104 protein-coding genes (2 of these 104 cut by a window edge) are annotated in these 115,343 nt (G+C 57.5%); 58 read left to right on the forward strand and 46 right to left on the reverse strand.

The genetic code is table 11. The features are described 5' to 3' along the window. Both ABFT80_RS12625 and ABFT80_RS12630 read left to right on the forward strand, forming a co-directional pair. Nucleotides 1–948: the 3' portion of an ABC transporter ATP-binding protein gene (locus ABFT80_RS12625; protein WP_347972281.1), read on the forward strand. It extends 30 nt beyond the left edge of the window; 948 of the gene's 978 nt are visible here — the last part of the coding sequence; the start codon falls outside the window, past its left edge; its stop codon occupies nt 946–948. A gap of 22 nt (nt 949–970) precedes the next feature. Then, nucleotides 971–2,458: a M81 family metallopeptidase gene (locus tag ABFT80_RS12630; RefSeq protein ID WP_347972282.1), complete on the forward strand. Its 1,488-nt coding sequence runs from the start codon at nt 971–973 to the stop codon at nt 2,456–2,458. Nucleotides 2,459–2,663: 205 nt separating this feature from the next. On the opposite strand, the gene ABFT80_RS12635 is transcribed toward ABFT80_RS12630, so the two are convergent. Together ABFT80_RS12635 and ABFT80_RS12640 are read right to left on the reverse strand one after the other, a co-directional pair. Continuing rightward, nucleotides 2,664–3,902 carry a type II toxin-antitoxin system HipA family toxin gene (locus tag ABFT80_RS12635; RefSeq protein WP_347972283.1) on the reverse strand — a complete coding sequence of 413 codons (1,239 nt, stop codon included), beginning with the start codon at nt 3,900–3,902 and terminating at the stop codon, nt 2,664–2,666. Next, the gene (locus ABFT80_RS12640; RefSeq protein ID WP_347972284.1) at nt 3,899–4,171 is read right to left on the reverse strand and encodes a helix-turn-helix domain-containing protein; all 273 of its coding nucleotides are present in this window, start codon (nt 4,169–4,171) and stop codon (nt 3,899–3,901) included. The genes ABFT80_RS12635 and ABFT80_RS12640 overlap by 4 nt, the downstream gene beginning before the upstream one ends. 279 nt (nt 4,172–4,450) lie before the next feature. On the opposite strand from ABFT80_RS12640, the gene ABFT80_RS12645 reads away from it, so the two are divergent. Then, nucleotides 4,451–5,200 carry an SDR family NAD(P)-dependent oxidoreductase gene (locus tag ABFT80_RS12645; protein ID WP_347972285.1) on the forward strand — a complete coding sequence of 250 codons (750 nt, stop codon included), beginning with the start codon at nt 4,451–4,453 and terminating at the stop codon, nt 5,198–5,200. A gap of 396 nt (nt 5,201–5,596) precedes the next feature. Here the strand turns inward: ABFT80_RS12645 and ABFT80_RS12650 are convergent, their stop codons facing one another. Together ABFT80_RS12650 and ABFT80_RS12655 are read right to left on the reverse strand one after the other, a co-directional pair. After that, nucleotides 5,597–5,932 (reverse strand): HipA domain-containing protein, encoded by a 336-nt coding sequence (locus tag ABFT80_RS12650; RefSeq protein ID WP_347972286.1) that lies wholly within the window; start codon nt 5,930–5,932, stop codon nt 5,597–5,599. A 24-nt stretch (nt 5,933–5,956) separates the two neighbouring features. After that, complete coding sequence (locus ABFT80_RS12655; protein ID WP_347972287.1) at nt 5,957–6,538, reverse strand: GntR family transcriptional regulator; 582 nt, start codon at nt 6,536–6,538, stop codon at nt 5,957–5,959. Nucleotides 6,539–6,765: 227 nt separating this feature from the next. Here ABFT80_RS12655 and ABFT80_RS12660 point away from each other — a divergent pair, with 227 nt between their 5' ends. The 6 genes from ABFT80_RS12660 to ABFT80_RS12685 all read left to right on the forward strand — a co-directional run bounded on the left by ABFT80_RS12660 (nt 6,766) and on the right by ABFT80_RS12685 (nt 14,127). Next, nucleotides 6,766–7,020, forward strand: a complete 255-nt coding sequence (locus tag ABFT80_RS12660) for a helix-turn-helix domain-containing protein (RefSeq protein ID WP_347972288.1) — start codon at nt 6,766–6,768, stop codon at nt 7,018–7,020. After that, nucleotides 7,020–8,333, forward strand: a complete 1,314-nt coding sequence (locus tag ABFT80_RS12665; protein ID WP_347972289.1) for a type II toxin-antitoxin system HipA family toxin — start codon at nt 7,020–7,022, stop codon at nt 8,331–8,333. Before ABFT80_RS12660 ends, ABFT80_RS12665 begins: the two co-directional genes overlap by 1 nt. Before the next feature lie 822 nt (nt 8,334–9,155). Then, on the forward strand, nt 9,156–10,073 hold the full coding sequence (locus ABFT80_RS12670; RefSeq protein WP_347972545.1) for an SMP-30/gluconolactonase/LRE family protein: 918 nt from the start codon (nt 9,156–9,158) through the stop codon (nt 10,071–10,073). Between the two features lie 277 nt (nt 10,074–10,350). After that, complete coding sequence (locus ABFT80_RS12675) at nt 10,351–12,096, forward strand: IlvD/Edd family dehydratase (protein ID WP_347972290.1); 1,746 nt, start codon at nt 10,351–10,353, stop codon at nt 12,094–12,096. Nucleotides 12,097–12,114: 18 nt separating this feature from the next. After that, nucleotides 12,115–12,861: an SDR family oxidoreductase gene (locus ABFT80_RS12680; protein WP_347972291.1), complete on the forward strand. Its 747-nt coding sequence runs from the start codon at nt 12,115–12,117 to the stop codon at nt 12,859–12,861. A 60-nt stretch (nt 12,862–12,921) separates the two neighbouring features. Then, nucleotides 12,922–14,127 (forward strand): acyl-CoA dehydrogenase family protein, encoded by a 1,206-nt coding sequence (locus ABFT80_RS12685; protein WP_347972292.1) that lies wholly within the window; start codon nt 12,922–12,924, stop codon nt 14,125–14,127. A 128-nt stretch (nt 14,128–14,255) separates the two neighbouring features. Here ABFT80_RS12685 and ABFT80_RS12690 read toward each other — a convergent pair whose 3' ends face one another. Next, complete coding sequence (locus tag ABFT80_RS12690) at nt 14,256–14,903, reverse strand: TetR/AcrR family transcriptional regulator (protein ID WP_347972293.1); 648 nt, start codon at nt 14,901–14,903, stop codon at nt 14,256–14,258. 641 nt (nt 14,904–15,544) lie between these two features. Between ABFT80_RS12690 and ABFT80_RS12695 the strand changes: the two genes are divergently transcribed. The 6 genes from ABFT80_RS12695 (at nt 15,545) to dmpG (ending at nt 22,126) form a co-directional block, all read left to right on the forward strand. Next, nucleotides 15,545–16,753 (forward strand): acyl-CoA dehydrogenase family protein, encoded by a 1,209-nt coding sequence (locus tag ABFT80_RS12695; protein ID WP_347972294.1) that lies wholly within the window; start codon nt 15,545–15,547, stop codon nt 16,751–16,753. A gap of 93 nt (nt 16,754–16,846) precedes the next feature. Continuing rightward, nucleotides 16,847–17,404, forward strand: coding sequence for a flavin reductase family protein (locus ABFT80_RS12700; RefSeq protein ID WP_347972295.1), 558 nt, complete (start codon nt 16,847–16,849; stop codon nt 17,402–17,404). Between the two features lie 131 nt (nt 17,405–17,535). Continuing rightward, a complete protein-coding gene (locus ABFT80_RS12705) occupies nt 17,536–18,750 on the forward strand; it encodes an MFS transporter (protein ID WP_347972296.1) in 1,215 nt (404 codons plus the stop codon). 366 nt (nt 18,751–19,116) lie between these two features. After that, nucleotides 19,117–20,049: a LysR family transcriptional regulator gene (locus ABFT80_RS12710; RefSeq protein ID WP_347972297.1), complete on the forward strand. Its 933-nt coding sequence runs from the start codon at nt 19,117–19,119 to the stop codon at nt 20,047–20,049. Between the two features lie 122 nt (nt 20,050–20,171). Further along, nucleotides 20,172–21,107 carry an acetaldehyde dehydrogenase (acetylating) gene (locus ABFT80_RS12715; protein ID WP_455189933.1) on the forward strand — a complete coding sequence of 312 codons (936 nt, stop codon included), beginning with the start codon at nt 20,172–20,174 and terminating at the stop codon, nt 21,105–21,107. Continuing rightward, entirely contained in the window at nt 21,104–22,126 is a 1,023-nt protein-coding gene (dmpG, locus tag ABFT80_RS12720; RefSeq protein ID WP_347972298.1) for a 4-hydroxy-2-oxovalerate aldolase, read from the forward strand. Before ABFT80_RS12715 ends, dmpG begins: the two co-directional genes overlap by 4 nt. 216 nt (nt 22,127–22,342) lie before the next feature. Here the strand turns inward: dmpG and ABFT80_RS12725 are convergent, their stop codons facing one another. Further along, complete coding sequence (locus ABFT80_RS12725; RefSeq protein ID WP_347972547.1) at nt 22,343–23,389, reverse strand: hypothetical protein; 1,047 nt, start codon at nt 23,387–23,389, stop codon at nt 22,343–22,345. Nucleotides 23,390–23,736: 347 nt separating this feature from the next. On the opposite strand from ABFT80_RS12725, the gene ABFT80_RS12730 reads away from it, so the two are divergent. From ABFT80_RS12730 to ABFT80_RS12760, 7 genes are all read left to right on the forward strand, one after another. After that, a complete protein-coding gene (locus tag ABFT80_RS12730) occupies nt 23,737–24,990 on the forward strand; it encodes an ADP-dependent glucokinase/phosphofructokinase (RefSeq protein WP_347972299.1) in 1,254 nt (417 codons plus the stop codon). A gap of 79 nt (nt 24,991–25,069) precedes the next feature. Beyond that, on the forward strand, nt 25,070–26,380 hold the full coding sequence (locus ABFT80_RS12735; protein ID WP_347972300.1) for an ABC transporter substrate-binding protein: 1,311 nt from the start codon (nt 25,070–25,072) through the stop codon (nt 26,378–26,380). 132 nt (nt 26,381–26,512) lie between these two features. After that, complete coding sequence (locus tag ABFT80_RS12740; RefSeq protein WP_455189934.1) at nt 26,513–27,385, forward strand: carbohydrate ABC transporter permease; 873 nt, start codon at nt 26,513–26,515, stop codon at nt 27,383–27,385. Nucleotides 27,386–27,387: 2 nt separating this feature from the next. Beyond that, nucleotides 27,388–28,209: a carbohydrate ABC transporter permease gene (locus ABFT80_RS12745; RefSeq protein WP_347972302.1), complete on the forward strand. Its 822-nt coding sequence runs from the start codon at nt 27,388–27,390 to the stop codon at nt 28,207–28,209. A 9-nt stretch (nt 28,210–28,218) separates the two neighbouring features. After that, nucleotides 28,219–29,313 (forward strand): ABC transporter ATP-binding protein, encoded by a 1,095-nt coding sequence (locus tag ABFT80_RS12750; protein ID WP_347972303.1) that lies wholly within the window; start codon nt 28,219–28,221, stop codon nt 29,311–29,313. Between the two features lie 8 nt (nt 29,314–29,321). Then, on the forward strand, nt 29,322–30,092 hold the full coding sequence (locus ABFT80_RS12755) for an SDR family NAD(P)-dependent oxidoreductase (protein ID WP_347972304.1): 771 nt from the start codon (nt 29,322–29,324) through the stop codon (nt 30,090–30,092). A gap of 88 nt (nt 30,093–30,180) precedes the next feature. Continuing rightward, a complete protein-coding gene (locus ABFT80_RS12760) occupies nt 30,181–30,999 on the forward strand; it encodes a DeoR/GlpR family DNA-binding transcription regulator (protein WP_347972305.1) in 819 nt (272 codons plus the stop codon). A 225-nt stretch (nt 31,000–31,224) separates the two neighbouring features. Here ABFT80_RS12760 and ABFT80_RS12765 read toward each other — a convergent pair whose 3' ends face one another. From ABFT80_RS12765 to ABFT80_RS12830, 14 genes are all read right to left on the reverse strand, one after another. After that, on the reverse strand, nt 31,225–32,310 hold the full coding sequence (locus ABFT80_RS12765) for a Gfo/Idh/MocA family protein (protein WP_347972306.1): 1,086 nt from the start codon (nt 32,308–32,310) through the stop codon (nt 31,225–31,227). A 71-nt stretch (nt 32,311–32,381) separates the two neighbouring features. Further along, nucleotides 32,382–33,146 (reverse strand): ATP-binding cassette domain-containing protein, encoded by a 765-nt coding sequence (locus tag ABFT80_RS12770; protein WP_347972307.1) that lies wholly within the window; start codon nt 33,144–33,146, stop codon nt 32,382–32,384. Next, nucleotides 33,143–34,144: an ABC transporter permease gene (locus ABFT80_RS12775; RefSeq protein ID WP_347972308.1), complete on the reverse strand. Its 1,002-nt coding sequence runs from the start codon at nt 34,142–34,144 to the stop codon at nt 33,143–33,145. The genes ABFT80_RS12770 and ABFT80_RS12775 overlap by 4 nt, the downstream gene beginning before the upstream one ends. Beyond that, nucleotides 34,141–35,139, reverse strand: a complete 999-nt coding sequence (locus tag ABFT80_RS12780) for a sugar ABC transporter substrate-binding protein (protein ID WP_347972309.1) — start codon at nt 35,137–35,139, stop codon at nt 34,141–34,143. Before ABFT80_RS12780 ends, ABFT80_RS12775 begins: the two co-directional genes overlap by 4 nt. A gap of 305 nt (nt 35,140–35,444) precedes the next feature. Continuing rightward, entirely contained in the window at nt 35,445–36,536 is a 1,092-nt protein-coding gene (locus tag ABFT80_RS12785; RefSeq protein WP_347972310.1) for an ABC transporter ATP-binding protein, read from the reverse strand. Further along, entirely contained in the window at nt 36,529–37,566 is a 1,038-nt protein-coding gene (locus ABFT80_RS12790; protein ID WP_347972311.1) for an ROK family protein, read from the reverse strand. The genes ABFT80_RS12785 and ABFT80_RS12790 overlap by 8 nt, the downstream gene beginning before the upstream one ends. After that, the gene (locus ABFT80_RS12795; protein WP_347972312.1) at nt 37,566–38,288 is read right to left on the reverse strand and encodes a ribulose-phosphate 3-epimerase; all 723 of its coding nucleotides are present in this window, start codon (nt 38,286–38,288) and stop codon (nt 37,566–37,568) included. Before ABFT80_RS12795 ends, ABFT80_RS12790 begins: the two co-directional genes overlap by 1 nt. Beyond that, nucleotides 38,285–39,115: an alpha/beta fold hydrolase gene (locus tag ABFT80_RS12800; RefSeq protein WP_347972313.1), complete on the reverse strand. Its 831-nt coding sequence runs from the start codon at nt 39,113–39,115 to the stop codon at nt 38,285–38,287. The genes ABFT80_RS12795 and ABFT80_RS12800 overlap by 4 nt, the downstream gene beginning before the upstream one ends. Further along, the gene (locus tag ABFT80_RS12805; protein ID WP_347972314.1) at nt 39,115–39,936 is read right to left on the reverse strand and encodes a sugar phosphate isomerase/epimerase family protein; all 822 of its coding nucleotides are present in this window, start codon (nt 39,934–39,936) and stop codon (nt 39,115–39,117) included. Before ABFT80_RS12805 ends, ABFT80_RS12800 begins: the two co-directional genes overlap by 1 nt. After that, nucleotides 39,936–41,012: a Gfo/Idh/MocA family protein gene (locus tag ABFT80_RS12810; protein WP_347972315.1), complete on the reverse strand. Its 1,077-nt coding sequence runs from the start codon at nt 41,010–41,012 to the stop codon at nt 39,936–39,938. Before ABFT80_RS12810 ends, ABFT80_RS12805 begins: the two co-directional genes overlap by 1 nt. Before the next feature lie 10 nt (nt 41,013–41,022). Continuing rightward, nucleotides 41,023–41,844: a sugar phosphate isomerase/epimerase family protein gene (locus ABFT80_RS12815; protein ID WP_347972316.1), complete on the reverse strand. Its 822-nt coding sequence runs from the start codon at nt 41,842–41,844 to the stop codon at nt 41,023–41,025. A 4-nt stretch (nt 41,845–41,848) separates the two neighbouring features. Next, a complete protein-coding gene (locus ABFT80_RS12820) occupies nt 41,849–42,685 on the reverse strand; it encodes a carbohydrate ABC transporter permease (protein ID WP_347972317.1) in 837 nt (278 codons plus the stop codon). Beyond that, entirely contained in the window at nt 42,682–43,614 is a 933-nt protein-coding gene (locus tag ABFT80_RS12825) for a carbohydrate ABC transporter permease (RefSeq protein ID WP_347972318.1), read from the reverse strand. The genes ABFT80_RS12820 and ABFT80_RS12825 overlap by 4 nt, the downstream gene beginning before the upstream one ends. A 4-nt stretch (nt 43,615–43,618) precedes the next feature. After that, entirely contained in the window at nt 43,619–44,965 is a 1,347-nt protein-coding gene (locus tag ABFT80_RS12830) for an ABC transporter substrate-binding protein (RefSeq protein WP_347972319.1), read from the reverse strand. Between the two features lie 173 nt (nt 44,966–45,138). Here ABFT80_RS12830 and ABFT80_RS12835 point away from each other — a divergent pair, with 173 nt between their 5' ends. Both ABFT80_RS12835 and ABFT80_RS12840 read left to right on the forward strand, forming a co-directional pair. Next, nucleotides 45,139–46,287, forward strand: a complete 1,149-nt coding sequence (locus ABFT80_RS12835; RefSeq protein WP_347972320.1) for a Gfo/Idh/MocA family protein — start codon at nt 45,139–45,141, stop codon at nt 46,285–46,287. Between the two features lie 23 nt (nt 46,288–46,310). Continuing rightward, nucleotides 46,311–47,300, forward strand: coding sequence for an alpha/beta hydrolase (locus ABFT80_RS12840; protein WP_347972321.1), 990 nt, complete (start codon nt 46,311–46,313; stop codon nt 47,298–47,300). Here the strand turns inward: ABFT80_RS12840 and ABFT80_RS12845 are convergent. After that, entirely contained in the window at nt 47,260–48,285 is a 1,026-nt protein-coding gene (locus ABFT80_RS12845; protein WP_347972322.1) for a LacI family DNA-binding transcriptional regulator, read from the reverse strand. The two genes, ABFT80_RS12840 and ABFT80_RS12845, sit on opposite strands and share 41 nt — an antisense overlap. Before the next feature lie 218 nt (nt 48,286–48,503). On the opposite strand from ABFT80_RS12845, the gene ABFT80_RS12850 reads away from it, so the two are divergent. After that, a complete protein-coding gene (locus tag ABFT80_RS12850; RefSeq protein ID WP_347972323.1) occupies nt 48,504–49,457 on the forward strand; it encodes a sugar kinase in 954 nt (317 codons plus the stop codon). Continuing rightward, entirely contained in the window at nt 49,454–50,749 is a 1,296-nt protein-coding gene (locus ABFT80_RS12855) for a D-tagatose-bisphosphate aldolase, class II, non-catalytic subunit (RefSeq protein ID WP_347972324.1), read from the forward strand. Before ABFT80_RS12850 ends, ABFT80_RS12855 begins: the two co-directional genes overlap by 4 nt. Before the next feature lie 374 nt (nt 50,750–51,123). Here the strand turns inward: ABFT80_RS12855 and ABFT80_RS12860 are convergent, their stop codons facing one another. Together ABFT80_RS12860 and ABFT80_RS12865 are read right to left on the reverse strand one after the other, a co-directional pair. Then, the gene (locus ABFT80_RS12860) at nt 51,124–52,782 is read right to left on the reverse strand and encodes a gamma-glutamyltransferase family protein (protein WP_347972325.1); all 1,659 of its coding nucleotides are present in this window, start codon (nt 52,780–52,782) and stop codon (nt 51,124–51,126) included. Further along, nucleotides 52,772–53,467, reverse strand: a complete 696-nt coding sequence (locus tag ABFT80_RS12865) for a TetR/AcrR family transcriptional regulator (RefSeq protein ID WP_347972326.1) — start codon at nt 53,465–53,467, stop codon at nt 52,772–52,774. The genes ABFT80_RS12860 and ABFT80_RS12865 overlap by 11 nt, the downstream gene beginning before the upstream one ends. A 224-nt stretch (nt 53,468–53,691) precedes the next feature. On the opposite strand from ABFT80_RS12865, the gene ABFT80_RS12870 reads away from it, so the two are divergent. The 11 genes from ABFT80_RS12870 to urtE all read left to right on the forward strand — a co-directional run bounded on the left by ABFT80_RS12870 (nt 53,692) and on the right by urtE (nt 65,784). Beyond that, nucleotides 53,692–55,209 carry an ABC transporter substrate-binding protein gene (locus ABFT80_RS12870; RefSeq protein ID WP_347972327.1) on the forward strand — a complete coding sequence of 506 codons (1,518 nt, stop codon included), beginning with the start codon at nt 53,692–53,694 and terminating at the stop codon, nt 55,207–55,209. A gap of 78 nt (nt 55,210–55,287) precedes the next feature. Next, on the forward strand, nt 55,288–56,292 hold the full coding sequence (locus ABFT80_RS12875; RefSeq protein WP_347972328.1) for an ABC transporter permease: 1,005 nt from the start codon (nt 55,288–55,290) through the stop codon (nt 56,290–56,292). Between the two features lie 2 nt (nt 56,293–56,294). Next, on the forward strand, nt 56,295–57,161 hold the full coding sequence (locus ABFT80_RS12880) for an ABC transporter permease (RefSeq protein ID WP_347972329.1): 867 nt from the start codon (nt 56,295–56,297) through the stop codon (nt 57,159–57,161). A gap of 11 nt (nt 57,162–57,172) precedes the next feature. Next, a complete protein-coding gene (locus ABFT80_RS12885) occupies nt 57,173–57,541 on the forward strand; it encodes a RidA family protein (protein ID WP_347972330.1) in 369 nt (122 codons plus the stop codon). A 3-nt stretch (nt 57,542–57,544) separates the two neighbouring features. After that, nucleotides 57,545–57,901: a Rid family hydrolase gene (locus tag ABFT80_RS12890; RefSeq protein ID WP_347972331.1), complete on the forward strand. Its 357-nt coding sequence runs from the start codon at nt 57,545–57,547 to the stop codon at nt 57,899–57,901. Between the two features lie 11 nt (nt 57,902–57,912). Beyond that, nucleotides 57,913–59,706, forward strand: coding sequence for an ABC transporter ATP-binding protein (locus ABFT80_RS12895; protein WP_347972332.1), 1,794 nt, complete (start codon nt 57,913–57,915; stop codon nt 59,704–59,706). A 325-nt stretch (nt 59,707–60,031) separates the two neighbouring features. Beyond that, a complete protein-coding gene (gene urtA / locus ABFT80_RS12900; protein WP_347972333.1) occupies nt 60,032–61,342 on the forward strand; it encodes an urea ABC transporter substrate-binding protein in 1,311 nt (436 codons plus the stop codon). Nucleotides 61,343–61,422: 80 nt separating this feature from the next. Beyond that, on the forward strand, nt 61,423–63,039 hold the full coding sequence (gene urtB / locus ABFT80_RS12905; protein WP_347972334.1) for an urea ABC transporter permease subunit UrtB: 1,617 nt from the start codon (nt 61,423–61,425) through the stop codon (nt 63,037–63,039). Further along, nucleotides 63,036–64,265, forward strand: a complete 1,230-nt coding sequence (gene urtC, locus ABFT80_RS12910) for an urea ABC transporter permease subunit UrtC (protein ID WP_347972335.1) — start codon at nt 63,036–63,038, stop codon at nt 64,263–64,265. The genes urtB and urtC overlap by 4 nt, the downstream gene beginning before the upstream one ends. Before the next feature lie 6 nt (nt 64,266–64,271). Further along, the gene (urtD, locus tag ABFT80_RS12915; protein ID WP_347972336.1) at nt 64,272–65,018 is read left to right on the forward strand and encodes an urea ABC transporter ATP-binding protein UrtD; all 747 of its coding nucleotides are present in this window, start codon (nt 64,272–64,274) and stop codon (nt 65,016–65,018) included. A gap of 70 nt (nt 65,019–65,088) precedes the next feature. Next, nucleotides 65,089–65,784, forward strand: coding sequence for an urea ABC transporter ATP-binding subunit UrtE (urtE, locus tag ABFT80_RS12920; protein WP_347972337.1), 696 nt, complete (start codon nt 65,089–65,091; stop codon nt 65,782–65,784). 268 nt (nt 65,785–66,052) lie between these two features. On the opposite strand, the gene ABFT80_RS12925 is transcribed toward urtE, so the two are convergent. The 3 genes from ABFT80_RS12925 to ABFT80_RS12935 form a co-directional block, all read right to left on the reverse strand. Beyond that, a complete protein-coding gene (locus ABFT80_RS12925; protein WP_347972338.1) occupies nt 66,053–67,039 on the reverse strand; it encodes a dipeptidase in 987 nt (328 codons plus the stop codon). A 45-nt stretch (nt 67,040–67,084) separates the two neighbouring features. Continuing rightward, nucleotides 67,085–67,624 (reverse strand): DUF5943 domain-containing protein, encoded by a 540-nt coding sequence (locus ABFT80_RS12930; protein ID WP_347972339.1) that lies wholly within the window; start codon nt 67,622–67,624, stop codon nt 67,085–67,087. A 146-nt stretch (nt 67,625–67,770) separates the two neighbouring features. Continuing rightward, complete coding sequence (locus tag ABFT80_RS12935; RefSeq protein ID WP_347972340.1) at nt 67,771–69,129, reverse strand: MFS transporter; 1,359 nt, start codon at nt 69,127–69,129, stop codon at nt 67,771–67,773. A gap of 370 nt (nt 69,130–69,499) precedes the next feature. On the opposite strand from ABFT80_RS12935, the gene ABFT80_RS12940 reads away from it, so the two are divergent. Next, nucleotides 69,500–70,423: a LysR family transcriptional regulator gene (locus tag ABFT80_RS12940; RefSeq protein WP_347972341.1), complete on the forward strand. Its 924-nt coding sequence runs from the start codon at nt 69,500–69,502 to the stop codon at nt 70,421–70,423. 59 nt (nt 70,424–70,482) lie between these two features. Then, entirely contained in the window at nt 70,483–71,472 is a 990-nt protein-coding gene (locus tag ABFT80_RS12945; RefSeq protein WP_347972342.1) for a GlxA family transcriptional regulator, read from the forward strand. 132 nt (nt 71,473–71,604) lie between these two features. On the opposite strand, the gene ABFT80_RS12950 is transcribed toward ABFT80_RS12945, so the two are convergent. Then, complete coding sequence (locus ABFT80_RS12950; protein ID WP_347972343.1) at nt 71,605–72,072, reverse strand: Lrp/AsnC family transcriptional regulator; 468 nt, start codon at nt 72,070–72,072, stop codon at nt 71,605–71,607. A 303-nt stretch (nt 72,073–72,375) separates the two neighbouring features. On the opposite strand from ABFT80_RS12950, the gene ABFT80_RS12955 reads away from it, so the two are divergent. After that, nucleotides 72,376–73,638: a trans-sulfuration enzyme family protein gene (locus tag ABFT80_RS12955; RefSeq protein WP_455189928.1), complete on the forward strand. Its 1,263-nt coding sequence runs from the start codon at nt 72,376–72,378 to the stop codon at nt 73,636–73,638. A 51-nt stretch (nt 73,639–73,689) separates the two neighbouring features. Beyond that, nucleotides 73,690–74,592, forward strand: coding sequence for a homocysteine S-methyltransferase family protein (locus ABFT80_RS12960; protein ID WP_347972345.1), 903 nt, complete (start codon nt 73,690–73,692; stop codon nt 74,590–74,592). Between the two features lie 17 nt (nt 74,593–74,609). Here the strand turns inward: ABFT80_RS12960 and ABFT80_RS12965 are convergent, their stop codons facing one another. The 3 genes from ABFT80_RS12965 to ABFT80_RS12975 form a co-directional block, all read right to left on the reverse strand. Beyond that, entirely contained in the window at nt 74,610–75,803 is a 1,194-nt protein-coding gene (locus tag ABFT80_RS12965; RefSeq protein WP_347972346.1) for a M20 metallopeptidase family protein, read from the reverse strand. A gap of 141 nt (nt 75,804–75,944) precedes the next feature. Continuing rightward, entirely contained in the window at nt 75,945–77,519 is a 1,575-nt protein-coding gene (locus tag ABFT80_RS12970) for an ABC transporter substrate-binding protein (RefSeq protein WP_347972347.1), read from the reverse strand. 227 nt (nt 77,520–77,746) lie between these two features. Further along, nucleotides 77,747–78,145 (reverse strand): IclR family transcriptional regulator domain-containing protein, encoded by a 399-nt coding sequence (locus tag ABFT80_RS12975; RefSeq protein WP_347972348.1) that lies wholly within the window; start codon nt 78,143–78,145, stop codon nt 77,747–77,749. A gap of 184 nt (nt 78,146–78,329) precedes the next feature. Here ABFT80_RS12975 and ABFT80_RS12980 point away from each other — a divergent pair, with 184 nt between their 5' ends. From ABFT80_RS12980 to ABFT80_RS13020, 9 genes are all read left to right on the forward strand, one after another. Continuing rightward, nucleotides 78,330–79,214, forward strand: coding sequence for a MurR/RpiR family transcriptional regulator (locus tag ABFT80_RS12980; protein ID WP_347972349.1), 885 nt, complete (start codon nt 78,330–78,332; stop codon nt 79,212–79,214). A gap of 233 nt (nt 79,215–79,447) precedes the next feature. Further along, a complete protein-coding gene (locus ABFT80_RS12985) occupies nt 79,448–80,596 on the forward strand; it encodes a mandelate racemase/muconate lactonizing enzyme family protein (protein ID WP_347972350.1) in 1,149 nt (382 codons plus the stop codon). A gap of 10 nt (nt 80,597–80,606) precedes the next feature. Further along, on the forward strand, nt 80,607–81,371 hold the full coding sequence (locus ABFT80_RS12990; RefSeq protein WP_347972351.1) for a creatininase family protein: 765 nt from the start codon (nt 80,607–80,609) through the stop codon (nt 81,369–81,371). A gap of 49 nt (nt 81,372–81,420) precedes the next feature. Then, nucleotides 81,421–82,950, forward strand: a complete 1,530-nt coding sequence (locus ABFT80_RS12995; RefSeq protein WP_455189935.1) for an ABC transporter substrate-binding protein — start codon at nt 81,421–81,423, stop codon at nt 82,948–82,950. 66 nt (nt 82,951–83,016) lie between these two features. Next, the gene (locus ABFT80_RS13000; RefSeq protein WP_347972353.1) at nt 83,017–83,958 is read left to right on the forward strand and encodes an ABC transporter permease; all 942 of its coding nucleotides are present in this window, start codon (nt 83,017–83,019) and stop codon (nt 83,956–83,958) included. Next, the gene (locus ABFT80_RS13005) at nt 83,958–84,815 is read left to right on the forward strand and encodes an ABC transporter permease (protein ID WP_347972354.1); all 858 of its coding nucleotides are present in this window, start codon (nt 83,958–83,960) and stop codon (nt 84,813–84,815) included. Before ABFT80_RS13000 ends, ABFT80_RS13005 begins: the two co-directional genes overlap by 1 nt. A gap of 2 nt (nt 84,816–84,817) precedes the next feature. After that, nucleotides 84,818–85,858, forward strand: a complete 1,041-nt coding sequence (locus tag ABFT80_RS13010; protein WP_347972355.1) for an ABC transporter ATP-binding protein — start codon at nt 84,818–84,820, stop codon at nt 85,856–85,858. A gap of 8 nt (nt 85,859–85,866) precedes the next feature. Next, nucleotides 85,867–86,844, forward strand: coding sequence for an ABC transporter ATP-binding protein (locus ABFT80_RS13015; RefSeq protein WP_347972356.1), 978 nt, complete (start codon nt 85,867–85,869; stop codon nt 86,842–86,844). A 14-nt stretch (nt 86,845–86,858) separates the two neighbouring features. Continuing rightward, a complete protein-coding gene (locus ABFT80_RS13020) occupies nt 86,859–87,320 on the forward strand; it encodes a RidA family protein (protein ID WP_347972357.1) in 462 nt (153 codons plus the stop codon). A 212-nt stretch (nt 87,321–87,532) separates the two neighbouring features. Here ABFT80_RS13020 and ABFT80_RS13025 read toward each other — a convergent pair whose 3' ends face one another. From ABFT80_RS13025 to ABFT80_RS13040, 4 genes are all read right to left on the reverse strand, one after another. Continuing rightward, complete coding sequence (locus ABFT80_RS13025; protein WP_347972358.1) at nt 87,533–89,179, reverse strand: ABC transporter ATP-binding protein; 1,647 nt, start codon at nt 89,177–89,179, stop codon at nt 87,533–87,535. Beyond that, nucleotides 89,145–90,029, reverse strand: a complete 885-nt coding sequence (locus ABFT80_RS13030; RefSeq protein WP_347972359.1) for an ABC transporter permease — start codon at nt 90,027–90,029, stop codon at nt 89,145–89,147. The genes ABFT80_RS13025 and ABFT80_RS13030 overlap by 35 nt, the downstream gene beginning before the upstream one ends. 8 nt (nt 90,030–90,037) lie before the next feature. Beyond that, a complete protein-coding gene (locus tag ABFT80_RS13035) occupies nt 90,038–91,003 on the reverse strand; it encodes an ABC transporter permease (RefSeq protein ID WP_347972360.1) in 966 nt (321 codons plus the stop codon). Between the two features lie 98 nt (nt 91,004–91,101). Further along, nucleotides 91,102–92,700 carry an ABC transporter substrate-binding protein gene (locus tag ABFT80_RS13040; protein ID WP_347972361.1) on the reverse strand — a complete coding sequence of 533 codons (1,599 nt, stop codon included), beginning with the start codon at nt 92,698–92,700 and terminating at the stop codon, nt 91,102–91,104. A 231-nt stretch (nt 92,701–92,931) separates the two neighbouring features. Between ABFT80_RS13040 and ABFT80_RS13045 the strand changes: the two genes are divergently transcribed. Beyond that, a complete protein-coding gene (locus ABFT80_RS13045; RefSeq protein ID WP_347972362.1) occupies nt 92,932–94,371 on the forward strand; it encodes an amidase in 1,440 nt (479 codons plus the stop codon). A gap of 15 nt (nt 94,372–94,386) precedes the next feature. Continuing rightward, nucleotides 94,387–95,424: a histone deacetylase family protein gene (locus ABFT80_RS13050; protein WP_347972363.1), complete on the forward strand. Its 1,038-nt coding sequence runs from the start codon at nt 94,387–94,389 to the stop codon at nt 95,422–95,424. Between the two features lie 10 nt (nt 95,425–95,434). Here ABFT80_RS13050 and ABFT80_RS13055 read toward each other — a convergent pair whose 3' ends face one another. The 10 genes from ABFT80_RS13055 to ABFT80_RS13100 all read right to left on the reverse strand — a co-directional run bounded on the left by ABFT80_RS13055 (nt 95,435) and on the right by ABFT80_RS13100 (nt 107,929). Continuing rightward, on the reverse strand, nt 95,435–96,082 hold the full coding sequence (locus tag ABFT80_RS13055; RefSeq protein WP_347972364.1) for a TetR family transcriptional regulator C-terminal domain-containing protein: 648 nt from the start codon (nt 96,080–96,082) through the stop codon (nt 95,435–95,437). Between the two features lie 84 nt (nt 96,083–96,166). Continuing rightward, nucleotides 96,167–97,030: an amidohydrolase family protein gene (locus ABFT80_RS13060; RefSeq protein ID WP_347972548.1), complete on the reverse strand. Its 864-nt coding sequence runs from the start codon at nt 97,028–97,030 to the stop codon at nt 96,167–96,169. Then, nucleotides 97,030–98,619: a phytoene desaturase family protein gene (locus tag ABFT80_RS13065; RefSeq protein WP_347972365.1), complete on the reverse strand. Its 1,590-nt coding sequence runs from the start codon at nt 98,617–98,619 to the stop codon at nt 97,030–97,032. The genes ABFT80_RS13060 and ABFT80_RS13065 overlap by 1 nt, the downstream gene beginning before the upstream one ends. Nucleotides 98,620–98,629: 10 nt before the next feature. Beyond that, complete coding sequence (locus ABFT80_RS13070; RefSeq protein WP_347972366.1) at nt 98,630–100,270, reverse strand: class I adenylate-forming enzyme family protein; 1,641 nt, start codon at nt 100,268–100,270, stop codon at nt 98,630–98,632. Beyond that, on the reverse strand, nt 100,270–101,763 hold the full coding sequence (locus ABFT80_RS13075; RefSeq protein WP_347972367.1) for an aldehyde dehydrogenase: 1,494 nt from the start codon (nt 101,761–101,763) through the stop codon (nt 100,270–100,272). Before ABFT80_RS13075 ends, ABFT80_RS13070 begins: the two co-directional genes overlap by 1 nt. A 110-nt stretch (nt 101,764–101,873) precedes the next feature. Beyond that, nucleotides 101,874–103,262: an aminotransferase gene (locus tag ABFT80_RS13080; RefSeq protein WP_347972368.1), complete on the reverse strand. Its 1,389-nt coding sequence runs from the start codon at nt 103,260–103,262 to the stop codon at nt 101,874–101,876. Nucleotides 103,263–103,639: 377 nt separating this feature from the next. Then, nucleotides 103,640–105,943: a xanthine dehydrogenase family protein molybdopterin-binding subunit gene (locus ABFT80_RS13085; protein ID WP_347972549.1), complete on the reverse strand. Its 2,304-nt coding sequence runs from the start codon at nt 105,941–105,943 to the stop codon at nt 103,640–103,642. Between the two features lie 5 nt (nt 105,944–105,948). Continuing rightward, a complete protein-coding gene (locus ABFT80_RS13090; RefSeq protein ID WP_347972369.1) occupies nt 105,949–106,935 on the reverse strand; it encodes an FAD binding domain-containing protein in 987 nt (328 codons plus the stop codon). Further along, nucleotides 106,932–107,438: a (2Fe-2S)-binding protein gene (locus ABFT80_RS13095; protein WP_347972370.1), complete on the reverse strand. Its 507-nt coding sequence runs from the start codon at nt 107,436–107,438 to the stop codon at nt 106,932–106,934. Before ABFT80_RS13095 ends, ABFT80_RS13090 begins: the two co-directional genes overlap by 4 nt. Before the next feature lie 62 nt (nt 107,439–107,500). Next, the gene (locus tag ABFT80_RS13100) at nt 107,501–107,929 is read right to left on the reverse strand and encodes a MarR family winged helix-turn-helix transcriptional regulator (RefSeq protein ID WP_347972371.1); all 429 of its coding nucleotides are present in this window, start codon (nt 107,927–107,929) and stop codon (nt 107,501–107,503) included. 275 nt (nt 107,930–108,204) lie between these two features. On the opposite strand from ABFT80_RS13100, the gene ABFT80_RS13105 reads away from it, so the two are divergent. Both ABFT80_RS13105 and ABFT80_RS13110 read left to right on the forward strand, forming a co-directional pair. After that, nucleotides 108,205–108,990 (forward strand): SDR family NAD(P)-dependent oxidoreductase, encoded by a 786-nt coding sequence (locus tag ABFT80_RS13105; RefSeq protein WP_347972550.1) that lies wholly within the window; start codon nt 108,205–108,207, stop codon nt 108,988–108,990. A 19-nt stretch (nt 108,991–109,009) separates the two neighbouring features. After that, nucleotides 109,010–110,404 carry an FAD-dependent oxidoreductase gene (locus ABFT80_RS13110; RefSeq protein WP_347972372.1) on the forward strand — a complete coding sequence of 465 codons (1,395 nt, stop codon included), beginning with the start codon at nt 109,010–109,012 and terminating at the stop codon, nt 110,402–110,404. A gap of 48 nt (nt 110,405–110,452) precedes the next feature. On the opposite strand, the gene ABFT80_RS13115 is transcribed toward ABFT80_RS13110, so the two are convergent. Both ABFT80_RS13115 and ABFT80_RS13120 read right to left on the reverse strand, forming a co-directional pair. After that, on the reverse strand, nt 110,453–110,788 hold the full coding sequence (locus ABFT80_RS13115) for a hypothetical protein (RefSeq protein ID WP_347972373.1): 336 nt from the start codon (nt 110,786–110,788) through the stop codon (nt 110,453–110,455). Further along, on the reverse strand, nt 110,788–111,654 hold the full coding sequence (locus ABFT80_RS13120; protein ID WP_347972551.1) for a DUF6772 family protein: 867 nt from the start codon (nt 111,652–111,654) through the stop codon (nt 110,788–110,790). Before ABFT80_RS13120 ends, ABFT80_RS13115 begins: the two co-directional genes overlap by 1 nt. A gap of 238 nt (nt 111,655–111,892) precedes the next feature. On the opposite strand from ABFT80_RS13120, the gene ABFT80_RS13125 reads away from it, so the two are divergent. From ABFT80_RS13125 to ABFT80_RS13140, 4 genes are all read left to right on the forward strand, one after another. After that, nucleotides 111,893–112,645: a FadR/GntR family transcriptional regulator gene (locus tag ABFT80_RS13125; RefSeq protein ID WP_347972374.1), complete on the forward strand. Its 753-nt coding sequence runs from the start codon at nt 111,893–111,895 to the stop codon at nt 112,643–112,645. Continuing rightward, on the forward strand, nt 112,645–113,436 hold the full coding sequence (locus ABFT80_RS13130) for an SDR family NAD(P)-dependent oxidoreductase (protein WP_347972552.1): 792 nt from the start codon (nt 112,645–112,647) through the stop codon (nt 113,434–113,436). Before ABFT80_RS13125 ends, ABFT80_RS13130 begins: the two co-directional genes overlap by 1 nt. 104 nt (nt 113,437–113,540) lie before the next feature. Next, a complete protein-coding gene (locus tag ABFT80_RS13135) occupies nt 113,541–114,788 on the forward strand; it encodes an ABC transporter substrate-binding protein (RefSeq protein WP_347972375.1) in 1,248 nt (415 codons plus the stop codon). A gap of 11 nt (nt 114,789–114,799) precedes the next feature. Then, nucleotides 114,800–115,343, forward strand: partial view of a carbohydrate ABC transporter permease gene (locus ABFT80_RS13140; RefSeq protein WP_347972376.1) — the 5' portion only. The gene runs 371 nt beyond the window's last position; the window shows 544 of its 915 coding nt (coding positions 1–544); it begins with the start codon at nt 114,800–114,802; the stop codon falls past the right edge of the window.

Genomic DNA, 115,343 nt, shown 5'->3' on the forward strand with positions numbered 1-115,343 from the left:
TCAATTCGTGGGCTGACGCGTGAATTCGGCCGCCGAGGCGGGCTCTTTTCCTCACCGCGGCTGCTGCGTGCTGTCAGTGACGTCTCGCTCGATATTCCGCGCGGTCAAATCACCGGCGTCGTCGGTGAATCGGGTTGCGGAAAGTCCACCCTGGCACGTCTTGTCTTGCGGCTGATCGAGGCCAGCAAGGGTTCGGTGAGCTTCGACGGCAGCGATCTTGGCACATTGAGCGGACGGCAGCTCCGCAAGCTGCGCCGGAAGATGCAAATGGTGTTTCAGGATCCCTATTCTGCAATTGATCCCCGGTATTCTATCCGCGACGCGTTGCTCGAGCCGTTCGGCGTGCAAGGGATTTCGTTGAGCACCGCTGACGCACGCGCCAAGACCGAACATTTGCTGAATATGGTCGGCTTGAGCCCTGACATGGCAGGCAACTATCCGCATCAGCTCTCCGGTGGACAGAAGCAACGCGTGGGAATTGCCCGGGCACTGGCGCTCAGTCCGTCATTCCTGGTTCTCGATGAACCGACGGCCTCGCTCGACGTGTCGATCCAGGCCCAGATCGTCGCCTTGCTTGAGGGCTTGCGCCAGGATCTGGGGCTCACCTACCTGTTTATCTCGCACGATCTTGGTCTGGTCCGCTATTTCTGCGACCGGATCGTCGTGATGTATCTCGGGCGCATCGTGGAAATCCTCCCGACGACCAACGCCATGCCGCGCCACCCTTATACGCGGTCCTTGCTCGACAGCACCTTCGAACCCGATCCAACCCGGCGCCGCGTCGTAACGAAGCTTAGCGGTGAAATCCCGAGCCCCTTCAATTTGCCGTTGGGATGCGCGTTCGCCGCTCGCTGCGAGCGTGCAACCGATCTCTGTCACGAGCAGCGCCCCGACCTGTCCAAAGACGTGGCCGGCCACGCAGCTGCCTGCCACCACCCAATCGTTTGACTGCAATTTTTGGAGTCCGAATATGTCGTTTATGGTCCTGACCGGTGAATTCGCGCACGAGACCAACACCTTTAGCTCCCGCGTGACCGATTTTTCAGCCTTCCTCGATCGTTACTGGTATCTTGGAGACGAGGCGGCTGCCGAACGCGGCGATGCGAACACCGACATTGCCGGATTCCTCGATGTTGCGCGGCTGCGGCGCTGGACCACTATTCACACTGTGAGTACCTCTGCGGCACCTGCCGGTCCGGTAACGCGAGAAGCGTTTGAGCGCATTGCGGGACTGATCGTCGAGACTGCGCGGGCCAACCGGGACAGGCTCGATGGCATTCTTCTCGGTCTGCATGGGGCGATGGTGACCGATTTTTGCCAGGACGGCGAGGGCGAACTGCTCGGCCGTCTGCGTGCCGTAATAGGCCCCGAACTTCCGATCGCGATTACGCTTGACCCGCATGCAAACGTCACACTTCAGATGTGCGCCTGCGCCAATATCATCGTCTCCTACAAGACCTACCCGCATATCGACATGCGCGACTGCGCACGCCAGGCTGCCGACATCCTGCACCGTACAATGGCAGGGGAGATTGCGCCGACGACCGTGCGTGTACACCGGCCGATGCTGGAGGAGGTCAATAGTGGGCGCACCGACATCGGCCCGATGATTGACCGCATCGCCAGGGCGCGCGCCTACGAAACCGACCCGGAGGTGTTTGCAGTCAGTGTGAATGGCGCCTTTGGCAATGCTGACATTGTTGAAGTGGGGCCGACCGTGCTGGTCACCGCACAGGGCGATATGGAGCGACACCGTAGCTTTGCCGAAAGCATAGCCGACGATATCTGGGAACGGCGTTTCGAGTGCCTCAACCAATATCACTCCGTCGATGAAGCGGCGGCAATGTGCAAGGCATATTGTGATACCAGTGGTCCGATCGTCGTCGCCGACTATGCTGACAATCCTGGCGGCGGCGGCTATGGCGATTCGACTGAGCTCCTGCGCGCACTGCTCGATGCGGGAGTCGTTGATGCTTGCTTCGGGCCAATGGTAGATAGCCAGGCGGCAGCCGATCTCCATCGTAATGAGGTGGGAGATACGGTTTCGGTCCGGCTCGGCGGCAAGACAGATCCGCGTTTTGGCGGCGGTCCTCTCGACCTAATCGGCACCGTGATGCATCTTAGCGATGGCATCTACATTGGCGATGGCCCGATGTCCGGTGGGCTGAAAGGCAGATGGGGGCCGACGGCGGTGTTGAACGTTAGTGGAATAGATATACTCGTCGTTTCTATCCCGTCGCAGATGCTGGATCTCCAGCAATTCAGGGCTTTCGGGATAAATCCAGAACAGAAATCGGTGGTTGCGTTAAAGTCGATGCAGCATTTCCGTGCGGCGTTCGAGCCGATCGCCGGTGAGGTGATCGTCTGCGACAGCGGCGCGCTGTGCACACCGGACCTGAGCAAGCTGCCCTACATCTATGTGCCGAGGCCAATCTTTCCGCTCGACTTCGGCGAATGAGCACATCCGGTTCGATCCTGACGCCGACACAACTGAATTCGTATCCTGAGTTTGCCCGGTGTCAGCGGCGCTCCTCACTCTTCGTCGTGGGCAAGGCGTCGGGGCGTCGTGAGGTTCGTCCACCGCTATATCCTCACCATTTGGCTGCCCAACCCCGTAAATCTCGGAAAGAACCTGCTGGGTAATGATATCGCTTTGGGCATCATCAACTGCGTGCTTGCACCTGAACTCGCCGGCATCTCTTGTGAACTTCGTGCGTGATGCGCTCAAGAACTCTCGTAGGATCGCCAGCCATGGCGGAGAGTTGCGACGCCACGGTCTCCAATGCGCTGCTTACGAGCGCTGCCAGTTCTTCGACACGTCTGACGGTCGCTGCGCCGCTCAGCCCGGCTTCGTCGGCAAGGGCTTGCCAATCAGGACGTCCCAGGTCAGGCGCCGTGAACCGTCCGGCAATACCTTGGGGCAGGCTTTGGTCGACCTGACGGTAGACGGCGGCACACATCAAATCATAAAGCGGCGCCATCCTGGCCGATCCGCTAGCTCCGATTAGGACAGAGTAGTTCTTTGCATGCGAGTCCGAATTGCAGATCAGCACGTTGAAAATCACCGCATCGAGAAACTTCAGTCGCTCGGCAGGAGAAACGAGGTCGCTGATGGCATCGAACATCATCTTGAGGGTCACGCCGCCACCCGTCGAGGATCGCCCGTATTTCTGCAACGGGAAACGACCTGTGAGCTGGCAGAAATCTTCCTGATGCAGGCGGCGAATCTCGCCTTGCGGATCTGTGAAGCGATCATAGCGCTTCACCAGCAGATAACATCGTTCGCCAGCTACGCCGATCGTCGCCTGGGCGGCTTCCAACCCGCATGCCCGCGCCAGCGCGAGACAGAAGGCTTCGTTTTCGACACTTCCCGCAAGCCGCCTGGTGTCCGGCTTGATGATGTGCGTTGATGGTGTTCCATCGACGGGGATCGAGATGGCCCCGCCTGCATCGATAAAGACAGGCAACTTCTCCTGCACCCCTGCAAGCGACATCGAGACGCCCCGCTCGCCCACCAGAAAAGGTTTGGCCGGAAGCTCTTTGAGGATGCGTTCCAATGCCGCCCCGTCCGGAATGGACTGCAGGTTGATGCCCGTCTTCCTCGACTCGCCAATGGACAGCGCCCCCGCCGTGTCCCGCCCGATGTGGCCAAGCAGGCCCACTATGTCCTGGGGAGAGACCTTCAACCGCTGACCGATCTCTGCGAGATGCGTTTCCGGAAGCAGGTTGGCAAGCCAGGGCAACAGCCTATCCGCACCCACAGGTCCCGAGCGAAGGGGCATAGTCAGCGAAATCGGGAAAGCCGAGCGGCGCGCCTCCCAAGACGGATCGTAGTTGAGCCGCCACTCACCCTCGAACATCATCTGCGCGACGGGAAGGGTCTCGTAGAAGATTGTAGTCATCGACCGTCACCGAAGGTCGGCAGAAAACCAAGGTCGTCGTCTGGTTCGGTTATGGTTACCGCGGCTGTCTTCAGGTCGCCGATCTCCAGGCCGGCTGTGCGGGCGACGGTCAGTGCCTTTTCGAGCTGGCAGCTCGGCTTGCCGGATTCAAGTTCGACGATAAAGCGCTCGCCCGTGCCGGAGCGAGCGGCCAGCTCAGTCTGGGTCCACCCGAGACCTCTGCGCTTTTCCCGAACGGCGGCACCAAAATCGCGTGCGGACCTGAACATTGACAGTCTCCATTTTCGACTTACCGTACAGGAAGATTCGTCGAAAATCAATGTGTGCTTACCGAGCGGGAAGCTGCGGCTGCGTCGCCAAGATTCGCCCCGGTCGGGAAGGTGCATCAATCCCAACCAGGCTGTCACCTCAGGCCTCGTGGAGCGCACGCGTCTCGAGAAATGACTGTCAGCAGCGGAAATTATTGCCGCATTAGTTCCAATGGTTGTGTTTTAATAGGCTTCTCTAGGTCGATATTAGTCAATGAGCAGGTTTTTGGGAATTATCAAATGAGCGATGCTCGAGGATTGGAAGGTAAAACCGTTGTCGTCACGGGAGGATCCAAAGGCATCGGCGCGGCGATCTCACGGCGTTTCGTTTCGTTAGGTTGCCGCGTCGTCATGGCGTTCAGATCGGACGAGTCGGCTGCATCGAAACTTGCGGCCGAACTCGCCCGGGATACAGGGAACTGTCTCGCGGTTCGAGCAGATGTCGCTGATCCTGACGCGGTAAAATCGCTGATCGCAATCGTCGTGGACCATTTCGGCAGTATTGATGTGCTCGTGAATTGCGCCGCGGTCGGCACGTATTGCCCGCTCGGCAAGATGGATGCGGCATTTGTGAGGAGCATCCTCGATGCCAATGTTATGGGCACTGTGCTGATGACCGAGGCGGCTCTGCCTCACATGCCTTCGCCAGGTGGTCGTATTATCAATTTTTCGTCGGCGCTAGCTTTCAGGCCAATCTCCGGGAGTTCCGTTTATTCAGCCTCGAAAGCTGCGGTGAGTACCTTAACGCATGCCTTCAGCAAAGAGCTTGGCCCGAGGGGAATAACGGTCAATGCTGTCGCACCGGGCGTAATTGAAACAGATATGACAACCAAAATTCTTGCTGAAAGAGGTGATCAGATATTGGCGATGACACCGCTGGCTCGCATCGGCCAGCCTGACGATATTGCCGGTATTGTAACCTTTCTCGCATCGGATGACGCGACGTGGATTACCGGACGTACGATTGTTGCCGACGGTGGCGTCACGTAACATCGCCTACGCAGCGTAGTAGTCGGTTTAAGGTGCATAGTAGACTACGATACGATCTGGTTTAAGGGCAAGGAGATACCCATGAGAACCGCGCATGTTATAAGGATTGTGGCGCACGCGGAGGTGTAACGTGACCTGACCAATCAGGATATTGTCGAGCTTACGGCATGATGGCGCAAGCTTTATCAGTATCCAGAGATTTCAAATGAAGAAGAGGTTACAGCGAGCGAAGTCGTCGACCTCCTCGCGGATACAGGAGCGGACCAAGTTCTGACTGGACTGGGCGGGCATGGTGTTGCGGTAATTTACGATAGCGGCAAGACGGGGCCAACCTTGATGTTCCGTTCGGAAATCGATGCGCTGCCGATCCGCGAATTTTCGGGCGTGCCGCATTCCTCACTCGTGCCAGGCAAGTCGCATATGTGTGGCCATGAAGAGCACACGGCGATCCTTGCCGCGCTTGGTCGTCAGCCTCAAGTCAGGCGCAGTGAACCGTCCGGCAATACCTTGGGGCAGGCTTTGGTCGAGCTGACGGTAGACGGTGGCACACATCAAATCATAAAGCGGCGCCATCCTGGCTGATCCGCTAGCTCCGATTAGGGCAGAGTAGTTCTTTGCATGCGAGTCCGAGTTGCAGATAAGCACGTTGAAAATCATCGCATCGAGAAACTTCACTCGCTCGGCAGGAGAAGCGCGGTCGTTGACGGCATTGAACATCATCTTGAGGGTCACGCCATCACCCGTCGAAATTCGGCGTCAAGCTGTTCTTCCTTCGCTCTGTGGCAGGTCGAAATCGGCGGCTTGTCGCAAATGCTGGCGCAACACTGCCTCTGCCCAGTCGATATCGCCCGACTGGACTGCGTCGAGAATCGCGAGATGCTCGCGGCAGGACTGCTCGATACGGTCGGCGGGCTGTTTCTTGAAGGCGGCGGATTTCTGCATTCGGCGCAGGTTATTCTGCTGACGAACAGCCTCCGTCAAAAACCGATTTCCAGAGCATGCGGCGAGGTTCTCGTGGAATGCGGCATTGACGCGAAACCACTCGTCTCCGGCGGTGTTCGCGCCCCGATCGCTTAAAATGCGCTCATGCGCACGCCGCAAAGGCAGAAGCTGCTTTTCGTTGGCATGGAAGCGGGCCGATTTGAGCGCCGCACACTCGATCGCAATGCGGAATTCGTAACTCTCGCGATAGGCGTCTTCGCCCTCGAGCGAATCGACGAAGCGCCAGCCATGGCCCGGCAGGCGCTGGACCAGCCCTTCCGCTGCAAAGCGCAGCAGGAGTTTGCGCACCAGTCCGCGCGAGATGCCGTAGCGCGGCATCAACTCGGCCTCCGACACTTCCTGCGGCAGAACACCCTGCGCGCGCCGAGGCTACCAGCGGCTCGGGACGCCAGCCTAGAGCATGACGCTCCGCGGATTCAGCAAAGGAGGGACGCGCCCGTGCTCTTATACGCGCTCCCGTATATTCGCCGTTTAGACGCATTCGCGTATATCTCTAGCTTACACGCATTCGCGTATATTGACGTCTTATACGCCATCGCGTATATTCGTGATTGGAGGCTACCATGAACGAACAGATCGCCCGCACTGAGAAACAACTCGGCGCCATCCTGCGCCGCGTCCGCAAACAAGCGCGGTTGAGTCAGGGCGCGCTCGGCGAACAAATTCACCTGCGGCAGGGTACGGTCTCGCGCCTTGAAGCTGGCGAGCCCGCTGTCCAGCTGCGTACCCTGATGGAAGCCCTTTCAGCCCTCAACCTGGAACTGGTCGTCCGGCCGCGCAGTCAAGGCAGCGCCGCCGACATCGAGGACTTGTTCTGATGGCACGAAAGCGGGCTCACGCCCCCCTCAATGTCTTCCTGAACAGCCGCCATGTCGGTGTGCTGCGCCGCGAGGCCACTGGCGCAATCGACTTCCAGTACGGACGCGACTGGCTGGACTGGCGCGGCACATTCCCGGTGTCGCTATCACTGCCCCTGCGCGAGGACCGCTATATTGGCACCCCGGTCATCAATGTGTTCGACAACCTGCTGCCCGACAGCGATCCGATCCGTAAGCGCGTCGCCGAGCGCGTCGGCGCGGACGGCACTGACGCCTTCAGCCTGCTGACTGCTCTGGGCCAAGATTGCGTCGGTGCCCTGCAATTCCTGCCCGATGGAACTGATCCCGGCGCTGCCGGTGACACCGATGGCAAGCCGGTCAGCGACGACGAAATCGCAGACATCATCAAGAACCTCGCCGCAGCGCCGCTCGGCATGGGCGAAGACGAAGATTTTCGAATCTCGATTGCCGGGGCACAGGAAAAAACCGCCCTGCTGCGCAAGGACGGCAAGTGGTTCAAACCCACAGGCACCACCGCCACCACCCATATTCTCAAACCGCAGATTGGCCAGCTTCCAAACGGTATCGACCTTTCTAACAGCGTCGAGAACGAATATCTCTGCCTGAAGCTGCTGGAAGCTTTTGGCGTCCCCGCCGCGAACGTCGAGATTACGGTTTTCGGGGAACGCCGCACACTGATCGTCGAGCGTTTCGACCGCCTTTGGACAAAGGACGGAAGATTGCTCCGTCTGCCGCAAGAGGACACTTGCCAAGCGCTGGCGATCCCTCCCACCAGGAAATACCAGTTCGACGGCGGCCCCGGGATACGGGAAATCATCAACCTGCTGAAAGGCAGCGACACGCCCGATGCCGACATCGCGACATTCATACGCGCCAGCATCCTGTTCAGGCTGCTCGGCGCGACCGACGGTCACGCTAAAAACGTCAGTATTTTCCTTGGCCCCGGCGGACGATTCCGCATGACACCGCTCTACGATGTCCTGAGCGCGCAGCCGAGTCTCGATGAAGGCCAGATCCCCCGAAAGAAATTCAAACTCGCGATGTCAGTCGGCAAAAATCGCCACTATGCCATCCATGACATTGTGCCCCGTCACTTCATGCAGACGGCGGACCTTGCCGGCGTTGGCACCCCCACGATGAAGGCGATCTTTGAAGACATCGCCGCGAACGCAGAACGGCAGGCGCAGGCCGCAGTCGCGGCGCTGCCCAACGGTTTTCCCGGCCAGCTCGTGACATCGACCGTGGCGGCCATCAGCCATCGCACCCGGCTCGTCGCCGATTCACTTTCGTAGGCGTCTCATGTCTGAGGCAAGAAGATGCCCGAGTATTGCTATTCTGGGCCGGGGCTCGCTGCTTTGGGACAAGCGCCCTGATTTCGACGAGCAACGCGATAACTGGCAGTTTGACGGGCCTGCCTTGCCGCTGGAATTCAGCCGGGTCTCATCATTTCCCGCGGCGTACCGACACTGGTCATCGACGCGGTCCACGGCACGTCTTGCCCTGCCGCATAGGCGTTGATGAAGTTGGTGAGGTGTGTTTCGAACTGCTGGTGGCTGGTCGGCCCGAACTCTCGCTTCAAATTAAGATAACAGCATCAGGGAGAACTCAACACCCCGCAGCGAATGCATATCTAAGCCCTCATCCCATTGTCGAGCGCTTTGATGCGGTGAAGCTATTTGATCATTCCTGACCTTCGCAACCGGTCTTACCCAATTATGAATATTGATAGATATCAATTCGCAGTCAGTTCTTCCTGCGCGCAAGAAGCAATCGACTGATAAAAAGCAATCGGCTGAATATTGCTCACTGAGGCTTTGCCCACCCGAGCGCCTAGCTCGGACCTCGATCGATACCCAGATAGAGGACATAACTAACATATTGAAAGATTGACGACTTTCGTAATTTTTGGACGAGATATGGTTGCCGGAAAGCAGCATTTTTCTTCCTCAAGTTCAAGAAAGTCTTCTTCTTTTTGGTTGGCTGCGTCGGCCCGTTTTCAATCTGGACGCAATGCGCGCATGAATTGTTAATTTTGTATAACACAGCTTTAGGATGTATTGCACCTTTGGATTTCTGACGATAGCTCTTCTGGCCGAACCGTTAGGAGGATAATGATGTTTGGTGAAATTGAAGGCACAGGTTTTGAGGTTCTGGACCCTCGATTCAAGTCTTGCCTGTCGCATGCACGCGTCGAACGCCTGTGGACGGGCGCGCGTTTTTGCGAAGGGCCGGCCTGGTTCCCAGCCGGTCGTTACCTGACTTGGAGCGACATTCCCAACAACCGGATCATGCGTTGGGACGAGACTGACGGTTCGGTTTCCGTGTTTCGCCAGCCGTCTAACAATTCGAATGGCTGCACGGTCGATCTCGAAGGTCGACTGGTTGCTTGCGAGCATCTGAGCCGAAGCGTCACGCGCACGGAACATAATGGTAGTATTACGACTCTGGCTTCGCACTTCCAGGGCAAACGGTTAAACGCTCCCAATGATGTTGTGGTGAAATCCGACGGTTCGATCTGGTTCTCAGATCCATCCTACGGAATTGATCACTATTATGAGGGCGATCGCGCGAAGAGCGAGATCGGCGCTTGCCATGTCTACCGCATAGACCCCGCGACCGGTTCCGTAGAGCAGCGCACCGATGACATGGTCAGACCCAACGGTTTAGCCTTCTCTCCCGATGAAAGTATTCTTTACATTGCAGACACCGGCGTTACGCATGTGGACAAAGGCCCACAGCATATTCGCCGGTTCAAGGTCAGCGCGGATGGCATGCTTTCGGGCGGAGAGGTGTTTGCGGTTTGCGGCAACGGTCTCTTCGACGGATTTCGGATCGATACCGAGGGGCGTATCTGGACGAGCGCTGGGGACGGGGTCCACTGTATAGATTCCGATGGGACCCTCCTCGGCAAGATTCTTATTCCGGAACCGGTTGGCAACGTCACTTTCGGTGGTGCCAAACGCAACCGGCTGTTTATCTGCGCCACGTCATCACTTTACGCTATTTATCTCATGGCGATCGGGACACGATAGCGATATAGGCGAAGATATCTTGAAGAGCCGCCGCCACGCGGCTCGTATCATCACCAACCATCACTGGCGGATTCATAGCCTGTGCACTGGCCTGTGATGTGCCGGCAAGCATTGCTCCACACAGCACAGCACTTGCATGCGTCACCGAAAAACCAGACAGAATGCCCTGAATGTCGATCGGTCCTTGACCATTCGATGAGTTCCGCACCGTGACGCGTTTCAGGGCATATCGTGGCACCGAGTTCCAAAGTAGTGCCAAAAGTTAGGATATGGATCGATGAGTAAACCACCCAAGCTTTCGCCAAATAATACGGCGCCTCTCCGTTCGTCCGCTTGGTTCGGTTCTCAGGATCGAAATGGCTTCATGCATAGGTCATGGATGAAGAACCAGGGTACGCCACAGCGAATGTTCGACGGGCGACCGGTAATCGGAATATGTAATACATGGTCCGAACTGACACCTTGCAATGCACATTTCCGCCAGATCGCGGAGGCGGTAAAACGGGGCGTTCTGGAAGCTGGGGGATTTCCGGTCGAATTCCCGGTCATGTCGCTCGGCGAGACATTGCTTCGGCCGACAGCCATGCTGTTCCGCAACCTTGTTAGCATGGACGTCGAAGAATCCATTCGGGCCAATCCCATTGACGGCGTAGTTCTCTTGTGCGGTTGCGACAAGACGACCCCGGCGCTCGTCATGGGAGCCGCAAGCTGCGACCTGCCCACGATTGTCGTTTCAGGTGGTCCGATGCTCAACGGCAAGTTTCGCGGCCAAGACATCGGCTCGGGGACGAACCTGTTTTCGATGAGCGAGGACGTTCGCGCTGGACGTCTCACCTCCGGCGATCTTTTGGATGCGGAAGCTTGCATGTCCCGCTCCGCTGGGCATTGCATGACGATGGGCACGGCATCGACAATGGCCAGCATCGTAGAGGCGCTCGGTCTGAGCTTACCCCATAACGCTGCCATTCCGGCAGTGGACGCCCGCCGTTACGAACTCGCCCAGAACTCGGGGCGCCAGATCATCGATATGGTGCATAAAAACATCCGTATGTCCGACGTGGTCGATCGGCGCTCGTTCTATAATGCGGTGAAGATCAATGCCGCCATAGGCGGATCGACCAATGCGGTCATTCATTTGCTCGCGATTGCAGGCCGAATGGAGATCCCGCTGTCGCTGGAGGATTTTGACGACTGGGGCAGGGGTGTTCCATTGCTGGTGGACCTTATGCCGTCCGGCCGCTTCCTGATGGAAGACTTTTACTACGCTGGCGGACTTCCGGCTGTGATCCGAGAATTGGCAGATATGCTCGACCGAAGCGCAGTGACGGTGAATGGCAGCACAATAGGTGGAAATACTCAAGAAGCACGCTCCTGGAACCGTGAAGTCATTCGTTCGCTCGACAATCCTGTCCAGCAAGCAGCAGGGATTGCGCTTCTCAAAGGCAACCTTGCTCCCAATGGAGCGATAATAAAGCCTTCCGCCGCATCGCATCGTCTTCTAAAGCACCGTGGCCGGGCGGTCGTCTTCGAAGGCCTTGATGACATGCGTGCCAGAATCGACGATCTGAATCTCGAAGTTGATGCCGACTCGGTTCTCGTCATGCGGAATGTCGGTCTCAAAGGCTTCCCCGGCATGCCGGAGGTGGGGAATATGCCGCTACCGCGCAAGCTTCTCGAAAAAGGTGTCCGCGACATGGTGAGAATTTCCGATGCGCGCATGAGCGGGACTGCGTACGGGACCGTAATACTTCACGTTTCACCGGAAGCGGCGATCGGCGGTCCGCTAGCCCTGGTGCAGGATGGTGATTTCGTAGAGATCGATGTGGAGGCACGACGTATCCATCTTGACGTCAACGAGGAAGTTCTTGCCAGCCGTCGCGCCAGCCTGCCTGTTGCTGACGGCACCCGGCTCGGCGGGTACCAGCAACTGTTCATCGATCACGTATTGCAGCCCGAAAAAGGTGCAGACTTCGATTTTCTCGTAGGACGCAGAGGTGCTGGAGTGTCTCAGAACGCCCACTGACGATAAAGGAGAATAAGTTTGGAAAAGGTTGCCATCGTTACGGGTGCCGGCTCAGGAATTGGTAGGCTCGTGGCTCTCGGCTTTCTTGCGCATGGATATCGTGTGGCGTTGGCTGGGCGCTCTAGCGATACCTTGATGGAAACAAGCCGCAAAGCTCCTCATCACGATCGAGCGCTTGTGATACCCACCGACGTCACCGACCCGGTCGCAGTGGAGAGGTTGTTCGACCAGACTGCGGAGGCACTTGGCCGCGTAGATCTGCTTTTCAACAACGCAGGGGCATTTACCGCGAGCAGCCCGATCGACGAGGTCTCGGCTGAAGACTGGCGCCGGCTCATCGACGTAAACCTGTCAGGAGCTTTCTACTGCGCCCAGGCCGCGTTCAGGCATATGAAAAAACAAAACCCGGCTGGCGGCCGTATTATAAACAACGGATCGATTTCGGCACAGGTTCCGAGGCCCAACGCTGTAGCCTATACCGCATCCAAGCATGCGATCACCGGGCTTACCAAGGCTATAGCATTGGAGGGGCGGCCTTTCGACATTGCGTGCGGACAAATCGATATCGGCAATGCCGCAACATCCATGACGGCCGGCATGGCAACAGGTATGTTGCAACCTGATGGCACCACTCGAGCCGAGCCAACCATGAATGCCTCGAACGTCGTTGACGCGGTCCTGTTCATGGCTGGCTTGCCACTTGAGGCAAACGTACCATTCTTGACTGTGACCGCCACGAGTATGCCTTTCATTGGCCGGGGATAGTTGCTTAATGTTATCGATCGCGCGCATCCTCAGCGGACTTGAAATCTGGAGTTAAGTTTAATGGCCGTCATATATGGTTGGAGGAATGGCGAGCATCCGGCCGTGAGTGCCGAGCAGCTTATACGACGCGCGCAAGATATGATCCCATCGTTCCGGGAACACGTGGATGAGGTCAATGCCGCGCGCGCCTTGACGGAAGAAGTATTGTCCGAATTGCGCTCCTCCGGACTTCCCCGGCTTCTTCAACCGGCGCGCTACGGCGGCGCGGAAGCCAGCGTTGGGTCTCTTTTGGAGGTCCTCGTCCCAACCGCAAGCGGCTGCCCGTCGACAGCATGGTGCCTGACCCAGTACATACTCCATAATTTTATGGTGGCGCGCTGGCCGCTGGAAGCACAGGATGAAGTGTGGCGTACACCGGACGTGTTGATCAGCGGGACGATTATTCCTATGGCCGGCAGTGCGGTCCCGGTGAATGGCGGCTATCGCCTGTCAGGGAAATGGCCTTTTGTCAGCGGCGTTAAAGGGTCGGACTGGTGCCTTATTGCGGCGATGCTTAAGCGTGAAAATACGCGGGATGAGGAACGCTACTTTCTCGTACGTACCAGTGAGGTTCATATTCTTGATACCTGGTTCTCTATCGGTCTTAAGGGCTCAGGAAGCCATGACATCGAATTGAACGACTTTTTTGTGCCAGAGGTCATGAGTGTCCCCTTGAGCGTTTTCAAGGGCGGACCAAATCCTGGTAGCGAGGGTAACAAAGCAGCTATCTTCAGGATGCCGGTGCATATGACATTTGGCTTGCCCCACGCATCTTGCCTCGTGGGAATCGCTGAAAGCATGTTCGAGCTATTCCTGTCGCAAACCCGAGAACGGCGCTCCATGGTCACGGGTGAGCATACGGTTACCTACGCGACGCATCAGATGGCGGTCGGCGAAATTTCCGCTTCTCTCCAGGCAGCTCAGGCGCTGCTGCGAGCTGATGCCGAAGAGATGATGCAATTCGCCGATGCCGGACGGATCCCAACGCCTATGGAGCGATCGTGTTACCGCTGCAATGCAGCTTACGCCGGTGACCTGGCGCGCCGCGCCGCACAGTCCATATGGGACTTGGTAGGTGCCCGGGGGGCATATGAGGCCAACCCGATTGCCCGGATTTATCAGGATATGCTGGTCGCCAGCCGTCATACGGTGATGAACTTGCAGGTCAACACCATAGAGCATGGCCGCGCCCGGCTCCGGCTACCTCTGACAGCGGCAAATCTCTAATGATTTGATCTCACTGCGCGCCGCTTCTGGACAGGAGTAAGATTGCAGCTTCGGATGTCGCTGCTCTCCGCGGCATGTCTTTCTTAGTCCATGCTTGCGAATTTCAGGTTCAGATGTATAGAAATTTTCTAAGCTGTATTTAAGCCGTCTCGTGCCGATTGACCCTCAAACTGACTGAATGGCGCGCCGAGCATTGCCCCCAGCATGTCGAGATGCAACTTGCGGCAACGCTCTGAGGGCAGATCGGAAGGCGCCGCTGCGGCTGTCATGATCTGTCCAAAAGCCATTACGACAAAGTTTGCTGCGATATCATCGGGGTCATGATCCGATTTGAAATCACCCTGATGGATCCCCTGCTTCACAATCTTGGCAACGCACTCCTGAAGCCATCTCTGCAGACGTTGTAGCTCGGCCTGGATCACTTGATCAAAAGGGAGGCGACCATAAAGGGCTATCCAAAAATTATGATGCGGCAAACCGTATGCCTCGGGCCTCGTCATAAGTTCTACGATGGCGACCAATCGAAGTTTGACGTTTGAATTCTTTCTCTCGATCTGGCTGATCGTTCTTGAGAACTTCTGATTCGTATCGGCAATGGCATCTATAATGATGGACCGCTTGCTTGAGAAATAATGCGTCACCACCCCAGCCGAAATATTTGCAACCTCACTGACCTCCCTGATGGTCAGGTAGTGCCAACCTTGATTGGACAGTATCGACACCGCTGCATCGATGACCTGTCGCCGTCGGACGACCTCCATTCCTAGCTTCGGCATCGCACTCTCCAATATCCACGGCTCATGCTGCAATCCCAATCGTCCAAAACGACAGGAAGCATGATTCGCATTTTGTTTCGTTGTTGTCGACGACGCGTTCTGGATACGGTCGAGACCGGATGACGATCGAGGACCATTCCCTCGAAGGTACTACGACTGCCAAAAATATCAGCATTCTGCCTTTTTGAAAGGCCTAAATGAGCAAAATTGTTTGGCATCTGGCCTTCTTTTAATCAAAAAAGGTCCATGGCAGCGAAAACGATCCAGACCATCATAGGCTTGAGACAACATTTTTTATAAAACGTGTGTCTCACAATTAGCCTATGCAGACTTCTGTTAACAGCATGACGGAAGAGATTCGGCCAACTCGATCTCCCAAGGGATTGTACATGTTCCAGCGCGGGTATGCAGTCTCCGCCGGCAACTGATAAAATTATAAGTATCAATTAAAACAATGCTATAAATCGTGATCTTGCGCTTGCTTCGTCGCCCTGGAAGAGCGCTAGCTTGGCTAGCCATGTGAAGACTTAACTGGAACAATTGCTTTGAGCCTCACCGCATCTGGGTCGAAATGTGACGAACAAAAAGCTTGCTTGTTACAAAACGCATGTTCTATAAAATAGTCAGCGAGGAGAGACACGATGAATATGCCGGTTAGAAACCCCAGTGGCGCTGTTGGCGGAAGTGATCTCGTGGTGAGAGCCAGGGAGATGGTCCCATTTCTGCGCGAAATGTCTGAACAGACGAACGGTATGCGCCGACCGCCCGAAGAAGTGAGGATGCGGCTCAAGGCCGAAGGCTTATCGCGAATCTGGCAGCCCAAGCGTTATGGTGGTGCGGAAGGAAAAATGCGGGAAGGGGTCGACTTGCTTCGCGCAGTCGCTCACGGCTGCGGATCGACAGCGTGGATCGTGGTCCAGAATGTTCTTCATAACCTGATGCTGGCGAATTGGCCGGAGCGCGCCCAGGACGAGATTTGGGGAGAGATGCCCGATGCCCTCGTAAGCGGCATTCTCATCCCAGGTATTGGAAAAGCCAAAAAGGTGGAAGGCGGCTACACGCTCACGGGGCGGTGGCCCTTCGTCAGCGGCGTGGAGATCGCGGATTGGGTCATCTTCACCGGTGATTACAAGACCGCAAACGGGGAGGATGAGGAGCGGCATTTCGTTGTACGCAGGGACCAGATCACCGTGCTGGATACGTGGTACACGATCGGGCTGAAGGGTTCGTCAAGCCATGACGTGTCTATCTCCGACTTGTTTGTTCCAGAACATATGACCGTGGCGGAGAACGACCTTAAGGGCGAGGGCCGTAGCCCTGGGTCAAGGGTCAACGGCGCGCCGGTGTATCAAATACCGCCGTACTCGATCTTCGGATGCTTCATAGGAAGTGCAGCCCTTGGCATTGCTGAATCTGCAGTCGATTACTACGTGGCGAATGCACGTAAGCGGGCAGCTACAATGTCCGGAGCGAGCGTATCGAGTTACACGACGCAGCAGGTGAAGGTTGCCGATGCGCAATCCTCGGTGCTCGTGGCGCGTCAGCTGATTTACTCGGTTGTGGAGGAAGCTGAAAGCCTCGTCAGTCGCGGAGTGAAAACGACTGTGGAAGACCGGACCCGTTTCCGGGCGATGGCGGCGTATGCTGGGAAGCTCTCGTCTTCCGCCGTTAACACGGTGCTCGAAGCAGGCGGTGGTGGTGTCATTTATGAACGCAATCCGATCGCACGCTGCGTCGCGGATATGATCGTCGCAAATCGCCACGTTACCCAGAATTGGGACGTCAACGCCTCGACATACGGGCGCGTCCTGCTCGGGCTACCATCCGAAAATCCAATGCTGGACGATTGAGGAACGCTCTCAACTCGCGGTCGGCGGATAACAGTCGCCTGGATACGACATTGTGGCTTGGGAAACGCAACGGAATTCCGAAGGAGAATCAGAATGCTCGATGCCGGCCGTAGCTCGAAAGCATCTTACATGACACGCCATCAGCAACCGCAGCCGATTTGTCGTGATGTCTTCCTTTCTGCCATGCGGCAGGCAGCGTCGCTAGTGTCGGTCATAACGACAAATGTCGACGGTCAGCGAATGGCGCTGACCGTCAGCTCCTTTCTATCCGTCTCGGCAGACCCGCCTTTGATCTCTGTATGCGTCAATCGCCGTAGCAAGATGTGCGAAGCGATGATGGCAAGTGGCATGTTTGCGATACATGTGCTTTCCGCTGACCAGGCGCATATCGCAGATATATTCGCCGGCCGGCCTAAATCAGGAGAGGCATACGATTTTTCCTGCGTGGACTGGATCCAGCATGGAAAAGATCGAGAGCCGCTGATGGCTAACGCGGCGATAGCCGCTGAGTGTTCCGTCGACTCGGTGACGGATGCGGGTTCTCATCGTCTTTTCATCGGTGCCGTCACCCACCTGATCACGACTGAGAAACGGCCGCTTCTCTACTGGAACCGGCTCTATGGCTTCCCGTCCAGCACGATCGATTCTTGACGGGATTTAAGGTGCACTCGCCCGCTAGGTCGACATGCATCCCAGAGTCGAAAATGGGTCGGCTCAGGTAATATCGCAGAGCCTGCATCTTGGAATTTCCGCGAAATCACAAATAAATAAAAGAGGGGTCCATGAAAAATCGTTGGGTAGCTTTAGCAATCATCTTCTTGTCCTTCCAGCAGTTCACTTTGAACTGGTTCTCCATTGTTCCAGCCTTTGGCGGTATCGTCGGAGATATGGAGATATCGTTCGCGGAAGTCGGCGTCATCGTCGGCATGTTCATTGCGGGCTATGGTATCGCTCATATTCCTGGCGGCTGGCTGGCGGAAAAGTATGGCATGCGAATGGCCATGATCATGGGCATCGTAGTCCAGACAGTCGGAGCTGCGCTGTCTGGCTGGGCTCCAAATTATGAAGTGCTCCTATTCGCCCGCCTGTTATGCGGAATTGGCGGTTCCATCTATATCGGCAGCGCGATCGGTCTGACGGCGGCCTGGTTCCGCGGCAAAGAGCTTGCTCTCGCAAACGGTATCATCCAGGGTGGCGGCTTTACGACCGGTGCCGCCATCGGCCTTTTTGTCTGGGTCCCTATCATAGCCGCCTTTGGCTGGCGCGGGGGCCTTCTGATCGGCGCCGCCATCGGACTTGTCACGCTGGTATTCGTAGTCCTTCTTTTCCCTGCTCCGCCGAGCCGCAGCGACGACGTTATCGAAGGACACCATCTCGGCAAGGAATCGCTGCGACGCGTATTTGGCAACCCCCGACTGTGGATCATGGGCGTGGCGATCCTTGGTGCCTATGGAAGCTATTTCAGCGCTGCACAGCTTCTGCCGTCATACGCCGAAATGAATTTGAACGTCGATAGCACAGCGTCGAGCAGTATTGGACTTATCCTATTGCTGGCCGGCATTCCTGGTGGGCTTATCGGCGGCTGGCTTACTGACAAGGTCCTGGGTGTACTGCCTACATTCCTCGTTGCCTGCGTGATTGAGGCGATCGCCTTCCTGCTGATCCCGCATCTAGGCCTTTTCGGACTCCAATTGGCTGCTGCGGTCATCGGTATCACTCTCATCGCAGCCTTTGTTCCATGGGTGTCGATTCCCGGCGAACGCGACAGTGGCTTCCACATCTCTGACGTACCGACAGCAGTTGGCCTGATGCTCTCGATTGCAGCCATCGGCGGAGCACTAATTCCACCGCTTTTCAGCAAGATTGCGGCCGTTTGGGACTTTGATACCGCATGGCGTTTTCAGGCAGCGCTCACCTTCGGATGTGCACTCATTGCACTCTTTGCAATGAATCGAAAGTCGGCGAAGGTCAGCGAAACTCAGGTGGCTGGCGGTTAGCGGATCTCGTCCGAAAGCGTGAGATGGTTTCGGGGCCAAGACAACGATGCCTGGTATCTGGCGATACGAGGCACCAGTTGATGGGCAATGCAGGTGCACAACGTCCAAAGCTGCAGTTACATGAGTGGAGGCCCCTACCAAACCTGTTCGGCCGTCCGATGTCGGTATCGATCTTAAACGCAACGCCGGAGGGATTGTTGGCTCTGTCGCCCCGAAGCTCGCATCAGGCCGATTCGTCCTAATTCTGGAGGAACAGACATGCTAAACGACGTACGATGGACTGCACGCAGTCAGGCAAAACTCAGTGCCGGACAGCGCTTGTTCGACATTGGGCACGCCCGCGGCAGAGGGGGAGCGTTAAGTCGCATGAGCCTTGACCTGCTAATGCAGTTCAACGTGCTTATGCGCGAGTGCCACGTGACGCGTGCGGCCGTGGCTCTGGGCATTGGCCAATCCGCCATGAGCTCAGCGCTGGGAAAGCTTCGCGAGGCGTTCAAGGATCCACTTCTGGTTCGGACCAGTCGAGGTCTTGCACCGACTGCCAGGGCACTCGAACTTGAACAATTGGTTCATGAAATGCTTAATATTGCTGATGAACTCTATTCGCCTCCGGCGAATAGCGTCGAGCCAGAGGATATGGAGGCGACGCTCCTCATCACTACTCTGAGCGGTGCTATTCACACATTCATGCCCCCTTTGATGGCACATTTGCGTGCGAGGGCACCAAAAGTTCAGATCCGTGTGGAGCATGTGGATAATCGTCGTGTTGGGGAGCTATTGGAGAACGGAGAGTGCGACATCTCCATCGACGTCATCTCGACGCCTCCTCAGCAGTTGCGTTGTGTCAGCCTCTTTCCGCAGCGGATAATGTGCATCGTAGGGCGGCATCATCCGGAGATTCAGGACGCCATATCCCTTCAGCAGTTCGTGAAGTTCCCTCATGTGCTTTGGGGCACTCCGCCGGCACCGTTTCCGGTAATTGAAACACTGGTGGATGGAGCGCTACGTCGAGAGGGACTTGGCCGAACGGCCGGAATCCGCGTGCCGTCGGCAACGATGGCAGCGCCCATAGTCGCTACGACGGACATGATTGCATGCGTTTGCGATCGCGCGGCGTATGAAGGACTGGAAAGCCTGCCGATCCAGGTTCTTACGCCTCCACTGTCGCTAACGGGAGTGGATGTCAGGATGTACTGGCACGAGCGCTCTCATCTGGATCCGGTGCGCGCCTATGTACGGAAAACTATACAGGCGATCGCGAAAGGACTTCGCTCCGAAATTGAGGATCGCAGAAGTTGACGAACCTGTATCCGGGACCGGCGATGCCACAAGATCGGTGCAATCCATCGGAGCACAGCAAGTTCTAAATAGTCTCCGTTCAGGCATGCGCTTGCGGTTCAAAGAGTGAGGCAAGGTTGGTGATGAGAAAAACTAAGGTAGCGATCATTGGATCCGGCAACATCGGCACGGACCTTATGGTGAAAGTATTGCGGTCAAAAGGACCTCTGGAAATGGGTGTACTCGTTGGCCTCGATCCGAACTCCGATGGCCTGGCGCGAGCGAGAAGAATGGATGTCGTTACGACAGCCGAGGGAATAGAAGGCCTGCGACGCATGCCCAACTACGCCGATATCGGCATCGTTTTCGACGCGACCTCAGCCGGGGCTCATAAGGTCCATGCAGCGATTTTGGAGACCGACGGCAAGCTTGCCATCGATCTAACGCCTGCTGCTGTAGGTCCCTTCGTGGTTCCGCCAGTAAATTTGGACCAGCATATCTCGCGCCGTAATATGAACATGGTGACATGCGGTGGACAGGCGACGGTTCCTATCGTCGCGGCTTTAACCCAGGTCGCACCGGTTCACTACGCCGAGATCGTTGCCTCTATTGCTTCAAGGTCCGCTGGACCTGGCACACGTGCGAATATTGATGAGTTCACCGAAACGACATCACGTGCGATCGAGGTCGTCGGAGGGGCCAGGCGCGGCAAGGCAATCATAATTCTCAATCCTGCCGAGCCACCTTTGATGATGCGCGATACGGTGTTTGCACTGACAGAAGCGGGCCACGAGGATGCGATGCGTGCATCAGTGCAAAAGATGGTGGAAGAGGTGCGAATCTATGTGCCTGGATACCGTCTTAAACAGCCAGTCCAGTTCGAGGCTGTTCCGGAAAGCGCAGTGTCGCAGATAGGCATCGACGCAAAGGCTCCTATGGTCAAGGTCAGTGTGTTTCTTGAGGTCGAAGGCGCAGCTCATTACCTGCCTGCATTTGCAGGCAATCTAGATATCATGACCGCTGCTGCTCTGCGCACCGCAGAGCGAGTAGTCGAAATGCAGGAGGCACGCGCAGCATGAAACGGAAGCTGTATATTCAGGACGTTACGTTGCGTGACGGGATGCACGCGGTGCTTCATCAGTATGATCTCGCTACAGTGAGGGCCGTCGCAGAGGCCTTGGACGAAGCCGGCGTCGATGCGATAGAAATCGCGCATGGCGACGGGCTTGCCGGATCGAGCTTCAGCTACGGATTTGGGCGCCATAGTGATGAAGAGTGGATCTCGGAGGTCGCCTCAGTTATCAAGAATGCGCGCCTTACGACGCTTCTCATTCCCGGCATCGGCACAGTCGAGGACCTGAAGCGGGCACAGTCATGCGGCGTCAAGTCGATCCGCATTGCGACTCTTTGCACTGAAGCGGATGTGTCTGCCCAGCACATTGAGGTGGCCCGCAAGCTCGGTCTCGACGTGTCCGGCTTTCTCATGATGGCGCATCTGACGGACCCGGTCACCCTCGCCGCTCAAGCCAAACTGATGGAGAGCTACGGGGCGCACTGCGTCTATGTAACCGACTCGGCTGGTGCGCTGACTATGGATACGACGCGCGAACGTGTGAAGGCTTTGCGCGAGGCATTGAAGCCCGAGACAGAGGTCGGAATCCACACCCACCACAATCTTTCTTTGGGCGTCGCGAACGCGGTGGTCGCTATCGAAGAGGGTGCCTATCGGGTGGATGCTTCACTTGCGGGCATGGGTGCCGGCGCGGGGAATGCGCCGCTGGAAGTTTTGGTCGCGGTCGCTACGCGCTTGGACCTGCAACATAATTGCGATCTTTATAGGCTCATGGATGCTGCAGACGATCTTGTTCGTCCGTTGCAGGATCGTCCAGTGCGTGTCGATCGTGAGACGCTGGCGATCGGCTTTGCCGGAGTTTACTCGTCGTTTCTGCGGCATGCGGAACGGGCTTCAGGCACTTATGGAGTTGATCCCCGCACGATCCTTGTCGAACTGGGCCGACGAAAAATGGTGGCTGGACAAGAAGATATGATTGTTGACGTTGCGCTGGATATTATCGCAGCGCGATCGGCCACGCAATAATTCTAGTCATCCACCGCTCCGTTGGGAGATTCAATAGATAAGTAGTTTGTGCCCTGCGCTTATGCCCGATCGCATTCATTGGGTGGGGCACAATGAATCTCTGGAAAATACTTCTTGTGCCGGATATTCGTTATCATGTCGCCGCGAATTGGGGGCGGCCCCATCCTCGAAAAAACCGGCGCCGCATCAAACAGTGCCGGTTTTGAGAAGCCGCAGTCAGGCGGCCTTGAGTTCTGCCGCTGGCTTGAGGATAGCGTCGGTTATAGTTCGATCGTCCTCGAGCTTGCGGGACGGAACGATGCCTGCTTTCTGAAGGTCACCGTGGTAGGCGCGCACAGCCTCATCCGGCTTAACCGAGCCGTTGGCGACTTGACGCATAAGCGCGATCAGGGCGAGGGGAGCTTCAGCCAGATTTATCTTTCGCCCGAACAGGGCAAGCCGGCCGCCATACTTTTCAGTCTGTGCCACGAGTTCGAAAGTATCGCGCGTGGTGCCGGCGCCGCCGCCCAGAATGCCGACGACAAGCGTGGAGTCAAAGCTTGCCAGTTCCTCAAGCGCCTTTGGCCCATTGTAGAATATCTTGAGAAATTGCGGTCTATCTGCCTTCGAGACACCTGCCAAGGATCGCAAAATGCAGTCGTTCATGTATTCGCCGATCTGCTCGCGGTTCATGCCGCAATCGATATTCGGGGCGAAAACCTCGTAGAAATATTTGAAGCCGCAGGACGCGGCATCGCGGCGAAAATCCGCGAAGGCGTCCAGCGATGCCATGTCGGCATCAAGGTCGTTGTTGAATGTCACCGAATAGAGACCAAGATCGGTGCCTGTCACCGACTTGCCCGGCTGCGGTGTCTCGGTACCCCACATTACCTGTGGCAGATGCGCGGTGCGAAAAGGCCGCGAAGCATGATGCGTGTAACGACCGTGACGCACGGATCCCCAGCAATCGGTGGTCTCGTTCGCGCGTATCGCAGGCTTGACCGCGCTTTTGTCGAAAGTCCCGCGCTCATGCAGAAGGTCGAGATTGGCCACTGACACCAGCATGATGTCGACGATATCCTGCCGCACGACTTCCTCGATCGCATCAATGAATTCTGCGCGTGTACGCTGCCTGCCCTGAGTCCCGTCCTCGTTGCGCAGGAATCCGGTTCCCGTCACGCCGGAGCCCATATCGCTGTCCTTGGCGTCAGCAATGATGAAGTCGGACGGCTTATAGCGTCCGGAGCGAATATTTTCGAGTTTCTGATCCAGCCGCAGCATGATGCCTCCTCTTCTTTGGATCCGCAGGAGGCCAACCCTCTCGACGGAAGTTTTCATTAGATAGCATATGTTCTCAAAATATTTCAACTTCCAAAATTCGCTACATGTCAATGCTCATCAGGAATGGGCTAAAGAAAAAATTATTATATATATCAATAGGATGTGTGGAATTTTGAGAAGTAGAACCGAATGAATAGAATCGAAGCATAGTCCAGAATGATTGAACACTTTGCGCCAAAACACCAAATTCCTGCTCCAATACGCGCAGTTATGGAGTTTTTTGGTTGACAGTTTGACGCTGTATGAAAAGAATGGAAGAACAGCAGGAGGAGGTAGGCTTGGAGGAGCCCGTGCTGGCAAAAGCGGAGAAATGCCCGGTTTCCGAAGAGTACCGCTCTTTGGCCGAGCGCTTGCCATCGATTGCCGAAAGTGCCCCGCTGACATTTTGCGGGATGAGTGCGTGCATTGACGCAACCATCAAGATATCCGATCTGGAGCCCTTTCTAAACGACGCTTGCCCGCCGGAAGCCATCGCCTTCGCGAGCATGCTAAAGCAACGCGCTGCTCGAGGTGTCGGTGGCGAGGTGCGCGTGGAATGGCCAGAAGGCCCCACTTGGCTCACGGAAAGGCTGTCGCCTCGCTACTCGCTCGGCGGTACAGGTCCGCATGCGGCGTGGGTCCTGTCCACGCTTGGCGCCGATGCGATCCTCAATCTCGAAGATCGAAGCAGACATATGCTGTCGAAATTGCCAGAAGCGGTGCTTCTGGTCGAAGATGGCAAGCTCGTCTCATCTGGAAAAGCGTCGGCGCGGGGTACCCGGCGCGCCAATATCTTTATCTTCGAATACACTGCGGGCATCGCCATCGGCAATGTCGTGCCGAGAAGGTCGACACGCATCATCGTGCGTTTCGACGATCCCGGTTTGGAGCATGATAGTGATTTCGAGGCGTTCACTCGAGATCATGCGGCAATTGCTGGTTCCGGTCTTGTCGCCGGGTTCAGTGCAATCCCGGAAGAGATGCTCGATTCAGAACTCGAGCGCGTCTTCTCGCTGACGCGCGCATGGGCAGCCGCGGGCCTGAAGACGATTCATCTGGAAATGAGCGGGTTCCAATCCGCTCCACCGCGAGACCGGATTGTCGATGTCATTCCCGGCAGTGGACTGACGTCAATCGGCATGAGTCATTCCGAGTTCCTCGACATGCATCCGAGGGGCATAGAACTGCACGACCTACCCCGCGCAATGAGTGCGATGGGCGAATGGCTCGGATTGCGTCGCGTGTGCGTGCATGCGGATCAATGGGCTGTCAGCGTAACGCGCGACAATCCTGAAATCGAACGTCAGGCGTTGATGATGGGCTGTTTGCTCGCGAGCAGTCGCGCAGCAGCGGGGCAGCCTGTGGCTCCTTCGAATATTCCCGGGCACGCTCACTTCGATCCCCTGCCATTCGGATCAGCAAGCGGACCGGAAGGCTGGAATACGGTGATAGTGCCCAGTCCCTACGTTGCACGGCCGGTCACAACACTTGGTCTTGGCGACACCTTTACGGCGGGGTGCCTGCTCATCTTGGGTGTGCAGGGATGCACACGAGCAAAGGATTAATGCATTGCAACTTTGAAATGGATGGCGAGGTCCATTGGTCAATCCGGCGCGGCCGGCAAATGGAGGAGGAAGAAGAAAAATGAAATCACTTGTCTTGACCACGCTTATCGGGACGCTGATGTCCAGCGCGGCTTACGCCAACACCACCTTGACGATCGCGACTGTGAACAACAACGACATGGTCGTCATGCAGCGTTTGTCCAAAGAGTTCGAGCAGAACAATCCAGACATAAAACTCAACTGGGTAGTGCTTGAGGAGAACACACTTCGCCAGCGCTTGACCACCGACATTTCGACGAATGGCGGCCAGTATGACGTGATGACTATCGGCATGTTCGAGGCGCCGATGTGGGGTGAGCGCGGCTGGCTGAAGGCCTTCGACTCGGTGCCGGCAGATTACGATCTGGAAGACGTTCTCCAGTCGGTCCGCGATGGGCTTTCCTTCGATAACAAGCTCTATGCTCTACCATTTTATGCCGAAAGTCAGATGACTTTCTATCGAAAGGATCTGCTGGAAGCAGCGGGCGTCACCATGCCCGAGCGTCCGACCTGGAAGGACATCGGGGAAGTCGGTGCCAAGATCCACGATCCGTCAAATGGTGTCTACGGCGTCTGCCTGCGTGGCAAGCCCGGCTGGGGCGAGAATGTCGGACAGATCACACCGGCCGCCAACAGCTTCGGCGCGCGTTGGTACGACATGGAATGGAAGGCGCAGATCGACACACCAGAGTGGAAAGAGGCGCTGTCGACATATGTCGACCTTCTCAAGAATTACGGACCTCCCGGCGCTTCGTCGAATGGTTACAACGAGAATCTTGCTCTGTTTGCCAGTGGCAAGTGTGGCATCTGGGTGGATGCCACCGTATCGGCTGGCTTCCTCGCCGATCCCGACCAAAGCTCGGTGATCGACAAGGTAGGTTACGCTCACCCGCCCTATGGCAAGTTCGACAAGGGTAACCATTACTTGTGGGCCTGGTCGCTCGCAGTGCCAGTCTCGTCCAAGTCGCCAGAGGCAGCCAACAAGTTTATCTATTGGGCAACCTCGAAAGACTACATCAAACTCGTTGCCGAAGACACCGGCTGGGCGACGGTGCCGCCCGGCACGCGGCAGTCCACCTACGCCAATCCCGAATATATCGAGGCGGCGCCTTTTGCCGAGCTGACCTTGGATACGATAGAGACGGCGGATGTGAACGGCCCGACGCAGGAGCCCGTGCCCTATCGCGGTATTGGCTTCGTCGGGATTCCCGAGTTCCAGTCGATCGGCACGGGCGTTGGGCAGGAGTTTGCCGCGGTCATCGCCGGCCAGAAGTCCGTGGATGATGCGCTCAAGGCCGCACAGGTCATTGCGCAGCGTTCTGTCGACGAGGCAGGCTATCCCAAGAAGTAGCCATACAATCGCGGCCGCCGGACTTTTCCGGCGGCCGTCCCGCCTTCGCCGGCATGAGCGCCGGACGGAGAGGGTTTTACCTTAAATCTCCTTCGGTTTGAACATGATGGCACAATGAGCATTAGTGACACCATTGCAGGAACAGGCCCGAGGGTCGCCACGCGTCCCCTTTTGGCGCCTTCAGTCATTCTGCTTCTGCTTTGGATGATTGTGCCCCTCGCGCTGACGCTGTGGTTCTCGTTCCAGCGTTACAATCTTCTCGATCCGACGGTGAGCGGGTTCGTTGGCTTTCGCAACTACGCGTTTCTTTTCACCGATCCCAGTCTGCTGAACGCACTCATCAACACCGTCCTGCTTGTGGCCGGTGTGCTGATTGCGTCCGTGGTCCTCGGCCTCGCATGCGCACTGGCGCTGGACCAGCCCTTTCCAGGCAGGTCGGTCGCGCGCCTCCTGTGCATTGCACCATTCTTTGTCATGCCGACCGTCAGCGCGTTGATCTGGAAGAACATGCTGATGCATCCGGTGAACGGGCTGTTCGCCTATATTTCACGCACACTTGGCCTGCCGGTGATCGACTGGTTCGCCCAACTGCCGCTCACATCCATCGGTATCATTGTCGCGTGGCAGTGGATTCCATTCGCTACACTTATTCTGCTCACGTCATTGCAATCGCTCGACCGAGAGCAGTTAGAAGCTGCCAGAATGGACGGTGCACGGGGCTTTCGGCTGTTTCGTTTTATCATCCTGCCGCACCTGTCGCGATCCATCACCATCGTCATCATGATCGAGACGATTTTCCTTCTCTCGGTGTTCGCGGAAATTTTTGTTACGACGGCGGGCGGACCCGGCAATGCATCCACTACGCTGCCGTTCCTGATCTATAAGACCGCCCTGCTCGACTACAATGTAGGAGGTGCCTCGGCAGGTGGCGTCATCGCCATCATCCTCGCCAACATTGTCGCATTCTTTCTGGTGCGCACCATTTCCCACAATCTGGATCGTTGACCATGGAGAGACCTCTCGCACAACGTATCTTTGCGGCAGCCGTCGGATGGGGCCTTTCTCTTCTTATGTTCTTTCCGATCCTGTGGATGGCAATGACAGCCTTCAAGCGGGAGCCGCAGGCCGTCGCAAGCCCCCCGGTTGTTTTCTTCGAACCTACGCTGCGGAATTTCGAGCAGGTTCTCGAACGTGCAGACTATCTGCATTTCTTTACGAACAGCGTGATCGTCTCCTTCGGCTCCACTTTGCTGGGATTGGCGATAGGCCTGCCTGCCGCTTATGCTCTCGCCTTCCATCCCGGAAAACACGCCAAGGACCTTCTCGTCTGGATGCTTTCTACCAAGATGATGCCGGCCGTCGGCGTTCTGGTCCCCATCTATCTCATGTTTCGCTCGGCAGGGCTTTTGGACAGCCGGATGGGTCTCGTCGCCCTCTATATGCTGGTGAACCTGCCGATCATTGTCTGGATGCTTTTTACCTTCTTCCGCGAAGTTCCACGCGAGATACTTGAAGCGGGCCGGCTCGACGGTGCGCGGCCACTTCGGCAGTTTATCTATCTGCTCGTGCCGCTGACCGCTCCGGGGATCGCCTCGACGGCGCTGCTATCCGTCATTCTGGCCTGGAACGAGGCGTTCTGGAGTATCAATCTGACGGTTTCGAACGCGACACCTCTGACGGCGTTCATCGCATCCTTCTCGAGTCCGCAAGGCCTTTTCTGGGCGAAGCTTTCTGCAGCGTCGCTGCTCGCGATCGGCCCGATCCTGGTCCTGGGCTGGCTTACACAGCGTCAGTTGGTTCGCGGGCTGACCTTTGGCGCAGTCAAGTAAGGGATAATCATGGCGACCGTTACTCTCGCAAACATTCGCAAATCCTACGGCGCCCTTGAAGTCGTGAAGGGTGTCGATCTGGATATCGAGGACAGGGAGTTCCTCGTTTTGGTCGGGCCTTCCGGTTGCGGCAAGACCACGCTGTTGCGCATGATAGCGGGGCTTGAAACCATCAGCGCAGGCGATCTCTTCATCGACAACAAACGCGTCAACACCGTGCAGCCAGATGAACGCGGGCTGGCCATGGTGTTTCAGTCCTACGCGCTCTATCCCCACATGACAGTTGCCGAAAATATGGGGTTTGCGCTGCGTATGGCAGGTGTGGCCAAGGCCGAGCGCGGTGCAAAAGTGCTTGATGCAGCCCGAATTTTGCAACTGGAGCCTTATCTGCATCGCAGGCCGGGCCAATTGTCGGGCGGCCAGCGCCAGCGGGTTGCGATAGGCCGGGCAATCGTACGCAATCCCAAGGTCTTTCTATTCGATGAGCCGCTATCCAACCTGGACGCTGCTCTGCGCATGCAGATGCGCATCGAATTGGCGAAGCTTCATCGAGAACTCAACGCTACCATGATTTATGTGACGCACGATCAGGTAGAAGCCATGACATTGGCAGACCGCATCGTCGTACTGAATGGGGGACTGGTCGAGCAGGTTGGTTCCCCGATGGAAATCTATTCAAACCCTGTATCAACCTTTGTTGCCGGCTTCATTGGCGCGCCGAAAATGAACTTGCTGTCTGGCGTGTTGCGTCGCGTCGGCCATACTGCTGAGGCGGTACTGAATGATGGAACCACGATATCTCTGCCATTCGCGCCCGACCTTGCCGACGGCGACAGCCTGACAATCGGTATTCGACCGGAATCGCTCAAAATAGCTTCTGACGGACCGCTCGCCGGTCGGGTCACTGTGGTCGAACATCTGGGCGGGGAAACGCTGATCCATATCGAACTGGCAAACAAGCAGCTTGTTACGGTGAAGACCGATGATGCGGCGCTGGCGCGGGTTGATGACATAGTCAAGCTGTTGATCGAACCTTCGCGACTTCACGTTTTCGGGCCCGATGGACAAGCGGTTTCGCGGCCAGATACATCCAAGGCAATGTGAGAAAAGCGATGTACAAGAATAAGTTTGATCTCTCGGGACGATGGGCATTCATAACCGGGGGCGGCAGGGGCATTGGCCTCTGCACGGCGGAGGCCCTGCTCGAGTATGGCGCTGGCGTCGTCATATCCGACAGGAATCGGGATGTCCTGGACAGCGGGCGTGCCGAACTTGCCGCTAAAGGATATGACGTGGAGACAGTGTTGCTCGATGTCACGGATTCCGAGGCTGTCGGGCGCGCTGCGGCGGAGGCGAATGCGAAACACGGCATCGATATCCTGATCGCCAATGCCGGGATCGCGTGGCCTGATACGCCGGGAGAATCCATGTCTGATGAGGTCTGGCACAAGGTCGTGGATGTCGATCTCAACGGCTGCTATTGGGCCTGCCGGGAATTTGGGCGCGCAATGCTTGAGCGCGGACGCGGTTCAATCGTTACCGTTGGTTCAATGTCAGGCCTGATTTCCAACAAGCCCCAGCGTCAGGTGCATTACAACGCCGCAAAGGCGGGCGTCCATCACATGACGAAATCGCTAGCTGGCGAATGGGCCGAGCGTGGCGTTCGCGTCAACTCAGTGGCTCCGACTTACGTCGATACCGTCATGTCTCGCGGCGGTTTTTCCGAACCGGCGTTGTTCCCGATCTGGATGGATGGCACACCGATGAAACGTGTCGCAACTGCGGAAGAGATTGCATCCGCGATCCTCTTTCTGTCGACCGACGCTTCAAGTGCAATGACAGGTTCCATCGTAGTCGTGGATTGCGGATATACCATCTGGTAACGATGAGCGGAGGCTATGCTAGATCGGCCGGGCTGGCGGTTCCGGTAGTTCGAGCCAAGAGGGCAAGCGGAAAGGATGATCCGACGTTATGTACACTCATGCGACGAAACGGGTCGAAATGATTCCGGCAAAACGCCGTGCTCTGATTCTCGAATATGTCCGGCGTAACGGCACTGCTTCCATTCAGGAACTCACGGAAAAGATAGGCGGGTCTGCGTCCACGATCCGCCGCGACCTCGAACAGCTTACCGAAGGCGGATATCTGGAGCGAACGCATGGCGGTGTGCTTCTCGTCCCGCCGCTGCGCGCTACATTCGAGCGCGAATCCAACCTGAACGCTCATTTTCAGCATCGTGAGAAAAACGCGATCGGCCAATTGGCCGCGATGCGCCTCAATGGCGGCGAAAGTGTAATTTTCGATTCAAGTTCCACCGTTATCGAGGCGGTGAAAGTGCTGGCGCTGCGGCAGATCAATCTGACGGTTGTTACAAACAATATCGAGGTCGCCCGCATAGGCGCGAGCGTGCCTCAATGGCGGGTCATCGTCACGGGAGGAACAGTGCGATCGGGCTCTAACCTGCTTGCTGGAGAGCCGGGTCAATCTTTTTTCAACACGATCCATGCGGATGTCTGTTTCATCGGTTCCTATGCCGTTACAGGATCGCTTCTGACAGATGCGACATTGGAAGTAGCCAGCATCAAACGCGCAATGATCCTCTCGGCACGTTCCACGATCCTGCTTGTCGACAGCTCAAAATTCCAGGCACCCGCCTTCTGCACGTTCGGCGATCTGTCACAGATATCGGAGGTGATTACGGATGAAGGGATCGACCCAGCTATCGCAGCCGGCATTCGTACTTTTGGAACGACCCTAACTACTGTCTCGGTGACTGAACACGAAGAGTAGCTGGTCCAGTTCTTTCCAATATAATTCGCTGACTGCTCAATGCGTCAACCGCATCCTTGTCCCGTAGTGGGAGAAAGAAACGCGAATCGGTTCAAAATGCGGGTTTCAACGACTGGGAGACTACAAAGCTCTCAAAAAATGCTCGCGGACAAGCCTGGTGCCCATCGGTAGTGCACCGTGTCAGCTTCACCGGTGGTGTGGAGAAGGCCGTGCAGCGACCGACAGCTAAGCAGTAGAAGTGCGTTTCATACTTTCGATAATTTCCGCCATCAGCGCCAGATCGCGCCTTGAGTCCATTAGATCGGTAAGCGGCTTTGTGCCGTCAGTGATATGGCGGTGGAAGATTTCCAGCTCATTGGAAAAAGCGTCCATGTAGAGTGGTCCGAATGTTCTCGTCACCGGGCCGCCTGAGCCGCTTTCGGTTACTTCAAGCCGCGTCGGCAGGCTGCGGATGTAGGGGGTGTCGTAGATGATGCGAACCCGCTTCGTGTTCGACCTCACTTCGATCATCGCATCGAACAGTCCGAGGTCGTCGACCACAGCGTCGTAATAGGCAGCGAAATGCCCGTAGTCGAAGGTCACGCCTGTATTGGCACCGCCATTGGTGCGGTGGGCTGAAAGCACGCGAACCGGTTCGCCCAGCAGTCCCCGCATTGCCGAAATATGATGGGAACTCAGCGCGGTCAGCCCCCGATAAGCACGAACGAGATCGGCAGGCGCATCGATGCCCACTACTTCGCGTATCAGGGTCTCGCGTTCCTGCCCTCCTCGTGCCAGCAGCGCCGGGTCGATATCGGTCGGATAGAGGATATTCTGGCTTTTTTTGAGAAAATGCCGGCCTTCGGAGATCAAGTCGAAGATGCGGACATGGGTGATGTCGTCGAATGCAGGCAGTTCCTGCTTTGCGGTCAGATAGGCCGGAGCATAGCGCCGCATATAGCCGACGAAGATCGTCTTTGCGTAATCCTGTGAGAGCGCCAGAAGTTCGTCAATCTCCCGCACCGTCAGACAGGCAGGCTTTTCCAGCAGAATGTGCTTGTTCGCTTGAATGGCCGTGCGTACGAAGCGACCGTGCGTATCGTCGGACGAGAGTACGAAAACCGCGTCTATGTCTGGCGCGTCGATCAGCGCCTCGGCTGAATCGAAGGCCGTGGCAGTCGGGTATCTGGATTGGCATAGATTCAGGAGGCTAGGTGAGACGTCGTAGAGACCGGCGATCACCCAGCGGTCGCGCTGGTCGCTCAACACCGGCAGATGGATCGACTGCGCAACTTCGCCAAGTCCTATAAGTCCTACACGGATCACCGCCACTGCAAGCTCCTTTGCAAGTTAATCTTTTCTGCAGCAGCAAGACGTGCGGCTTGTGCGTTTCGCCATTCGTGTCATGCAGCACCGGTTACGAGCGCAACGAGTTCGTTGCCGGTGGTCTCGGCCGAACGCACGGTCGCGACCATTTTCCCCGCTCGCATTACCCAGATCTGATCAGAGAGGCGACGGACCTGATCGAAATTGTGGCTGACGAGAATGACGCTCACAGCCTGCTCACGCAGCCGACGGATCAGCGCTTCGACATTGGCGGTTTCCTGCACCCCAAGTGCCGCGGTCGGTTCGTCCATCACAACAAGCTTGGCCCCGGAGCCGACCGCACGGCAGATCGAGATTGCCTGCCGCTGTCCGCCGGAGAGGCGCCGCACCCGCTGGGTGACCGAGGGTACGTTGATCGAGAGGCGCGACAACATCTCGCGAGCCTGTCTTGTCATGGCGGGCCTGTCGAGCAGGGCAAAAGGACCGATCCGGCGCACGATCTCGCGATTGAGAAAGAGGTTTTGCGCGACTGTCAGTTCATCGATCAATGCCAGGTTCTGGTGGACGGTTTCGATGCCGGCTTTACGTGCCTCGTCTGGATTGGCAAAGGGGTGGGACTGTCCGTCGAACAAGATATTGCCCGCGTCCGGCGTGTGCACGCCGACCAGGCAGCGCATCAGCGTGGACTTCCCGGCACCATTATCGCCGATCACCGCGGTTACTTCGCCGCGGCGAGCCTGGAAATCGACGTCGGTAAACGCCCGGATACCGCCGAAATGTTTGCTCAAACCTTCGCAGGCCAGGATGGCATCAGAAGACGAGGAGTGTTTGACGGCGCTCATCGCTGATACCGCATGATCAAGGCAGCCAGCACCACGATAGCGCCCACGGCCAGGGGTTGGTAGAAAGCCGATACGTTGAGCAGCGTCAGCCCGTTGACCAGCGTAGTGAGCATGAGAGCGCCGATCGCCGGGCCTAAAATGCTGGCGCGTCCGCCAAACAGGCTGACCCCGCCCAGAACCACTGCGGCCACCGAATTGAGGAGGAGGCTGGTGTTGATTAGAGGTTCGGCGGAACCGATACGTGCAACCAGCAGCAGCGCAGCAATCCCCGCGCAGAAGCCGGAAATCGTATAGGCCGCGATCTTGACGCCGTTCGTTCTGATGCCCAGCGAGCGGGCGCTTTCAGTCTGACCGCCCGTTGCCAGAAGATGAACACCGAAACGGGTGTAAAAAAGCGCGATGTGGGCCACGAGAACGGCGGCAATTGCCACCCAGACCGGATAGCCGAATGGCCCGAAGGAGCCCGAGGCCAGCCGCAATAGAAAGGTCGAGCTCACCATCGTCGGTTCTCCGCCCGACAGGATCAGGCCGAGACCCGTGACGGCCGAAAGCGTGCCGAGCGTCACCACGAAATCGGGAATTTTGCCGACCGTAATGATGACACCGTTCAAGAAGCCCACAAGGCTGGTCGCGACGACAGCGAGAACACAGGCCAGAAAAATCCCACCGCCTGCCGCGTTGACGAGGCCGAGGATTATGGCGCCCAGCATGACGGCTGCCGCCAACGAAAGGTCGATGCCTGCGGTTGCCACGACGAAGGTCTGGCCGATCGAAAGAACGACAAGGATCGATGCCGCCAGCAACAATGCCTGCAGATTGGCTATGCTCAGAAAGACCGGCTGGGCGATGCCGAAGACGATAACGAGACCGACCAGCCCGACGACCGATGCCCAGTCGGCCCAGAATGAAAGATCTGTGAGGAGAGCCGCCAGGGAAGGGCGGCTCTCCCCGACAGCGCCCGCTGCCTGGGAGGATGCGTTTTCGCCGGGCGCGCTCACTGTTGCAACATCTCGCGGAACGGATCCGGATAATCACCGCCGGGACGCGGGAAACTCTTGATCGAGGCTTCGGCATTTTCCTTGTTGATCAAGAGAACCGGCGCGTCGACTTTGGCGGGAAGCGTTTTACCTTTCGCGGCAGCCACACAGGCCTCGACGCCCATCGCTCCGACAACAAAGGGGTACTGAGCAACGGTGGCAGCGAGTTCGCCGGCTGCGACGGATTTCAGCGCATCGACGATGCCGTCAAGACCGATCACCTTGACCTGTCCTTCCTTGCCCGCTCCCTGTACGGCGCGCTGAACGCCAAGCGCCATTATGTCGTTGGCTGCGAAGAAGCCCGCAAGGTCGGGATGCGCGCGCAGGATGTCCGTTGCCGCAGTAAGGGCCTTTTCACGGTCCCAATCGGCGCTGACCATCACCACGACGTCGAGCTTTCCGTCAACGGCCTGATTGAATCCCTTGATGCGGGCATTGCCGCCGATATCGCCGACGACGCCTGCGATCAGAGCAACCTTGGAGCCATTCGGAACAAGCTTCAGCATTTCCTCGCCGGCCAGTACACCAGCCGCGACATTATCAGTGCCGATATAGGTACTGATGGCAAAACCGGCGGCCTTGGCCTGCTCGGCGTCGATCGTACTGTCGATATTGACGATCGGCGTCTTTTTCTGCGCGACAGGCACCAGTGCCTGCACGAGGTTGCTTACGCTGATCGGGTTGACCAGATAGCAACCGAAATCCTGCATCGCCATGGCTGTCAGGCGATCGGCTTGTCCCGTCGCGTCACCCATATTCGCCGCTGCCTGCACGCTGACCTCAGCGCCACTGGTTTTGGCCTGCTCGTCGATACCCTGACGCATATATTGGAAGAAGGGGTTGTCGAGACCCTTGATTACGGCGGCGACGCGGGGTGCGTCTTCGGCGTAGGCCGGTGCCGAAATCATCATTGCAAACAGACCAGCCCCGGTCATCAGGCGATTGAGCATGCGCATTTCTGTTCCTCCCATTGTTGATCGTGCTGTAATCGGCTCATTCTTCGGCGAACTGAGTGCCTGAATCTGACGTGACGTAGGCCAGCGCTGCGATTTGCAGAGTCCAACCCCGGTACGGGCTATCTTTCATATCAGGCATTTCTCCTCCCAGAGCGCTGACCGATGCCGTGTCAGCATTGTCGCATGTTTTATAAAAATTTAACACGCGTCAAGATTTAAAATGGTGCGTAGAGACTTTTGATGTACTGCAATGCAGCAGAAGTGGTCAGACACCGATAATAGCGGTTGGTAAAATCGGCGTCCGGTCACGTCGATTGCAATGGTGCCAAGGCCTGCCCATCCGCACGGAACAGGTGGCAAGCAGATGGAGAAATTTCGAGCGCGATAGGGCCATGCAACGCCGTCCTGTCGCTGCCTTCTGTTTGAACGACCAGCGTGATGTCCGGTGCGATTTCTACGTGCAGGATGGTCAGACTGCCCAATCGCTCCGCCAAAACGGCTTGCCCGGTGAACAGCCCGCTGGACGAGACACGAAGATGTTCAGGCCGCATTCCGAGAAGTAGTTCATCGCCGGACCCGATCGTACCGGGCTCGACCGGTACGCTTAGTGTCTGGCCGTCGGGTAGGATCACGGAGATCCCCTCAGGACCGGTCGAGGCAATTTTCACCTTCAGCAGGTTCATCTTCGGCGAGCCGATAAAGCCTGCGACGAAGATATTGGCCGGCCGGTTGTAGAGGTCGAGCGGCGAGCCGACCTGCTCGATCTTGCCGGCATTCAACACGACGATCTTGTCGGCCATCGTCATGGCCTCGGTCTGGTCGTGGGTGACATAGATCATCGTCGCGGCAAGCTGCTTGTGCAGGCGCATGAGTTCGAGACGCATGCTGACGCGCAAAGCGGCGTCGAGATTGGACAGAGGCTCATCGAAGAGGAAGACTTTCGGATTGCGGACAATGGCGCGGCCTATGGCAACACGCTGCCGCTGACCGCCGGAAAGTTCCTTCGGCCGCCGATCCAGAAGATGCGAAAGCTGCAGCACCTCGGCAGCCTCGTTCACTTTCCGCTCCCGGTCTTCTTTGGATACACCGCCGATTTTCAGTGCGAAACCCATGTTTTCTGCCACTGTCATGTGCGGGTAGAGTGCGTAGGACTGGAACACCATCGCGAGCCCGCGCTCGGAAGGGTCTATGTCATTGGCGCGGGCACCGTCGATGAACAGGTCGCCGTCTGTGATTTTTTCCAGGCCTGCGATCATGCGCAGCAGCGTTGACTTGCCGCAACCGGACGGCCCGACGAAGACCACGAATTCGCGATCTTCGACATCCAGATCTATGCCTTTGATGATCTCGATGGCCCCGTAGGATTTGCGCGCGTCGCGCAGCTTGAGCTCAGCCATGGCTTGCCTCCCTGGCATGGGCACGTTCAGACGTGCCGTCCTTATTCTCGTCATCCTGCGCCATTGCCAGCGGCGCGCCCGGTTCGCCTTCCCAAAGAATGAGACTCGCCGCACCTATCAATCCTGCCCGGTCGCCGAGCTGTGCGGTAACGATCGGCACGTCCCGGTAAGCGGGCATGGCCCGCTGCTCGACAATTGCCCTGATGGTCGGCGATAGAAGATCGAAACCGTTGGCGAGGCCGCCGCCCATTACGATCAGGTCTGGTGAATAGAGGTGAAGCAAATTGGTGAAGCCTATGCCCAGCCATTTCGCTTCTTCTTCGACAAGCTCGAGCGCCTGCCCGTCACTGGCGCGTGCGGCCTCCACGACGTGCCTGGCCGAAACGTCGCCGTCAGCCGAAAGCCGTCTGAGCAGGGAACCGTCGCCGGAAACGGTTTGCGCCGTTGCGCGGCGGCCGAGTGCTGTTCCCGATGCAACAGCCTCAAAGCAGCCGATTGCGCCGCAGAAACAGCGGCTGCCTTCCCCAGTGATAGTCATATGACCAATCTCGGCGGCAAGGCCGCGTCTGCCGTGATAAAGGTGGCCTTCCGCAATGACGCCGCCGCCGATGCCCGTAGATACCGTGACGAAGACCAGCGAACCGGCACCGCGGCCTGCGCCGAAGCGCCATTCGCCGAGTGCCGCTGCATTGGCGTCGTTTTCCAGCCGGACAGGTATATCGAATTGCCGGCCGAGGATGTCGATGATCGGTACGTCGTGCCAGCCGGCAAGTGTCGGTGGGGCGATCACAATTCCTGCCTTGGGATCAAGCGGTCCCGGCGCGCCGATGCCAATGCCGGCGATTTCGGTTTCAGGAAACTGTGCGCGAAGTTCATGGGCCAAATCTGTAATCTGGCCGATCACAGCTTCCGATCCGGCCCGCGACAGCGTTGGCGCCGACGCAAAGGCAAGAATCCGGCCGGTGCTCTCGACCAGTGCGCCGCGCAGCTCCGTTCCGCCGAGATCGAAGGCGAGGGCGACTTTTGCCATTAGGCGGCAACCTCCAGGCCGTGCAGCCAGGCGATGCGCTGTGCAAGATCGGGATCGCCGAATGCCAGCGATCCGAGAACCACGGTCTCGGCTCCAGCAGCGCGTAGACGCGGCACCGTCTCGTGGCGGATACCTCCGTCAGCAGCAAGCACGATTTCCTTTTCGCGCCCGGCCTGTTTCATCAGCTTGCGTGCCTCGATCAGGCGTGGGCAAGCGTGTTCCGACAGGCTCTGGCCCTTGACGCCGATGGATGTGCCGAGAAGTGTTACGAAAGCCACTTCCTGCAGGAAAGGCGCGACCTCAGCCACCGGCGTTTCCAGCCGGAGCACGACGCCAGCCTCAGCGCCGAGTTCACGCGCCAGCCGCACAGCGCGCAGGCCGGCTTCGCCATTTTCGGCATGTACGCTGATGAGATTGGCGCCAGCCTCGATGAATTGGCGTGTCTGCTCCTCGACGATTTCCGCTTCGACCATGAGGTGCACATGGATTGGCTTCGAAGTCAGCTTGGCGATGCGGGCGACATAGTCGGGAAAGAACAGAAAGCCTGGAGTGAAACGGGCATCGGCGACGTCTATGTGATGAAGGTCGGCATAGGGTTCGATGCGCTTCAGATCGCGCTCCATATTGGCAAGGTCGGCAGACCAGAGGGAAAACTCGCCGAGCAGCCGGTTGCGTGGCAAAGCGGCGATGGCAGCGAGGCCGGAGAGGGATTTCGTCGTCATGAGGATGCACCGTTTGCGATATTGAAATGTGTATGCAGGAAGGCTGCGATCGCATCTTGCACTTCAGCAAAATGACGATCCTTGTCCTTTCCCTTGGACGTGACATGCCGGAACGCTGCGCCGGGGATGGCAGCGGTGAGCGACCGCGCGGTCGGCAGGGGATGGATCGCGTCCTCCTCGTTGCCCATTACCAGCGTTGGAATGGTAAGGGCGGCGGCCTGCTGTTGCGTGACACCCGGACCGCCCTTGGCAATGTCGTTCAGCACATCTGCGAAATCGGCAATGTCAGGCCGGTCGAAATAGCCGAGCAGCGAGTTCAGATTGTCAGGAGCTTCGATACGAAGCTGCGCCGCTGTCTGCGACCGTTCGAATATCGACCGTGCTTCTGCGACGGAATGGCTGTGAACCAGTTGCGCGACTTCGGCGATTGGAGCGAGATTTGAGGGCGCTGCCTCGAACGTCCAGGCAGGACGCACCAGGATGAGGCCGGTCACGCGGTCGGGATGGCGACAGGCGAGGAGCAAAGAGAGCGCGCCTCCCATAGATACGCCGCCCGCGATGAAACGCTCCACGCCGGCCTGATCGGCAGCCGCCACTATATCGTCGGCGAACATGGCGAACGAGAAGGGCCGGGGACTGCCCAGACTGGAACCGCCGTGGCCCCTGCATTCCAGCGTCAGGCGGCGGCAGCGGAGAGTGGCTGGAAAATTCTGCACCATTTGGGCTTCGTCGCCGCCGAGCCCGTGCTGGAATATTACGGGCGATCCTTCCCCGCGCTCGAAGAGCCGGAGTTGAGCATCGTCACGAATGAGCATGGAGTGAGTCATCACACCAATTCCTTCAGGAAGCGGGCAACCGCCGGTGCTTCTTTCGCCGAAAGCCCATGCGTGACCAGAGGCCCGTCAAAGCCGGTTGCCTTGAGCCGCGCGAGGAAGTCTGGAAAATCGACAATGCCTTGTCCGGCGGTAGCGAAACGGCCGTCGGCGAAACGATCCTTAGCGTGAGCCATGCCAACATGACCTGCCGAAGTTTCGACCGCTGCGGCTATTATTGCGCGGGCTTCCGCAACATCGGCCTGTTCGAAAAGGTTCGCAGGATCAAGCACGATGCGCAGTCGCTTCGAACCCATCTCGCCTATGAGCCGTATCGCGTCCGCTGCCGAAGTGACGATGTTTGCCTGTTCGGGTTCGATGCCGAGATCGACACCGTAGCGCTCGGCAAAATCAAGCGCCTTTCTCATCTCGTCAGCCATGTCGGCCCATGCAGAAGGGTCGGTATTGCCGAGGTGATGCGCCCACTGGTCATCGGCGTTGCGTGTTCCAGTGCAAAGTGTGACGAGCGGAATGGACAGAGCGGCGGCGGCTTCGACGACAAAGCCCAGCCGCTTCAATCCTCCGGCGCGATGGGCGGGGTCGGGATGAGCCATATTGTAGGTACCCGAAAGGGCCGACAATGAAACGCCTGAGGTCTTCGCAGCTTCGCCTATTGTCGAGATTGCTTCGGCGGACACCTCGTATTCCGGCATGGATGGCAATCCGGCGCAGGCGAGATTGAATTGAGTGGTCGCATAGCCAGCTTCGCGTACGGCTGCCAGCACGCTGACGGGGTCGGTGCCGGGAAAGGTCTTCGCGAAAATGCCAAGCTGCATCAGACCGCTCCGGTGACCGCTGCGATCTTGACACGCTGCCCGGTTTCCACCGATCTGGCGATCGCAACCATGGCCCGGATCGAAGCCAGACCGTCCTCGACGTTTGCCCCGCGCAATGGTGCGCCGTCGAGGGCCGTATCGGCGAGGCCCTCAAGCTGCCGCCTGAAGAAATGACCATCCGCACCGAGCGGTTTGCGCGAAGTCGCGTCCTTTTCGTGAAAAATGTCGACTTCGCTCGCCCGGAAATACCAAGGATTGAAGGTTTTTGCGATTACCGAGCCGTTTTCGCCATAAAGCTGAAAACCCTCGTGCCAGTCCATTCGGACGGCCACCGTGAGATCGAGATGACCGAGCGCGCCGTTTGCGAATTCCGTTTCGACGAACCAGCAATAGGCGCCGAAACGCTCATTCAGGCGGGCGCGAACCGCGACGATTTCACCGCAGAGAAAACGTGCCGTATCGACGAGATGCGAGCCGTGCGCGAGCATGAAATACTGGCGGAGATCGGCTTTCGGATTGCCTGTTGGTTTCTTTGCCAGCTTGCTGGTGACGGGCAGGGGTTGGATTGCGTCCGTATTGGTGTAGCGATGGGTGGAATCGCAGTACCAGGCTTTCAGCGCCAATATCTCACCCATCTCGTCGCGGACGAAATCGCGCGCCGCTTCAAGCGCCGGGTCGAAGCGTTTCATATGGCCGACTTGCAAAACCCTGCCGGAGCGCTGGACTGCATCGGCCAGCTTCTGGCCTTCCTCCACCGACACGCCGATCGGCTTTTCGCACAGCACATGCTTGCCAGCCTCCAGCGCTTTGATCGACATTGGAACGTGATAGGCGTCCGAAGTCGCGACGATCACCGCTTCAAGTTCAGGGTCGGCCAGCATCGCCTCGTAATCGCCATACATTTTCTGCGGCTCATAGGTCGCGCCCATGCGCGCCAGCAGGTCGGGTGCAGCATCGCAGATCGCGTAGAGGTCGGCATTGCGTGCCTTCACGCAGGATTCGAGATGCGCGAATTGGGCTATCGGCCCGCAGCCGAGCACGCCTACTCGCAGGCGACGGTCTTGCTTGGTGATCATCGTTTCTTCCTTACGCGCCGTAGGTACGCATGGTCTGGCGGTTCGTCTTGACCGCGCCGGCTGGATCGGCGGCCGCGGTTTCGGATTCCTCCTCAAGTACCAGCCAGCCGTTGAAACGCGGCGCGGTGCTGGCAATGTCTATGACTGCGGCTGTGTCGCAGACGCCCTTGCCAAGCATGGCCCACTCGCCGTTCGCATCGACGTCCTTCAGGTGCACGTAACGTATGCGGTCCTTGTAGGTCGTGAGCGTATCGACGATGTCCTCGTGGCCGCGGAGGATATGGCCGGTGTCGGGGACCCAGCCGACAAGCGAGGGGTCTATCAGTCCGAAAATCCGGTCGTAGTCGGCGCGGTCGAAGAGCAGAGTGTTGTGATGGGAGCTCGGATGGACGGCGATGTCGACGCCGGCCTTGCGCCCAAGCTCGCCAGCCTTGTTGTAGAACTCCGCCGCGATCTCGAATTTGCCGTCGCGCGGGCCGTCCGAGACGACGGTTGCGGAGCCGATGGAGACGAGTGCGCCGGGAAAGTTGGCGGCGAAATCGATCCAGCGCTGTGCGCTTGCAAGGTCTGCATCGATCCTGTCCTTCACCGTAAAACCGCTGCTGGAGCCGAATGCAAAAGAGACGAGACTAAGGCCCGACGACTGCAGCGCGGCTGCGAATTCCGTTGGCTTGTCTGCATAGCGGCCGATCATCGTGTCAGTTATCTCGATGCCGGCATAGCCGCCATCTGCGATCGCCCGAAGGAGATCGTCAGGGCCGCCGATAAACCGGTCTCCGAGCATTTCCCAGGTGAAGGTCTGGCAGCCGACTTTCAGGTCTTTCATGGTCATATTTTCATTCCTTGATCCCGCCCTGCGTCAGCCCTTCGATGATGTGGCGCTGGAAGAATAGCACCAGCACGATCAACGGTACGGTGACGACGGCCGAGGCTGCGGCGATGTCGCCCCAGGGCACGTAATACTGGTTGGTGAAGTTGGCGATGCCGACGGGGATCGTCTGGCGATCGATGTTGGAGGTGAAGGCCAGCGCGAACAGAAACTCGTTCCAGGCCGTGATGAAGGCAAGCAGGCCTGTCGTCACCAGGCTCGGCAGCGACATCGGCAGGATGATATGCCAGAGCAGGCCGGGAATGCTGACGCCGTCCATGCGCGCCGCCTCGTCGATCTCGCGGGGCAGCGTCTCGAAATAGCCGAACAGAACCCAGGTGACGAGTGGCAGCCCGAGCGCCAGATAGGTTATGATCAGCGCCGTATAGGTATCGAGCAGTCCGAGATTGCTCGCGAGCAGATAGAGCGGCCCGACCAGCGCGATTTGCGGAAACATGGATACCGAAAGGATGACCATCAATATGCCGAAGCGGCCTTTGATGTTCAGGCGCGACAGTGCAAAGGCGCCCAGCGATCCGACGAGCAGGCACAGGAATGTCGTGGCGAGCGAGACCACCAGCGAGTTCCAGATATAGCGGTGTAACTGCTTTTCGATGAAGGCGTTGTAGTAATGTTCGAGCGTGAACGGATCGGGGATCAGTGACGGAGAGCCGGATGTAAGGGCCTTATCGAGCTGAAACGAAGTCGAGAACTGCCAGATGAACGGGCCGCCGGACCACACGAGGATCAGGACGGCACCGAGATAGATCGCGAAGCTCTGGAGCCGTGAGCGGGTATCGTTCATTGCGCTCTCCTGATCTGCCGGACAAGGAAAAGGCAGAACACGATTGCGATGATGCCTTCTGTGACGAACATGGCCGTGGAGACGGCCGAGCCGTAGCCGAATTGCAGCGTCGAAAAGAGCACCTTGTAGGACAGGGTGGACAGCGTTTCGGTCGAATCTGCCGGGCCGCCGCCCGTCAGCACATAGACCAGATCGAAAACGCGGAAAGCGTCGAGCGCTCGAAACAGGCCGGCGATCAGCAGCGTCGGCAGAAGAAGCGGAAGGCGGATGTACCAGAAAGTGACCCAGCCTTTTGCGCCGTCCATGCGCGCGGCCTCGATGAGGGAATTCGGCACTGTCTGTAAGCCGGTTAGCAAAAGCAGCGCCATGAAAGGCGTGGTCTTCCAGACGTCGGCGATGATGATGGTGGTCATCGCCGTGTCGGGCGACCCGTACCAGTTGATGTTTTGATCGATCAATCCAAACTGCAGCAGGATGTAGTTGATGATGCCGTTTTGACCGTCGAACAGCCAGCCGAACATCTTTGAGGTAACCACAGTGGGCATTGCCCAGGGAACCAGCATGGCGGCGCGAACCAGCCCTCGTCCCTTGAAGGCCTCGCAAAGAATGAGCGCCATGCCGAGGCCGATCACCGTCTCAAGTACCGTGGATGCTGCGGTGAACCACATTGTGTGCCACCATGCATTCCAGAACTGGGCGTCATCCCACAATTCCAAATAGTTGGAAAAACCCGTGAATTCGCTTTCCTGGGTGATGAGCGACGTATTGGTGAGCGAGAGATAAAGCCCGTTGATGATCGGGTAGAAGGAAACCGACGCCAGCGCCACGAATGCCGGCGTCAGAAGGAGCAAAGCCCAGAGGGTGCCGGAAAGCGCCCTTCCAGACCGCCGCGGCGTGCCAGTACCCAAAACATCGGCTGCCGCGGACATTGGTTTAGCCGACAATCTGATTGATTTGCGCGGCGAGAGCGTCCATCTCGGCCTGAACGTTGCCCGAGACCAGAGCTTTGGATATGCCGGACTGCAAGGCCAGCGTGACCTTCGCATATTCGGGCGTGATCGGTCGTGCCGTGGCACCGGTGAACACTTTTTCGAGGCTCGCCATGAAAGGCTGTTCGGTCTTTATCTTCTTGTCCTGGAAGAGTGCGGGACGCGTCGGGGCGAGGCCGAAATTCAAGGCGATGCGATGCTGCGTCTCGGTCGATGACAGCCAGGTGAGCAACTCGATTGCAGCTTCGCGCTGCTTTGAATTGGCATTTACGCCTAGCTGATAGCCGCCGAGACAGGCCGAGCTTTTGCCGCCGGGGAACGATGGCAGTGGCGCGACGCCGACCTTGTCGACCACCTGAGACGCCTTGGCATCCTGGGCTATCGGATAGACGTAGGACCAGTTGCGCATGAACATCGCCTTGCCCGAGGTGAAAGGCTGGCGCGACGGCTCTTCGTCCCATGACAGGACGTCCTGCGGGCTGATCTTGGTCGTGCTGATCGTGTCGTGAAGGAACTGGATTGCTTCCACGGCGCCCTTTTCGTTGATCAGCGAGGACTTGCCGTCCGGCGCGAGGATTGCGCCGTTGTTCGAAGTAATGATCTCAACCGCATCGCAGACCAGAACTTCGGCCTGCTTGCCTTGCCAGAGATAGCCGAAATCGATGTCGCCGGCCTCTTGCGCTGCGGCGGCTATCGTCGCCATGTCGGCCCAGTTCTCAGGAACCTTGCCGCCATGCTTTTCCAGCAGGTCCTTGCGGTAATAGAACATGCCCGAATCCATGAACCAGGGAAGGGCGGTCAGCTTGCCGTCATAGGTGCAGGCATTGAGGGTTCCGGTAAAATAGTCGCTGCGCTTGTCGGCAGGAAAATACTCATCGAGCGGCAGCGCCCAACCTGCGGCAGCAAAACCGGCGATCCAGATCACGTCCTGACTGAAGACGTCAGGCGTGCCGTTCTTGCGGGCGAGTTGCTGGACGAGGCCCTGATAGACCTCCGTCGATGAACTCGGTGGCGGCAGTTCGATATTCTTAACCAGAACACGGTCCTGCGATTCGTTGAAGGCCTTGATGAGATCGCCGAAAGTCTCCTTGCCGAAGAAGGCGGCACTGGCAAAACTGATTTCGGCGCGAGACTGTGCGCGAGCCCGGTGTACTCCCAGGCCTGTGCTCATGCCGAGTGTTGCTGCACCCAGCAGCCCGGCACTTCCAATGAGAAACTGCCTGCGGTCGGCGATCGTTACGTGAGCCGCAGCCTTAGAGCCGGTGATCGGCCCCTTTTTAATGTCAGTCATTTTCTCCTCCTGGCGCTGACAGCCTCCCGATTTTGTGCCAGCATTTTCGCATGTTCCATAAAAATTTTACGCGCGTCAAGATTTAAAATGCTGTATAGCGGATTTCGAATTCGAGCCGTTGGTGGTGTAACGGTTCAATCAGAAAGTCACGGTGTCGGGAGGTAGAAGTTAGAATGCACGGGAAATCAAAGGCGAAGCTCCGTATCGGCGTTGTCGGATGCGGCAATATCTCGCTGACATATTTGCGCAATGCGGCGCTCTTCGCAGGAGTCGAGCTGCGTGCATGCGCTGACATTTCCACCGAACTGGCGGCCCAACGCGCCGTGGAATATGGCATTCGGGCGGTCAGCGTTGATGCGCTTCTGGCTGATCCTGAGATCGACCTTGTCCTGAACCTGACCATTCCGGCAGCGCATTTCGACGTTTCGTTTTCGGCGCTTTCGGCGGGCAAGCATGTCTTCACCGAAAAGCCGCTTGCGACCTCGGCCAAGGATGGAAGGCGCCTCGTCGTAGAGGCGGAAAAGCGTGGGCTGCTTCTCGGTTCTGCACCGGATACCTTTCTCGGTGCTGCCGGACGATGCGCACGCCGCCTCATGGACGAAGGCTCCATTGGCAGTCCGGTAACGGGAACGGCCTTCATGATGGGGCGCGGTATGGAGCATTGGCATCCCAATCCGCAATTCTATTATCAGCCCGGCGGCGGCCCGGTCTTCGACATGGGGCCTTATTATCTGACAATGCTCGTCAATCTTCTTGGGCCTGTCGCCCGTGTGATGGCATTGGCGACAAAAGGTCAGGAAGAGCGACTGATCACTGCGGAAGGCCCATTCAAAAACACCATCTTCAAGGTCGGCACGCCAACCAACATCCTGTCACTTCTGGAATTTCATTCGGGCGCCACCGTCACTTTTGGCGCCTCGTGGGATGTCTTCCGGCATTCCAATCATCCGATCGAGCTCCATGGAACGGAAGGCTCATTGCGGTTGCCTGACCCGGATACATTCGGCGGAACGGTTTCGCTTTCCGAGAGGGGCGCGGACTGGAAAGATTTCCAAAGCGAAAGCGAATTATACGGCGCACACAACTGGCCGTTCGCCGCGCCCGATCGCGCTAATTATCGCATGCTCGGCGTTGCCGATCTTGCGCGCGCGCTTGCGACCGGAAGAAAGCCGCGGGCGTCGGGCGATCTTGCCCTTCATGTGCTGGAGATCATGGAGGCGATCCTCGCTTCGGGAGAAAGCCGCGATGCGGTCGCTGTTAACGGATGGGTCGATCAGCCGCCACGTCTCCAGGAAGACGAGGCACAGAGCCTGCTTGCATGAGTTGAGAATCGGGGAAGTTTTTCATGTCGATACCATCATCGAATCTCGATCCTGAAGCCCGGTATATACTCGAACTCGTCCGGCCGGCGGCAGTCCAGCCATTCGAAGCCGGCACGCCTTCCGAGGCACGTCGAGCATATGAGGAGGGATTTCCAACCCTCCAGGGCGAGCGCGAGCCTGTCGTTTCAAGGACGGAGCGCACCATCGCAGGTCCCGGCGGCCCGTTGAAGCTCAGGGTCTATCACGGTGAGAGGACGCCCGCTGCAGATGCTCCGGCGCTGCTCTATCTGCATGGTGGCGGATGGGTGCTTGGTAATCTCGAATCCCATGATGAGATCTGCCGGTGGTTTGCGAATATCGGGGCCTGCGTGGTTGTTTGCCCCGATTATCGGCTTGCGCCTGAACACAAATATCCCGCAGCCATTGAGGATTGTCGCGCAACGCTTTCCTTCATGCAGGCCGAAGCCAGTGAACTTTGCATCGATGCGAACAGGATCGCACTAGCGGGGGATAGCGCTGGCGGAAATCTAGCCGCGGTGCTGAGCCTGATCGCGCGTAATGAAGGCATTCCGTTGGCGGCACAATTGCTGCTCTATCCAAACACGGATGCCTCGCAGACAGCCGACAGCTACCGCCGCTTTGCCGACGGCTACGGTCTTACGTCGTCAACGATGACCTGGTTTCGCGATCATTACATCCGCGATGTTGCAGATATTTCCGATTGGCGCGTATCGCCGCTGAATGCGGCCAGCGTTAGCGGTGTGGCACCGGCCTTCGTAGCAATCGCCGGCCATGACATCCTTGCTGATGAAGGCGAAGCCTATGCGAAGCGTTTGTCGGAGGAGGGCGTTCCAGTCTTCATAAAACACTGGCCGGGACAGATCCACGGCTTCGTCTCGATGGGGCGGCATACCGCAGCGGCGCGGGAAGCGGTTGGCGCTGCGGTTACCGCATGGCGCGGCTTCGAATTGCTCAAGCCGACTGACGCATCACCAGCTTCGCGTCGAGATTGACCTTGGAGGCAACGGTGTCGTCTTCCTCGTTAAGCAACGACAGCAAGGTCTCGACGCTGCGTCCCGCCATGGATGCAAAATCCTGCGCCATAGTGGTAAGGGCAGGGCAGGTGTAGCGGCTCAACGGGTGGTCGTCATGTGCTGCAACACGCAGATCGCAATCGTCCTTGCGGCCGACTTTGCGGCCTAATGAATAGGCTGCCGCCATCACGCCAAAGGCGAGACGATCATTGGCACATAGAATGGTTTTGCCGGGCAGGCCGCCGCTGGTAAGCATAGCTTCCATCTGCTCGTAGCCGATACGCTCGAAATCCCAAGTGTAGTCACGCGTATTGCCGATGACCACGGGCTCTTGTCCGAGCCGTTGCATCGCGCTGACATAACTCTCGACCCGTTCCCGGGAGTTGTGGTTGACGTGGGGGATATCGAAATAGACGGGAGCGTCGCCCGAACGGCACAAATAATCGACAATCGTCGAGACGCTTTGCGCGTTGTTGTTGCCGACAAACGGTGTGTTGCCTTCGAGATAAGTGTCGAAATAGACGATCGGGATAGCCTGCGTCAGTTTCTCGATCGCACGATGATCCGTACGCAGGCCGAGCGGCGCGATAAGTGCGCCGGAAACTTTCAGCGACAGAATGGTTCGCGTCGCTTCCACTTCCAGCTCGCGCGAGCCATGCGACGAAATCACGATCGGCCAATAGCCTTCGTCGCGCAGTCTGAGTTCGATGCGGCTGACCATTTCCGAATAGAATGGATCGGCAACAGTCGGCACGACGATACCGATGCTGCGGGTGCGTTTGCGGTTCAGGTTACGGGCGAAGAGATTGGGCTGATAATCAGACGAGCGCAGCGCAACCTCGATCCGCTGCCGTGTCGCCGGCTTAACGCTGGTAGGATCGTCGAAATATTTCGACAGCGTTGGCCGGGAGACGCCGCAAGAGCGAGCAAAGTCCTCCATCGTCTTGTGCGTCATTGGCATCAAAATCCCTCGCGTCGTGGAAGACCGTTCCGTAGCGCTGCTCGATCTACATACGGCGCGCCATCGCGCAACCGCAAGTTTAAAGTTTACATAAAACTTCAGTAGTGATGACGCGCAGTATTAAAATTTTTCATGCGTAAATTTATTAATTGACGCGAAAAAGTGCAAGCCGTATTCAACTTGGGTAGCAAAATGTGAAGCACCGGGAGGAATTTCACGAGATGAAGAAGCTGGTCAGTGCCGGCGAGATCGTCGTGGAGATCATGGCCGAACGGATCGGGCAGAGTTTTCGCGAACCTGGTCCGCTGCTTGGTCCCTACCCGTCCGGTGCGCCTGCCATTTTTATCGGTCAGGCAGCCGCTCTCGGCCAGCCAGCCGGATTGATCAGCGCTGTCGGCGATGATGATTTCGGCCATCTGAATATTGAGCGTCTGCGGGCGCTTGGCGCGGACGTTTCTGCGATCTCCGTTCACGCCGGCTACGCCACCGGCACAGCCTTCGTGACTTACCGTTCGGATGGCAGCAGGCATTTCGTCTTCAACATCCGCAACAGTGCAGCCGGTCTGATTGAGATCGGAACAGCGGCAAAGGACATGCTGGCTGGCGCAGACCACATTCATGTCATGGGTTCATCGCTGTTTTCCGACCGCGCGATCGAGGTGATCCTGTCGGCGATGGAGGAGGTGAAGGCTAAAGGAGGAACGGTATCGTTTGACCCGAACATTCGCCGGGAAATCATGAATGTTTCCAGCACACGACAGGCGCTTGATCGTGTGCTGGCGCTGACGGACATCTTCCTGCCAAGCGGGGAGGAGCTGTTTCTTTTCGCATCGTCTAAAGACGAAAAAGTTGCCGTAAGCGAATTGCTAAACCGCGGAGTCTCCTGTGTCGTTCTCAAAAAGGGGGTCTCTGGTGCTGTCTACCATGACCGCGATGGAGCAGTCGTTTCATCAGGTTTTGCCGTCGACGAGGTCGACCCCACAGGCGCGGGCGATTGCTTTGGGGCGGCTTTCGTCTCGATGCAGCTTCGCGGCAGCACACCCGCCGAAGCGCTGCAGATCGCAAATGCCTGCGGTGCGCTCGCCGTTACGCGCAAGGGGCCGATGGAGGGCATATTTCCACTCGCCGCCGTCGAGGCCTTTATCGCAACTGCCGATCGGAAGAGCCCGTCATGAGTGCCGCGACTCAAAGGTTTGCGAAGATTGCGGCTCGGCGCGCCGCAGGTGAGAGAAGCGGAATCGCATCGGTCTGTTCGGCGCATCCGCTGGTAATCGAGGCCACACTCCGACACGGCGCGGCACGGGGCGGCGATGTACTGATCGAAGCCACCTGCAATCAGGTGAATCATGAAGGTGGCTATACCGGGATGACACCCGCCGGCTTTCGGCGTTTTGTCGAGACAAGTGCCGAGAACGCCGGATTTTCGTTCGATAACCTGATACTTGGCGGCGATCATCTTGGACCTAACCCTTGGAAGCATATGGCTGCTGCCACTGCCATGAAGAACGCTGCCGTGATGATCGACGCCTATGCGAGTGCAGGCTTCACCAAGATTCATCTCGATACGAGCATGGCCTGCGCTGACGATCCAGCAGTACTCGCCGACGAAACGATTGCCGCGCGCGCTGCTGAACTCGCCGCCGTGGCAGAGGCCGCCACAAAGCGTCACGGCGGCGAAAGGCCTGTCTATGTCATCGGTACTGAAGTGCCGGTGCCGGGCGGCGCGCTGGAGGCATTGGATCATCTCCATGTGACGGAGCCTGACGATGCCCCGCGCACGGTCGAGCTTCACCGTCAGGCATTTTCTCGCGCGGGATTAGATGCAGCTTTTGCTCGGGCGGTCGGCGTGGTCGTCCAGCCGGGCGTGGAATTCGGCAATACCGAAATCGTACCCTATGCACCGGAAAAGGCGCGTGCGTTGGCGGCTACGCTCGACCGCATGCCGCAATTCGTTTTCGAGGCGCATTCCACCGATTATCAGTCGGCCCAGGCACTCAACGCTCTTGTCCATGACGGCTTCGCCATTCTGAAGGTTGGCCCCTGGCTTACCTTCGCGCTTCGTGAGGCACTCTACGGCCTCAGCCATATTGCCGACATTCTGGTTTCGGACCCGGCACGTGAAAGTCTTCCCGCCGCGATGGAGCGCCTTATGATGGAGGCACCGGAAAATTGGCTGAAATATTATCCAGGAAGGCCCGGCGAGCAGCACCTGCAACGGCATTTTTCGCTCAGCGACCGCATACGTTACTACTGGCCTGCACCGCAGGCGCAAACTGCAGTACGAGCGCTACTTGCGGTGCTAGGAGACGTGAATATTCCACGCCCTCTGATCAGTCAGTATTTCGGGCATCTTGATGCGGCAGTCGCCGACGGGCAGGTGCCGCCGCGGGCAGCAGATTTGCTAATCGCCAGCATAATCCGCGTTCTCGACATTTATGACAACGCGACAAGCGGTTGTAATTCATGACTTGAGAGTTGCCGTTTTTCCTTCAGCCGATTTCCACAGACCGCTCCAACTTTTCGAGGTGTTTCTTGCAGGCGGGAACTGCTGGCGGCCGACGACACCCGCCGCGAATGGTTTGAAGTGTGAGGCTACCAAGAGAATGGTAGCGCAGACAGACAGTGAGGGCGACGCCTCGGCTCCGTGCCGGGGCCTAAACGATCAAGTCACGCCGGGCAGAAGCGGACCAAAGGTCGGGGCGATTATTGCCGGCTACAATTCTCCAGGCTCCTGCTACGGCATTCCCGCAAGCCATTGCTGTCAATAATGGCGCCATGCCCCGATATGGCGCGCTCTATTCTGATAGCCATTTCCAGGTCAACTTGATCCTGTCGTAGCGTTTATGATGAGAAAATGGGGAATTGTGCATTTGCGTTCAGCCCTTGTGCGACGCCTTCGCCGCGTGGATCGTGGGCGCCGAGGGACATCGCCGTTTCCGGCCCGTCAAGTCGCACGATGCCGGCTTGGCCGCATAGCGGGCTCAGCGCATCAATTGGTGCCACAGCGTGCCCGCGCTCAAGCAGTGTCGCCATAACTTCCTTGCTGACATTTCGCTCCAGCTTGAGCGTGTCCGCGCCGTCTGAAAATGTTCGGCCTAGCAGAAACCTGGGAGCGGCCAGCGCCTCGGCGGGTGACATTTCATGGTTCAGCATGCGCACAAGCAAGGGGGCAAGCGTCTGCGGCTGGCCGTCGGCTCCCTGTGTGCCGTAGAGCAGTTGCGGGCGTCCATCGTGCAGGGCAATGCCGGGGTTGAGCGTGTAGAAAGGCCTGCTGCCCGGCCTTGGCCGGTTCGGACTCGCAGGGTCCGGGCTGAAGGCCGCTGCGCGGTTTTGCCAGAGAATACCAGTATCACCGACGACCACCCCGCTTCCCCAGTCGAAATAGATGCTTTGCAACATACTGACGCTGCGCCCCTGCGCGTCGGTGACGGCCAGGAAAACGGTGTCGCCATGTTGATAGGAATGGCCCCAGGGGAGCGCGCGGGTGCGGTCCACCGCTTGCGTCGCCTTATCCAGCGCGACGGGAAGGAGCTGGGTCAACGCCGCGTCCTGTTCATGCGTGGGGTCGGCGATTGCGCCGCGCACGAGGAATGCCTGTTTGATCGCCTCGACGATCAGATGGTAAAAGTCGCCGCCTTCCTTCTCTGCCGCGTGGATGCCGAGGCGCTCAAGGATTCCCATGATCGCCAGCGTCGTCATCCCTTGCGTGGGGGCGGGGGGCGCAAGTAACTCGTAGCCGTAATAGCCAAGCCGCAAAGGTTCGGCGAATGTCGCGCGCGTGGCCGCGAGATCTTCGGCGCGAAGTGGTATTCCCGTCCGTTCGAACCCCTTGACGAGCGCATGCGCGAGAGTGCCTTCGTAGAACCCGCGCGGCCCTTCCTCCGCCAGAAGGCGAAAGCTTTTCGCCAGAGCCGGTTGCCGGAAGCGGTCAGGCTTGTTGCGCAGCGCCCTCGTGTCAAAGAGGTCGGGAAAGCCCGACCAGCCTTGCCATTCGCCGGCTCTGAAATCGAGCCAGTGCTGCTGTGAAGCGGTAACGGTAAATCCCTCGCTCGCCAGCGCGTGCGCCGGAGCGATGAGGCTGGCGAAACCTTTCGAGCCTTGCCAATGACGGTTGGAGTATTCCAGCGCCGCCGCCCAACTGTCCACGAGACATGCCGTCGTGAATGCGGAGCCAGGGCCGCGTGTCGCAATCCGTGCTGTCTCGCGCGGCAGGTCGCGGGCGGCTTGGCCGATTCCCAGAAGCGAGGTATGGCGACCTTCGCCATCGGCGATCATCCAGACTGCGTCGCCCCCCAATCCGCAGAAATGCGGGCATACCACTGTCAGGGCCGCGCCTGCCGCAATGGCCGCCTCGATCGCATTTCCTCCTTGGGCGAGCACATCCAGACCGGCTCGTGTCGCCAACTCGTGTGGGCTGGTGACGAGAGCGTGGCCCGTTGCAGTGCCCGTGCGAGACAGCGGCGTATGCGCCGACAGCGACGCGGTCGATTTACCTTGCACCGGCGCTTCCTTCGATTGCGGTTTCCGGAGCGTCCTTCAGATACGCGATCACCATTTCCAAGGTCTCGCGTCTGCGCTGGGCGAGAAATTCGGGCGAGGAGAAATCGAGACCCAGCGTTTTTCCGGCTGTGTGAAAGTTGAAGATGTGGACGAAGCTCAGGCCCAGGATGCTGAGATACAGGTTCTCTGGCGACCTGCGGCCACGGAAAACGCCGAGTTCGTAGCCTCGATCCAGCAGTTTTCCGAGGCGGCTCATAAGCGGGCGCGACGTTTCAAACACGCTGCCGATCTCACGGACCATGCGACCTTCATTCAGGTTCTCGACGCGCATCATTAGCGGGAATTCGGGGTGGGCGAGCATGTAGTCGAAGGTGAAACTGATGAAGGACTCGATGCCTTCCTGCGGCGGCAACTGGTCGATCTGAAGTTCCGCTTCGGCCTGACGCAGCGCGAGATAGACCCGTTCCAAGGCCGCGCGATAGAGCCCCTGCTTGTCACCGAAGTAGTGGTAGATCATGCGGATGTTGCAATCCGCCGCGGCCACGATACGGGTCGTATTGGCTCCCGAAAATCCGTACCGGCTGAATTCGGCCGTCGCCGCCCGCAGGATGCGCTCGTGCGTGTCCGCCGCCCTTCCACCCTCCGGCACGGCCGGGCGCGATGCCTTCTCAGCTTCACCATTCATTTCACACTCCAATTCTGCACAAGGTAAAAGCAACTTCTGCCTATAAAATAGGCGAACTATCTAAACGATCACCAATTGTGCATTTTTAGCAGATTGACGATTGAAAGGCGATAGTAAGTATGCATTTACTTACCTCGCAAGTGCATTTTTCCGGTTGCCCAAGGCGATGGAGAAGCGCGGGAGGAAGACGTGATTTTGGGTTACTTCAAACCGAAAGGCTGGTCATGAAACACAAGCAGAATCTTCTTGCCGCAATGGCAACCGCAGCCATGATCGCAACAGGTCCCAGCGCCGCCGTAGCCGGACAGATGACCGACGCGAGAATCTCCATAGCCATCACCGAGACGATCAGCGGCTATAATCCTTATGCTGACCCCGTGGTGCTCGTCGGCAGCCTGTGGTGCAAGGTTTATGGCTGCGTCACCCGCTTCGATTTCGAGCAGGGGCGCTTCATCCCTTCACTGGCCGAATCGTTGGAACCCGAAGATGATCTGAACTGGATCGTGACCCTTCCAGAGGGCCTGTTGCGCCACGATGGCGACCCGGTCGTGGCCGACGATATCGTCCATTCCATCGAGCTTACCCGCAGCCATCCGGCGTCGGCGAAGGCCTATGTCGTCGCATCGATCGCCAAGGCCGAGGCCCTTGACGAGCGGCGCGTGCGCATCACCACGACTCTGCCCGATGCAACCCTGGCTGACACGCTCAGCCTGCTGGTGGTGACGTCGAAGAAGTTGTTCGAGGAGCATGGCGATGCGATGTTCACCAATCATCCCCAAGGCGCTGGTCCCTATAAACTGGTCGAGGTCTCGATCGGCAATCATATGGTGCTGGAGCGCTTCGACGAGCACCCGTTGATCTCGCCGGACAATCCCAAGCAGATCATGTACCGTATCATGGCCGAGCCGGAACAGCGCGTGACCGCGCTCGCCAATGGCGAGGTGCAGATCGCACAGGGCGTGCCGCCGCAACTGGTGAACCGCGTCAACGACCTGCCCAACGCACGCATCGAGACCATCAATTCGGTCGAGATGATGTTTCTGGCGATGAGCCCGAAAACCCATCCCTGGGACGTCAAGGAAGCGCGGCAGGCTGTTGCCCACGCAATCAACCGGGAGGGCATTGTGCGCGCGCTGCTTGGCGGCCAGGCCAATCTCCTCAACGGTCCCGTCAGCGCCGGCCAGTTCGGCTTCGATCCTGATTACCGCACGCCCTATGACTACGATCCCGCCAAGGCCAAGGCTCTCCTTGCCGGGGCGGGACTGGAAGGCGTCGAGATTGACTTTCACACCCCGGTCGGGCGCTACACCACCGATCGCCAGATCGCGGAGGCCATGGTTCCCATGCTTGAGGAGGTCGGGTTCAAGGTCAATCTGCGCACGCCCGAATGGGCGACGTTGTGGTCCAACGTGCAGATCGGCGAGGTGCCGTTCTATTACATGGGGCGCGGTTCCATGCTCGATCCTTCCCGCGCGCTCAGCCAGTATTTCGAGACCGGCGGCTCGCCGCGGATCGGCTATTCCAATCCGGAACTCGACGCGCTTCTTCAGGCCGAACGCGCCGAGTTCGATATCGATGCCCGAACGGTCAAGATGCAGGAAGCCATCGCATTCCTGACGGAAGATGTGCCGGCGCATTTCCTGTGGCAGCACCAGATGGCCTGGGGCGTCGCGGAAGGCATCGGTTTCACGCCGCGGCCGGCCGACCGAGCCGATGGCTGGGAAATCCATATCCTCGACTGAGCGGTAAAGGGCCGCGCTGCGCGTCGGCGCGGCCCTTCCTCAGGATTTGATGGCCAAGCCGATCGATAGGAAATCACTATGCTTGTCTTTGTCGTGCGACGACTGCTCGGAGCGATACCGGTGCTTCTGATGGTGTCGGCGCTTGTCTTCACGCTGATGCAACTTGCCCCCGGCGATCCCGTCAGCATGCTGATCAGTGACGAGGCGTCGCCGGAGGATATCCAGCGGGTCAAGGAAATGTGGGGCCTCGACCGGCCACCGATCGTCCAGTACGGCAATTTTCTCCTGAACGCATCGATGGGCGATTTCGGCAATTCGTTCCGCTACAAGGTTCCGGTCATGCAACTGGTTCTGGAGCGGTTGCCGGCGACGATCGAACTGGCTGCATTCTCCACGCTGATCGCGATTCTGATCGGCATCCCGCTCGGCGTGCTGTCGGCTGCGCGGCCGAATTCCCTTATCGACAATCTCGGCGCCGTGGGCGGCTTCTTCGGCATCAGCCTTCCCAATTTCTGGATCGGCATTCTGCTCATTCTGGTCTTTGCAGGCCATTTCCACTTGCTGCCATCGGGCGGGCGCGAGCCATGGGGCATGGATCTGCCGCGCATCACCGGCTTCCACACCGTCGACGCTCTCCTTCAGGCCCGGTTCGACGCGTTCTGGCAGTCTTTGCGCTACCTGATCCTGCCCTCGATCGTGCTCGGCACGTCGATGACGGGCATCATCATGCAGCTAACGCGTGCCTCTATGGTCGAGGCTTTGCGCGAGGACTATGTGATGACGGCGCGGGCGAAGGGACTGCCGCCGCGTGTCGTCTTGTGGCGGCATGCGTTCCGCAACGCGCTGGTCGGCGTGGTCACCATCATCGGCCTCGAATTCGGCGCGCTTCTGAGTGGCGCGATCATCGTGGAGACCGTCTTCGCGTGGCCAGGAATAGGCAGCCTGCTCATACAGGGCATCGGTGGCCGTGACTTCCCCCTGATCATCGGTCTCGTGCTCGTCTACACCGCGATCTTCGTCGTCGTAAATCTTCTGATCGATCTCGCCTACACGGTTATCGATCCCCGCATCAGGATATCGTAGCCATGGCAAGCGCTCTTTCATCGCTTTCGCAGGTTCGTGCGCGCTATCCGCAGCTTGCTGGCTTCAAGGCCAGCTTCGGCATCGCGGTTTTCGTGCTGCTCATCGTCACCGGCCTGTGCGCGCCGTGGATCGCCCCGCACGATCCCGCGCGCCAGGACCTGATGGCCGCGATGATGCCGCCGGACTGGATCGGCCCCTATGTGCTGGGCACGGACCATGTCGGTCGGGATATCCTCAGCCGCATTATCTATGGCGCGCGTGTCTCGCTGTTGATCGCCGTCTCCGTGGTGGTGTTTTCCGGCCTTGTCGGCATCACGCTGGGCGTAATCTCCGGTTATTTCGGCGGGCGCGTAGATGGGCTGATCCAGAAGGGCCTCGAAGTGTTCTGGGCATTCCCGCCCCTGCTGCTTGCCATCGCAATCGTCGCCTTCATCGGGCAGGGGCTGACTATTGTTATCATCGCGCTCGTCTCGCAACGCTGGATTCCCTATTGCAGGATAGCGCGCGCGGAAACCATGGCGCTTCGGGAACGCGAATTCGTCGTCGCCGCGCGGTCGCTGGGCGGACGTCACCTCCACATCATCCGCCGCCATATCCTGCCCAACATCCTGCCTAGCGTGATCGTCGTAGCCGCCTTTGCCATGGCCAGCGCCATCATTGCCGAGGCCGCGCTCAGCTTCCTGGGCCTCGGCGTGCCGCCGACCATTCCCACCTGGGGCGGCATGCTGGCCGACGCCCGCGCCTATATCAGCACGTCGTGGTGGATGGCCCTCTTTCCCGGTCTTGCAATCTTCCTGACCGTTCTGGGCGTCAACCTTCTGGGTGACGCGCTACGCAACCAATTCGACCCTAAACTGAAACCGCTTTGAGGACCTCCCGCATGATCGAACGCAGTCATCTCACCACTTCCGACGGAGCGCGACGCGCCGAAGTCACCGCGCATGGAAATTGGGTGTTCTTCACCGGCATCCAGCCGCAGAATCTCGGCGGAGACATCAAGGAACAGGTCGGCGAAGCGCTCGACAGGCTGGACGTCCTGATGGCGGAAAAGGGCGTGGCCCAGTCCGACATCTTCACAGTCCATGTGTGGCTGAAGGACATGCGCTATTTCTCGGCTCTGAACGCGGTCTGGAACAAGTGGGTGGACGCCGACAATCCGCCAGCGCGCACCTGCGTTTCGGGCGAGCTCTATCGCCCGGACCTTCTGGTGGAGCTGGTCGTCATGGCGTTCCGCAAAACGGAGGGCTGAGGGATGACGCTGCGAAAAGTAGGCCGGATCGACAGTCTCGGCCCGAAGATATTCCTCGGTTCCGGCACGGACGATCTGGCGTCCGTCTGCCTCACGGCGCCGGACAAAGGCAAGGATTTCAACGGTCAAACGCGCGACATCCTTGCCGTCATCGACAAGCACATGGCCGAACTGGGCGTCGGACGCGATCGGCTTTTGACAGTGCAGGTCTGGCTCGCGGATATCGGCGACTATTCGGCGTTCGTCGGAATCTGGAACGCATGGGTCGGGGAGGATGTCCCCGGACTTTCAGTCGTCGAGATGGCAGCGTCCCGTCGCGATTCTCTGTTGGAAATCCGCGCCTGGTCGGCGCCCGGCTGAAAGTAAGCATCATGAGCGAGCGAACGCCCCTTCTCGATATCTGCAATCTGGTCGTCGGGTTCGGCTCGGCAGAACGGCCGTCCGTCCGCGACGTGTCATTGCGCGTTGCCAAGGGTGAGATCGCGGCGCTGGTCGGCGAATCCGGGTCCGGCAAGTCGGTGACCGTGAAATCGGTCATGCGGCTCATCGACTATGCCGGAGGCAGCATCCGGTCCGGCAAGATTATGCTCCATGGCACGGACGGCGCGGTCGATCTCGCATCGGCAACGCAAGAGCAGATGCAGGCGATCCGCGGCGTGCGGATCGCCATGATCTTCCAGGAGCCGATGACCTCGCTAAATCCGGTGCTGACGATCGGCAGTCAGCTCATGGAAGCGTTGCGGCAGCACCAGCGTTTGGCGAAGGCGGTCGCACGGGCCGAATGTATAAGATTGCTTGAACAGGTGCGGATCACCGAACCGGAGCGCAGGTTCTCGCAATATCCCCACGAAATGTCGGGCGGCATGCGCCAGCGCGTGATGATCGCGATGGCTCTCGCCTGTAAGCCCGACCTGCTTGTGGCCGACGAACCCACCACCGCGCTCGATGTGACGGTTCAGGCTGAAATCCTTGCTCTACTTCGACGGGTGCAGAGTGAAACCGGCATGGCCGTGCTGTTCATCACGCATGACATGGGGGTCGTCGCGGAAATCGCCGATTTCGTGACGGTGATGCTCGACGGTGAGGTCGTGGAAAGCGGACCCGTCATGGAGGTCTTCGAGAACCCGCGTCACGATTATACGCGCACGCTTCTGGCAGCCGCCCCTCATCTCGGGCAGGGATGCAAGGTCCAGCTTGAAGCGGTCGCTCCGGTCGGTAGTGACACGGGAAGCACGCTCGCGCTGAAGGTCGAAAACCTGACTGTGCGCTATCCGGTGCGCAGCCGGATATTGCGCAGGCACAATGCCAATCTACATGCCGTCGAGGACGTATCGTTCACGCTCAATCACGGTGAAACGCTTGCGATCGTCGGCGAATCGGGCTGCGGAAAGTCGACTCTGGCGCGCACTCTCCTCAAGCTGAACGACCCGACCTCGGGCCGCGTGATGCTGAAAGGGCGAGAACTGGGCGCGATGTCGGCAAAGGAACTGCTGGAGGCTCGAGCCGGCATCCAGATGGTTTTTCAGGACCCCTATGCCTCGCTCAATCCCCGCATGACGGTGGCGGAAATTCTCTCCGAACCATTCCACATTCACCACAAGGGCTGGGAGTCATCGATTCTGGACGAGGTCTGCGCCCTGTTGGAGCGCGTCGGCCTGCCCGAGAGCGTCCTCAAACGCTATCCGCACCAGTTTTCCGGCGGTCAGCGTCAACGCATCTGCATCGCACGCGCGCTGATGCTCAAGCCGTCCGTCATCATCGCCGATGAGCCGGTCTCCGCGCTCGACGTCGCGATCCAAGGGCAGATCCTCGATCTTCTGGCCGACCTGCAGCGCGATTTCAACGTGGCGATGTTGTTCATCTCGCACGACATGGCCGTGGTGGAGAAGGTCAGCGACCGCGTGGCGGTGATGTATCGCGGGTCGATCGTGGAGACCGGGCCGACGAACAAGGTGCTGGCCAATCCGCAACACAGCTACACCAGGCGTCTCTTGGAAGCCGTGCCGGCGGCGCATCCGCGCCTGCGCCACAAGCGTACTGATGCGCCCTTCGTTAGCTACAGCCCGGTTTTTCCAAAGGGCTGCGAGATTGAGCTGCCTGCGATGATCCAGCACGAAGAGGACCATTGGGTCCGACCCGCCGTCCCATCGAAGCACGCTGCATAATCGACCCCGGTGTGTCCCTGACATATCCAGATAGTCATGGGAGCGGGTTGTTGGTCTGCATCAACGTAGCAAATCGATGGATGTGGGTTGTCTGTAATATGAGCATTAAACAGAGCAGCCTATTTATTAGGCAATGCATGTTGGAGTGCGCATAAAACCCGCATTGTATAGGCCTGCAGGCGATCCCCTTGACGGAGGAGTTATCAGCCAAGCCACATAAGTGGTTGAAAAGGCTCCCAGTGGGCGAATTCCAGAACTGTGAATTCTGATTGGCACGGTGGTTGCTTCTCTTATTGCAGTGCAACAACCAGTTGGGAGCGTTCATATGAGGGGCAGTTTTTCAGCCATAAGTAAAATATTTGCGGCGGGCGCAATCGCCGCGAGTCTGATCTCGTCCTTGCCTGCGCGCGCGCAGGAAGAAACCATCAAGGTCGGAGTTCTTCATTCGCTGTCGGGAACGATGGCGATTTCGGAAACGACGTTGAAGGACACGATGCTGTTTCTCATCGACGAGCAGAATAAGAAAGGCGGCCTTCTCGGCAAGAAACTCGAAGCGGTTGTCGTTGACCCGGCTTCAGACTGGCCGCTCTTTGCCGAAAAGGCACGGCAGTTGATCGAGCAGGACAAGGTTGCGGCGGTATTCGGTTGCTGGACTTCCTCGTCGCGCAAATCCGTGCTTCCGGTCTTCGAGGAGCTCAATTCGCTGCTTTTCTATCCTGTCCAGTATGAGGGCGAGGAGAGCCAGCGCAACGTGTTCTACACTGGTGCTGCGCCCAACCAGCAGGCTATCCCTGCTGTTGACTACCTGATGAGCGAAGACGGCGGCTCCGTAAAGCGCTGGGTGCTGGCAGGTACGGACTATGTCTATCCGCAGACGACCAACAAGATCCTTCAGGCCTATCTCCAGTCAAAAGGCGTGGCACCTGAGGACATCATGATCAACTACACACCGTTCGGTCATTCCGATTGGCAGACCATCGTCTCGGACATCAAGAAATTCGGTTCCGCCGGCAAGAAGACCGCCGTCGTTTCGACCATCAATGGCGATGCCAACGTGCCTTTCTACAAGGAGCTCGGCAATCAGGGCATCAAGGCTGAAGACATCCCGGTCGTTGCCTTCTCAGTAGGTGAAGAGGAACTCGCTGGTCTCGACACCACGCCTCTGGTTGGGCACCTCGCTGCCTGGAACTATTTCCAGTCGGTCGACAGCCCGGCAAATGCCGAGTTCATCGCAGCTTGGAAAGCCTACACCAAGAACGACAAGCGTGTGACCAACGATCCGATGGAAGCCCACCTCATCGGCTTCAACATGTGGATCAAGGCCGTCGAAAAGGCCGGCAGTATCGACCCGGATGCGGTCATCGACTCTATTGTCGGCGTGTCGGTTCCCAACCTCACCGGCGGTTATTCGTCGATGATGCCGAACCATCACATCACCAAGCCGGTGCTGATCGGCGAAATTCAGGCAGATGGCCAATTCGAGACCGTCTGGGAGACGCCGGGTCTCGTCGTTGGCGATGAATGGTCGGATTACCTGCCGGATTCCAAGGATCTGATCGCCGATTGGCGCGCGCCGATGTCTTGCGGCAACTTCAATGTCGCAACCGGCAAGTGCGGCGGCAAGGGCATCAACTGACAGCCACTGACGAAGACTTCCGGGTGGGGCTTTCTCTGCCCGGAAGTCGGCAATCCCGAAAAACGGATGCATGATTTTCGATGGCAATTTTTCGTACATTCGGTCTTTTCCTGTTTTTCATCCTGACCTTTGGGGCAGGTGCCTCGGCTGATGAGGTGGCGCTGCGCGCGACAATTGCGAAGTTTTCCACCGCCAAGGGGTTTCCCGCCACGGAAGCGATCGTGCGGGAACTGGTGGCTGCTGGCGATCCGGCAATACAAAAGCCACTGGTCGCGCTTTCCGATGGCGATCTATTTTTTCGCAAAGCCGACAATCAGGTCTTCATAGGCAAAGAAACGGGCCAAACGGTCCTGCTTCTCGATCCGTTGACAGGTGACGCTGCGGGCGAAGCGGGCAAGACAGATATTACCAAGATCAAGGTCAACAACGGCCTCCGGCGTGTGATCCGGGATTTGCTCGGCACGCTGACACTCGGCGCGGACGATCCTGTTGTCCGTCGTGCGGCTGCCGAAACCATGTTCAAGGCGCCGGACCCGGCAACCATCGACGCGCTGGACGAGGCGATCGCCAAGGAACCCGTGGCCAGCGTCAAGGCGCGGCTCGAACAGGCGCGTGCTTCGGCTGTTTTGGGTTCTGATTTGCCGGATGACGAGAAACTGTCAGCGATCGATATCTTGGGTGAGCGCGGCGACCGTGACGCGCTTTCGCTGTTGACCGGATTTGAGGCAAGTGCGAGCGGCGCACTGAAGACGGCAGCGCAAAGCGCGATAACGACGATCGACAGCTCCCTGGCACTCTGGCAGGCCGGACAAAATGTCTGGTACGGCATTTCACTCGGCTCGGTACTGCTGCTGGCTGCGATCGGACTTGCGATTACCTTCGGCGTGATGGGCGTCATCAACATGGCGCATGGCGAGATGGTTATGCTCGGCGCCTACACCACCTTCGTCGTGCAGGAAGTCATCCGCTCGACCGCGCCGTGGCTGTTCGACTGGTCGCTGGCCATTGCGCTGCCCCTGGCCTTTCTTGTCGCCGGTGGCGTCGGCCTCGCCATCGAGCGTGGCATCATCCGCTTCCTCTACGGCCGGCCGCTGGAGACATTGCTTGCCACCTGGGGCGTCTCACTCATCTTGCAGCAGACGGTCCGCACGATCTTCGGGCCGACAAACCGCGAGGTTGGCAGCCCGTCCTGGATGTCCGGCGCCTTTGATGTCGGCCAGATGGTCGTCACCTGGAACCGGCTCTGGATCGTGGTCTTCTGCCTTCTTGTCTTTGCTGTGCTTCTCTATGTCATGCAAAGGACATCGTGGGGTCTGCAGATGCGCGCCGTAACTCAGAACCGGCGCATGGCCTCGTCCATGGGCATCAGGACGCCCTGGGTGGACGCGCTGACCTTCGCACTCGGTTCGGGCATTGCAGGCATCGCCGGTGTCGCGCTCAGCCAGATCGACAATGTCTCACCGAATTTCGGTCAGGGCTATATTATCGACAGCTTCATGGTTGTCGTCTTCGGCGGCGTCGGCAATCTCTGGGGAACGCTGGTTGGCGCGCTTTCGCTCGGCATAGTTAACAAGTTCCTTGAACCCTATGCAGGTGCCGTGCTCGGCAAGATACTCGTGCTGGTGCTGATCATCCTGTTCATCCAGAAACGCCCGCGCGGCCTGTTCGCGCTCAAGGGCCGGGCGGTGGAAGCATGATCACGGGACGCTTCTTCGCCACCGGCGCAGACCGCCGCATCGTAATCACGATTGCCATCTTGCTGGCTGTGGCCATGATCGTGCCGGTGCTCAATGTCGTTGTCGCACCAGGCAGCGCACTGCATGTGCCGTCCTATGTCGTGGCGCTTGTCGGCAAGTATCTCTGCTACGCCCTGCTGGCGCTGGCTCTCGATCTGGTCTGGGGTTATTGCGGCATTCTCTCGCTCGGTCACGGCGCATTCTTCGCGCTCGGCGGATATGCGATGGGCATGTATCTGATGCGCCAGATTGGCGATCGCGGCGTATACGGCAATCCGCTTCTGCCTGACTTCATGGTCTTCCTGAACTGGAAGGAACTGCCCTGGTTCTGGTACGGCTTCAATCATTTCTGGTTCGCAGCCCTGATGGTGATGCTGGTGCCAGGACTGCTCGCCTTCTGCTTCGGCTGGCTCGCCTTTCGCTCACGCGTCACCGGGGTCTACCTATCGATTATCACGCAGGCGATGACCTATGCGCTGCTGCTCGCATTCTTCCGCAACGATATGGGTTTCGGCGGTAATAACGGCCTGACGGATTTCAAGGAAATCCTGGGCTTCAACGTTCAGGCAAACACCACGCGCTCGGCACTGTTTACCGCGAGCGCTACCGCCCTGGCACTCGGCGTCTTCGTCACATGGCGCATCATCGGGTCGAAATACGGCAAGCTGCTGATGGCGGTACGCGATGCCGAAAGCCGAACGCGCTTTCTTGGCTGGCGAGCGGAGAATGTGAAGCTTTTCGCCTTCACGGTATCGGCAGTTATGGCGGGCATTGCCGGTGCGCTTTATGTGCCGCAGGTAGGCATCATCAATCCGGGCGAGTTCGATCCGGCGAATTCGATCGAGGTTGTTGTCTGGACAGCCGTCGGCGGGCGCGGCACGCTTGTCGGTCCGATCATCGGCGCTCTGCTGGTCAATGGCGGCAAAAGCTGGTTCACCGGCGCTTTCCCCGAATTCTGGCTATTTGCGCTCGGCGGCCTGTTTGTCGCCGTCACCCTGTTCCTGCCAAAGGGCATTGTCGGCATGTGGGACCAGTGGCGCAATTCCCGCCGCGAGCGCCGCGCCGCTTCCAAGCCGGCGCAAGGCATTCCACTGATCGTGGAGATCGCGATGCCAGCCAGGCCGAAACCAACCGCCAAATCCAGCACAGTGCCGCTCGACGGTGCCGAACCGCAACCGGCGGAGTAACGGGCCATGTCGAAAAGCAACACAATCCTCTATCTCGACGGCGTCTCGGTTTCCTTCGACGGCTTCCGTGCCATCAACAATCTGTCGCTGGTGCTCGACAAGGGCGAGATGCGTGCCATCATCGGCCCTAATGGAGCCGGCAAGACGACGATGATGGACATCGTCACCGGCAAGACGCGGCCTGATAGTGGTGAGGTCTTTTTCGATGGCGAGATCGACCTGACTCGCCACGACGAAGCCGAGATCGCGATGATGGGGATCGGACGGAAATTCCAGAAGCCCACCGTCTTCGAAAGTCATTCGGTCGAGGACAATCTGGTGCTTTCCATGAAAGGGCCGCGCTCGATTTTCCCTGCCTTGTTTCATCGTCGCTCATTCGAGGAGACCAGGCGCATCGATGAAATTCTCGCCACCATCAGGCTTGAGGCAAAGCGCCATGATCTTGCAGCCAACCTTTCACACGGCCAGAAACAATGGCTCGAGATCGGAATGCTTCTCGCCCAGGATCCGAAGCTACTGCTGGTCGATGAGCCAGTCGCGGGTATGACCGATGCCGAGACCGAGGAGACAGCACGCCTCCTCAAGGATATCGCCAAGACCCGATCGGTGGTGGTGGTGGAGCACGACATGCATTTCGTGCGCGAACTCGGCGTCAAGGTGACCTGTCTGCATGAAGGCTCCGTACTGTCAGAAGGCAGCCTCGACTTTGTCAGCGCGGATGAGCGCGTGGTCGAAGTTTATCTCGGGAGATGATGATGTATTGGCGTGTCCCCTTCGGCCGGTTTGACTTGGTGTTCTGGCGACACTGGAAGGTGTGGAAATAATGCTGACCGTTGAAAACGCCGTCCTGCATTATGGTGCTGCGGAAGCCTTGCGTGATGTTTCGATGACGGCGAAAACGGGCAAGATCACCTGCGTGCTCGGGCGCAATGGCGTCGGAAAAACCAGTTTGATGCGAGCGATCGTCGGCCATCATCGATTGACCAGCGGTTCGATCGGCTTCGAGGGCGAGGCGATCGACGGATTTGCGCCCTATGAGCGCGCGCGGTCGGGTATCGCCTTCGTCCCGCAGGGGCGCGAAATCTTCCCGCTGCTGACGGTTCAGGAAAACCTGGAATCAGGATTCGCACCGCTCAAACGCGCGGATCGCAATATCCCCGGTCATGTCTTCGAACTGTTTCCTGTCCTGAGACAGATGCTTGGCCGCAGAGGTGGTGATCTTTCCGGGGGGCAGCAGCAGCAGCTTGCCATTGGTCGTGCGCTGGTGATGCGGCCGAAATTGCTCGTGCTTGACGAACCGACCGAGGGCATCCAGCCGTCAATCATCAAGGATATCGGTCGCGCCATTCGTTATCTGCGCGATCAGGCCGGTATCGCGGTTCTTCTGGTCGAGCAATATCTCGATTTTTGCCGGGAACTTGCCGACGAGGTCAACATCATGGATAGGGGGCGCATCGTCCACACCGGCCCGGCCGAAGATCTCGACAGGCAGGAGGTCCGAAAGTTTCTTACCGTCTGAGGGCTCTCACCGTCGATTCCTCCACATCAAGACGATGAAATCAGGCCCGCCGACAAAGACTGCGAGCCTGATATGCCAATCCGCAGCCTGGAGATGGCTTCGGCCACGATAAACCTACGTGTTCATCAGCACGGCCGCGCTCCTGCGATCGGCGTGATGCCAAAACGTTCAGGCACTCCCGTTTCGCCCCGGTTGAGTGTTTGAGCGATCAGGGAAGCCTTCGTGACGAGACCCGCATCATGTCGCGACGCCGTTTCCCGGCAAAACGTCAACTAGCCCAGCTTTTTTCAAGAAAGTTAAGCCAGTTTGCGCCGAGGACTTTCTCGATTTTGGTTTGTTTCCAGCCTGCTCGCATCATTGCCTCAGCCAAGTTTGGAAAATCACTGATACGTCTAATACCGTCGGGATTTTTAATCTCACCAAATTCCGTCAACTTTCGCCCGAATCCCTTGTCATGCGTGATCCATTTGAAAAAATCGTCGCCGTAACCTTGAGTGAAATCAGTCCCGATACCGACTGAGTCGTCACCTACCAGATTGATAACGTAGTCGATCGCATGGACGTAGTCGTCTATGTTTGATTGGGTTCCTTTCTGTAGAAACGGAGGGAACATCGTTACGCCTACGAACCCGCCTTTCTCCACAATGTAGCGGAGCTCATTGTCTGTCTTGTTGCGGGGGTGTTCTTTCAATCCCGCCGGAAGGCAATGAGAGTAAGCTACCGGCTTGCTTGATGCGTCAATTACATCTCTCGACGTCTTGGGACCAACGTGGCTGAGGTCGCAAAGCATTCCCACCCGGTTCATTTCAACAACGACTTCACGCCCGAAATCCGAAAGGCCACTGTCTCGACCTTCATAGCACCCGCTTCCAACCCAATTTTGCGTGTTATAGGTCATCTGGGCGATGCCAACGCCAAGATTTTTCAATATTTCTACGTAGCCAATCTGGTCTTCAAACGCGGTTGTATTTTGCATGCCGAGTACGATCGCGGTCTTCCCGGCCTTCTTTGCACGAAGGATATCTTCGACCGACTGAGCCTTGATGATGTCGTCGGAATATTCGCGAAACCAACCATTCCAGCGGGCGATATTTTGAACCGTTTCCTCGAAACCTTCCCAGACACTACAGGTGCAGTTCGCCGCCGTGAGGCCTGACTGCCGCATCTCCTGAAAAATTTCCCCGCTCCAGTTCGAAATAATAAGGCCGTCAATGACGATGGCGTTGTCGTAAACCTGTCTCGCAGTCTCGTTCATTTTATTCACTCTTCCAGGTTGAATGATTATTTCCCGGCGGCGATGCTACGCGTTCGCACGGTGGTTAATTTTGATCGCGAACTTGCAGCACTCAAAGCCCATTGCTTCGCACTGGACTTCCTCGCACACTATCTCCGGAAGGCCATGGCCTTGCTGCTCGCAGACGTACTGCAGCCCCCCAACGAAAAAGCCCTCGAACATGTAGCAGGTTGGATGACTAGCACCGGCTCCGCTCTCCAGTGCATAAATTGAGTTCGTCAGCGATACTTCAGCACCACTGAGATTGTCGTCTAGGCGCTCCAGCCTGAATTGGCCCCAGCCCCGTGCGGTCAGACGTTCGAGGTAATGTTCAAAAACTCTCACCTCCGACATTTCGTATTTTTGAGCTTGCTTCTGGCACCAGTAGTAGGCGGATTTTGCTCCCGCCTGTAGTAGGACGGCGCGATACTTGGACAAGCCTAAAGCGCTCTCAACTTCCTTGTGAACGTTCACCATGAAGTGGCGCGGAATGTAGAGCATGGGCAAACCGTCCGTCTCCCAGATGCCGGTCGCTTCGTCCACATTGATATCTACAGATGGCCGCATGCTTCACCCTTGTTGAATTGTCGTTGTTTGCTTGGCGGAAGAGGATGCCCGAGAAAGCGTCTCCTTGCGGGGAACCCTTGTTATCCCGGTTTACGCGAGCGATGGGTCTGGTGATTTTCGCCACCGCTCACGCACAGGAACACGGGTTACAAAGCCAGGCTTTTCTCCCGGGTCCGAATTCGGCTTGAGGTTGCATTCGTTGGCATCTCTCCAAACAGAGAGATCCCTGATGTTTCGCGAAGTGCCAGGCCGCCTGCCATTGCAAGAACTGCGATCGCCATCAGATAGAATGCCGGAGAGAGATTGTTTCCGGTGCGGTCTATCAGCCATGTGGCCATCAATGGAGCGGTGCCGCCGAAGATCGTGTAAGAGATATTATAGGTGAAAGCCGAAGCCGTATATCGCGTGCGGGTCGGGAAGGATTCGGTCATCAAAGTTGCCGTCACCACGCCGCATGCCAACGCACCAACTGCAAGCAAAAGCACCCCGCCCACCGCATAAAGCACGGACCCGGAGCTCGCCAACGAGAAGGCAGGCAATACCGTGACGATTACCCACACACAAATCAGGCCAACCGACTTTCGCCTTCCGATGCTATCCGAGATCCTTCCCGCGATAGGGCAGGCCAACGCTGCAAAAAAGAGAGCGACCGTCGAGACCATGAGAGATTGGGGCCGGGACAGGTTGCCAACCACCTGAAGGTAGGTCGCGAAGTAGGTCGTGAATGTATAGAAAGACAGGGCGGTGAGCGAAATGAATGCTCCGAGGCGCAGGATCGTGCTCCCCTGGCTTCGTAGAGTCTCACTCAACGGAGAGTGCGAATGCAGGTTCTCTTCCGCCGCCATGGCTTTGAAAGCCGGCGTTTCAGCCATATGCCACCGTAAGAACAGTCCAACGATCCCCAGGGGTGCGGCGATGATGAAGGGAATACGCCAGCCCCATGTTGCCATGGCCTCACTGGAAAGGTTGCTCTCAAGTGCAAAGACAAGTAGCGCGGCCGACGCGAAAGCCGTGAATGTCGATACTGGTATAAAACTTCCGTACCATCCTCTCCGATGATTTGGAGAATGCTCCATCACATACGCAACGGAGCCCGCGTATTCTCCGCCGGCTGAAAAGCCTTGCAGACACCGCAATACAGTCAACAATATCGGTGCCATGACGCCTATACTGGCGTGTGACGGCAAAAGACCGATCAGGGTCGTAGCGCCTGCCATCATAAGGATTGTCAGGGACAGAATGCTCTTGCGTCCGACTTTGTCACCCAAAATGCCGAAGAAAATACCTCCCAGAGGGCGCATTGCGAACGCTACGGCGAAAACGCCGAACGTTTTAAGAAGGCCCAAACTGACGCTTGAACTGGGAAAGAACTGGGTTGCGATGATGGTTGCAAGGAAGCCATAAACCGCGAAATCAAACCACTCAACAAAATTGCCGATGGTCGCTGCACTGATGACTTTTTTCAACGTAGCGGGTGATGTCTTTGGATCTGTCTGCTCTGTCATGCCGATTTCTCCCGAATCTGACAATTGAAGATGAACGGACCTTCGACACTTTCCAAAGCAAAGGGATCGTTGACCCCTTTGCCGAACCATCAGGATATTTTTTTGTGTTTTCCCTGAATCTTCGGATGAGTGGCATCGCTCGCGTCCAACCCCCCACAGTCCACCCTTGATGGGTGACACATGGGTATTTCAGAGGAGAATACCCGACGCTGCATCAACGCAGTCGTCGCGTTTTAACAATGGAACGTAGCAGCCAGAAGCCACAGCATTCGATGTCAATCCTCCCAATAAGGATCGGGGTTCAAAGTGCGTTTGTAAAATATCGATGAGTGTTTTATTGATAACCTGCAGATATTAATGGAGATCACTCATGGGTGTTGATTTGCGCCATCTGCGCGCATTTTTGGTGCTCGGAAATGAGCTGCACTTCGGCCGGGCTGCAGACAATCTTCGGATTGCGCAACCAGCTCTGTCCAAAACAATTCAGCAATTAGAGGCCGAGATAGGTACATCGCTGCTCATTCGGTCAACCCGCCGCGTTGAGCTGACCGAGGCCGGGAGGGTATTTCTTGCCGAAATCTCCGGGATAACAGGTCAAATCGACCTGGCGATCTCAAGGACCCGCAAAGCGGCCCGCGGCCTGCAGGGTGAGTTGCGCGTGGCCTATACCGATTTTGCAATCAACGGCAAACTGCCAGAGTTTCTAAGAGATTTTAATCTGGCCTATCCTGATATCCATCTGGATCTGATTTTTATGCCGACAGTGCGCCAGCATGTCGCCATTCTTCAAAACACGATTGACGTTGGCTTCATGTACGGTGAATTTGATCATCAGGCCACGGACACCCTGATCTTTGATGAGAACGAATATGTCGTGGTGCTCGCCTCTGATCATCCGCTCGCAAAAAAAGAAACCCTGACCTTGGCTGAGTTGAAAAATGAGAAATTCGTCTTCGGCACGGGCGATAGTTGGGTCGTATTTCGCCAGCAGATTTTTGCGAAATGCCGATCGAAAGGGTTTTTTCCAGATATCGCTTTGGAGGCGACCAATAGCGATGGGATATTTGGACTTGTGATCGTCGGTGCGGGGGTGGCCATATACTCGAGCTGCATAGGAAACATGGCCAGGCAAGGGGTTGCGGTTCGCCGGCTAAGCGACTTAACTGAGAAATTGCCGATTACGGCAGTATGGGACCGCAGTAACCGTTCGAACGTCCTGGGTACTTTTCTCAAGCATTTGCGGAAAACAACGGATCGGCGACTTGGACCAAAGACCGCGTTGAAATTCGGATGATTTTTCGAAATAAACCGTCTTTCTGAACCCGTTATGAAACGTGGAGAGCCCTAAAACCAATGGCCAAGAAGTTTGCATTTCTTCTGGTCCATGACTTTACGCTGTCGCCCCTCTCGCTTTTTATCGACACGTTGCGTTTGGCGGGCGATGAGGGAGATCGGAGCCGTAGGGTCGAATTCGACTGGCAGATTGTAGGCGAACGCGGCCTGCCTATGCGGGCTAGTTGTGGCGTTGAACTGCTTCCGACAAAGAAAATGGGTAATCCAGAGGACTTCGACAACATCGTCGTCGTTGGCGGCCTTCTCGACACCAATCGAGGCCTCAGCTCTGAAAAGGAGGCCTTCCTTTTGCGCGCTGCCGAGAAGAAGGTTCCCCTCACTGCACTTTGCACGGGAAGCTTTGTGCTGGCACGATACGGATTGCTGGATGGCTACAGCGCTGCTGTTAGCTGGTTTCATATCAAAGACTTTCGAGCATCGTTCCCGGATGTGAATGCCCATGCGGATACTCTGTACTCTGTCGATCGCGGCCGCTCGACATGTGCTGGAGGCACAGGTGCCGCGGATCTGGCCGGCTATTTCGTATCGCAATTCATTGGTCAGAAGGCGGCTGAAAAAGCCGCGAAGATCCTTGTCCTCGATCGAATCCGAAACACCAGAGATGTTCAGCCCGTTGGCGATCTTTATCCTGAAGCTTCGAGCCGCGCTGTGAAGCGGGCCTTGCTTCTGATGGAAAGTAATCTTCAGGAGAAAGTATCGGTTACCGAGATCGCAAGCAGACTGAGTTGCTCAAGGCGCCAGTTGGAGCGCCTTTTCGGGGTTGAGCTCGGTATCAGCCCGATGGCGGCCTACTTGGCTCTGCGAGTGCATTATGCCAGGTCCCTTCTGGAGACCAGTGACTTGCAGATAGGCGAAATCGCATACAGATGCGGGTTCAGCAATGCCGGGCATTTTAGCCGTGTATTCCGTCAGCATACGGGTATCACACCGACGAACCTCAGGCGTCCTAACCGCGTTTCAGGAGTGTCAAAAAAAATTGTGAATGCGTAGAGGCGGCGAGCCTGCCTTAACTGTAAAAAGATTGCTGAGGGCGCGTGTAGCCTACTATCCTGCTTCCCGCGAGTCTTCAGCTTTTGTGTTTTATTTCAAAAGTTGGCTACACAACCCGTGCTATGCTCGATCTCAGGGCACCGGCACAAAAAGCCCGATTTTCAGTTCCTTCAGAACCACGTTGGTATGAATCCGCCTGATTTGCGGATTCTCCGCCATGATGTGGGCAGTGATGTCGTCATATTGCGATACATCTTCGGCCGTGATGATGGCGATAATATCGACGGCGCCAGTGACATAATAGACCTGCTGGATATGTGGCTGCTGAGCGGCCCATAGGCGGAATTTCGACAAGGCGTCGTAGTTTTCCCGTTCGATCTCCATGCCGGTAATGAAGGTCATGATATTGCCGAGGGCCTTACGATCCAGAACGGCGATCTCGCTCGAGATGACGCGCGATTGCCGCATCCGCTTCAGCCGTCTTTGAACTGCCGATGCGGAGAGCCCAATCATATCGGCGATCGTTTCCGCCTTGAGCTGACAATCGCCCTGCACAAGCCGCAAAATTTCCTTGTCGAACTGGTCAAGCGGCTCAGGCATGGGTGCCTCCATTATGTAATGATCGCGCAATCTAGCAGAGCAAAATGCGGCAATTATGCATATCAGAATCAAATATTGCGGTTTATCCGCACATGGGGACTATGGATGCGGTTTGCTCCCGATGTGCATTTGTATGAGCGGCAGTGCCATCATCACTATGCAGGAAAGGTCGTTTCGTGCGGTCTTTCTGCGCAAATATGGTTTTTCATCGACTTTTTCTGCTTTTAAATGGTTAGAAACGGCGTCGAGACGCGTTCAAAGTCTTTAGATTCACGCTGATTTGCATCGTGAAAAGGCCTCGTAATGCCCGTAACATCCCGTTCCATTTGCTTGCAGAGGGCAAGCCAGAACGATGCCGCGCCGGCGCGGGCATTGGATTGGCAAACGCTCGCGCTCGATGGCGGGTTGATCATCGATCCGAGCACAAAGGCGATTGCGCCGAACATTTCCATGTCGGTGAACAACACGCTTGTTCCAGGTGAGGGCGCATTCTCCGCCGACGGCGTGTCTGATCTCTCCGACTTGCCGTTCCTTTATGCGCGCTGGACGAACCCGACGGTGCGCCAGCTCGAACAGCGCATGGCAGCGATCGAGGGAACAGAAGAAGCGCTGGCGACGGCGACCGGTATCGCGGCAATCGCCGCAATCTTCCTGACGCTGCTTCGGCAGGGGGACCATCTTATCGTCAGCGATGTATGCTATGCGGGCGCGAACGAACTGGCGCGTCGCATCCTTCCCGATTTCGGCATTGAAGTGACTGCGGTCAACATGTCAGACCACGATGAGCTCATCGCGGCGTTTCGGCCGAATACCAAGCTTGTCCATTGCGAGACGCCCTGCAATCCGATCCTGCGCCTGACCGATCTCTCCTTTGTTACGCAAGCAGCGCATGCGCGTGGTGCATTCGTGTCTGTCGACTCGACTTTTGCAACGCCCGTCGGAACGCGCCCGGTTGAGTTTGGCGTCGATTTCATCGTCCATTCTCTAACGAAATTCATCAACGGCCATGGTGATGCGCTGGGCGGGGTTGTATGCGGCACCAAGGAGCTGATCGCGAAAATCCGCGCGCGAGCCGGCGTCTATCTGGGCGCGGCGATGTCGGCGCAGAATGCCTGGCTGATTATGCGCGGCGTAGACACGCTATATCCGCGGATGAAGGCAATTGCCGACTCGTCGATGATCGTTGCGCAAACCTTGTCGCATCATCCATCGGTTCGCGCCGTTACCTATCCGGGCCTCGAAAGCCACCCGCAGCACGATCTTGCAAAGCGCCAGATGTCGAACTTTGGCGGTATGATAACCTTCCAGGTGGACGACCCGCAGTCTATGGCGGCGCAACTCGCAGAGAGACTGCGGATCGTCCACTATGCATTCTCGCTTGGCCATCAGCGTAGTATTGTCGTCCTTCTCGATACGGCGGAAATGATGAAATCGACTTACCAACTGAAGGGTGAACAGTTGCAGTCATACCGGGCGTTTGCAGGCGACGGTATCTTCCGGTTATCGATCGGGTTGGAAGCGACCGGCGACCTCATTCAGGATCTGGATCAGGCTCTTCGCGCCTGACGCAACGAGATCGGGTTTGTCCCCAAAGTAACGAGAGCAAGGAATAAACCGATGACGAAAATACGAATCCTCGATGGAGGCATGAGCCGCGAACTTCAGCGTCTGGGGGCCGAACTCCGCCAGCCGGAATGGTCGGCTCTGGCTCTGATCGACAGCCCCGACATTGTGCGTCAGGTGCACCAGGAGTTCATCGAGGCGGGTTCCGATGTCGTGACGACCAACAGCTATGCGCTGGTGCCTTATCATATTGGCGAAGAGCGCTTCCGCGAGCAGGGTGCTGGCCTGATCGCCCTTTCCGGACGGCTGGCTCGTCAGGCAGCCGATGCGTATCCTGATCGAAAGATACTCGTGGCCGGTTCACTGCCCCCGATCTTCGGTTCCTACGAACCCCAATTATTCCAGCCCCAACACGTACAGGAATATCTGGCCGTTCTCGTTGAAAACCTGTCGCCCTTTGTAGACGTGTGGCTTGGGGAAACGCTGAGCCTGATCGCGGAAGGCGAAGCGGTGCGTATTGCGGTGGCTGGAACAGGCAAGCCGTTCTGGGTTTCATTCACGCTCGCGGATACTACAGAAGATGAAAGCACTCCGGCTCGTTTGCGATCCGGCGAGACTGTGGAAGAGGCAGCGAAGTGGGCGGCGGGCTCCGGTGCGCAGGCACTTCTTTTCAACTGCAGCCGTCCTGAGATTATGGCCAAGGCAGTGGCGACCGCCGCGAAAGTTTTCGCTGCGGCACGAGCCAGCCTCGAAATAGGCGTATACGCCAATGCCTTCGAAGCCGAGGAGGAAGGAGCTGCCAACGAGACGCTGCATGATGTGCGCGCCGACTTGACCGATCAGCAATACAACCGTTTTGCCTGCGAATGGGTTGAAGCGGGAGCGACTCTGGTTGGCGGATGCTGCGGCATCGGTGCAAACCATATTCGCGGACTGTGCCAGGCCGTTCGCGCCTGAGCGTTTGGCTTCTCTCGTCAGATGCGGTCTGCGGCGAGGATGTCGCAGGCTGCAAGTGTCAGGGCAATGACGCCGTTGCGGATCGATCGCTCATCGGGCTGGTAATCCGAATTGTGCAGCTTGTCGTCGCGTCCCGGTGTTCGGGCGCCGATGCCGAGTTGGAATGCCGGCACCTTCTCTCCGACAAGTGCGAAATCCTCTGCACCGAGACTTGCCGGGCGCTGTTCGACCGACTGACTCCCGAAATGGGCGGCAATGGCCTTCATGGTCCGTGCCGTCAGAGCGTCGTCATTGATCAGCGACGGCACGCCGCGCACCATATTGAACTCGCAATTGACATTCATCGACGTCGAAACGCCCTCGCATTGCCGGCGGATCGCATTCTCAATCAGATCCCGGTTTTCGCGGTGCTGGGTCCTGACGGTGCCGATGATGCGGATTGCGTCAGGGATGATGTTCTCGGTCTTACCGCCCTCTATGCCGCCGATCGTCAATACGGCCGGGTGCATCGGGTCAACCTCGCGCGACACGATCGTCTGCAACTGCAAAATCAGCGTGGCGGCGGCCACAATCGGGTCATTCGCCATATGCGGACGTGCTGCATGGCCGGAGCGGCCGCGAACGACGATGCTGAATTCGTCCGACGAGCCGTTGACGATGCCGGAAACGTAGCTGAATGAGCCGACTTCTTCATCCGGATGATTGTGAAAGCCGATTGCCATATCGACGCCATCGAGCACACCGTCCTCGATCATTGCGCGGGCACCGCTTTCCGACGTTTCTTCGGCGGGCTGGAACATAAGCTTGATCGTGCCGACGAGGTGAGGTTTCAGCCCCTCAAGCAGAATTCCAGCGCCTATCAGCGTCGAAGTGTGCAGATCGTGGCCGCAGGCATGCATTTTACCATCGATGTTGCTGGCAAATTCGAGGCCGGTCTGCTCGTGGATCGGCAAAGCGTCCATGTCTGCGCGCAGCAGAAGCGTTGGGCCGGGACGCCCTGTGTCGATCGTGCCGACAACTCCGGTACGGCCAATCGCCGTCTGATAGGGAATGCCAGCCTGTTTCAAGCTGTCTGCGACAAGCGCGCTGGTGCGCACCACATCAAAACCGGTTTCGGGATAGGCGTGGATATCGCGGCGAATATCGATGAGCTTCGCCTCGATTGCCTCGACGGCTTCCTCAATGTGGCTACCGATTTCGTTCTTATGCATGGATCGTCTCGCAATCTTGCGGATATTCAACGGCAGTGCGGTCGCTTCCGTGATGATACTTTTTGAGCCGTTGCCGTTTTGTATCTGGGGTGTTGCGGGCCGGTTGAATGATACGGCCCGCTGTTTGACTTGGAGTGCTCGCTACGTGTTGAGCCAGACCTTCTCGACAATGCGGTAGCCGCTGAGATCGCCGCCTCCCGGGACGCTGGTGATGCCTTCTACCGATGTGTTGCTGGCAATCTGCTGATCGATGAAGATCGGGACGAGTTCGCCGCCTTCCTCGACCAGCATGACCTGCATGTCGTGATAGAGTGCCTTGCGCTTGACCTGATCGAGTTCGGAGCGCGCCGCTTCCAGTTTCTGGTCGAAGGCTCCGTTCTTCCAGAAGGTTTCGTTCCACGGCGCATTGGAGTGAAGGATTAGCGAGAGCATAGCATCGGCGGTCGGGCGGACCGACCAGTTCGATGCGCAGAACGGCTTCTTCATCCAGGTCTCTTCCCAGTAGCCATCCGAGGGAACGCGATTGACGACGATATCGATGTTGGCTTCCTTAGCGGAGAACTGGAAGAGCTGTGCTGCGTTGACGGAGCCGGGGAAGCCGTTATCCGATACGGCAAGCTCGATTGTGCCGTCGAAGCCAGCCTTCTTCATGAGGGCTGCTGCCTTTTCCGGGTCGTAAGCGTTTTTCGGGACGTCGGCGGAGAAATACGGGTCCCAAGGCGCAATTGGCGTATCGTTACCGATGATACCATCGCCGCCATAACCGTTCTTCAGGATGATATCGCGATCGATGGCGTGCTTGAGTGCCTGCCGTACGTCCAGGTTGTCGAAGGGAGCCATGTCGCACCGCATCGGAAAGCAGTACATCGTGTTTGCTTCTGTCTTGTAGAGCTTGATCGATGGTATCGCCTGCAGGCGAGTTGCCGTCTTGGGATCGAGGCGGTTGATGATGTGAGCCTGGCCGCTCATCAAAGCCGAGATACGGGCAGTGGCGTCGTTCATGGCGATTGTTTCGCAGGAATCGACAAAACCGCGATCGGGATTCCAATGATTTTCGAAGCGCTTCGTCAGTGTCCTTACACCCGGCTGAAAATTCTCGAGCGAGAAAGCGCCAGTGCCGATACCTTTGGTGAAATCGCCGTCGTTGGGACCGATGCCGAGATGATAATCGCACAGCGTGTATGGAAAGTCCGCATTCCCGCCGGCTAGTGTGATCGTGACTTCCATCGGCGCCGTTTCGCGGATGTCGGTGATGGCGAGGAGATGGCCTCTGGCACCGGACTTGGTATCAGGACCGCGATGGTGATTGATTGAGTAAATGACGTCCTTTGCGTCCAGTTCTTTGCCATTGTGGAACTGCACGCCCTTGCGGATATTGAAGCGCCACTCGGAGCCATCCGGTTTGGTGGGCTCCCAGGATTCGGCCAGCGATGGCATCAACTGGCTGTTTTCGCCAATTTCGATCAGCGTGTTGAATAGCTGAAAACCGACCGTGTACATGTAGGCTTCGGTATAGAATGCCGGATCGATGTTATCAGAGCTCGACGCGGTATCCAGACCCAGGATCAGGTGGCCGCCGCGTTTTGGCGTCTGCGCGCGGGCAAAACGGGGAAATGCGCCTGCCGCAAGGAGGCCAGCGGACGTTGCAGCGGCGCCAAGCATAAGCGAGCGTCGTGTTAGAGTTGCTCCCGAGAGCAGCTCTTCTTTGATAATCATCGTGGGGTTCCCTTGAAATGCCGATGTAAGCACCGGGCGTTTTTAGTATGGAAAAAACGATAAACCAAGGTCCCGCATATTTTCGGCTTTGGACACAGGAGCGATGGGGTTTTCAGGCAAAAAATAGACCGGAAGCGGCGAAAATATGCACTTCGACGCTGCTTCTTTGGGGCGTGAAGGCGCGGCTCTTTCCAGGCCGCATTTTTACTCGACGCCCGAATATGGCATCAAAGTTCTGTGCTTTGGTCAACATGTGCGGCGCTGGCCCTGATGGGGCTGATCACTTCGCTGAAAGGGTACGGAAATTCGATCAGAGACGATTGATGGTTCCGGCGGCTGCCATCAACAGCGGGGCAAACTGCCTGGAAAAAGATTCCGTATCCCATTCGCTTAGAGAGCCACCAACATGCAATGCCGCACGGGACGACCATCCGGCCCGCGAATAGCGGCTCCGAGTGCAATTTTCCCTGCAAAACCTCTTCGGATGCCAGCGCATAGCCGTTTTCGCGAGCTTCGATAACTTTCTCACGAATTTCCTGCGGGTCGGTGATTGCGCGCGGCGTGAACTTTCGCCGGTTGGAACGCCGGATAATCTCGTCTACTTCGTCGTCATTCAATTGTGCCATGATCGCACGGCCGCCCGAGATTGAACGCTGGAAATTGCCGTAGCGTTATTCGCATTTGATGACTGTCATAACGCAAAGACTTGGCATCTAACCAGTTGCGTGAGATTGACGGGCCAGTGGTCAGTCGCCACAATCGGGCTGCGAGGGATAGCAAATGTCCGAAGACGGCTGTGATTAGGATTTCATGAGACACCAGACAAGCCTGATCGATCGCCTGCGCATGGAGCTCCATGAGCTAAATCGGGCAGATCGTGCCGTAGCTGATGCGATCATGGAAGACATCGAAGCCGCAACGCGCATGTCGATAAGGGAATTGTCGTCGCGCGCAAAGGTAAGCGAGCCCAGCGTGATCCGATTCTCCCGTCGTATGGGCGCCGATGGGTTTTCGGATTTCAAGATTCGTCTTGCGCAGGATTATGCAATCGGGCGGATGTATATAACAGCTGAACGCACTGCACCGGCCGAGACAGGCAATGACGTTGCCGACCAGGTGTATGAAGCCACGACACAGGCTCTGGCCAGCGCGTTCGCACAGCGTGATACCGCCGCAATCGAAAACGCAGCGGGATATATTCATCGCGGACGGCGCATTTTTTGCTTTGGCGTGGGCGGGAGTTCGGCGAACGTCGCGCTTGAAGCGGAGAACCGCTTCTTCCGTCTGGATCTGGCCGTCTCGGCAACGGCCGACTCCTACAAACACCGGGTCATAGCTTCAACCGCCGATCCGGAGGACGTGTTGCTCATCTTTTCGGTGACCGGCAGACCGCGCTCTCTGGTTGACAGCGCCGAGATTGCCACAGCGCTCGGCGCATCCGTTGTCGCAGTAACCGACCCTTCAAGTCCGTTGGCTGCCAAGGCCACGGTCACGATCCCGCTTATTGCCTTTGATGAAGAGAAGTTCTTCTACATGCCCAATCGCGGCCGATACGGCCAACTCTTCGTGCTCGACTGCCTCGCTACCCTTGTCGGAGCATGGCGCCGCGACGCAGTCGGCAAGAAGCTCTGGCGCGCTCGTGCCAATCTGGCTTCGTTGCATGGCACCGCGAACAGTCAGCCAGTCGGGGACTAAGTACTTTTCCTACATTTTTATTAAGGGCCGTGGCAAGCGAAGTCCTCATCGTGCCAATTCATTGCGCGAACGAAGCGTGTTTAGAACACGAATTGCGCATCCTATTTATAGATTTTGCCAAAAATGTGTGATTTTGCGGGGCATATGAACGCAAAAGCGTTTTGCGGCTCGGTGTTGACAGGTGCGTAGGAAAACTACATCCTGATCCTGTACTTATCGCTCAGGATCACTCAATGCCGTTTGCAGACACGACAATTGTATCCTTCCGCTTTGATGAAGTGGTAGTTCCTGCCCATCCAGGCGTCATCAATTCCGATACACTCGCCAAGCCCCTTCACATGCTCCCTGTCGGCGGTAAGGCGAGCTGGAGCGTACAGTTCGACGAACTTCCCAAGCTCATCGTGCGCATGACGCTGGCCGACGGTACTGTTGGCCTTGGCGAATTCTATCGCGACCACGAATGGCCGCGCATCGAAGCGATCTGCTCGAACTTGCTGGGCATGAAGATTACGGATTTTCCGCTTCAGAAACTGCCCCTCCCGCTGTGCCGGGAATATGATGGTTTTGAATGCGCGATCTGGGATGCATATGCCAAGTCGCTGGGTATTCCCTTGCATCACCTCTTGGGTGGAGCAGTGCGCGACCGGGTGGCGGTCAGCGCCTGGTCGAGCCATCGCACTCTGGATGAGATCGGCCCCTGGGTGCGCCGCTATCAGGATCAGGGATATGACGTCGTCAAGCTGAAGTGCGATCTTGAAGATGATGTTCCGGGCTGGTGCGCACAGATTAAAGAACACGCACCGGGCATGAAGGTCATCTTCGATCCCAACCAGCGCTGGGAGAATTCCGGGAACGCGCGACCGATCATTCGCGAACTTGAAGCCGTCGGCAACGTGCTTCTTCTGGAAGATCCCATAGCGCGCTGGATGATTCAGGACATGGCCGAACTGCGAGGCTTCTCCTCGATACCGATCGTGCTTCATGTCTCGCTCCCCTACGTCTTTCAAGGACAGCGGCCTTACGAGGCTATCAACGCCTTGAAGCACAATGCGGTTGATGGGTTCAATTTCAATGGAGGGCTGGCCGGTTTCCAGTCGCTCGACCATATCGCCGCGACGGCGGGACTTTATTGCTGGCATGGGTCCGAGGTAGATCTTGGCATCATGGAAGCGATGTATGTCCACCAGTCCGCTGCCGCGCGAAGCTGCGTTTGGCCGGGAGACATTTTCGGCCGAATGATCCGCTCGCATGATCTCTTGGAAATTCCACTCGCGTTCGAGCCCCCTCATGTTCGCATTCCGTCCGATGGACCCGGTCTTGGCGTGAAGCTCGATCAGGCAGCGCTTGAGCGCTTCCGGGTCGGCGAACGCGTGATCTCCTGACAAGGCGGCAATGATGCGTTGGGAAAAACTTACCACCGACGAATTCGCGACGATCGACCGCTTGACGCCGGTCGTTCTGAACATCGCCGCCATCGAGCAGCATGGTCCTCATCTGGCGCTCGACACGGATGTGACGATCGGCGGCCATTTTCTTGACAAGGCGGAAGAACGGCTTGGCGACCAGGTACTCATCCTGCCTGCGGTGAAAGTCTGTTGCTCCGAGCATCACATGGAATTCGCGGGCACTTTGAGCGTGCGCCATGAGACGTTTCTCGCCTATGTCGGCGATATACTGGAGAGCGTGGTCCGGCATGGCTTTCGCAATATCGTCCTGTTCAACAGCCATGGTGGCAATCAGGCCGTGGGGCAGGTGTTGCTTGAATCTTTTGGTGCGCGCCATCGTGAATGCCAGGTGGCGCTTCTTACATGGTGGCGTCTTACCGCGCCGGAGCTGGAAAAAATCCGCGATAGTGATTTCGCGGGCATCAATCACGCCTGCGAGTTCGAGACATCTCTGATGCTGGCCGCGGCACCGGAAGACGTACGCAAGGAAAAGATTTGCGGCATGTCCTACCAACCGACCTTCGAATGGGCGAATTCAGACATGATCCGCGCCAATCGCGGAGCGATTTTTCGAACCATGCACACGATGTCGAACGGAACCGGCGTGGTAGGCGATCCCTCTCTGGGAAGTGCCCAAAAGGGCGAACGCATAACGCAGGTGGTGGTCGACGAGCTTGTAAGGGTTGTCGAAACACTGACAGCGCCGGTCTGATCAGTCGGAAAGTTAACATAATAAAGCGAAAAAAGGGGAAGAAGTCATGTTGAAAAAGTTCACTTTCGCCGCTCTCGGAAGCGCAGCCATTTTAGTGGGAGCATACTCGCCAGCCTTCGCGCAGGAGCGCGGCGGTGTCATCAACGTAGCCACGATCGGCGAGCTGAACACGCTCGATCCAACGGTTGCGACCGGCGATCTTTTGGGCATGGTCACACAGCATTTTTTCGAAACGCTTTATACGTTCGATGCAAACTGGAATGTGACGCCCCTTCTGGCTGCCGAAGTTCCGGAAGTTTCGGAAGGTGGAAAGGTCCACACGATCAAGCTGCGTGAAGGCGTCACCTTTCATGATGGTTCGAAAATGACATCCGAAGACGTGGTCGCCTCACTCGAACGATGGTTCAAGCTGGCTTCGCGCGGGCAACTCGTCGCTGCCAAACTCGACAAGCTCGAGGCGATCGACGATTACACAGTGCGCCTGTCGCTGACCGAACCGTTCGCTGCGCTCAATGCGCTGCTGGCCTTTAACAATTCGGCGGCAATCATTCTACCGTCCGAGAAGATCGCTGATACGTTGAGCGAATATGTCGGCACCGGCCCCTACATGATCAAGGAGCGCAGGGTCGATCAGTATCTCCAGCTCGTCCGCTTTGAAGATTACGCTGCTCGCGAAGGTGAGCCGGATGGTTTTGGTGGCGCGCGCAAGCAGTATCTGGATGAAATCCGTTTCGTGCCGGTGCCGGATGCCAACACGCGGGTCGAAGGCGCAATTGCCGGCCAATATGACTACGCCGATCTGCTCCCGGTAGAGGCCTTCGATCGGCTCGAAGGTCAGGAGAAGACAAAGCCTTTGGTGATCGACTCCTTCGGATGGCCCATGTTCATCATGAACAACAAGGAAGGCATGATGACCAGTCAAGGGTTGCGCAAGGCCGTGCAGGCCGCGTTCAATTCCGAGGACATGCTTGCTGCCGCGTTCGGCAAGCCGGAATTCTACAAAGTTGACGGTGCGCTGTACCCGGAAGGCTATCCGTGGCGCAACGAGGAGGGCCTGGAAGCCTACAACCAGGCTGACATTGAAAAGGCCAAAGCACTGGCAGAAGAAGCCGGATATGATGGCTCGCCGATACGCATTCTCACCAGCCGTCAGTACGAGTTCCATTACAAGATGGCGCAGGTGGCGGCCGAATATCTCAAGCTGGCCGGCTTTAAGGTCGATCTTGGTGTCTTTGATTGGGCGACGCTGGTTCAGCGCCGTGCCGAACCCGGCCTGTGGGATATCTTCATCACACACAGCCCGTTCCTGCCCGACCCGGCGCTTATCGCGCCGCTGCCTGCATCATATCCGGGCTGGTGGGCAAGCGAGGAAAAGGAAAAGCTTCTCAGTGCCATCAACACCGAGGTGGAAATGGACAAGCGTCTCGCCATCTGGTCGGACTTCCAGAAGCTGATCTACGAGGAAGCGCCATTCTACAAAGTCGGCGACTTCAGCTCCCTATCGGCACAGTCGCCACAGCTCGAGGGTTTTACGCCATCGGCATGGCCGTACTTCTGGAATGCCTACGTCCAGAAATAAATTTAAATCGCGGGTCAGGAACCGCAACGATTCCTGACCCATCAAGTGACGAACAGGAGACGATCGATGACACGATACGTTCTGCAGCGCTTTCTCGGAATGCTGAGCGTCATGTTCGTCGTGGTCACGATTGTCTTCATCATCGTGCGCGTGGCGCCGGGTGATCCGGCCGCTGTCATGCTGGGGCCGGATGCCACAATTGCGGATATTCAGGCCCTTCGAACGCGGCTGGGCATCGATCAGCCATTGATTGTTCAATACTTCCTTTTTCTCGGCCAGCTCGTGCGGGGCGATCTTGGACACTCCATCTTTCTTGATATGCCAGTGACGAGCGCCTTGCTCGACCGTGCCGAACCTACATTCTTCCTGACGATGTTTGCTATGCTCATAGCCAGCTGCATTGCGCTGCCGGTGGGCATCATGGCGGCTTATCGGCGTGGCAGCTTCTTCGATCAATCAGTGACGACGCTGACGATGCTTGCGGCCAGCATACCGAGCTTCTGGCTGGGCCTTATCCTGATCCAGTTCTTTGCTGTCCGGCTGGGGTGGTTCCCGGTTGCAGGATATGGCGGACCGGATGCGTCCTTCTTCACGCGGCTTACTCATCTGATGCTGCCCGCAGTGGCGCTGGGTGTCGTATCGTCGGCGCTTATCACACGCTTTACACGCGCATCTATGCTGGACGTGCTTAACGACGATTATGTTCGCACGGCGCGGTCCAAGGGTATGAGTGAATTTCGCGTAGTGCTGAAACACGCTTTCAAGAATGCGCTGATACCGGTTCTGACAGTGCTGGGACTGACCGCCGCGTTGCTCGTTTCCGGCGCAGTCGTGACGGAAACGGTGTTCAGCCTTCCCGGCATCGGCAACCTTGTTGTCTCAGCGGTGCTCAGGCGCGATTACCCGGTTATTCAGGGTGCACTGTTGGTGATTGCCGCCATCTACGTTCTGATAAATTTCGGCATCGACATGCTCTACTTGATGATAGATCCGCGAGTGCGCTACTGATGGCTGCGACCGAAGCATACGCGCCGCCGCGCCTGTCCGCCCTGATCTTTCAACGCAAGACACTCGCTATAGGCTTGATAATCCTTGCAGTTATCACGCTTCTGGCGGCGCTCGCACCGCTTGTTGCCCCGCACTCGCCCAGCCGGCTTTCGATCATCAACCGGTTGAAGCCGCCAGGTGCAGAATGGTTCTTCGGCACTGACGAGTTTGGCCGCGATGTATTCAGCCGTACGATCTATGCTGGCCAGCTCTCGCTGCTCGTAGGCGCCGCGGCTACGGCTTTCGCCTGCATCGTCGGAATAACTCTCGGCATCGTCGCGGGTTTCTTCCGCAAAGCTGATGTGATCGTATCCCGGCTGGTCGACGCCATGATGGCCTTCCCGGATATCCTGCTGGCTATCGCACTTGTCGCCGCGCTCGGACCATCGATTGGCACCGTTATTATCGCGCTCGGCGTTGTCTATGCGCCACGTCTTGCCCGTGTCGTGCGGGCCTCGACGCTCGTCATCCGCGAATTGCCTTATGTTGAAGCTGCGCGCGCGCTCGGCGTGCCAACGTGGCGGATCATGACGCGGCATGTGCTGCGTAATCTCGTCTCGCCGATACTGGTGCAGGCCACTTTCATCTTCGCATATGCGATGCTGGCTGAGGCAGGCCTTTCGTTCCTTGGCGTCGGCGTCAGTCCCGAAATCCCGACATGGGGAACGATGATCGCTTCGGGTCGCCAGTATGTCGGCCAAGCAGACTGGATGACGATCTTTCCAGGTATAGCGATCGTCCTGACCGTCCTTTCCCTTCAGCTCGTCGGCGACGGCATGCGCGATCTGCTCGATCCGCGTCTGCGAAAGGACATGTGACGATGTTGGCTTCCACTTCTCCTGCCGCAACCGCGCTTGCCGATGACATCGTGCTCAGCGCCGAAAACCTGCACACACATTTCGTTATGGGTCCGCGTGCGGCCAAGTCGGTCGATGGCGTCACGTTCAACGTTCGTCGCGGAGAAACATTGGCGGTGGTGGGCGAGTCCGGCTCCGGCAAATCGGTTACCAGCCTGTCGATCATGCGGCTGCTGGCCCATCCGGGGCGCATCGTCGACGGACGCATACTTTACCGCATGCGCGACAACTCGATTATCGATCTTGCATCGGTGAGTGAGAAACGGATGCGCAGCATTCGCGGCAGTGAGATCGCGATGATTTTCCAGGAACCGATGTCTTCGCTCAATCCTCTTTTCACGGTTGGCGACCAGATCATGGAGATGGTGCGACTTCATGAACCGGTCTCACGCAAGGAGGCGCGTGCGCGGGCGCTGGAAATGTTGGAACTGGTAGAGATTCCAGCGGCCGCCAAACGCATCGACCAGTATCCGCACGAAATGTCTGGCGGCATGCGTCAACGGGTTATGATTGCGCTGGCGCTCGCCTGCCGGCCGGCACTGCTGATAGCAGATGAGCCGACGACTGCCCTTGACGTGACGATCCAGGCCCAGATTCTAGATCTGATGCGCCGGCTCCAGCGCGAAATAGGCATGAGTATCCTGTTCGTAACGCACAATCTGGGCGTTGTGGCCGAGATCGCCAATGAGGTCGCGGTGATGTATGCGGGCCGGGTGGTAGAGCAGGCGCGTGTGAATGATCTGTTTGCCCGGCCGCGGCATCCCTACACCAAAGGTCTGCTTGCCTGCATTCCCAACCCGAAACGCGATAGGGAGCCAGACGGAACGCGCCGCATGCTCGATCCGATACCCGGAAGTGTGCCGAGCATCATGTCACTGCCGCAGGGCTGTACGTTTGCTCCTCGCTGTCCGCTGGCAGAACCCGCCTGCGAAGCCGAACCGCCTGCGCTGCAAGTGGCCTCCGAAAAGCACCTGACACGGTGCCGGAGGTTCGAACTCCTGTGAGCTCTTCCATGTATCCCCAAAATGAAAAGCCTGACGTCTTGCTGGCGGTCCGCGGCCTCCAGAAGGGGTTCGACACGAAGAATGGCGTGGTCAAGGCCGTGGATGACGTATCCTTCGAGGTGCGGCGCGGCGAGATTCTCGGCATTGTCGGGGAATCGGGCTCCGGCAAGACGACTGCCGGGAGAGCAATTTTGCGCCTCGTCGAGCCGACCTCCGGTGAAGCGATCTTCGACGGCGTCGATCTTTTCAAGCTCTCAGAAAAGGAACTGCGCACCTATCGGCGGCGTATGCAGATCATTTTCCAGGACCCGTATTCGAGCCTGAACCCGCGCATGCGGGTCGGCGAGATCATCGGCGAGGCGATCGATACGCACCGGCTGGCAAAGGGACAGGCACGCAAGGACAGGATCGAGCAATTGCTTGTGAGAGTTGGCTTGTCCGCCGAACATGCGCGGCGCTATCCCAACGAGTTTTCAGGTGGACAACGACAGCGCATCGGCATAGCTCGCGCCCTTGCGGTGGAGCCTGAGTTGATCATCGCCGACGAACCTGTTTCCGCACTCGACGTGTCCGTGCAAGCGCAGGTGCTGAACCTTATCCACCAACTACAGCGGGAACTCGGCCTGACGATGGTCTTTATCTCGCATGATCTGACAGTCGTAGAATATCTCTGCGATCAGATCGTGGTCATGTACTTGGGCAGGGTTATGGAGAAGGGGCCATCCCGGTTGGTTTATGCCGCGCCGCGCCATCCCTATACGCGGGCGCTTCTGGCCACCGCGCCAATTCCTGACCCAACTGTAAAGCGTGAGCGCGTCATCCTGCAGGGCGATATACCGAGCCCACTCGATCCGCCATCTGGATGTGTTTTTCGCACGAGATGCCCGTATGCAATCGAAGCTTGCGCTAACACAGTGCCGATCGGTGAAGACGTGGGGCCTGGTCACAGTGTTGCCTGCATCCGGCACGCCGAACTCGCCAATTGAAAGGTCCAGCCGACATGACCCCCGCCGCCCGGCTTGAAGCTCTTGGTATCGTTTTGCCTCCGCCGCCAGCGCCGATCGCAAACTATGTCCCGTATGTGATTGATGGAAACATGCTGTATTTATCGGGGCAGGGACCACGCGAAGCAGATGGTACATTACGCACCGGCAAAGTCGGTAGCGATGTTACGATCGAACAGGCCTACAACGATGCGCGCCTTACCGGGCTCAATCTTTTGTCGGTCATCCAGGCCGCGCTGGGAGATCTTGGCCGCGTACGACAGATTATCAAGCTGCTCGGCATGGTGAATGCAGTTTCCGATTTCGCCCAGCATCCGAAGGTCATCAACGGATGTTCCGATTTGTTGATCGAAGTCTTCGGCGACGATGGTCGACACGCCAGGTCTGCGGTCGGCTTCGGCTCTCTGCCGGATAACATCACCGTCGAGATCGAAGCTATCGTCGCTGTCAGGAGCTAGTGCATATTCAGAATGGAACTCGAAAGGTTCGCGCTTCGCGAGCCTGTGACGCAAAGCTCTGAAGACGTACTGATCGGCCATGGAAGCGACCGACGACCTCTTCCAGAATCTGGATCATTTGCGAAACCGTTCTCGACGTTGCCATGGCGGATGCTATCGGCCTTCTGGACTGCCTGGCGCACGGGCCAGCTTCAAAAAGATGAACGTGCGGCTTACGGTTGGCGAGCGGCGATGACTTCATCTAACCAACCTGCCTGCATATCCGGCACGGAATCCAGAAGAAGCTGCGTGTACGGCTGATGCGGCGGTGAAAGTACGTCTTCCTTCAGCCCTTGCTCTACGATTTTGCCTTGGTGCATGACGACAACGTCATCTGCTATTGCGCGGACGGTTGCGAGATCGTGCGTGATGAACAAATATGACACGCCAAGCTTGGCCTGAAGTGCGACGAGCATCTTCAGGATTTCCGCCTGCACGATCTGGTCCAGCGCCGATGTGACCTCGTCACAGACGATAATTTCCGGTTCTGCTGCCAACGCACGAGCGATTGCGATGCGCTGGCGCTGACCGCCTGAAAGCTGGCTCGGCAACCGATCAATAAAGGAGGCATCGAGCTCGACGGTCTTTAGCAATTCAACTATGCGCTCGGTTCGCTTGGCACCGGAAAGCCCGTGGTAGAAGTTAAGTGGTCGACCGATGATTTTTCTAACCGCGTGGCGCGGGTTTAGCGCGCTTTCGGCGGACTGGTAGATGATTTGGATTTTCCGAAGCGTATCCTTCGATCTTTGCCGCACCAGAGGCGGGCAGGTCTCGTTTCTGAAGTGAATGGTGCCGCTGTCGGGTTGCAGCAGACCCGCAATTGCACGGCCAAGGGTAGATTTTCCTGACCCGGATTCGCCCACAAGCGCAACTGTCTGTCCGCGCCCGACGGTTAGAGAAACATCCTTGAGAACCTGCAGCGTTCCATACGACGCGCTCAGATCGTTTACGCGCAAAAGTTCGGGAGCATCCACTCCCGGCTCGACGGGAATGTCGTGAACGGCCCAGAGCGATTTTGTGTAGTGATGCTCGGGGTGCTCGAGAATTTGCGCAACCGGGCCTTCTTCGACAGCCTCGCCATGGCGAAGCACCATGATGCGGTCCGCCATTTGCGCGACGATGGCCAAATCATGTGTGATGTAGAGAGCCGATACGCCGAACTCTTTTATCGCCTGACGAATGGAAATCAGAACCTCGACCTGAGTGGTCACATCGAGTGCGGTGGTGGGCTCGTCGAAAACGATGAGATCCGGATTGCAGATCATTGCCATCGCCGTCATGGCGCGCTGTAGCTGACCGCCAGAAACCTGATGCGGATACCGGCGCCCGAACTTTTCTGGTTCGGGCAGTTGCAGTGCTCGAAACAGGCTGATGGCCTTTGCCTCGGCGTCTGGCCTGCTCTTTCCGCCACGCGAGACAGCGGCCTCGACGATCTGATCCATCAGCCGGATTGCGGGGTTAAAAGATGCAGCAGCGCTTTGCGCGACATAGGCAATTCGGACCCCGCGCAATGCGCGTTTGCGAGGCTCCGTTAATTGAAGCAAGTCCTGCTGCTTAAACTCGATGCTGCCGGATTTTATGCGGCAGCCCTGCCGGACATAGCCAAGTGCTGCCAGACCTATCGTCGATTTTCCGGCACCGGATTCGCCGACCAGCCCGAGAACCTCGCCGGTTTTCAGCTCGAAGCTTACGCCCTTGACGATCTCGGCCCATTTGTCGTCCGCTTTGGCTTCGATACGAAGATCTGAAACCTTCAGTACGACGCTGTCGGCATTGGCCGGCCGACTAGCGATCATCGTCGGAAAGACCACTTGATTCATTCAAAAACCAATCTGCGATGAAGTTGACGGCAACGGTCAGCAGCGCAATCGCAGCCGCCGGGATGAGAGGCGTGATGTCGCCGCTGCTGATCAGTGCTGCGTTGTCGCGCACCATGGAGCCCCATTCCGCCATTGGCGGCTGCAACCCGACGCCGAGGAATGACAGCGCCGCGATTGCGAGAAACACGAAGCAGAAGCGAAGGCCGAATTCGGAGATCAGCACTGGCATGATGTTCGGCAATATTTCCTGCGTGACGATCCACGGCAGCTTTTCGCCACGCGCATGTGCGGCTTCCACGAACTCCAGCGTTACGACGTTGAGAGCGGCGGCGCGTGAAAGGCGGAAAATGCGCGTGGAGTCGATGATTGCGATGATGACGATGAGATTGAAAATGCTGGAGCCGAATATGGCGAGCAGCATCAATGTGAAAATCAAATCCGGGATCGACATGACTGAATCGACGAACCGGCTTAGCACCTGATCGACCACCCCGCGCAGAACTGCCGCAACGATGCCGAGGCATCCGCCGATTATGAAGGCGAGCAACGTCGTCACGAAAGCGATGCCGATCGAGTTGCGCGCACCGAAAATCAGGCGGCTGAACAGATCGCGCCCTAGCTGATCTGTGCCGAAGATGAACTGGCTGTTCCAAGGCTCGAACGGGGTTTGCGAAACGACCTGATACTCGCCGTAAGGCGCGATGAGCGGCGCGAACACTGCCGCAATCAGATAAATGGACAGCACGATCATGCCGAACCATGCGGTCGGCGGCGCGCGGCGAAGACGGCGTCTGGCGCCTGCAAAAAAGCTGCGGGTTGGCTCTGGGCGATCTATTTCGGACAATGCCATTTCGATCCTCAGCGCGGATGGAGGAGTCTGGGATTGCTGACGATAGAGATGATGTCCGCAATCAGATTGAGCAGAATGTAGGTCACCGAAAAGATCAACGCGCATGCCTGTATGACCGGGATGTCGCGGTTGCGGACTGCATCGACCATCGTCTGCCCAATTCCCGGATAGACAAACACGACCTCGATCACCACGACGCCTGCGATCAGGTAGGCGAGGTTGAGCGCCACCACGCTCGCGATCGGGCCGATGACATTGGGCAGTGCGTGGCGAATGACGACACGCGCGGCGGATTCACCCTTGAGCTGCGCCATCTCGATGAATGGACGCGACATGATACCGATGATCGCGGCGCGCGTGTTGCGCATCATGTGAGCGAGGATGACGAGCGTGAGCGTCAGAACTGGCAGGACCATTCGGGTCAACTGCTCGCCTATGCCCATGCTGGGACGAATGCTGGATAGTGATGGAAACCAATGCAGATTGATCGCGAAGATCAGCATGATGATGTAGGCGAAGAAGAACTCCGGAATTGAAATCGATGCAAGGCTCGACGCGCTGAGAATGCGGTCGGGAAATCGATTGCGATAAAGTGCAGCCACGATGCCAAGTCCGACTGCCAGCGGCACTGCGATAAGAGCAGTCAGCGACGCCAGATAAAGCGTGTTGAGCAATCGCGGCCCGATAATGTGGCCGACAGGTCGCGACGAAAAGGATTGACCGAAATCACCCATCAAAGCGTTGCCGAGCCACGAAAGATAACGCTGATACCAAGGCAGGTTCAGCCCAAGCTGCTCGCGAAAAGCGGCAACCGTATCGGGAGTGGCTGAGCGGCCGAGGATCGATGTCGCGAAGTCGCCCGGCAACATGCTGACGGCCAGAAATATCACGAAGGAGACGATTAGCAGACTGAGAAAGCCGAGCGCTATGCGTTGCAGCAGCATGTAGGCGATTGGATGTGTCGTCGTACTCACGGCGATCCCTTTAATCCATCACCGCGCCAGGCATGCAATCGACTTGCTGTCCCAGCGCGATAACTTTGTGGCCACATCTCGTGGTCAGAAACAATAGCCTAGACCAGCCACCAACGCTCGGTCATGCGAAGGTTGTCACATGGGAAGATGCCGCCGATTGTGCCGTGGCCGATCTTTTTGGACATACCGTAGTTCCAGTTGACGAAGGCCAGCGTAAGCATTCCGCCATCATCATGCACGATCTGCTGCATTTCGGCATATTGGGCGGCGCGCTTGTCCTGATCTGTTTCCGCACGTGCCTCGATCAGCAGCTCGTTGAAGCGCGGATTTTTCCAATGCGTGCTGTTCCAAGGTGCGTCTGCTGCAAGCACCGTCGAGAAGAGCCAATCGCAAGTGGCGCGACCATACCAATCGACACCGCTGAACGGCTTCTTGAGCCAGACATTTTCCCAATAACCATCGTCGGCTTCGCGAACGATGTTGATATTGATGCCCGCCTTGGCAGCCTGTTCCTTGTAGAGCACAGCCGCATCGATACAGCCGGGAAAAGCGGCCTCGGACACGGACAGATCGACATCGACCGAGGTCAGGCCCGCCTTCTTCAGATGCTCTTTTGCTTTTTCGATATCGTATGCGTATTGCGGTGTCGGGTCCTTGTAGAAAGGCATTGCCGATGCGACCGGCGTATCGTTGCCGACCTTGCCTTCGCCAAGGAACACTTTTCGCAAAATGTCTTCGCGGTCGATGGCATATTTCAGGGCAAGGCGAACGTCGAGATTGTCGAAAGGCGCGACCGACGTATCCATGTCGAATGTGAAGTGCCGAAGGCTCGGCACGCGCTCGATCACAAGTTCCGAATTGCGCTGAACCAAGGGCATGTTCTTCACTTCGAGATCGTTCATGAAGTCGATCTCGCCGGTGACGAACGCGTTCGTACGCGCTGTCGGATCCGTGATCGCGATGAATTCGAACTCGTCAAGATAAGGCTTGTTGTCCTTATGATAGTTGGGGTTGCGCGTCATTTTGATTGACGAGCCGGGCTCGAAATCTTCCAGTTTGAAACTGCCTGTGCCGACACCCTTTTGCCAGTCGATGCCGCCGCCTTCTTTCGCCTGCATAATCGAAAGGTGATAATCGGCAACGAGGTAAGGGAAGTCGGCGCTGCCTGAGTTCAGCGTGAAAACGACGTTGTTTTCGCCGTCCTTGTCGATGCTCGCGACCTGCGACAGGATGGCCTTGGCGCCCGACGTCGAGCTTTCACCCATATGGAAACGGAACGATTCCTGTACGTCCTCGACAGTCAGGCTCTTCCCATCGTGGAAAGTGACGCCATTGCGAAGCTTGAACACCCACTTCTTTGCGTCGTCGCTGGGTTCGAAGCTTTCTGCCAGATCGCCAATGATGGTTCCATCTGCCGCGATCTCGGTCAGGTTGTTGCACAGCGATCCGTTGAATGCCGCCTGCGCAAAGCTTGCCGGCCATGTGCCCGGATCAAGTGTGTCGTTCTGCGATGCATCGGACATACCGAAGCGGGCAAAGCCGCCTTTTTTCGGCTCGTCTGCCGCGAATGCGAGATTTGAAATGGCGCTGTTGCTGAAGCCCGCGGCGGCGAGAAGGGCGGTGGAGCGTCCGAGAAACTCCCGGCGTGAAATCTGGCCTTTTTGGAAGCGTTCGGCCCAATAGCTGAATTCAGACATGGCTAACTCCTCGAAATGCCTGTTCCCCTTTTGGCTGACCACAAGACAGGCGCTTCGCGGCAAGCATTTTTATGGCAGATGTCCCTCTTGAATGGCGACTTTTTCTGCACTCGATCCAACGCTAATCAGAGCGAAAACGTTTGTCAATGATTTCTGACTGACCAATCAATCATTTTCATTGACAGGCATTTGCCGCGTTGCATAGGCTGCGAAAAAAAGGGGAAAGATACTATGGACGCCGATATCTGCTATCTCTCTGCGACCGAGGCTCTGCAGCGGTTTCGAGATCGTACGCTTTCTCCCGTCGAGTTGCTTGAAGCGCAATTGAAACGCATCGACGATACGTCCGACACGGTCAACGCGACAAGTTTTGTCTATGCCGATGAAGCGCTGGATTTGGCGCGTGACGCCGAGCGGCGCTATGGTTCATCCGATGGCAGGCTGCGGCCTCTGGACGGCATTCCAACCGCGATCAAGGATGAGAGCGGAATTGCCGGAAAAGTCACGACCTATGGCTCGCTGATCTACAAGGATGCGGTGGCGGAAACCACCAGCACTGTTGTTCAACGCTTGATGGATTCCGGCGCGATCGTGCACAGCAGGACAACCACGCCGGAGTTTTCCTGCGAAGGCGTTACCCACTCAAAACTCTGGGGCGTAACCCGCAATCCCTGGAACCTCGACTTTACGCCGGGCGGTTCATCCGGTGGCGCAGGCGCGTCTCTCGCAGCAGGCCTGACCACGCTTGCCAACGGCTCTGACATTGGTGGCTCGATTCGAATACCGGCGTCGGCCTGCGGCGTCGTTGGCTATAAACCGCCTTACGGCCGCAACCCGTCGTCCTCGCCATTCAACCTCGATCCCTACAATCACCCCGGGCCAATGGCGCGTTCCGTGGAAGATTGTCTGCTCATGCAAAACATCATGTGCGGGCCTGACGCGAAAGACATTGCTTCGCTTCGACCAAAGCTGACCATGACAGATGGTCGAAGCGGTATCAAAGGCTGGAAGATCGCCTATTCTCTGGACCTTGGATACTTCGAGGTGGACGAGGAGGTGCGGCGCAACACTCTGGCTGCTCTGGATGTTTTTCGTTCGCTCGGTGCTACGGTGGAGGAGGTCGATCTCGGCTGGACAAAGGATAGCGAGCGTGCGGCCTACAGCCATCTGCAAACCATATTTGGATCATGGATCGCCGAATATCTCGACACAAAGGCAGATTTGCTGACCGCCTATGCCCGCCATTTTGCGGAGGGTGCGCGCGGCACGACATGCAACGATTTCCTCAAATCGATGTACAAGGCCGGTGAGATGTACGCATCGCTGGGGCCAATCCTGGAAACGCATCAGATACTCATTTGCCCAACGCTTGCGGTTCCGGCGGTAGCTGCGGATTTCGAGCCTTCGACGGACAAGATTGTCATCAACGGTAAGGAAGTTCATCCGTCTATCGGCTGGCCCATGACCTATCCTTTCAACATGATGAGCCGTTGCCCGGTTTTGAGTGTGCCTTCCGGGCGAGCGTCGAATGGCGTGCCGACGGGCATCCAGATCGTGGGACAAACCTATAGTGACGAGACGGTATTTACGGCGGGGCTTGCCTATGAACAAGCGGTCGGTGGCTGGTATGGCAAGCCGCAGGATCGCCCTGCAATTCCCGCTGCAATCTGATCGAGGCGGGTTTTCATGAAAACAGTCTACTCGCCCCTTCACAGCCTGCAGAATGCGGAAGCGGAGTTCATTCGCGGCAAGCGCGTGCCGAGCTTCGAGATGCCGCGTCGCGCAGAACTCGTGCTCGAACGCATAAAAAAAGTCTTCGGCGCCGAAATTATCGAACCGCGCGATTTCGGCACAGCACCGCTCGTCAAAGTTCACGACGAGGCGCTGGTCACGTTTTTATCGGCCTTCTGGGAACGCTGGTCGGCAGAAAATGGCAAGGTCGATGCCTTCCCGAATGCCTGGCCACCGCCGCGTTCTCATCGAATGGAAACGCAACGCATAGGCGCTGAGCTTGGGCGCTATTGCATCGACATGAGCAGCCCGATCATGGAAGGCACGTGGCAGGCCGTGTCAGCATCCGCCAATGTCGCTCTTACCGCGCAGGAGTTGGTGTCCGGTATCGATGGATCAGCCTTCGCCTTGTGCCGTCCTCCGGGGCATCATGCTGGCCGGGATTATTTTGGCGGCTATTGCTTCATCAACAACGCGGCGGTCGCAGCACAGGCTTTCCGCGACAAGGGTGCCGCGAAAGTCGCCGTGCTTGATGTCGATTACCATCACGGCAATGGCACGCAGGACATTTTCTACGACCGGTCAGACGTGTTGACCGTCTCGCTCCATGCCGACCCGAAACTCGAATACCCCTATTACATGGGCTATGCCGATGAGACAGGCAGCGGCGCAGGCGAGGGGTTCAACGCCAATTTCCCTCTGCCATGGGGCACGGACTATGATGCCTATGGCGAGGCATTGGATGCCGCACTCTCCCGAATAAGCAAATTCGGTGCAGAAGCGCTGGTCGTATCTCTTGGAGTAGATACGTTTGACGGCGACCCGATCTCGAAATTCAAACTGCAGAATGCGGATTTTTCGGCAATCGGCCGCAGCATAGCTACCCTGCGTTTGCCAACGTTGTTCGTGATGGAAGGCGGGTATGCTGTCGAGGATATAGGCGTAAACGTCGTGAATACGTTAAGCGGATTCAAGGAAGCGTTCGCCAGATAAGGCTCGACGCTCAGAAATCGTCGGGAAATATCGATTGAAGGTAGAACAGGCAGGCTTTTTTCCCGGCATCGTGGCCCGAAGTGCCGATCTGCCCGAAAACCTGGCCGGAAATCCACAATCCATCGATCATCGCATTCAAGCTTCTGGCGACCAATGCGGGATCGAGCTTGATGTTGCGTTGGCTGGCGAGGGCTTCGATGTCGGCCTTCACGACCTCGTCGTAACGTGACTTCAATTCCGCGCAACGCCGTTGATATTCCGGGTTGCGCACGGCTTCGGCCCAAAACGCCGTAAATACCGCAATATGCCCGGCATCCGACATTGTCGTATCGAAATCCAGCTCGATCATGGCGCGCAGCCGCGCGGCAGGCGTGCCATGTTCCGGCTGGAGCAAAGTGCGGTCGTATTCCTCGACCATATAGTCGAGCGCGGCCAAGGTAATTCCTTCCTTGGACTTGAAATGGAAAGAGACGACGCCGTAGCTGCAACCGGCTTCATTGGCGATGTCGTTCATCGTCACGCCGGTCAGCCCCTTGCGCGCGATAACCTTGAGGGCCGCTTCCAGAAGCGAGCGACGGCGCTCGATCACCTGATCTTCACGCGACGGCGCACGTCGGGCTTTTGGCGAAGATCCAGTCTTTGCCGGTGTCTGATCCATTTTCCCTAAACACTCTGCTCGTATTCTAAGCTGATCTGGTAGCAGTTTCCATCAAGGTCCGACAAGGTTAGGCATCCTCGAATGCTACGGGATGGGGTCCAGGCCCAGAAAACGTTGTGCATTGTCGTGCAGCCATTTCCGGCGCACGACTTCATCGATCGGCAATGCTTTAACTTCCGCCAAGGCCCGTTCCGGTGCGAGCATTGGAAATGCCGTCCCGAATATGATTTTGTCCTGCAGCAATGTGCGGCCATATTGCAGCAACGGCTCGTAGCCGGAATGCGCTTTTGCCAGCAAGGCAGGGCGCACAGCCAAAAGCCCGATCCATAGATTAGGATGCCGCCAGGCGACGCCGATCAATTCATTGACCCACGGCCAGCCGGGCGGAGAAGCACAGACCTTCATATCCGGGAAATCGACCATTACGTCGTCGAGATATTCCGGCTTTCCGAATTTCATTGGCGTGGCGGTCGAGAAATTAATGCCGCAATGAATATTGACCGGAATGCCAAGCTCAACAGCCTTCTCGTAAAGCGGATAAAGCATGCGGTCGTTTGGACATAATTTCAGTTCGAAGCACTGCAGATTCAGCCCACGCAGGCCGTATTCGCGAACGGCCCGTTCCAGTTCTTCGACTGCCGTTTTGCCCTTATGTGGATCGACGCCAGCAAAGCCGATGTAGCGCGGTCCGTTTTCCGAGCAGAAGGAAGCGACCGTCTCATTCGAAATCTTGAAGCCGAACGTCGTTTCGACGTCGCGTGCTTTCAAAACAACATGGCGCGCGACGAGCCGCTCATAGGTTTCCAGATAGCCTTGCAGATCCTGAGCGGCATCTGATTTCGCGGATTGCTTTTCGCTGGCCGCGTAAACGCGCCGGTAGTTCTGAAGATGCGGTGCAGCACCTTCAAACCCGGGGGCAGGTGGGCGGCTGGAGAAGTCGATCCACATCACGAATGACGCCAGCGACGGCGCTCCGACAAAATGACACGCGCTGCATTGTGACCCGGAACGCCGGTGACACCGCCACCCGGATGCGCAGATGCACCACAGATATAGAGGTTTTTGACCGGCGTCCTATAATCGGCATATTGCGCTGCCGGACGCCGGAAGAAAATCTGGTCCGTGCTGATCTCGCCGTGATGGACGTGGCCATTCGGAAGATCGAAAATACGCTCGAGATCTAGCGGCGTGAGAATCTGGCGATGCAGGATGCGCTTTTCGAGATCGGGAGAATATTCCCGCAGAACCTTCATGACCGTATCATAGAGTTCTTCACGTCTGCTGTCCCAGTCACCCTCGCGCAACGTATAAGGTGCATGGCCGCCGAAAATGTTCATCACATGATGACCGGCAGGCGCAAGCGTCGGATCGACCACGCTCGGTGTCTTGACGATCAGGAACGGGTTTTCCGAAATGCGGCCATAGCGGCCATCATCATGCGCCTGATCCATGTAATCGACGCTCGGCCCGATTGTGAGCTGCACCGGGTAGCCGTTTGGCGATGCGGACGGAAATGCCGGCAATCCATCCAGTGCCAGATTGATACGGAAGACGGTGGACTCCGTACGGAAATCCTCGATCTGTTTTACGAAAGGTGCAGGAAGCGCGTCTTTCGACAGAAGTTTGAGAAACGTCGTTTTTGCGTTGGCATTTGCGATAACGATCTTCGCATGAATTGCCTCGGCATCGGCAAGTTGCACGCCGTATGCGGAGCCGTTTTTCACAAGAATTTTTTCGACTGGGGCATCGGTTCGAACGACCATGCCATGCGCCTCCCCGGAACGTCGGATCGCGTTCGAGATTTCGCCCATGCCGCCCTTGATCAGGCCCGATGGTCCCGCCGGTGTGTTCTGGTCGCGCACAACCGAGCGCACGAGCATGTATGCCGATCCGGGAGAACGAAGGCTTGAATTGCCACCGCCACCGCCAGCAAAGAAGCCCAGAACCAGCTTGACTTCATCGGCTTCGAACCAGCGGCTCAAATAGTCATATGCGCTGAGCGTGAGCAGGTCATAGATGTCGTAGAATTTCGAGCCGATCTTGCGAAAACGCCAGACGAATTGTGCAAGTTTTGCGAGATCGCGCGGCGATTTTGCACCGGGATCGACGGGCGTCTCGAACAAAAGTTGCTTCAGGAAGGGCGCCAATCCCAAAAGATGGTCGCGATAGGCAGGGTAAGCCTTAGCGTCTTTTTCAGAAAATTTCGTGATTTCCGCGCAAAATCTGTCGATCGAACCCCAGTTCGTGAAGGTTTCGCCGTTGCCCAGCGGAAAAACTGTCGACGGCGTGTCGAGCACTTCGTAACCGTATTTCTGAAGCTCGAGATCGAGGATCACCTTGGGCTGCAACAGACCCATAATGTACGAAGCGGTGGAGACCTTGTAACCCGGCCAAACCTCTTCCGTGACAGCCGCGCCGCCAACCAGGCCGCGCCGTTCAAGAATGCAGACTTTGACACCTGCGCGCGCCAGATAGGCGCCACAGACGAGTCCGTTGTGACCGCCGCCGACAATGACAGCATCGAAGGTTTCGGCCATTTTTCTCCCCTTAAAGCCAGCGGTTTTCGACGCGATCGAAACTGCCGGCCCGAAGGTCGTCAGTTTCCTTCACAAGCAACTGCTTGGCGATTTTCAGCGAAACGGTGCGCGGAAACTCATCGCGAAACACATAGAAGCGCGGCACCTTGAACGGTGCTAACTGTCGTTTGGCGGCTTCGATGATGGTCGCCAGCGTATCGTCGCTCCAGACGGTTTCGTCCTTGAGCTTGATATACGCTTTGACCTCTTCACCGCGTAGCGCGTCGGGCACTCCGATGACGGCTGCTTCGGCCACGACAGGCACCGCGTTGAGTACGGACTCAACTTCGCGCGCCGCAATGTTTTCCGCGCTGCGGCGGATCATGTCCTTCTTGCGCCCGACGATCGTGTGGAACCCGTTTTCATCGACCTGGAAGAGATCGCCCGTGCGAAACCAGCCATCGCTGAACGCGGCTTTTGTGGCTTCGGGGTTGTTGTAGTAACCAAGCATGATGCCGGGTCCGCGGATCAGCAATTCGCCGATCTCGCCTGCAGCAAGCGTGTTGCCTTCATCGTCAACGACCTTGCATTCGCGGAAGGGGCAGGGCACGCCGCAAGACCCGGAGCCGACCATGTCGGAGCGTTCGATGGGCATGAACATCGCTGGACCGGTCTCGGTCATCCCGAAGGCTTCGCGCGCATTGAGATCGTATCGCGCCTCAAGTCCTGCGTGGAGATCCCGCGGAACGCCGTAGACATTCGCGCGCATGATTTCCGTATGCGGGTCATCTGCATGCGCTGGCTGGCTGTGCAGAACCCAAGGCAGCAGACAGAAATTGATGCGATAACCGCGCACCCATTCCATGAAGCGGCTGGTGCTCTGTCTGGCGGCAACGAACAGCGTACCACGCTGATAAAGCGTCATCAGCAAGAGCCACTGAGGGTCCATATAGAAAAATGGCGTTGAGGCCAGAATGCGCTCATAGCGTCGTCCGTCGCGGAAGGCGTTCACCTTGCCGGCGCTGATCCAATAGCGCTGGCTGAGCATGCAGCCCTTCGGAAAACCTGTGGTGCCGGACGTATATTGAATATTCAGCAGGTCGTCGTGAGTAACAGGCTCCGGCGCGTCGAATGTATCGCTTGGCGTTGAAGCCAGCTCATCCCAATTCACAGCGCCAGCCAGCGTATCACCGACGATAATCGTCTGGGCGAGATAAACCTTGATCACGCCGTCTTCGCGTGCCGCATTCACCACGTCCATGCAATCGCGGTGCGCAACCACGAAAGTTACTTCGGCATCATTGACGACATGCGCCAACTCGCGTTCGCGGTAGCTGATGTTGGTTGGCACCATGACGGCGCCTATGCGGCCAAGGGCCAGCCATGTCAGCGGCATTTCGGGGATGTTGGGGAGCATCACGGCGACATGCGTTCCCTTGACGATGCCGAGCTTGATGAACTGCGTTGCCAGCCCGTTCACCACGCGACGCATTTCCGCGTAGGTGATCGTCCGCCCGTCTTCAAAGAAGTTCCAAAGAAGCTGATCGCCCGCAGCGTCTGCGGCCTCGTCGATCAGCGCGCCGATGTTTGCGGGCAACTGCTCCGCCTCTATGCGACGCCGCCTTTCGGCGACGCCGGGAACCTGCTGAGAAAGTACCTCCGCCCGGCTCATTAGTGGGCGAACCACACGGCTTTGAAGTCCGTGTATTTGTCGAGCGCATGAAGCGACTTGTCTCGTCCGAAACCGGACTGCTTGAACCCACCGAATGGAACCGACATCAGTCCCCGGTCGAAGCAATTCACCCACACCACACCGGCACGAATGGCCTTCGCCGCGCGATGCGCCTTCTTGACGTCGTTCGTCCAGACACCAGCGGCCAGACCATAAATCGTGTCGTTGGCGACGGTCATCGCCTCGTCGAAATCGCGCACGGTTATAGTGGCCAGAACCGGCCCGAATATCTCTTCGCGCGCGATTTTCATCTGGTTGGATACGCCGTCGAAGACCGTCGGTTCGATGAAATAGCCGCCGCTTTCCTGACGCACACGGTTGCCGCCGGCGATAATCTTGGCGCCGCCCGCGACACCTTCCTCTATATAGCCAAGCACGCGCGACATCTGCTCTTCGGTAACGATGGAGCCGAGCTTCGTTGCCGCATCGAGCGGATCGGAAGGCACCAGCGCGTTTGCCTGCTGAAGAACTTTCTCAAGGAACTTGTCCTTGATCTTGTCTTCCACGATCAGCCGCGATCCGGCATTGCAGACCTGGCCCGAATTGCCGAAAATACCGGCCGCCACCGTGCGGGCGGCAGCATCCAGATCATCGCAATCCGCAAGCACGATCTGTGGAGACTTTCCGCCAAGTTCGAGCCCGATGCGCTTGATGTTGGACTGGCCGGAATACTGCATGAAGTAGCGCCCGACTTCGGTCGAACCTGTGAAGCCCACGCAATCGACATCCATGTGCAAGCCAAGCGCTTTGCCTGTCACATGCCCAAGGCCGGGCAGTACGTTCAGAACGCCTTTCGGCAGTCCGGCATCAAGTGCCAGTTGGGCAATGCGCAGAGCGGTGAATGGTGATTGTTCGGCGGGCTTGAGGATAACCGAATTGCCGGTCGCAAGCGCCGGTCCAAGCTTCCATGCAGCCATAGACAACGGGTAATTCCACGGCACGACGGCGGCGACGATGCCGACCGGTTCGCGCACGACCATCGTCGTCATGTCGTCTGCCGTCACGGCGACTTCGCCATAAACCTTGTCGATCGCTTCCGCGTACCAGGCGATGCAGTTTGCAGCACTTGGAATGTCGCCATTCGTGCTGTTGGTGATTGGCTTGCCGACATTAAGGGTTTCGAGAAGACCGAGTTCGTCACGGTTTTGCAGCAGAAGTTCGGAAAAGCGCAGCAGAACCTTCTTGCGCTCTGCCGGTGCCGCGCGAGACCATACGCCGGATTCGAACGCCCTGCGTGCCGACTTAACTGCGAAATCGACATCGGCTGGACCGCAAGCTGCAACCTTGGCAATGATCTTGCCGCTGCCTGGATAGACGCAATCGAAGGTTTCGCCCGATTGAGCTTCGACATAGGCACCGTCGATGAATGCCTTGCCCGGCAATTTGATCTGTTCAGCGCGTTGGTGCCAGTTCGGTTTGATTTCGGCGTTCATGAGCGTGTTCCCCGTCTTTCCGGCAATTATTGTTTGCTAAGTTAGAATTTAATATTCCGATTGATTGGTCAATCAGTTTATTTGATGCGAGACGCGTCACCGCCGTTGCGTTACCGGCTATTTCCGATTTGCCTTCCAGCTTCCAGAATACCCTCGCGCAATATGCCGATCATGTAATCGATCTGCTCTTTGGTGATGATGAGGGGCGGAGACATGACGCACATATTGCCGAGTGGGCGCACGATAAGACCCAATTCGTAGCAATGCGCGTCGATCAACGAGCCGAGCTTCCTATCGAGGGCCGTGACCTCCGGCGAGGACGGATCGACAAGGCATTCGACGCAACCGACGAGCCCGGATGAGCGAACATCCGCGACCAGAGGAAGGTCTGCCAGACTTCTCAACTGCTCTGCGAAATAGACGGAGATGTCGCGCACGTGATCCAGAATTCCGTCATTCTCGATGACTTCGATATTCGCCAATGCCGCGGCGCAGCTGACCGGATGGCCCGAATAGGTGTAGCCATTGGAGTAATAGCCGCCTTTCGCGTTTTCGCCGCTCACCTTATTCAGCAACCGCTCGGAAATCGCGAAGCCGCCGAGCGGCACGTAGCCGGAGGTAACACCTTTTGCGAAAGTGATGATGTGAGGCACTACGCCGAATACGCTTTCGGAGGCGAACCATTCGCCACAGCGGCCAAATCCGGTGACCACTTCGTCCGAAATGTAGATAATATCGTGCTCTTCACAGACGGACTTGAACCGTGCGTGGTAGCCTTTCGGCGGGATTACAACTCCGCCCGAAGCCAGCAGCGGCTCGGCCAAAAAGACCGCGACCTTGTCGGCCCCGATCTTGGCGATTGTCTGCCTGAATTCGTCCACCAGCCAGTCGAGGAACTGCGCCTCGCTCTTGCCTTCTGAAAAGCGGATATTAGGGCTCGAAATAAAAGAAATCTTGTCCGACACAATGTCGAAATTAGCCCAATTTCCTTCGCGCCCCGAGCATGCTGCCGTAAGCGTCGTGCTGCCGTGATAGCCCTCGCGACGTACGATGATGTGCTTCTTTTCGGGCCGCCCAAGCACGTTGTTGTAGTATTCAACGAAGCGCAGGGCCGAATCCACCGCGGTAGATCCTCCCGTTGTGAAGAAGACGCGGTTCAAATCGCCTGGCGTCAAGGCCGCGATCCTCGCGGCAAGCTCCGCTGAAGGCGAATTGGTCGTGTACCAAGGGGAGTTATAGGAAAGTTTCAGCGCCTGTTCCGACATCGCGTCGGCGATCTCGCGACGATTGTAACCGATCTGCGTGCACCACATGCCGCCAGGCCCATCGATCAGGCGGCGGCCATTGGTGTCCACCACGTAGATGCCTTCGCCATACGCAATCACCGGTTTGGATGAGGTGCCGAGCTTCGACATATCTTCGGCGGGCGTCAGCAGGTGATCCCGCGCCGCGTTCTCGGTTTCCGCCGCATTCCACTGCGCACCGACCATCTTGTTCATTATGTTTCCTCCATGCGCAGTTTTTAGGTGGCCGGTCTTCAAGCTAAACGGAAGCGCTTGTCATGAGCGAAACCATGCCTAGACGGAGAGAGATAACGCAGGCCATTGGCGCATGTCAAGAAAATTGACTGTCCAGTCAATCAGTTTTCGAGATTGTCATTTTCGTTCCAAATTAAACTGCGACGGTATGTGTATGAGGAAACAAATACCGAAACTAAAACTGCATGATAGCCAATGACATGGCACGGAACTATGCGTCCCACTGCACGCAGACCGGTCTGCGGAGCAAATATTTCATGCGATCGCATATTGCTCATGTTGCTGTGCGATACTCGCTGGCGACAAAATAGTGCAGTCTTGAGCAGCGTGATGACTGGTTACAACAGTTTGTCCAAGGTTATTGGCAAGTCGCGAATGCGCTTGCCGGTCGCGTTGAAGACGGCATTGGCGACTGCTGCGGCGACTCCCGTGATACCGATCTCGCCGATACCGCGTGCCCCCAATGGCGATCGGGGGTCGGGAATATCGGTCCAGATGACATCGATTTCCGGAACATCCAGGTGCGTCGGGATGTGATAGTCGGCAAGGGATGCGTTCATTATCCGCCCGCTGCGTTCGTCGAACCAGGTCTCTTCGGTGAGCGCGAGGCCCAGCCCCATGATCATTCCGCCTTTGAACTGGCTTGTCGCGGTTTTCGGATTGAGGATTGTCCCGCAGTCGAACGAACCGAGCAGCCGGTCGACGCGTACTTCGCCAGTGACGCTGCTTACGCGCAATTTGCAAAAGATTGCGGACGTGCTGTGCATCGCAAACTTCAGTATTTCGAGCGGCGCGCTCCCGGTTGCGGTTACAATTATATCGTCCCGGGACGCTCGGGTCAGGATCGAACGGAAGCTCTCATAGCGGTCAGGTTCCTTGATGCTGGCAACACCTTCATTCGTCATAAAGACGTCACCAGCACGCAGACCCGCGATAGGGCTGTCGTTGCCGGCAAGACGAACCAGCTCGACGGTCAGCTTTTCAGCGGCGGCGATAATGGCGCCGGACAGTGAGGCAGTCTGCGACGAGCCGCCCGCCATTGGCGCGGCGGGCAGGGCCGAGTCTCCCAGCTCGATCGTGATGGCATTCATCGGGAGACCAAGACGATCTGCGGCATGTTGCGCCTGTACAGTTGCGGTTCCCATGCCCATTTCCTGCGCCGAGGATGATATTGTCGCCTTGCCGTCTTGATCAAGCTTGATGCGAACGGTGGCACTTGGCATGCGCGCATAGGGGAAACTACCGCTCGCACATCCCATTCCGATCATCCACTCGCCTTCCCGGCGTGAACCGGCCTCCGGCCGTCTCCGTTTCCAGCCGAAGCGTTCCGCACCATCGGCATAGGCCTTCGTCAAGGCACGCTGCGAGAATGGCGTACCCGACAGCGGATGCCGTTCGGGTTCGTTGCGCAAGCGCAGTTCGATCGGATCGACGCCCATTTTGTGTGCCAGTTCGTCGAGCGCGCTTTCAAGCGCGAAAGTGCCGATCGCTTCCCCCGGCGCGCGCATATATGTGTTTGGTACGATGTCGAGATCGAGATGACGTTGGATGATCTCGAAGCTTTTCGAGCGGTACAATGCGCGGGAGCTCAGGCTATATTGCTCTGGGCATGCCGCATAGGGCGGCATGATCGAGTAGCCTGTATGTATGATCGATGTGAACCGGCCTTGTGCGTCGGCGCCGATCGCGACGCGTTGTTCCGTGGGGCTGCGTCCTCCGATGATGCGGTAGACGCCCTCGCGGCTCATCATCAGGCGAACAGGACGTCCAGCAAGCCTGGCGGCGGCGATCGTAACGATTTGATGGTCCCACAGGCCCTTTCCACCAAAACCGCCACCAACATAGGGTGACAGGACGCGTACGGCGTCCTTCTTGAGACCGAACAGCCTGGCGAGTGCATTTGCGCTCGGTGCAATCATCTGCGTTGCATCATGAACGGTCAGAGTGTCGCTTTTCCAGTCGACAGTGACGGCATGCAGTTCAATGGCATTGTGATTGTGGCCCGGTGTCCGATAGACGTTGTCTACCCCATACGCGGCCTGGCCCAGTTCGCGCTCAGCGCCTCCGACGGAAACGTGGTTCTTCTCGATCAGGATAGAGGCGGGAATCCGCGCGCTGTTTTTTGCGTGCTCGAAGCCGGTTTTGGCGGAGGCGGCCTCGTATTCTATTTCGATCAAGCTGGCTGCGTGATCCGCCTGCTCTTGCGTTTCGGCAAGAACCAGTGCCACGACCTGCCCATTATATCTGATCTCGGCATCCTGCATGATGGGGAGATTGCTGTTGCCGACGGCGGAAAGGTCCGTCATGCTGATCATCGGCACGATCCCGATGCGAGGCATATTCCGGTATGTCATCACCAGGATCACGCCGGGAGCATCTTCAGCGGTTTTGGTATTAAGCCGCGTGATCCGCCCGCGCGTCACGGGGCTATGGATGAGCGACGCGTAGGACAATCCGTCCATCGCGACCTCTGCTGCAAAACGTGCTTCACCCGCAACCTTTACCGGACCATCCAGACGGGCCGCCTGGGTTCCGATTGCGCCGCGGCGTTCAATTAGCGGATCCGGTGTTCCGCCTGGCAGCCACTGCGCCGGCACCCAGCCCAATACTGTCTTGACGGACTCTATGACAACATTCTGCATCCTGCTCATCGGCCGTCTCCAATCAGTTCGAGCAGGACGGCGCTCGCCGTGCGCTTTGCCAGTTCCATTTTGAATGCGTTTCCAACCCGTGGGGTGGCATCGTCGAATTCCGCGGCGATGGCGGCTTCGAAGAGATCCGGTCGCGCAGGATTGTCCTTCAGGGCCGCCTCAGCTCTGAATGCCCGCCAGGGTTTTGGGGCGATCCCGCCAAATGCCAGATGAATATCATCGATGACGCCCTCGCGCATGGTCACGCCCGCAGCCACGGAAACCAGAGCGAACGCATAACTCGCCCGGTCGCGGACTTTACGGTAGGCCGATCGCTCAGCAAAAGGAGATGGCGGAAGCTCGATCGCTGTTATGATTTCGCCTGGTAGCAGTATAGTGTCCAAATCGGGCCGGTCACCCGGCAGCCGATGGAAGTCAACAACCGGTATAGTGCGCGCGCCATCCCGGCCCGCAATATGGACCTCGGCGTCCAGCGCGGCGAGTGCTACGCACATGTCCGACGGATGGCTTGCAATGCACGAGTCGGAGGTGCCGAGGATGGCATGATAGCGGTTGAAACCGTCCGCCGCATCGCATCCGCTGCCGGGCTGTCTTTTGTTGCAGCGAGAGCCGGCAACATCGGTAAAATAGACGCATCGCGTTCGTTGCATCAGATTGCCGGCGACCGTTGCCATGTTGCGGATTTGTGCCGATGCACCGGCAAGGATGGCCCTCGACAGCATCGGAAAGTATTTTCGAACCAAGGGATGCGCCGCGACTTCGCTGTTGCGAGCAGCGCCGCCAATAATCAGGCTGCCTTGAGATGTCCGCCGAATTTCACGCGACAGCGCGGTGACGTCGAGCAACACGGAGGGGCGTTCGACACCCTTGCGCATCAGATCGACAAGGTTGGTGCCTCCACCGAGCAGTTTGTTCCCTTCACGGGTTGCCAGGCTCGTGGCGTTGTCAAGCGAGGATGTGCGCATATATTCAAACGGGATCATGCGGCGTCCTCCTTCACCACGGTCATAATCGCCTCGACAATGCCGTTGTGCGCGCCGCACCGACAGAGATTGCCGCTCATGCGCTCGCGCACTTCTTCTGTCGAAAGCGCGATCGCATCCGCAGCCAGATCGTCGCTGATGTAGCTCGGCATGCTCAAGGCCATCTCGCGCAGCATCCCGACGGCCGAACAGATTTGCCCGGGTGTGCAATAGCCGCACTGAAAGCCGTCATGTTCAATGAAGGCGGATTGAAGCGGATGGGGTTCAGCGGCGCTTCCCAATCCTTCGATCGTCGTGACCGAGCGTCCGTCCATCTGGACGGCGAGCGTAAGGCAGGAAAGCATCCTTTCCCCATCGACCAGTACGGTACAGGCGCCACAGGCACCCTGATTGCAGCCGACCTTAGTGCCAGTCAGATGGAGATGTTCACGAAGAAAGTCGAGCAGCGAAACCCTTGCGTCGTCCGGGACGGAAACGGCATTACCGTTGATGCGTATCGTCATTGTCGTCTACCTTGGTTGGAGCAGGCGCCATCACCATTAAGATAGTACGATATTCGTATAATTCAATAGTCGGATTTTGCGATATTCGACATCATTGCGATAAAGCTTTCGCGCTCGGATGGCGATAGGCGCTCCAGCATCATCCTAAACATGTCGTTATACATCCGCTCCTGCAAGGCGACATAGTCTTCACCGGACGTGGAAAGCCGGAGCGCGACTGCCCGCCGGTTATCCTCAGGGCGATGGCGTTCGAGGAGGCCACGTTTTGCCAGGCGATCGGTCGCCGACGAAATCGTCGTCATTGCGACGCCAAGGAAGCGGGCCACATCGGATGGCCCGCAGGAAGGGTGTTTCTTCACGTAAAAGAGAACTTGCTTATCGAGTTCCGTAAGCGGTTTTTCCAAGCCGGTATCCGCCAGCTTGAAGCGGCGGGCAAACGTGTCGAGGGCTGCGCTGAGAGCGGCGATTTGCTGATCGGTAGGGGTGGTCATACACGAAGCATAATTCACCGCCCTTTGTTGTTCCAGTGATCTCGTGATGGAGCCGCCAGATGCCTCAACATTTATGCTGAAATGCTTGATTCATGGATCGCGCAATCGGAAATGTGGGGCGCTTAGTGAGCGATGATCGCCGTTTTCTCTTTACAGTTATTAACTTAGTATCTAAGTTGCCTTGTGTAGGCGCTTTAACGGTGAGGTGGTTCCAATGCGGGCCGCGTCGCCGCGCGCATGAGTTCTGATAACGCTCCTAAAGGACCCTCCTGATGATGCCTCAGCCTTACACTACCTTTGTCGATGACTGCTTTTCCGGGCGAAGCGTACTTATCACCGGCGCTGCCAGCGGCATGGGACTTGAAACCGCCCGAGCGTTTGCGTCCAAAGGTGCAGAGGTGGTGATGGCAGACCGGGATGAGGCAGGGCTCGATCGATACAGTGCGGAATTGCGTGAAAACGGCGCCAAGGTTCACAGCGTGAAGATCGATGTCGGCAATCCCGATAGCATCACCAACGCATTCGAGTATTGCGATGCCAATCTCGCGCGTCTCGATAATGTCGTTACCTGCGCAGCCATCATTACCGCCAAGCGCATATTTGAGCAGGACTGGGCGCACTGGCATAAGGTGTTGGACGTCAATCTGCTCGGATCGTTTTTTACGGTTCAGGCGGCAGTGAAGCGCATGCTCGAAAATCCCGAGGGCGGTAATATCGTTTGCATCGCGTCAGATGCGGGCGTTCATGGTGGTGGTGGTCTCATCGCCGACACAGCTTATGCCGCATCGAAGGCCGCCACCTTGTCGATGGTCAAATCAATTGCGCGAGAGCTTGCCGGGAAGAAAATCCGTATCAACGCGCTGAACCCCGGACCGACCGATTCCCCGATGCATTCGCATATCGACCAGGCACTGAAAGATCGCATTGCCGGCAACCTGCCGATGCGGCGCATGGGGCGACCGGAAGATATGGCGGCGGCCATTATGTTCCTCTGCTCAGACGCGGCGAGTTTCACCTACGGATCGGCACTCGATGTCGATGGCGGATCGATGTTCCGCTAGTTCGAAGCGAGGGGAAGAGATGCAGCAGACAGAGCGGCGATATAACTACTCCGCGGAAATTCCTGAACTTGATGATGTCGACGTACTTGTCATCGGCGGTGGCCCGTCGGGCATTTCGGCTGCGGTCGCAGCAGCACGTCTTGGCGTGCGAGTGCGGCTCGTCGAGCGTTACGGTTTTCTCGGCGGCAACCTGACTGCGGGTCTCGTCGGACCCTGCATGACTTCCTATTCGCTCGACGGCAGCCAGCAGTTGATCCGCGGTGTCTACGAGGAATTCGTGCAGGGGATGATGGCGATGGGTGGCGCGTTGCACCCAAGCACGATCCCGGCGGGGTCGTCCTATTGCGGCTTCATCGTCTACGGCCATGACAAGGTGACGCCTTTCGAGCCTGAAGCCGCGAAGATCGTAGCCCAGCGCATGTGCGTCGAGGCAGGGGTTGAATTGTTGCTGCATACCATGGTGGTGGACGCCATCGTTGATGACCGCGATGCAGACAGGCCCCGCGTTCTGGGAGTTGTTTGCGCTGGTAAAGGGGGCCTCAGAACTGCTCGCGCCAAAGTGGTCGTCGATTGCTCGGCCGATGGGGATGTCGCTCACTACGCGGGCGTTCACACCAGGCAAGGGCGAGACAGCGATGGGCTATCCCAGCCTCAGACACTGTTTTTCCGGGTGCAGAATGTCGATGACCGGATGGTAGAGGATTACGTCCGCTCCCATCCGGAGGATTTTCGTCCCTTTTCCTCAATTGTGGCCAAAGCGACAGCCGAAGGACGCTTTCCCGCACCTCGACGCGGCATCGGCCTCTATAAAACCCTCGAACCCGGTGTCTGGCGCATCAATACGGGACGCGTGCTCTTTCGCAATGGAGCCGACGCCCTGGAGTTATCACTCGCCGAGGTCGAGGGCCGCGAGCAGACGGTGGCGCTGCTCGATTTCTTCCGCAGCAATCTGCCTGGTTTTGAGAATGTCGAACTGCGGGATACGGCAACCCAGATCGGCGTGCGGGAAACCCGCCGCATCGACGGCGATTATGAGTTGACGCTGGAGGATCTGCATTCCGGCCGGGTCTTCGAGGATGTAGTTGCGTTATGCGGTTACCCTCTGGATATCCACGACCCGACTGGATCGGGCGGGGGTACCGGTGGCGAAGGGCCGGATGCGGCCAATATCTACCAGATACCCTATCGTGTGATGGTGCCGCGCACTCATGATGGCTTACTGGTCTCGGGACGCGCCGTTTCAGCAACCCATGAAGCATTGAGCGCAATTCGTGTCATGCCGCCCTGCTTTGCGATGGGTCAGGCAGCGGGAATTGCAGCAGCACTTTCCATCGGCAATCGTGCAAGCCCGCGTCATATAGATTACGAGGATTTGCGTCGAGAACTGCTGGCACAGGGTGCTTATCTCGGTTGAGTCAGAGGCGGGGCGGGCTTTTGTTTCCGCCCTCTCAACTCTGAGCCATCAGGCTTTTAAATGCAGTGTCACAAGCACCGTGCATTCGGCGCCATCGGCAAAACGAGTTGCCACACGCAACCAATTGCCGAAATGGCGGACCCGCGCTACGGCAATTTCATTCAGTTCGGCAGGCATATTGAATTCGGTTCCTTCGCGAATCCAATGCATACCGTCCGGTGAAACTTCCACCCAACCTTTAGATGGCAGGCCAATCGGCGTTTTCAGGGCGCGAATGAAGAAAACCGCTTCGCGAGCCCAGCCCGCCTCATATGGTTCACTTGCAGCCTCATCGCTCCACCGCTCATTGCGGGTGATAACGGCCGTGATGTTTTCAGGCAGCATCAGAAATCCCCGGAGATGCAGATGGAATCGACGTAGAGGAAGGCGCGCTTGGCGACGTCAGTTTCAGCGAACAGGCCGAAATTCAGCATGCACCATAGGTTTTTCATCGCCGGAATACGAATAGACTCAAAGCCTGAAACATCGAATTCGCGATCATTGCACTGCAAGCCGGTGGCCTTCATTGTGGCAAGGTCGAAATCGAAACGCAGATAGCTCCAGTTCACCTTCGTTGGGATCTCATTGTAGCAGAGGCGCTGCCCGCCATCCGGCAGGTCAAGCCAGCCTTCAGGCGCCAGATGATAGTGGCTGACGGTCTTATCCTCGGTGCCCATTGTGGTGAAGTCTGTAGTTTCGCGCTTGTATTGCCATTTCTGCATGTGCTTGCCGTCTTGCGCGTTCAAAAATCGCAGATGCGGCATTACACGCTCGCCATCGCCGTCGCGGTCGCCGCATTGCAGATCGAATAGGAAACCGACGGATCGCACGTCGGTTTCCAAGAGCTTCAGCTCTGTTGCTTCGGGTTTGAACGTGAAAAAAATCTCGAAACGAATAGGCCCTCTTTTTCGAAAGGTGTGGCGCTTGATCGCAACGTTCTGGGCTCCGGGTTTTGGCCGCGTGGCGATCTTGAGGGCATAAGATGAATCCATGCCGCCGTGGGATCCTGCATCCCAATGTCCGAGAGTGGAGAGCATGGCGCTGGAATGTTGAGCGTAGCCAGGCAACATCACATCGAGAGTATCCTCATAGTTGCCCACCAACTGCGACCAGCCGCAGTGACCGCGTGAAAAATCGTCGAATGAAAGAATGCGCGGCAGGGGGTCGAAACGACTGAGCGCCGGATCGGCGCGCAACATGGCAATGCGCATGGCTTCGGTCATTTCTGCCATAGGAGTGGCGGCGGATGTCGTCATTGCTTTGTAGACCTCATTATATTCAGAGCCACGTAACGGCATCCTGATCGATGCTCGATTATCGCTCCCATGTTTTTCTCGCCGCTCGCCAGCTTGTCTGGTAGTTCTAGCTGCGCGCTATCATCTTGGCAACTGATAAACCTAGTTGCTAAGTTGTAAGCTGCGTGATAGCTTCTGAGAAATGAGGACAGACATGGTCGAAACTCCGCGGAAATCCGTATTCACTGCCAAGCTTGCGAGCCCCTCGCGTCTGGCTGACGGAGTATCCGATGCAATAGCTGCGGCTCTGTTTGATGGACGCATATCCCCCGGCGAGCCTCTGCCGCCGGAAGGCGAGATTGCCAAGGAGTTCGGCGTTTCCAAGCCGATCGCCCGCGAGGCTCTGCGTCAACTCACGGCAGCCGGGCTGATTTTCACGCAGCAAGGCAAGGTAGCCCGCGCGAAGGCATTGAGCGGCGAGCCGATGGACAAGATTTACGGTTATGCGGTGCGCTCAAGCCTCAAGCGCTTGCGCGAAGCAAACGAAATGCGGCGCGTCATAGAGTCGGGCATTGCCCGACTCGCTGCTGAACGTTGCGATCAGCAAGGCCTGGATATCATGCAGCAAGGACTTTCCGATATGCGGGCTTCGTCGCACGAACCGGCAGATTTTACGGCTGCGGACATTCTGTTTCATCTTGGACTTGCCGTGGCGACGGGGAATTCGATGATCCGCGTCCATATGGAAAGCATGCGCTCGGTGCAACGTGAGGTATCGGAGCTCTTTTCGCGCCGCGCGAACCGCAGTGATTCAGATTGGCAGGCGACGATTGAGCGGCATCAGGCGATTTACGATGCGGTTGTGGCGGGCAATGCCGATCTCGCCGAGCAAAAAATTCGGGCGCATTTCGAGGCCGCCGATATAGCTTCGCTCGAAGTCGCCGATAAATTGGAACGCGATGAATGATGGCCGTGTCTCCCTTTTCGCTGAAAGGAAGGCGCGCTCTGGTAACCGGTGCCAGTTCGGGTATCGGCCGGGCGGTAGCGTTAGGGCTTGCCGAACAGGGTGCGGAACTCATCCTGCATCATTTTGGAAATGAGAAGGGCGCAAAAGATGTGGCGCTGGCAATCCGTAGCGGGACGCCGGTGTTGGAGGCGAATTTCACCGATGAGCAGGCGACACAGGCTTTTTGCGACCTGGTGCTCAGAGAATACGGGCCGCTGGATATTCTGGTTGCCAATGCCGCGATCGAAAACCGCGTGCCTTGGGAGGACATAAACGCCGACCACATAGGCACCCATGTGGCGTCGAATTTTTCAGCGCTGCTGACGCTGACGGCAAAACTGGTTCCGCCTATGGCTGAGCGCGGCTGGGGCCGGGTGGTCGCCACCGGCAGCGTCATGGCCGACCGCCCGCGGGCAGAAACGCTCGTCTATGCATCGCTGAAGGCGGCACAGCTGACGGCGGTGCGGGCCATTGCGCGTGAGGTCGGTCATCGTGGTGTCACGCTCAACGTCGTCTCGCCCGGCGCGATCGAAATCGAGGCCAATACAGTGCGCTACAAGGATTCAACTTTTCGCAGTGCCGTGACGGCCAAAATTCCTGCCGGGCGGCAAGGTCAGCCGCAGGATCTGGTCGGTGCGTTCGTTTTTCTGTGCAGCGATGCTGCAAGCTATATTACCGGCGCAAACATACCGGTCGACGGAGGGTGGTCGATCGGAGATGCGCCCGGTGTCCTTCCAAAGGTCGCGGGGTAAGCGACCTACGATAAGGATGTCGAGGAATGCCAAACTCCAAGTGTATGCCCATGGCATCCACTTGGTGAGGACTGTTTACCCAGCGACCAAAACGGGAGGAAACCATGAAGGCCGCACTAGCAGGTATCGCAGCATCCGCTCTGACAATATTAATGTCGACCTCCGCCACATTTGCGGTGGATCTTCGCATGACGGTCTGGACCGGTAGTGAAGCACATCTGAAAATGCTGAACGGCATTGCCGAGAGCTTCAAGGCAAAACATCCGGACGTGAATGTCAAATTCGAGACGGTGCCGGTCAATGACTATACGCAGAAGCTGACCTTCCAGGTAGCGGGCGGAAATCCCCCCGATATCGCCTGGATGATGGAGGACGCGGCACCGGCATTCGAAAACGCCGAGCTGTTAATGGATCTCGGGCCTACACTCAATGCGACTGAAGGCTACGATTTCGCCGATTTCTCACAGCCGGCCATGGCCCTGTGGCAGAAGGATGCGACGGTGTACGGTATTCCGTTTTCCACCTCGCCGTTTCTGATCTACTACAATAAGGACATGTTCGATAAAGCCGGTCTTGAGGACCCGCAGGCTCTGGCCGCCAAGGGCGAATGGAACATGGACAAGTTCCAGGAAGTTTCCAGGAAGCTCGTCGAGGCCAATCCCGGCAAATGGGGCTTCGAGTTCAAGGACGGCGAAGGCTATGCTTCCCGCATGACGCATGCCTTCCTGCCTCCGATACGCGCCTATGGCGGGGATATCTGGTCGAACAAGGAATGCGGCTTCGACAAGCCGGAAGCTGTCAAAGCGATCAAGCAGCTTCACGACATGGTCTTCAAGGACAAGTCCATCGTGCCGCCCGGCGAGCAGGGCGACTATTTCTCCGGCAGTTCGGCGATGACGGTAAACCAGATTTCCCGTGCATCTAAAATGGCGGAAACGGGTTTCAAATGGGGAATTGCTCCTCTGCCCACCGGGCCCGGCGGTGAATCGCCGGTAATTGGTCAGGCCGGCCTTGTCGTTTTCGCTCAGGGCAAAAACACCGAGCTCGCCGCCGAGTTCGTGGCGCATATGACCAACAAGGAAAACATCGCCGTCATGGAGCAGTTCTTCCCGCCCGCTCGCAAGAGCGTTCTGGAGGCCGACGCTTTCATCAACGGCAACAATCTTATTCCACCGGAGATGATGAAGAACGTCGCTGCCGCGATCGTCAATGGCCGGGTGCATCCGGCCCATGAGAAGGCCCCGCAGATCCTTGCAGCCATGGCGCCTCGCGTCGACGCTCTCTGGAAGGCGGATGCAGATGTCGATGCAGCCATCAAGGGCATTTGCTCGGCAATCCAGCCGCTGCTTTGATCATTCCGAAAATGACCGACACCGCTCAAAACAGCATGCGCAAGCCTTGGCTGACTCTGAAAGCAAGAGAAATGATGGAGGCGTGGCTGTTCGTCAGCCCCACCTTCATCGGTTTTCTCATCTTCTTTCTGGGCCCGCTCTGCGCCGTGGTCTACTACTCGATGACGGAATGGAACCTGCTAACTCAGCAGGCGACCTTTGTGGGCTTGGCAAATTTTGAGAATGCGCTGCTGGACAATCCGGATTTCTGGCATGTGGTGCGTAATTCGGTCATCTTCGCAATAGGCCTTGTGCCGCTCAACATGGCTCTTGCACTGACGCTGGCGGTTGCGCTTTCACGACCTTTCCGGGGTGTCGTGTTCTTCCGTACGGTGTTTTTCGCGCCCGTCATAACATCGGCTATCGCCTGGGCTATCGTCTGGAAATTCCTGCTGCAGGGAGAGGGTGGCTTCATCAATCAGGTGCTGGCACTTGTCGGCATCGCTGGTCCCAACTGGCTACGGGAACCGAATTGGGCAATGGCTGCGGTGATCGTTACGCGGGTCATCAAGATGG

It is taken from the genome of Foliimonas ilicis (assembly GCF_039939195.1).
GTDB lineage: Bacteria > Pseudomonadota > Alphaproteobacteria > Rhizobiales > Rhizobiaceae > Foliimonas > Foliimonas ilicis.

Coding starts and splice junctions, on each gene's coding strand:
- ABFT80_RS13125 (WP_347972374.1), top strand. CDS start 111,893: ATGGTCGAAACTCCGCGGAAATCCGTATTCACTGCCAAGCTTGCGAGC.
- ABFT80_RS12810 (WP_347972315.1), bottom strand. CDS start 41,012: ATGATCACCAAGCAAGACCGTCGCCTGCGAGTAGGCGTGCTCGGCTGC.
- urtD (WP_347972336.1), top strand. CDS start 64,272: ATGTCGAAAAGCAACACAATCCTCTATCTCGACGGCGTCTCGGTTTCC.
- ABFT80_RS12670 (WP_347972545.1), top strand. CDS start 9,156: ATGTTTGGTGAAATTGAAGGCACAGGTTTTGAGGTTCTGGACCCTCGA.
- ABFT80_RS12690 (WP_347972293.1), bottom strand. CDS start 14,903: ATGCCGAAGCTAGGAATGGAGGTCGTCCGACGGCGACAGGTCATCGAT.
- ABFT80_RS13120 (WP_347972551.1), bottom strand. CDS start 111,654: ATGCGCATTGCCATGTTGCGCGCCGATCCGGCGCTCAGTCGTTTCGAC.
- ABFT80_RS12800 (WP_347972313.1), bottom strand. CDS start 39,115: ATGACTCACTCCATGCTCATTCGTGACGATGCTCAACTCCGGCTCTTC.
- ABFT80_RS13090 (WP_347972369.1), bottom strand. CDS start 106,935: ATGATCCCGTTTGAATATATGCGCACATCCTCGCTTGACAACGCCACG.
- ABFT80_RS12830 (WP_347972319.1), bottom strand. CDS start 44,965: ATGACTGACATTAAAAAGGGGCCGATCACCGGCTCTAAGGCTGCGGCT.
- ABFT80_RS13100 (WP_347972371.1), bottom strand. CDS start 107,929: ATGACCACCCCTACCGATCAGCAAATCGCCGCTCTCAGCGCAGCCCTC.
- ABFT80_RS12665 (WP_347972289.1), top strand. CDS start 7,020: ATGGCACGAAAGCGGGCTCACGCCCCCCTCAATGTCTTCCTGAACAGC.
- ABFT80_RS12950 (WP_347972343.1), bottom strand. CDS start 72,072: ATGCCTGAGCCGCTTGACCAGTTCGACAAGGAAATTTTGCGGCTTGTG.
- ABFT80_RS13030 (WP_347972359.1), bottom strand. CDS start 90,029: ATGGCATTGTCCGAAATAGATCGCCCAGAGCCAACCCGCAGCTTTTTT.
- ABFT80_RS12735 (WP_347972300.1), top strand. CDS start 25,070: ATGAAATCACTTGTCTTGACCACGCTTATCGGGACGCTGATGTCCAGC.
- ABFT80_RS12700 (WP_347972295.1), top strand. CDS start 16,847: ATGCTCGATGCCGGCCGTAGCTCGAAAGCATCTTACATGACACGCCAT.
- ABFT80_RS13025 (WP_347972358.1), bottom strand. CDS start 89,179: ATGAATCAAGTGGTCTTTCCGACGATGATCGCTAGTCGGCCGGCCAAT.
- ABFT80_RS12940 (WP_347972341.1), top strand. CDS start 69,500: ATGGGTGTTGATTTGCGCCATCTGCGCGCATTTTTGGTGCTCGGAAAT.
- ABFT80_RS12745 (WP_347972302.1), top strand. CDS start 27,388: ATGGAGAGACCTCTCGCACAACGTATCTTTGCGGCAGCCGTCGGATGG.
- ABFT80_RS13000 (WP_347972353.1), top strand. CDS start 83,017: ATGACACGATACGTTCTGCAGCGCTTTCTCGGAATGCTGAGCGTCATG.
- ABFT80_RS13020 (WP_347972357.1), top strand. CDS start 86,859: ATGACCCCCGCCGCCCGGCTTGAAGCTCTTGGTATCGTTTTGCCTCCG.
- ABFT80_RS13130 (WP_347972552.1), top strand. CDS start 112,645: ATGGCCGTGTCTCCCTTTTCGCTGAAAGGAAGGCGCGCTCTGGTAACC.
- urtA (WP_347972333.1), top strand. CDS start 60,032: ATGAGGGGCAGTTTTTCAGCCATAAGTAAAATATTTGCGGCGGGCGCA.
- ABFT80_RS13085 (WP_347972549.1), bottom strand. CDS start 105,943: ATGCAGAATGTTGTCATAGAGTCCGTCAAGACAGTATTGGGCTGGGTG.
- ABFT80_RS12710 (WP_347972297.1), top strand. CDS start 19,117: ATGAGCCTTGACCTGCTAATGCAGTTCAACGTGCTTATGCGCGAGTGC.
- ABFT80_RS13060 (WP_347972548.1), bottom strand. CDS start 97,030: ATGTGGATCGACTTCTCCAGCCGCCCACCTGCCCCCGGGTTTGAAGGT.
- ABFT80_RS12785 (WP_347972310.1), bottom strand. CDS start 36,536: ATGGCTGAGCTCAAGCTGCGCGACGCGCGCAAATCCTACGGGGCCATC.
- ABFT80_RS12760 (WP_347972305.1), top strand. CDS start 30,181: ATGTACACTCATGCGACGAAACGGGTCGAAATGATTCCGGCAAAACGC.
- urtE (WP_347972337.1), top strand. CDS start 65,089: ATGCTGACCGTTGAAAACGCCGTCCTGCATTATGGTGCTGCGGAAGCC.
- ABFT80_RS12855 (WP_347972324.1), top strand. CDS start 49,454: ATGAGTGCCGCGACTCAAAGGTTTGCGAAGATTGCGGCTCGGCGCGCC.
- ABFT80_RS12880 (WP_347972329.1), top strand. CDS start 56,295: ATGGCAAGCGCTCTTTCATCGCTTTCGCAGGTTCGTGCGCGCTATCCG.
- ABFT80_RS13065 (WP_347972365.1), bottom strand. CDS start 98,619: ATGGCCGAAACCTTCGATGCTGTCATTGTCGGCGGCGGTCACAACGGA.
- urtB (WP_347972334.1), top strand. CDS start 61,423: ATGGCAATTTTTCGTACATTCGGTCTTTTCCTGTTTTTCATCCTGACC.
- ABFT80_RS12975 (WP_347972348.1), bottom strand. CDS start 78,145: ATGGCACAATTGAATGACGACGAAGTAGACGAGATTATCCGGCGTTCC.
- ABFT80_RS13115 (WP_347972373.1), bottom strand. CDS start 110,788: ATGCTGCCTGAAAACATCACGGCCGTTATCACCCGCAATGAGCGGTGG.
- ABFT80_RS13095 (WP_347972370.1), bottom strand. CDS start 107,438: ATGACGATACGCATCAACGGTAATGCCGTTTCCGTCCCGGACGACGCA.
- ABFT80_RS12815 (WP_347972316.1), bottom strand. CDS start 41,844: ATGACCATGAAAGACCTGAAAGTCGGCTGCCAGACCTTCACCTGGGAA.
- ABFT80_RS12870 (WP_347972327.1), top strand. CDS start 53,692: ATGAAACACAAGCAGAATCTTCTTGCCGCAATGGCAACCGCAGCCATG.
- ABFT80_RS12935 (WP_347972340.1), bottom strand. CDS start 69,129: ATGACAGAGCAGACAGATCCAAAGACATCACCCGCTACGTTGAAAAAA.
- ABFT80_RS12635 (WP_347972283.1), bottom strand. CDS start 3,902: ATGACTACAATCTTCTACGAGACCCTTCCCGTCGCGCAGATGATGTTC.
- ABFT80_RS13070 (WP_347972366.1), bottom strand. CDS start 100,270: ATGAGCCGGGCGGAGGTACTTTCTCAGCAGGTTCCCGGCGTCGCCGAA.
- ABFT80_RS13075 (WP_347972367.1), bottom strand. CDS start 101,763: ATGAACGCCGAAATCAAACCGAACTGGCACCAACGCGCTGAACAGATC.
- ABFT80_RS13110 (WP_347972372.1), top strand. CDS start 109,010: ATGCAGCAGACAGAGCGGCGATATAACTACTCCGCGGAAATTCCTGAA.
- ABFT80_RS12770 (WP_347972307.1), bottom strand. CDS start 33,146: ATGAGCGCCGTCAAACACTCCTCGTCTTCTGATGCCATCCTGGCCTGC.
- ABFT80_RS12945 (WP_347972342.1), top strand. CDS start 70,483: ATGGCCAAGAAGTTTGCATTTCTTCTGGTCCATGACTTTACGCTGTCG.
- ABFT80_RS12965 (WP_347972346.1), bottom strand. CDS start 75,803: ATGCATAAGAACGAAATCGGTAGCCACATTGAGGAAGCCGTCGAGGCA.
- ABFT80_RS12980 (WP_347972349.1), top strand. CDS start 78,330: ATGAGACACCAGACAAGCCTGATCGATCGCCTGCGCATGGAGCTCCAT.
- ABFT80_RS12695 (WP_347972294.1), top strand. CDS start 15,545: ATGAATATGCCGGTTAGAAACCCCAGTGGCGCTGTTGGCGGAAGTGAT.
- ABFT80_RS12970 (WP_347972347.1), bottom strand. CDS start 77,519: ATGATTATCAAAGAAGAGCTGCTCTCGGGAGCAACTCTAACACGACGC.
- ABFT80_RS12705 (WP_347972296.1), top strand. CDS start 17,536: ATGAAAAATCGTTGGGTAGCTTTAGCAATCATCTTCTTGTCCTTCCAG.
- ABFT80_RS12990 (WP_347972351.1), top strand. CDS start 80,607: ATGATGCGTTGGGAAAAACTTACCACCGACGAATTCGCGACGATCGAC.
- ABFT80_RS12645 (WP_347972285.1), top strand. CDS start 4,451: ATGAGCGATGCTCGAGGATTGGAAGGTAAAACCGTTGTCGTCACGGGA.
- ABFT80_RS12895 (WP_347972332.1), top strand. CDS start 57,913: ATGAGCGAGCGAACGCCCCTTCTCGATATCTGCAATCTGGTCGTCGGG.
- ABFT80_RS12840 (WP_347972321.1), top strand. CDS start 46,311: ATGTCGATACCATCATCGAATCTCGATCCTGAAGCCCGGTATATACTC.
- ABFT80_RS12820 (WP_347972317.1), bottom strand. CDS start 42,685: ATGAACGATACCCGCTCACGGCTCCAGAGCTTCGCGATCTATCTCGGT.
- ABFT80_RS12865 (WP_347972326.1), bottom strand. CDS start 53,467: ATGAATGGTGAAGCTGAGAAGGCATCGCGCCCGGCCGTGCCGGAGGGT.
- ABFT80_RS13045 (WP_347972362.1), top strand. CDS start 92,932: ATGGACGCCGATATCTGCTATCTCTCTGCGACCGAGGCTCTGCAGCGG.
- dmpG (WP_347972298.1), top strand. CDS start 21,104: ATGAAACGGAAGCTGTATATTCAGGACGTTACGTTGCGTGACGGGATG.
- ABFT80_RS12660 (WP_347972288.1), top strand. CDS start 6,766: ATGAACGAACAGATCGCCCGCACTGAGAAACAACTCGGCGCCATCCTG.
- ABFT80_RS13105 (WP_347972550.1), top strand. CDS start 108,205: ATGCCTCAGCCTTACACTACCTTTGTCGATGACTGCTTTTCCGGGCGA.
- ABFT80_RS12750 (WP_347972303.1), top strand. CDS start 28,219: ATGGCGACCGTTACTCTCGCAAACATTCGCAAATCCTACGGCGCCCTT.
- ABFT80_RS12795 (WP_347972312.1), bottom strand. CDS start 38,288: ATGACGACGAAATCCCTCTCCGGCCTCGCTGCCATCGCCGCTTTGCCA.
- ABFT80_RS12985 (WP_347972350.1), top strand. CDS start 79,448: ATGCCGTTTGCAGACACGACAATTGTATCCTTCCGCTTTGATGAAGTG.
- ABFT80_RS12825 (WP_347972318.1), bottom strand. CDS start 43,614: ATGTCCGCGGCAGCCGATGTTTTGGGTACTGGCACGCCGCGGCGGTCT.
- ABFT80_RS12640 (WP_347972284.1), bottom strand. CDS start 4,171: ATGTTCAGGTCCGCACGCGATTTTGGTGCCGCCGTTCGGGAAAAGCGC.
- ABFT80_RS13050 (WP_347972363.1), top strand. CDS start 94,387: ATGAAAACAGTCTACTCGCCCCTTCACAGCCTGCAGAATGCGGAAGCG.
- ABFT80_RS12850 (WP_347972323.1), top strand. CDS start 48,504: ATGAAGAAGCTGGTCAGTGCCGGCGAGATCGTCGTGGAGATCATGGCC.
- ABFT80_RS12955 (WP_455189928.1), top strand. CDS start 72,376: ATGCCCGTAACATCCCGTTCCATTTGCTTGCAGAGGGCAAGCCAGAAC.
- ABFT80_RS12925 (WP_347972338.1), bottom strand. CDS start 67,039: ATGAACGAGACTGCGAGACAGGTTTACGACAACGCCATCGTCATTGAC.
- ABFT80_RS12930 (WP_347972339.1), bottom strand. CDS start 67,624: ATGCGGCCATCTGTAGATATCAATGTGGACGAAGCGACCGGCATCTGG.
- ABFT80_RS12890 (WP_347972331.1), top strand. CDS start 57,545: ATGACGCTGCGAAAAGTAGGCCGGATCGACAGTCTCGGCCCGAAGATA.
- ABFT80_RS13040 (WP_347972361.1), bottom strand. CDS start 92,700: ATGTCTGAATTCAGCTATTGGGCCGAACGCTTCCAAAAAGGCCAGATT.
- ABFT80_RS12790 (WP_347972311.1), bottom strand. CDS start 37,566: ATGGCAAAAGTCGCCCTCGCCTTCGATCTCGGCGGAACGGAGCTGCGC.
- ABFT80_RS12755 (WP_347972304.1), top strand. CDS start 29,322: ATGTACAAGAATAAGTTTGATCTCTCGGGACGATGGGCATTCATAACC.
- ABFT80_RS12715 (WP_455189933.1), top strand. CDS start 20,172: ATGAGAAAAACTAAGGTAGCGATCATTGGATCCGGCAACATCGGCACG.
- ABFT80_RS12960 (WP_347972345.1), top strand. CDS start 73,690: ATGACGAAAATACGAATCCTCGATGGAGGCATGAGCCGCGAACTTCAG.
- ABFT80_RS13055 (WP_347972364.1), bottom strand. CDS start 96,082: ATGGATCAGACACCGGCAAAGACTGGATCTTCGCCAAAAGCCCGACGT.
- ABFT80_RS12875 (WP_347972328.1), top strand. CDS start 55,288: ATGCTTGTCTTTGTCGTGCGACGACTGCTCGGAGCGATACCGGTGCTT.
- ABFT80_RS13080 (WP_347972368.1), bottom strand. CDS start 103,262: ATGAACAAGATGGTCGGTGCGCAGTGGAATGCGGCGGAAACCGAGAAC.
- ABFT80_RS12630 (WP_347972282.1), top strand. CDS start 971: ATGTCGTTTATGGTCCTGACCGGTGAATTCGCGCACGAGACCAACACC.
- ABFT80_RS12835 (WP_347972320.1), top strand. CDS start 45,139: ATGCACGGGAAATCAAAGGCGAAGCTCCGTATCGGCGTTGTCGGATGC.
- ABFT80_RS13135 (WP_347972375.1), top strand. CDS start 113,541: ATGAAGGCCGCACTAGCAGGTATCGCAGCATCCGCTCTGACAATATTA.
- ABFT80_RS12885 (WP_347972330.1), top strand. CDS start 57,173: ATGATCGAACGCAGTCATCTCACCACTTCCGACGGAGCGCGACGCGCC.
- urtC (WP_347972335.1), top strand. CDS start 63,036: ATGATCACGGGACGCTTCTTCGCCACCGGCGCAGACCGCCGCATCGTA.
- ABFT80_RS12805 (WP_347972314.1), bottom strand. CDS start 39,936: ATGCAGCTTGGCATTTTCGCGAAGACCTTTCCCGGCACCGACCCCGTC.
- ABFT80_RS12675 (WP_347972290.1), top strand. CDS start 10,351: ATGAGTAAACCACCCAAGCTTTCGCCAAATAATACGGCGCCTCTCCGT.
- ABFT80_RS12685 (WP_347972292.1), top strand. CDS start 12,922: ATGGCCGTCATATATGGTTGGAGGAATGGCGAGCATCCGGCCGTGAGT.
- ABFT80_RS13010 (WP_347972355.1), top strand. CDS start 84,818: ATGTTGGCTTCCACTTCTCCTGCCGCAACCGCGCTTGCCGATGACATC.
- ABFT80_RS13005 (WP_347972354.1), top strand. CDS start 83,958: ATGGCTGCGACCGAAGCATACGCGCCGCCGCGCCTGTCCGCCCTGATC.
- ABFT80_RS13015 (WP_347972356.1), top strand. CDS start 85,867: ATGTATCCCCAAAATGAAAAGCCTGACGTCTTGCTGGCGGTCCGCGGC.
- ABFT80_RS12780 (WP_347972309.1), bottom strand. CDS start 35,139: ATGCGCATGCTCAATCGCCTGATGACCGGGGCTGGTCTGTTTGCAATG.